106 protein-coding genes and 2 pseudogenes (1 of these 108 only partly in view) are annotated in these 112203 nt (G+C 67.5%); 59 read left to right on the top strand and 49 right to left on the bottom strand.

Features of this window, described 5'->3' with window-relative positions; genetic code table 11:
• Positions 1 to 183: the 5' portion of a protein-disulfide reductase DsbD gene (gene dsbD, locus PT85_RS09800; RefSeq protein WP_039606555.1), read on the bottom strand. The gene continues 1563 nt to the left of window position 1, outside the view; the window shows 183 of its 1746 coding nt (coding positions 1-183); its start codon is at positions 181 to 183; its stop codon lies beyond the left edge, outside the window.
• Between the two features lie 170 nt (positions 184 to 353).
• Between dsbD and PT85_RS09795 the strand changes: the two genes are divergently transcribed.
• The 12 genes from PT85_RS09795 (at position 354) to lipA (ending at position 11416) form a co-directional block, all read left to right on the top strand.
• Positions 354 to 1619, top strand: a complete 1266-nt coding sequence (locus tag PT85_RS09795; RefSeq protein ID WP_039606554.1) for a glutamate-5-semialdehyde dehydrogenase — start codon at positions 354 to 356, stop codon at positions 1617 to 1619.
• Positions 1619 to 2263, top strand: coding sequence for a nicotinate-nucleotide adenylyltransferase (gene nadD, locus PT85_RS09790; protein WP_027591138.1), 645 nt, complete (start codon positions 1619 to 1621; stop codon positions 2261 to 2263). Before PT85_RS09795 ends, nadD begins: the two co-directional genes overlap by 1 nt.
• Positions 2264 to 2287: 24 nt before the next feature.
• Positions 2288 to 2653 (top strand): ribosome silencing factor, encoded by a 366-nt coding sequence (gene rsfS, locus PT85_RS09785; protein ID WP_027591139.1) that lies wholly within the window; start codon positions 2288 to 2290, stop codon positions 2651 to 2653.
• Between the two features lie 3 nt (positions 2654 to 2656).
• Positions 2657 to 3124, top strand: a complete 468-nt coding sequence (gene rlmH / locus PT85_RS09780; protein ID WP_039559429.1) for a 23S rRNA (pseudouridine(1915)-N(3))-methyltransferase RlmH — start codon at positions 2657 to 2659, stop codon at positions 3122 to 3124.
• A 12-nt stretch (positions 3125 to 3136) separates the two neighbouring features.
• Complete coding sequence (mrdA, locus tag PT85_RS09775) at positions 3137 to 5035, top strand: penicillin-binding protein 2 (RefSeq protein ID WP_039606553.1); 1899 nt, start codon at positions 3137 to 3139, stop codon at positions 5033 to 5035.
• 31 nt (positions 5036 to 5066) lie between these two features.
• Positions 5067 to 6164 carry a rod shape-determining protein RodA gene (rodA, locus tag PT85_RS09770; protein ID WP_175444357.1) on the top strand — a complete coding sequence of 366 codons (1098 nt, stop codon included), beginning with the start codon at positions 5067 to 5069 and terminating at the stop codon, positions 6162 to 6164.
• The gene (gene mltB / locus PT85_RS09765) at positions 6164 to 7183 is read left to right on the top strand and encodes a lytic murein transglycosylase B (protein WP_051587482.1); all 1020 of its coding nucleotides are present in this window, start codon (positions 6164 to 6166) and stop codon (positions 7181 to 7183) included. Before rodA ends, mltB begins: the two co-directional genes overlap by 1 nt.
• Entirely contained in the window at positions 7183 to 8142 is a 960-nt protein-coding gene (locus PT85_RS09760) for a septal ring lytic transglycosylase RlpA family protein (protein WP_039606552.1), read from the top strand. The genes mltB and PT85_RS09760 overlap by 1 nt, the downstream gene beginning before the upstream one ends.
• 129 nt (positions 8143 to 8271) lie before the next feature.
• Positions 8272 to 9432, top strand: coding sequence for a D-alanyl-D-alanine carboxypeptidase family protein (locus PT85_RS09755; RefSeq protein WP_027591145.1), 1161 nt, complete (start codon positions 8272 to 8274; stop codon positions 9430 to 9432).
• Between the two features lie 81 nt (positions 9433 to 9513).
• Positions 9514 to 9786: a DUF493 domain-containing protein gene (locus PT85_RS09750; protein WP_037009339.1), complete on the top strand. Its 273-nt coding sequence runs from the start codon at positions 9514 to 9516 to the stop codon at positions 9784 to 9786.
• The gene (gene lipB / locus PT85_RS09745; RefSeq protein WP_039559438.1) at positions 9786 to 10445 is read left to right on the top strand and encodes a lipoyl(octanoyl) transferase LipB; all 660 of its coding nucleotides are present in this window, start codon (positions 9786 to 9788) and stop codon (positions 10443 to 10445) included. Before PT85_RS09750 ends, lipB begins: the two co-directional genes overlap by 1 nt.
• Positions 10442 to 11416 (top strand): lipoyl synthase, encoded by a 975-nt coding sequence (gene lipA, locus PT85_RS09740; protein ID WP_027591148.1) that lies wholly within the window; start codon positions 10442 to 10444, stop codon positions 11414 to 11416. The genes lipB and lipA overlap by 4 nt, the downstream gene beginning before the upstream one ends.
• Positions 11417 to 11557: 141 nt before the next feature.
• Here the strand turns inward: lipA and PT85_RS09735 are convergent, their stop codons facing one another.
• From PT85_RS09735 to leuS, 5 genes are all read right to left on the bottom strand, one after another.
• Entirely contained in the window at positions 11558 to 12823 is a 1266-nt protein-coding gene (locus PT85_RS09735; protein ID WP_039559439.1) for a lytic murein transglycosylase, read from the bottom strand.
• A 56-nt stretch (positions 12824 to 12879) separates the two neighbouring features.
• Positions 12880 to 13035, bottom strand: a complete 156-nt coding sequence (gene arfA, locus PT85_RS09730) for an alternative ribosome rescue factor ArfA (RefSeq protein WP_037009343.1) — start codon at positions 13033 to 13035, stop codon at positions 12880 to 12882.
• A gap of 116 nt (positions 13036 to 13151) precedes the next feature.
• The gene (gene holA / locus PT85_RS09725; protein WP_039606551.1) at positions 13152 to 14189 is read right to left on the bottom strand and encodes a DNA polymerase III subunit delta; all 1038 of its coding nucleotides are present in this window, start codon (positions 14187 to 14189) and stop codon (positions 13152 to 13154) included.
• Positions 14186 to 14746: an LPS-assembly lipoprotein LptE gene (locus tag PT85_RS09720; RefSeq protein WP_052237650.1), complete on the bottom strand. Its 561-nt coding sequence runs from the start codon at positions 14744 to 14746 to the stop codon at positions 14186 to 14188. Before PT85_RS09720 ends, holA begins: the two co-directional genes overlap by 4 nt.
• Positions 14747 to 14797: 51 nt before the next feature.
• Positions 14798 to 17410: a leucine--tRNA ligase gene (leuS, locus tag PT85_RS09715; RefSeq protein ID WP_039606550.1), complete on the bottom strand. Its 2613-nt coding sequence runs from the start codon at positions 17408 to 17410 to the stop codon at positions 14798 to 14800.
• Positions 17411 to 17647: 237 nt separating this feature from the next.
• On the opposite strand from leuS, the gene PT85_RS09710 reads away from it, so the two are divergent.
• Entirely contained in the window at positions 17648 to 18058 is a 411-nt protein-coding gene (locus tag PT85_RS09710; RefSeq protein WP_027591152.1) for a hypothetical protein, read from the top strand.
• On the opposite strand, the gene lnt is transcribed toward PT85_RS09710, so the two are convergent.
• The 5 genes from lnt to miaB form a co-directional block, all read right to left on the bottom strand.
• The gene (gene lnt, locus PT85_RS09705; RefSeq protein ID WP_039559443.1) at positions 18039 to 19574 is read right to left on the bottom strand and encodes an apolipoprotein N-acyltransferase; all 1536 of its coding nucleotides are present in this window, start codon (positions 19572 to 19574) and stop codon (positions 18039 to 18041) included. The two genes, PT85_RS09710 and lnt, sit on opposite strands and share 20 nt — an antisense overlap.
• Positions 19575 to 19707: 133 nt before the next feature.
• Positions 19708 to 20544, bottom strand: coding sequence for an HlyC/CorC family transporter (locus PT85_RS09700; RefSeq protein WP_027591154.1), 837 nt, complete (start codon positions 20542 to 20544; stop codon positions 19708 to 19710).
• An 11-nt stretch (positions 20545 to 20555) separates the two neighbouring features.
• Positions 20556 to 21014 carry an rRNA maturation RNase YbeY gene (gene ybeY / locus PT85_RS09695; protein WP_039606549.1) on the bottom strand — a complete coding sequence of 153 codons (459 nt, stop codon included), beginning with the start codon at positions 21012 to 21014 and terminating at the stop codon, positions 20556 to 20558.
• The gene (locus PT85_RS09690) at positions 21007 to 22041 is read right to left on the bottom strand and encodes a PhoH family protein (RefSeq protein ID WP_027591156.1); all 1035 of its coding nucleotides are present in this window, start codon (positions 22039 to 22041) and stop codon (positions 21007 to 21009) included. The genes ybeY and PT85_RS09690 overlap by 8 nt, the downstream gene beginning before the upstream one ends.
• A 210-nt stretch (positions 22042 to 22251) precedes the next feature.
• A complete protein-coding gene (gene miaB / locus PT85_RS09685; protein ID WP_039606548.1) occupies positions 22252 to 23580 on the bottom strand; it encodes a tRNA (N6-isopentenyl adenosine(37)-C2)-methylthiotransferase MiaB in 1329 nt (442 codons plus the stop codon).
• Positions 23581 to 23717: 137 nt separating this feature from the next.
• Between miaB and PT85_RS09680 the strand changes: the two genes are divergently transcribed.
• Both PT85_RS09680 and galE read left to right on the top strand, forming a co-directional pair.
• Entirely contained in the window at positions 23718 to 24044 is a 327-nt protein-coding gene (locus tag PT85_RS09680) for a DUF1820 family protein (protein WP_027591586.1), read from the top strand.
• A gap of 42 nt (positions 24045 to 24086) precedes the next feature.
• On the top strand, positions 24087 to 25118 hold the full coding sequence (gene galE, locus PT85_RS09675) for a UDP-glucose 4-epimerase GalE (protein WP_027591585.1): 1032 nt from the start codon (positions 24087 to 24089) through the stop codon (positions 25116 to 25118).
• On the opposite strand, the gene PT85_RS09670 is transcribed toward galE, so the two are convergent.
• From PT85_RS09670 to PT85_RS09655, 4 genes are all read right to left on the bottom strand, one after another.
• Positions 25115 to 25657, bottom strand: a complete 543-nt coding sequence (locus tag PT85_RS09670; protein WP_039606547.1) for a tetratricopeptide repeat protein — start codon at positions 25655 to 25657, stop codon at positions 25115 to 25117. The genes galE and PT85_RS09670 overlap by 4 nt on opposite strands.
• Positions 25658 to 25877: 220 nt before the next feature.
• A complete protein-coding gene (gene hemL / locus PT85_RS09665) occupies positions 25878 to 27161 on the bottom strand; it encodes a glutamate-1-semialdehyde 2,1-aminomutase (RefSeq protein WP_039606546.1) in 1284 nt (427 codons plus the stop codon).
• Positions 27162 to 27205: 44 nt separating this feature from the next.
• Positions 27206 to 27835, bottom strand: coding sequence for a thiamine phosphate synthase (gene thiE / locus PT85_RS09660; RefSeq protein WP_039606545.1), 630 nt, complete (start codon positions 27833 to 27835; stop codon positions 27206 to 27208).
• Positions 27835 to 28629: a hydroxymethylpyrimidine/phosphomethylpyrimidine kinase gene (locus PT85_RS09655; protein ID WP_039606544.1), complete on the bottom strand. Its 795-nt coding sequence runs from the start codon at positions 28627 to 28629 to the stop codon at positions 27835 to 27837. The genes thiE and PT85_RS09655 overlap by 1 nt, the downstream gene beginning before the upstream one ends.
• Before the next feature lie 159 nt (positions 28630 to 28788).
• On the opposite strand from PT85_RS09655, the gene PT85_RS09650 reads away from it, so the two are divergent.
• The 8 genes and pseudogenes from PT85_RS09650 (at position 28789) to PT85_RS09620 (ending at position 37572) form a co-directional block, all read left to right on the top strand.
• Positions 28789 to 30438 carry an acyl-CoA dehydrogenase family protein gene (locus PT85_RS09650; protein WP_039606543.1) on the top strand — a complete coding sequence of 550 codons (1650 nt, stop codon included), beginning with the start codon at positions 28789 to 28791 and terminating at the stop codon, positions 30436 to 30438.
• 86 nt (positions 30439 to 30524) lie between these two features.
• A complete protein-coding gene (locus PT85_RS09645) occupies positions 30525 to 31391 on the top strand; it encodes a hypothetical protein (RefSeq protein WP_139182017.1) in 867 nt (288 codons plus the stop codon).
• A gap of 136 nt (positions 31392 to 31527) precedes the next feature.
• On the top strand, positions 31528 to 32574 hold the full coding sequence (locus tag PT85_RS09640; RefSeq protein ID WP_052237649.1) for a YeiH family protein: 1047 nt from the start codon (positions 31528 to 31530) through the stop codon (positions 32572 to 32574).
• A 71-nt stretch (positions 32575 to 32645) separates the two neighbouring features.
• Positions 32646 to 34115, top strand: coding sequence for an AMP nucleosidase (gene amn / locus PT85_RS09635; protein ID WP_407681087.1), 1470 nt, complete (start codon positions 32646 to 32648; stop codon positions 34113 to 34115).
• A 139-nt stretch (positions 34116 to 34254) separates the two neighbouring features.
• Positions 34255 to 35115, top strand: coding sequence for an isocitrate lyase/PEP mutase family protein (locus PT85_RS09630; RefSeq protein WP_027591577.1), 861 nt, complete (start codon positions 34255 to 34257; stop codon positions 35113 to 35115).
• A gap of 99 nt (positions 35116 to 35214) precedes the next feature.
• Positions 35215 to 35568, top strand: a pseudogene (locus PT85_RS18575) (PAS domain-containing protein); the annotation flags it as partial.
• Positions 35569 to 35844: 276 nt separating this feature from the next.
• Positions 35845 to 36798, top strand: coding sequence for a methyl-accepting chemotaxis protein (locus tag PT85_RS18570; RefSeq protein ID WP_407681092.1), 954 nt, complete (start codon positions 35845 to 35847; stop codon positions 36796 to 36798).
• A gap of 204 nt (positions 36799 to 37002) precedes the next feature.
• On the top strand, positions 37003 to 37572 hold the full coding sequence (locus PT85_RS09620; protein ID WP_039606538.1) for a pseudouridine synthase: 570 nt from the start codon (positions 37003 to 37005) through the stop codon (positions 37570 to 37572).
• A gap of 165 nt (positions 37573 to 37737) precedes the next feature.
• Here the strand turns inward: PT85_RS09620 and PT85_RS09615 are convergent, their stop codons facing one another.
• From PT85_RS09615 to PT85_RS09595, 5 genes are all read right to left on the bottom strand, one after another.
• A complete protein-coding gene (locus PT85_RS09615; RefSeq protein ID WP_027591574.1) occupies positions 37738 to 37950 on the bottom strand; it encodes a DUF2788 domain-containing protein in 213 nt (70 codons plus the stop codon).
• Positions 37951 to 38032: 82 nt separating this feature from the next.
• Positions 38033 to 38425 (bottom strand): globin domain-containing protein, encoded by a 393-nt coding sequence (locus PT85_RS09610; protein ID WP_027591573.1) that lies wholly within the window; start codon positions 38423 to 38425, stop codon positions 38033 to 38035.
• Between the two features lie 300 nt (positions 38426 to 38725).
• Positions 38726 to 39205, bottom strand: a complete 480-nt coding sequence (locus PT85_RS09605) for an Lrp/AsnC family transcriptional regulator (protein ID WP_027591572.1) — start codon at positions 39203 to 39205, stop codon at positions 38726 to 38728.
• 340 nt (positions 39206 to 39545) lie between these two features.
• Positions 39546 to 40439, bottom strand: a complete 894-nt coding sequence (locus PT85_RS09600; protein WP_027591571.1) for a cation diffusion facilitator family transporter — start codon at positions 40437 to 40439, stop codon at positions 39546 to 39548.
• Between the two features lie 24 nt (positions 40440 to 40463).
• Positions 40464 to 40883, bottom strand: a complete 420-nt coding sequence (locus tag PT85_RS09595; protein ID WP_039606537.1) for a hypothetical protein — start codon at positions 40881 to 40883, stop codon at positions 40464 to 40466.
• Between the two features lie 249 nt (positions 40884 to 41132).
• Here PT85_RS09595 and hrpB point away from each other — a divergent pair, with 249 nt between their 5' ends.
• The gene (gene hrpB, locus PT85_RS09590) at positions 41133 to 43643 is read left to right on the top strand and encodes an ATP-dependent helicase HrpB (RefSeq protein WP_039606536.1); all 2511 of its coding nucleotides are present in this window, start codon (positions 41133 to 41135) and stop codon (positions 43641 to 43643) included.
• Between the two features lie 304 nt (positions 43644 to 43947).
• Positions 43948 to 44769: an SDR family oxidoreductase gene (locus tag PT85_RS09585; RefSeq protein WP_039606535.1), complete on the top strand. Its 822-nt coding sequence runs from the start codon at positions 43948 to 43950 to the stop codon at positions 44767 to 44769.
• Positions 44770 to 44775: 6 nt separating this feature from the next.
• Here the strand turns inward: PT85_RS09585 and PT85_RS09580 are convergent, their stop codons facing one another.
• On the bottom strand, positions 44776 to 45426 hold the full coding sequence (locus tag PT85_RS09580; protein WP_407681086.1) for a hypothetical protein: 651 nt from the start codon (positions 45424 to 45426) through the stop codon (positions 44776 to 44778).
• 211 nt (positions 45427 to 45637) lie between these two features.
• Here PT85_RS09580 and PT85_RS09575 point away from each other — a divergent pair, with 211 nt between their 5' ends.
• Positions 45638 to 46108, top strand: a complete 471-nt coding sequence (locus PT85_RS09575; RefSeq protein WP_039559472.1) for a LabA-like NYN domain-containing protein — start codon at positions 45638 to 45640, stop codon at positions 46106 to 46108.
• 37 nt (positions 46109 to 46145) lie between these two features.
• A complete protein-coding gene (locus PT85_RS09570) occupies positions 46146 to 47474 on the top strand; it encodes a DEAD/DEAH box helicase (protein WP_039606533.1) in 1329 nt (442 codons plus the stop codon).
• A 97-nt stretch (positions 47475 to 47571) separates the two neighbouring features.
• On the opposite strand, the gene PT85_RS09565 is transcribed toward PT85_RS09570, so the two are convergent.
• The 4 genes and pseudogenes from PT85_RS09565 to PT85_RS09550 form a co-directional block, all read right to left on the bottom strand.
• Complete coding sequence (locus PT85_RS09565) at positions 47572 to 48825, bottom strand: BaiN/RdsA family NAD(P)/FAD-dependent oxidoreductase (protein WP_039606532.1); 1254 nt, start codon at positions 48823 to 48825, stop codon at positions 47572 to 47574.
• Between the two features lie 142 nt (positions 48826 to 48967).
• A pseudogene (locus tag PT85_RS09560) lies at positions 48968 to 49193 on the bottom strand (PA4570 family protein).
• Between the two features lie 295 nt (positions 49194 to 49488).
• A complete protein-coding gene (locus PT85_RS09555) occupies positions 49489 to 49950 on the bottom strand; it encodes a hypothetical protein (protein WP_039606531.1) in 462 nt (153 codons plus the stop codon).
• Between the two features lie 62 nt (positions 49951 to 50012).
• On the bottom strand, positions 50013 to 50807 hold the full coding sequence (locus tag PT85_RS09550) for a transglutaminase family protein (RefSeq protein WP_039606530.1): 795 nt from the start codon (positions 50805 to 50807) through the stop codon (positions 50013 to 50015).
• A 119-nt stretch (positions 50808 to 50926) separates the two neighbouring features.
• On the opposite strand from PT85_RS09550, the gene PT85_RS09545 reads away from it, so the two are divergent.
• The 4 genes from PT85_RS09545 to PT85_RS09530 all read left to right on the top strand — a co-directional run bounded on the left by PT85_RS09545 (position 50927) and on the right by PT85_RS09530 (position 55252).
• A complete protein-coding gene (locus tag PT85_RS09545) occupies positions 50927 to 51946 on the top strand; it encodes a Leu/Phe/Val dehydrogenase (RefSeq protein WP_027591167.1) in 1020 nt (339 codons plus the stop codon).
• Between the two features lie 101 nt (positions 51947 to 52047).
• Positions 52048 to 53136, top strand: a complete 1089-nt coding sequence (pdhA, locus tag PT85_RS09540) for a pyruvate dehydrogenase (acetyl-transferring) E1 component subunit alpha (protein ID WP_039559480.1) — start codon at positions 52048 to 52050, stop codon at positions 53134 to 53136.
• On the top strand, positions 53129 to 54115 hold the full coding sequence (locus PT85_RS09535) for an alpha-ketoacid dehydrogenase subunit beta (RefSeq protein ID WP_039606529.1): 987 nt from the start codon (positions 53129 to 53131) through the stop codon (positions 54113 to 54115). Before pdhA ends, PT85_RS09535 begins: the two co-directional genes overlap by 8 nt.
• A gap of 21 nt (positions 54116 to 54136) precedes the next feature.
• Entirely contained in the window at positions 54137 to 55252 is a 1116-nt protein-coding gene (locus tag PT85_RS09530; RefSeq protein ID WP_027591164.1) for a dihydrolipoamide acetyltransferase family protein, read from the top strand.
• 123 nt (positions 55253 to 55375) lie between these two features.
• Here the strand turns inward: PT85_RS09530 and PT85_RS09525 are convergent, their stop codons facing one another.
• On the bottom strand, positions 55376 to 55630 hold the full coding sequence (locus PT85_RS09525) for a YebG family protein (protein ID WP_027591163.1): 255 nt from the start codon (positions 55628 to 55630) through the stop codon (positions 55376 to 55378).
• Positions 55631 to 55801: 171 nt separating this feature from the next.
• Between PT85_RS09525 and PT85_RS09520 the strand changes: the two genes are divergently transcribed.
• Both PT85_RS09520 and hmpA read left to right on the top strand, forming a co-directional pair.
• The gene (locus tag PT85_RS09520) at positions 55802 to 56296 is read left to right on the top strand and encodes a phosphate-starvation-inducible protein PsiE (protein ID WP_039559485.1); all 495 of its coding nucleotides are present in this window, start codon (positions 55802 to 55804) and stop codon (positions 56294 to 56296) included.
• Between the two features lie 78 nt (positions 56297 to 56374).
• On the top strand, positions 56375 to 57586 hold the full coding sequence (hmpA, locus tag PT85_RS09515; protein ID WP_039606528.1) for an NO-inducible flavohemoprotein: 1212 nt from the start codon (positions 56375 to 56377) through the stop codon (positions 57584 to 57586).
• Positions 57587 to 57682: 96 nt separating this feature from the next.
• On the opposite strand, the gene PT85_RS09510 is transcribed toward hmpA, so the two are convergent.
• Complete coding sequence (locus PT85_RS09510; RefSeq protein ID WP_039559488.1) at positions 57683 to 58027, bottom strand: zinc ribbon domain-containing protein YjdM; 345 nt, start codon at positions 58025 to 58027, stop codon at positions 57683 to 57685.
• Between the two features lie 247 nt (positions 58028 to 58274).
• Here PT85_RS09510 and PT85_RS09505 point away from each other — a divergent pair, with 247 nt between their 5' ends.
• Positions 58275 to 58901, top strand: coding sequence for a c-type cytochrome (locus tag PT85_RS09505; RefSeq protein WP_027591824.1), 627 nt, complete (start codon positions 58275 to 58277; stop codon positions 58899 to 58901).
• A 7-nt stretch (positions 58902 to 58908) separates the two neighbouring features.
• Here PT85_RS09505 and PT85_RS09500 read toward each other — a convergent pair whose 3' ends face one another.
• The 3 genes from PT85_RS09500 to exaC form a co-directional block, all read right to left on the bottom strand.
• Positions 58909 to 59382, bottom strand: a complete 474-nt coding sequence (locus PT85_RS09500) for an LEA type 2 family protein (RefSeq protein ID WP_027591825.1) — start codon at positions 59380 to 59382, stop codon at positions 58909 to 58911.
• Positions 59383 to 59589: 207 nt separating this feature from the next.
• Entirely contained in the window at positions 59590 to 60345 is a 756-nt protein-coding gene (locus tag PT85_RS09495) for a phytanoyl-CoA dioxygenase family protein (protein WP_039606527.1), read from the bottom strand.
• Between the two features lie 157 nt (positions 60346 to 60502).
• On the bottom strand, positions 60503 to 62023 hold the full coding sequence (gene exaC / locus PT85_RS09490; protein ID WP_039606526.1) for an acetaldehyde dehydrogenase ExaC: 1521 nt from the start codon (positions 62021 to 62023) through the stop codon (positions 60503 to 60505).
• 136 nt (positions 62024 to 62159) lie between these two features.
• Between exaC and mpl the strand changes: the two genes are divergently transcribed.
• The 3 genes from mpl to ftsH all read left to right on the top strand — a co-directional run bounded on the left by mpl (position 62160) and on the right by ftsH (position 66158).
• Positions 62160 to 63512, top strand: a complete 1353-nt coding sequence (gene mpl / locus PT85_RS09485) for a UDP-N-acetylmuramate:L-alanyl-gamma-D-glutamyl-meso-diaminopimelate ligase (protein WP_027591828.1) — start codon at positions 62160 to 62162, stop codon at positions 63510 to 63512.
• Positions 63513 to 63657: 145 nt separating this feature from the next.
• Positions 63658 to 64287, top strand: coding sequence for a flavin prenyltransferase UbiX (ubiX, locus tag PT85_RS09480; RefSeq protein WP_027591829.1), 630 nt, complete (start codon positions 63658 to 63660; stop codon positions 64285 to 64287).
• Between the two features lie 68 nt (positions 64288 to 64355).
• The gene (gene ftsH, locus PT85_RS09475; protein ID WP_039606525.1) at positions 64356 to 66158 is read left to right on the top strand and encodes an ATP-dependent zinc metalloprotease FtsH; all 1803 of its coding nucleotides are present in this window, start codon (positions 64356 to 64358) and stop codon (positions 66156 to 66158) included.
• A 172-nt stretch (positions 66159 to 66330) separates the two neighbouring features.
• Here the strand turns inward: ftsH and PT85_RS09470 are convergent, their stop codons facing one another.
• From PT85_RS09470 to PT85_RS09455, 4 genes are all read right to left on the bottom strand, one after another.
• The gene (locus tag PT85_RS09470; protein ID WP_039606524.1) at positions 66331 to 67197 is read right to left on the bottom strand and encodes an MBL fold metallo-hydrolase; all 867 of its coding nucleotides are present in this window, start codon (positions 67195 to 67197) and stop codon (positions 66331 to 66333) included.
• 126 nt (positions 67198 to 67323) lie between these two features.
• A complete protein-coding gene (locus tag PT85_RS09465; RefSeq protein WP_039606523.1) occupies positions 67324 to 69093 on the bottom strand; it encodes an acyl-CoA dehydrogenase C-terminal domain-containing protein in 1770 nt (589 codons plus the stop codon).
• 90 nt (positions 69094 to 69183) lie between these two features.
• Complete coding sequence (locus PT85_RS09460; RefSeq protein WP_027591833.1) at positions 69184 to 70578, bottom strand: solute carrier family 23 protein; 1395 nt, start codon at positions 70576 to 70578, stop codon at positions 69184 to 69186.
• A gap of 99 nt (positions 70579 to 70677) precedes the next feature.
• Entirely contained in the window at positions 70678 to 72297 is a 1620-nt protein-coding gene (locus PT85_RS09455; RefSeq protein WP_039606522.1) for an acyl-CoA synthetase, read from the bottom strand.
• A gap of 182 nt (positions 72298 to 72479) precedes the next feature.
• Between PT85_RS09455 and PT85_RS09450 the strand changes: the two genes are divergently transcribed.
• Entirely contained in the window at positions 72480 to 74744 is a 2265-nt protein-coding gene (locus PT85_RS09450) for a PAS domain-containing sensor histidine kinase (RefSeq protein ID WP_039606521.1), read from the top strand.
• Complete coding sequence (locus PT85_RS09445) at positions 74741 to 75388, top strand: response regulator transcription factor (RefSeq protein ID WP_039606520.1); 648 nt, start codon at positions 74741 to 74743, stop codon at positions 75386 to 75388. The genes PT85_RS09450 and PT85_RS09445 overlap by 4 nt, the downstream gene beginning before the upstream one ends.
• Before the next feature lie 155 nt (positions 75389 to 75543).
• On the opposite strand, the gene PT85_RS09440 is transcribed toward PT85_RS09445, so the two are convergent.
• Entirely contained in the window at positions 75544 to 76161 is a 618-nt protein-coding gene (locus PT85_RS09440) for a class I SAM-dependent methyltransferase (RefSeq protein ID WP_039606519.1), read from the bottom strand.
• Positions 76162 to 76311: 150 nt separating this feature from the next.
• Between PT85_RS09440 and PT85_RS17495 the strand changes: the two genes are divergently transcribed.
• Positions 76312 to 76890 carry an outer membrane beta-barrel protein gene (locus tag PT85_RS17495; RefSeq protein ID WP_052237648.1) on the top strand — a complete coding sequence of 193 codons (579 nt, stop codon included), beginning with the start codon at positions 76312 to 76314 and terminating at the stop codon, positions 76888 to 76890.
• An 80-nt stretch (positions 76891 to 76970) separates the two neighbouring features.
• Here PT85_RS17495 and PT85_RS09430 read toward each other — a convergent pair whose 3' ends face one another.
• Both PT85_RS09430 and PT85_RS09425 read right to left on the bottom strand, forming a co-directional pair.
• Positions 76971 to 77255, bottom strand: a complete 285-nt coding sequence (locus PT85_RS09430; protein ID WP_027590944.1) for a DUF5629 family protein — start codon at positions 77253 to 77255, stop codon at positions 76971 to 76973.
• Between the two features lie 67 nt (positions 77256 to 77322).
• On the bottom strand, positions 77323 to 78963 hold the full coding sequence (locus PT85_RS09425; protein WP_039606518.1) for a C13 family peptidase: 1641 nt from the start codon (positions 78961 to 78963) through the stop codon (positions 77323 to 77325).
• Positions 78964 to 79065: 102 nt separating this feature from the next.
• Between PT85_RS09425 and PT85_RS09420 the strand changes: the two genes are divergently transcribed.
• From PT85_RS09420 to PT85_RS09410, 3 genes are read left to right on the top strand one after another with little or no spacing between them, the layout of a single operon-like run.
• Entirely contained in the window at positions 79066 to 79428 is a 363-nt protein-coding gene (locus tag PT85_RS09420; protein WP_027590946.1) for a CidA/LrgA family protein, read from the top strand.
• Positions 79425 to 80141 (top strand): LrgB family protein, encoded by a 717-nt coding sequence (locus PT85_RS09415; RefSeq protein ID WP_037009179.1) that lies wholly within the window; start codon positions 79425 to 79427, stop codon positions 80139 to 80141. The genes PT85_RS09420 and PT85_RS09415 overlap by 4 nt, the downstream gene beginning before the upstream one ends.
• A 22-nt stretch (positions 80142 to 80163) precedes the next feature.
• Positions 80164 to 80745 (top strand): LON peptidase substrate-binding domain-containing protein, encoded by a 582-nt coding sequence (locus PT85_RS09410; RefSeq protein ID WP_027590948.1) that lies wholly within the window; start codon positions 80164 to 80166, stop codon positions 80743 to 80745.
• A gap of 58 nt (positions 80746 to 80803) precedes the next feature.
• Here the strand turns inward: PT85_RS09410 and PT85_RS09405 are convergent, their stop codons facing one another.
• Both PT85_RS09405 and PT85_RS18565 read right to left on the bottom strand, forming a co-directional pair.
• The gene (locus PT85_RS09405) at positions 80804 to 82132 is read right to left on the bottom strand and encodes a bifunctional DedA family/phosphatase PAP2 family protein (RefSeq protein WP_039606517.1); all 1329 of its coding nucleotides are present in this window, start codon (positions 82130 to 82132) and stop codon (positions 80804 to 80806) included.
• A gap of 42 nt (positions 82133 to 82174) precedes the next feature.
• Complete coding sequence (locus tag PT85_RS18565) at positions 82175 to 83158, bottom strand: methyl-accepting chemotaxis protein (RefSeq protein WP_407681091.1); 984 nt, start codon at positions 83156 to 83158, stop codon at positions 82175 to 82177.
• A gap of 1154 nt (positions 83159 to 84312) precedes the next feature.
• On the opposite strand from PT85_RS18565, the gene PT85_RS09395 reads away from it, so the two are divergent.
• The 4 genes from PT85_RS09395 to speA all read left to right on the top strand — a co-directional run bounded on the left by PT85_RS09395 (position 84313) and on the right by speA (position 88315).
• Positions 84313 to 85350, top strand: coding sequence for a DUF2333 family protein (locus tag PT85_RS09395; RefSeq protein ID WP_039606515.1), 1038 nt, complete (start codon positions 84313 to 84315; stop codon positions 85348 to 85350).
• On the top strand, positions 85350 to 85877 hold the full coding sequence (locus PT85_RS09390) for an NUDIX hydrolase (RefSeq protein ID WP_039606514.1): 528 nt from the start codon (positions 85350 to 85352) through the stop codon (positions 85875 to 85877). The genes PT85_RS09395 and PT85_RS09390 overlap by 1 nt, the downstream gene beginning before the upstream one ends.
• Before the next feature lie 57 nt (positions 85878 to 85934).
• Positions 85935 to 86306 carry a translation initiation factor Sui1 gene (locus PT85_RS09385; RefSeq protein ID WP_039606513.1) on the top strand — a complete coding sequence of 124 codons (372 nt, stop codon included), beginning with the start codon at positions 85935 to 85937 and terminating at the stop codon, positions 86304 to 86306.
• A gap of 95 nt (positions 86307 to 86401) precedes the next feature.
• Positions 86402 to 88315, top strand: a complete 1914-nt coding sequence (speA, locus tag PT85_RS09380; protein ID WP_039606512.1) for an arginine decarboxylase — start codon at positions 86402 to 86404, stop codon at positions 88313 to 88315.
• 110 nt (positions 88316 to 88425) lie between these two features.
• Here speA and PT85_RS09375 read toward each other — a convergent pair whose 3' ends face one another.
• Complete coding sequence (locus PT85_RS09375) at positions 88426 to 89769, bottom strand: MATE family efflux transporter (protein ID WP_027590954.1); 1344 nt, start codon at positions 89767 to 89769, stop codon at positions 88426 to 88428.
• 113 nt (positions 89770 to 89882) lie between these two features.
• On the opposite strand from PT85_RS09375, the gene PT85_RS09370 reads away from it, so the two are divergent.
• Positions 89883 to 90941: a toxin-antitoxin system YwqK family antitoxin gene (locus PT85_RS09370; RefSeq protein ID WP_039606511.1), complete on the top strand. Its 1059-nt coding sequence runs from the start codon at positions 89883 to 89885 to the stop codon at positions 90939 to 90941.
• A gap of 202 nt (positions 90942 to 91143) precedes the next feature.
• Here PT85_RS09370 and ispA read toward each other — a convergent pair whose 3' ends face one another.
• The 8 genes from ispA to PT85_RS09330 all read right to left on the bottom strand — a co-directional run bounded on the left by ispA (position 91144) and on the right by PT85_RS09330 (position 99372).
• On the bottom strand, positions 91144 to 92031 hold the full coding sequence (gene ispA / locus PT85_RS09365) for a (2E,6E)-farnesyl diphosphate synthase (protein WP_039606510.1): 888 nt from the start codon (positions 92029 to 92031) through the stop codon (positions 91144 to 91146).
• The gene (locus PT85_RS09360; protein WP_037009183.1) at positions 92028 to 92273 is read right to left on the bottom strand and encodes an exodeoxyribonuclease VII small subunit; all 246 of its coding nucleotides are present in this window, start codon (positions 92271 to 92273) and stop codon (positions 92028 to 92030) included. Before PT85_RS09360 ends, ispA begins: the two co-directional genes overlap by 4 nt.
• Positions 92274 to 92534: 261 nt before the next feature.
• A complete protein-coding gene (locus tag PT85_RS09355; RefSeq protein ID WP_027590958.1) occupies positions 92535 to 93299 on the bottom strand; it encodes a sulfite exporter TauE/SafE family protein in 765 nt (254 codons plus the stop codon).
• A gap of 66 nt (positions 93300 to 93365) precedes the next feature.
• Complete coding sequence (locus PT85_RS09350; protein WP_027590959.1) at positions 93366 to 95723, bottom strand: EAL domain-containing protein; 2358 nt, start codon at positions 95721 to 95723, stop codon at positions 93366 to 93368.
• The gene (locus PT85_RS09345; RefSeq protein ID WP_027590960.1) at positions 95717 to 96646 is read right to left on the bottom strand and encodes an ABC transporter substrate-binding protein; all 930 of its coding nucleotides are present in this window, start codon (positions 96644 to 96646) and stop codon (positions 95717 to 95719) included. Before PT85_RS09345 ends, PT85_RS09350 begins: the two co-directional genes overlap by 7 nt.
• A gap of 167 nt (positions 96647 to 96813) precedes the next feature.
• Positions 96814 to 97464 (bottom strand): TIGR04211 family SH3 domain-containing protein, encoded by a 651-nt coding sequence (locus PT85_RS09340; protein WP_039606766.1) that lies wholly within the window; start codon positions 97462 to 97464, stop codon positions 96814 to 96816.
• Between the two features lie 483 nt (positions 97465 to 97947).
• Complete coding sequence (gene ppa / locus PT85_RS09335; RefSeq protein WP_027590962.1) at positions 97948 to 98475, bottom strand: inorganic diphosphatase; 528 nt, start codon at positions 98473 to 98475, stop codon at positions 97948 to 97950.
• A 78-nt stretch (positions 98476 to 98553) separates the two neighbouring features.
• On the bottom strand, positions 98554 to 99372 hold the full coding sequence (locus tag PT85_RS09330; protein WP_039606509.1) for a M90 family metallopeptidase: 819 nt from the start codon (positions 99370 to 99372) through the stop codon (positions 98554 to 98556).
• Between the two features lie 464 nt (positions 99373 to 99836).
• On the opposite strand from PT85_RS09330, the gene PT85_RS09325 reads away from it, so the two are divergent.
• The 4 genes from PT85_RS09325 (at position 99837) to PT85_RS18645 (ending at position 105021) form a co-directional block, all read left to right on the top strand.
• Positions 99837 to 101321: an acetyl-CoA hydrolase/transferase family protein gene (locus PT85_RS09325; RefSeq protein WP_039606508.1), complete on the top strand. Its 1485-nt coding sequence runs from the start codon at positions 99837 to 99839 to the stop codon at positions 101319 to 101321.
• Between the two features lie 144 nt (positions 101322 to 101465).
• A complete protein-coding gene (gene ampD, locus PT85_RS09320) occupies positions 101466 to 102029 on the top strand; it encodes a 1,6-anhydro-N-acetylmuramyl-L-alanine amidase AmpD (RefSeq protein ID WP_039606507.1) in 564 nt (187 codons plus the stop codon).
• Positions 102026 to 102862: a regulatory signaling modulator protein AmpE gene (gene ampE / locus PT85_RS09315; RefSeq protein WP_039606506.1), complete on the top strand. Its 837-nt coding sequence runs from the start codon at positions 102026 to 102028 to the stop codon at positions 102860 to 102862. The genes ampD and ampE overlap by 4 nt, the downstream gene beginning before the upstream one ends.
• Before the next feature lie 149 nt (positions 102863 to 103011).
• Positions 103012 to 105021: a methyl-accepting chemotaxis protein gene (locus tag PT85_RS18645; protein WP_039606505.1), complete on the top strand. Its 2010-nt coding sequence runs from the start codon at positions 103012 to 103014 to the stop codon at positions 105019 to 105021.
• Positions 105022 to 105071: 50 nt separating this feature from the next.
• On the opposite strand, the gene PT85_RS09305 is transcribed toward PT85_RS18645, so the two are convergent.
• Entirely contained in the window at positions 105072 to 105854 is a 783-nt protein-coding gene (locus tag PT85_RS09305; RefSeq protein WP_039606504.1) for a TatD family hydrolase, read from the bottom strand.
• Positions 105855 to 105983: 129 nt separating this feature from the next.
• On the opposite strand from PT85_RS09305, the gene PT85_RS09300 reads away from it, so the two are divergent.
• The 7 genes from PT85_RS09300 to PT85_RS09270 all read left to right on the top strand — a co-directional run bounded on the left by PT85_RS09300 (position 105984) and on the right by PT85_RS09270 (position 112022).
• The gene (locus PT85_RS09300) at positions 105984 to 108407 is read left to right on the top strand and encodes a Lon protease family protein (protein WP_039606503.1); all 2424 of its coding nucleotides are present in this window, start codon (positions 105984 to 105986) and stop codon (positions 108405 to 108407) included.
• A gap of 162 nt (positions 108408 to 108569) precedes the next feature.
• Positions 108570 to 108890, top strand: a complete 321-nt coding sequence (locus PT85_RS09295; RefSeq protein ID WP_027591064.1) for a PA4575 family protein — start codon at positions 108570 to 108572, stop codon at positions 108888 to 108890.
• Between the two features lie 193 nt (positions 108891 to 109083).
• Complete coding sequence (locus tag PT85_RS09290) at positions 109084 to 109584, top strand: TIGR00645 family protein (RefSeq protein ID WP_027591063.1); 501 nt, start codon at positions 109084 to 109086, stop codon at positions 109582 to 109584.
• 95 nt (positions 109585 to 109679) lie between these two features.
• A complete protein-coding gene (locus PT85_RS09285) occupies positions 109680 to 109961 on the top strand; it encodes a DUF6482 family protein (protein WP_039606502.1) in 282 nt (93 codons plus the stop codon).
• Positions 109962 to 110066: 105 nt separating this feature from the next.
• Entirely contained in the window at positions 110067 to 110684 is a 618-nt protein-coding gene (locus PT85_RS09280; protein ID WP_039606501.1) for an FKBP-type peptidyl-prolyl cis-trans isomerase, read from the top strand.
• A gap of 220 nt (positions 110685 to 110904) precedes the next feature.
• The gene (locus PT85_RS09275) at positions 110905 to 111342 is read left to right on the top strand and encodes a GNAT family N-acetyltransferase (RefSeq protein WP_027591060.1); all 438 of its coding nucleotides are present in this window, start codon (positions 110905 to 110907) and stop codon (positions 111340 to 111342) included.
• Positions 111339 to 112022 carry an energy-coupling factor ABC transporter permease gene (locus PT85_RS09270; RefSeq protein WP_039606500.1) on the top strand — a complete coding sequence of 228 codons (684 nt, stop codon included), beginning with the start codon at positions 111339 to 111341 and terminating at the stop codon, positions 112020 to 112022. Before PT85_RS09275 ends, PT85_RS09270 begins: the two co-directional genes overlap by 4 nt.
• Positions 112023 to 112203 lie beyond the last annotated feature (181 nt).

Raw genomic sequence — 112203 nt, 5'->3', positions numbered from 1 at the left:
CAGGCGCACCTGCTGCGGGGTGGACTCCAGCAGCTCCAGGCGGAAGGCCTTGTCCACCGGCAGGAAGTCGCTGCTGTTGTTCAGGGCGCCGCCGAGCAGGGGCTGGGCGCGCGGCGCCTCGGGCAGGGCGGCCAGCGAGGGCAGGCTGAACAGCAGGAGAAGGATTAGCAGCAGGCGGCGCATGGGCGTCTCGTCACAACGCAGGGAGCCGGCATGATACCCGACTCGCTCGCGAGGGGGCGCGACGTGGCGTCGCAAGAGATTACCGGACGGCGGCGACCCGCGCCGTGCTGGGCTTTGCCCGGGCGCCCCGGCTATAATCGCGGCCTTTTCCCGACTTGCAGACCCGAATCATGACCGAGTCCGTGCTCGATTACATGAACCGCCTGGGCCGCGCCGCGCGCGAGGCCTCGCGAATCACCGCGCGCGCCACCACCGCGCAGAAGAACAACGCCCTGCTGGCGGCCGCCCGCGCCCTGGACGCGGCGCGCGAGGCGCTGCTGGTCGCCAACGCCAAGGACCTGGCCGCCGGCCGGGAGAACGGCCTGGATGACGCCATGCTCGATCGCCTGGCGCTGACCCCGGCGCGCATCGACGAGATGATCGAAGGTCTGCGCCAGGTGGCGACCCTGCCGGATCCGATCGGCACGATCCGCGACATGCGCTATCTGCCCTCGGGCATCCAGGTCGGCAAGATGCGCGTGCCGCTCGGCGTGATCGGCATCATCTACGAGTCGCGGCCCAACGTGACCATCGACGCCGCGAGCCTGTGCCTCAAGTCCGGCAACGCCACCATCCTGCGCGGCGGTTCGGAAGCCATTCACTCCAACCAGGCGATCGCCGCCTGCATCCAGCAGGGCCTGGCCGAAGCCGGCCTGCCGCCGGCCTGCGTGCAGGTGGTGGAAACCACCGACCGCGCCGCCGTGGGTGCCCTGATTACCATGCCCGAATACGTGGACGTGATCGTCCCGCGCGGCGGCAAGGGGCTGATCGAGCGCATCAGTCGCGACGCCCGGGTGCCGGTGATCAAGCACCTGGACGGCGTCTGCCACGTCTACATCGACGTCGCCGCCGACCTGGACAAGGCCATTCGCGTGGCCGACAACGCCAAGACCCAGCGCTATGCGCCGTGCAACGCCATGGAAACCCTGCTGGTGCATGCTGGCATCGCCGAGCGCGTGCTGCCGCCGCTGGCCGCCATCTACCGCGCCAAGGGCGTGGAGCTGCGCGGCTGTCCGGCGACCCGCGCGCTGCTCGGCGCCGACGTGCGCGAAGCCAGCGAGGACGACTGGTTCGCCGAGTACAACGCGCCGATCCTGGCGATCCGCGTGGTCGATTCGCTGGATACCGCCATCTCGCACATCAACCACTACGGCTCGCACCACACCGACGCGATCATCACCGAGAACTTCAGCGATGCGCGGCGCTTCCTCGCCGAGGTCGACTCCAGCTCGGTGATGGTCAATGCCTCCACGCGCTTCGCCGACGGCTTCGAATACGGGCTGGGTGCCGAGATCGGCATCTCCACCGACAAGCTGCACGCCCGCGGCCCGGTAGGCCTGGAAGGCCTGACCAGCGAGAAGTACGTGGTGTACGGCGACGGGCACGTGCGCGGCTGATGGTACGGCGCGTCGGCATTCTGGGCGGCACCTTCGATCCGGTGCACATCGGCCATCTGCGCGGGGCGCTGGAGGTGGCGGAGCTGTTCGCCCTCGACGAAGTGCGGCTGGTACCCAGCGCTCGGCCGCCGCATCGCGAGCGACCGCAGGTGTCCGCCGATGATCGCCTGGCCATGGTGCGCTGCGCGGTCGAAGGCGTACCGCCGCTGACTGTCGACGACCGCGAGCTGCACCGCGAACGTCCCTCCTATACCATCGACACCCTGGAATCCCTGCGCAGCGAGCTGGCCGCCGATGACCAGCTGTTCCTGGTGCTGGGCTGGGATGCCTTCTGCGGCCTGCCCAGCTGGCACCGCTGGGAAGAACTGCTGCTGCATTGCCACCTGCTGGTGCTGCAGCGACCGGACGCTGACGTGGAGGCGCCGGATGCACTGCGCAACCTGCTGGCCGCGCGCAGTGTGAGCGATCCGCAGGCCTTGTGCGGGCCAGGCGGGCAGATTGCCTTCGTCTGGCAGACGCCGCTGGAAATCTCCGCGACTCAACTGCGCGAACGGCTGGCGCAGGGTCGCTCGATCCGCTTTCTGGTGCCGGACGCGGTGCTGGCCTACATCCAGGCGCACGGGCTGTACCCGGCGTCCCCGTGAACCCCTTTCCATACGAGTATTGATATGCAGAACGAACAACTGGTCCAGGTCGCGGTCGACGCGCTGGAAGACATGAAGGCCCAGAACATCACCGTCATCGATGTGCGCGGCAAGACCAGCGTCACCGATTTCATGGTGATTGCCAGCGGGACCTCCAACCGCCAGGTCAAGTCGATGGCCGACAACGTCATCGAGAAGGTCAAGGAACACGGCAAGCGTCCGCTGGGTTGCGAGGGCATGGAAGGCGGCGAGTGGGTGCTGATCGACCTGGGCGACGTGGTGGTGCACGCCATGCAGACCGCCACCCGCGAGTTCTATGACCTGGAGCGCCTGTGGCGCGGCGCCGAGCAGAGCCGCGCCAGCCACGGTGGCGAGCAGGAACACGAGTAAGCCGTGAAGCTGCGGCTGATTGCCGTCGGCTCGCGCATGCCGCGCTGGGTCGAGGAGGGCTGGCAGGAGTATGTAAAGCGCCTGCCCACCGAGCTGAGCCTGGAGCTGGTGGAGATTCCGCTGCACACACGCGGCAAGAACGCCGACGTGGCGCGGCTGATCCGCCAGGAGGGCGAGGCCATGCTGGCCAAGGTGCAGCCTGGCGAGCGCATCGTCACCCTGGAGGTGCAGGGCAAGGCCTGGAGCACGGAACAGCTGGCCAGTGAACTGGATCGCTGGCGTCTGGATGCGCGGACTGTCAATCTGATGGTCGGCGGTCCGGAGGGGCTGGCGCCCGAGGTCTGCGCGCGCAGCGAGCAGCGCTGGTCGCTGTCGCCGCTGACCCTGCCGCACCCGCTGGTGCGCATCCTGGTCGGCGAACAGATCTACCGTGCCTGGACCCTGCTCAGCGGCCATCCCTATCACAAGTAGCGTGTAGTACCGATGCCGGATTCGCTCTACCTGCAGGATCATCAACGCGACGCGCGCCTCGTGCGTCGGCGCATGCTTGCGGGCGCGGTGGCGATCGGGCTCCTCACGCTGATGCTGATCGGGCGTATGTACTACCTGCAGGTGATCCAGTACGAACACCACTCCACGCTGTCGGAAAGCAACCGGGTCCATGTCCAGCCGATCCCGCCCAACCGCGGGCTGATCTACGACCGCAATGGGGTAATCCTGGCGGAGAACCGCCCGAGCTTCAGCCTGACCGTGACCCGCGAGCGGGCCAAGGACTGGCAGGCGGAGCTGGATCGGGTGGTGGAGATTCTCGGTCTTGGCGAGAGCGAGCGAGCGCTGTTCGAAAAGCGCGTGCGCCAGGGGCGGCGGCCGTTCGAACCGGTGCCCATCATGTTCGAGCTGTCCGAGGAACAGATTGCCCGCATCGCGGTGAACCAGTTCCAGCTGCCGGGTGTGGAAGTGACCGCGCAACTGGTGCGCCACTACCCGCAGCAGGAGCATTTCGCCCATTCGGTGGGCTATGTCGGGCGCATCAACGAGCAGGAGCTCAAGCGCCTCGATCCGATCAACTACAGCGGTACCCACCACGTGGGCAAGACCGGCCTGGAGCGCTTCTACGAGGACGACCTGCACGGCACGGTCGGCTACGAGGAAGTCGAGACCAACGCCCGGGGCCGGGTGTTGCGGGTGCTCAAGCGCACGCCACCGGTGCCTGGCAAAGATCTGGTGCTGACCCTCGACAGCCGTCTGCAGGCCGCCGCCGAGGCCGCCCTCGGCGGTCGGCGCGGTGCGGTGGTGGCCATCGAGCCGACCACCGGCGAGATTCTCGCCGTGGTCAGCCAGCCCAGCTTCGATCCCAACCTGTTCGTCACCGGCATCAGCTTTCGCAAGTACGCCGAGCTCAGCGAGTCCATCGACCGGCCGCTGTACAACCGGGTAATGCGCGGACTGTACCCGCCGGGCTCGACCATCAAGCCGATGGTGGTCGTGGCCGGTCTGGACGCCAAGGCCATCACCCCGCAGACCAAGGTGTTCGACCCCGGCTACTACCAGCTGCCCAATGTGTCGCACAAGTACCGCAACTGGAACCGCTACGGTGACGGCTGGGTGGACCTGGACCTGGCCATTGCCCGCTCCAACGATACCTACTTCTACGATCTGGCCCACAAGCTGGGCATCGACCAGTTGCACGACTACATGACCCGCTTCGGTTTTGGTACCCGGGTCGCACTGGATGTTTTCGAGGAAACCGCCGGCCTGATGCCGTCGCGGGAATGGAAGCAGCGCCGTTACCGACAAGTTTGGTACCCGGGCGAAACGCTCATCCTCGGCATCGGTCAGGGCTACATGCAGGCCACGCCGCTACAGTTGGCCCAGGCCACCGCGCTGATGGCCACGCGCGGCAAGTGGATTCGTCCCCACCTGGCGAAAAGCGTGGGCGGTGTGCCGCCGGTGGACACCAATCCGGTTCCCGACATCGAGCTGCGTGATCCGCGTTTCTGGGATCACGCCCGCGAGGGCATGGAGTCGGTGGTGCATGGTCCGCGCGGCACGGCGCGGCGCATCGGGATGGGTTCTCCGTACCGTATTGCCGGCAAGAGCGGTACCGCCCAGGTGGTGGCCATCAAGCAGGGCGAGAAGTACGACAGCGAGAAGCTGGAGGAACGACATCGCGACCACGCGCTGTTCGTGGCCTACGCGCCGGCGGATGATCCCCGGATCGCCGTGGCGGTGATGGTCGAAAACGGCGAGTCGGGCAGTGGCGTGGCCGGGCCGGTGGCCCGCCAGGTCATGGATGCCTGGCTGCTCGATGAGCAGGGCCAGCTCAAGCCCAAGTTCGCTCCGCCACAAGCCCCGAAGGTGGTGAACAACCGTGGCAACTGAATTCAACCGTTCCCTGTCCGATCATGATCCGCTGAGCCGTCGGGCCAGCCTGCTGCAGCGTCTGCACATCGACGGTGTGCTGTTGCTGTTGCTGCTGACCCTGGCCGCTGCGAGCCTGTTCATCCTGTATTCGGCCAGCGGCAAGAACGTCGAGCTGCTGATCAAGCAGGCCACCTCGTTCGGGATCGGCCTGCTGGCCATGCTGCTGATTGCGCAGCTCGATCCACGCTTCATGGCCCGCTGGATACCCTTCGGCTACGCGTTTGGCCTGGTGCTGTTGGTGTGGGTGGAGCTGTTCGGCTACACCGCGATGGGCGCCACTCGCTGGATCAACATTCCGGGGGTGATCCGTTTCCAGCCGGCCGAGCTGATGAAGATCCTCATGCCGGCAACCATCGCCTGGTACCTGGCTCGCCACAACCTGCCGCCGAATCTGAAACACACCGCCTGGGCACTGGTGCTGATCGGCATGCCGTTCGTGCTGATTCTCAAACAGCCGGACCTGGGCACCTCGCTGCTGATCCTCGCCTCCGGCGCCTTCGTGCTGTTCGTCGCCGGCCTGCGCTGGCGCTGGGTGATCGGCGCCGCCGCCGCCGCGATACCGGTGGCGGTGTTCATGTGGCTGTTCGTGATGCACCAGTATCAGAAGCAGCGGGTGCTGACCTTCCTCGACCCGGAAAGCGATCCGCTGGGAACGGGATGGAACATCATCCAGTCCAAGGCGGCGATCGGTTCGGGGGGGGTGTTTGGCAAGGGCTGGTTGCAGGGGACGCAGTCGCACCTGGATTTTTTGCCGGAAAGCCACACCGACTTTATCATTGCCGTGCTTGGTGAAGAGTTCGGCCTGGTCGGCATCTGCCTGCTCCTGCTGCTCTATTTGTTGCTGCTGGCGCGTGGCATGGTCATCACCGTGCAGGCGCAGAGCCTGTTCGGCAAGTTGTGGGCCGGCGGCCTGACGCTGACCTTCTTCGTCTATGTGTTCGTCAACATCGGCATGGTGAGCGGTCTGCTGCCGGTGGTGGGGGTTCCGCTTCCTTTCATCAGCTACGGCGGTACGTCGCTGGTTACGCTGTTGTCCGGATTCGGCGTTTTGATGGCGATCCACACCCATCGCAAGTGGATCACCTAATGAGGACCGCTATGCGCAAGAGTGCCCAACGACTGATTCATGCCCTGCTGGGCTTGTGCGCAGCGGGCTGCGTGCCCGTCAGCGGCGCGTCCAGCGGTGATTACCAGGGCTCGGCGCAGGTGCGCGAGCTGATCGAGGAAATGACCCTCTCCCATGGCTTCGCCGCCGAGCAGCTCGAAGCGCTGTTTGCCGAGGCGGAGCGCAAGCAGGTCATTCTCGAGGCCATTTCCCGACCCGCCGAGCGGGTCAAGCCGTGGAGCGAGTACCGGCCGATCTTCCTCACCGATGCCCGCATTGCCCGCGGCGTGGATTTCTGGCGCGAGCACGAGGCGGCGCTGAGTCGCGCCGAACGCGAATATGGCGTGCCGGCCGAGGTGATCGTCGCCATCATCGGCGTGGAAACCTTCTACGGGCGCAACACCGGCAGCTACCGTGTGCTGGATGCACTGTCCACGCTGTGCTTCGACTACCCGCCGCGTGCGCCGTTCTTCTGTCAGCAGCTGCGCGAGTTCCTGTTGCTGGCGCGGGAGGAACAGGTCGACCCGCTGCGCCTGAAGGGCTCCTACGCCGGGGCGATGGGCTTGCCGCAGTTCATGCCCGGCAGCTTCCGCGCCTATGCAGTCGACTTCGACGGTGATGGCCGCATCGATATCTGGAACAACCCGGTGGATGCCATCGGCAGTGTGGCCAGCTATTTCAAGCGTCATGGCTGGGTCACCGGTGCCAGCGTGGTCAGCCGGGTGCAGGCCGATGGCGAGCGGGTCGAGGAGGGCATCAGCCCCGGTCTGGAGCCGACCCTGAGCGTGGCAGAGCTGCGCGAGTTGGGCTGGCGTTCGGAGCTGCCGCTCGATGACGGTCTGTCGGTCACGGCCATCCGCTTCGACGGCGAGGCCGGCGAGGAATACTGGCTCGGACTGCCCAATTTCTACGTCATCACCCGCTACAACCGCAGCGCCATGTACGCGATGGCCGTCCATCAGCTGGGCGAGGCGCTGGTACAGGCCAGGGGGAATCGTTGATGCGTGTTCTGCTTCCGACGCTGCTGGCCGCGCTGCTGCTGGCCGGTTGTTCGAGCCCGCCGAGCGGCACCCCGTCCACGTCGTCCGCCGGCACGTCGAGTTATGCGCGACCTCACAAGGACGGCGCGCCCTGGTGGGACGTGGACGTCTCGAAGATTCCGGACTCCGTGCCCATGCCGCATTACGGACGGGTCAAGGCCAACCCCTACACGGTACTGGGCAAGAGCTACTACCCGATCAATGATGCGCGGACCTACCGGGAAACCGGCACCGCGTCCTGGTATGGCACCAAGTTCCACGATCAGCTCACCGCCAATGGCGAGCGCTACGACCTGTACGGGATGACCGCTGCCCACAAGACCCTGCCGCTGCCCAGCTACGTGCGGGTCACCAACCTGGACAACGGACGCAAGGTGGTGCTGCGCGTCAACGACCGTGGCCCCTTCTATTCCGACCGCATCATCGACCTGTCCTTCGCGGCGGCGAAGAAGCTCGGTTTCGCCGAGAGCGGCACGGCGCGGGTGCATGTGGAAGGCATCGACCCCTACCAGTGGTGGGCCGAACGCGGGAAGCCGGTCCCCAGCGTACTGGCGCAGCCGGCGACGGGGTCGTTCGCGTCGAGTGCGCCGGGACAGGTCGAGCAGTACGTTCCGCCGCCTACCCAGCATGCCGCGGCGGTCTTGCCGGTTCAGGTGTCCACCCCCTCGACGGCCATTCCGGACAAGGGCTTCTACCTGCAAGTCGGGGCGTTCGCCAACCCGGATGCCGCCGAACTGCTGCGTGCCCAGCTGAGCGAAACGGTCTCCGTACCGGTGTTCATCAGCTCGGTGGTGCATAATCGCCAGGTGCTGCACCGTGTCCGGCTGGGGCCGATCGGCACTTCCGACGAGGCGCAGCGTCTGCAGCAAAGCGTGCGCCTGGCCAACCTGGGTGCGCCACAATTGGTGCGTCCCGACTGAGCGGGTCGTTGCCGGTTCTGTGACAACGCTCGTGGCTCGTTCCGCGTTGTGAACTAATGTTCTTTTCACTTGTCAGATGGGGCTTTGGCCTCACGGCTTCGTTTTGATTCGATTTTTGTAGGGAGAAGGATGAACATCTTCAGTTTTGCCCCCCGTGTATTGGCGTCCTTCCTGGCGTTTGGCGTTTCGGTGAGCTGGGCCGCCGAGCCGATCATTCCGGCCGCGCCGCAACTGGCGGCCAAGTCCTATGTGCTGATGGACGCCGCCAGCGGCCAGGTACTGGTGGAGCATAACGGCGACGAACGCCTGCCTCCGGCCAGCCTCACCAAGCTGATGACCGCCTACCTGGCCACCCTGGAGATCAACCGCGGGCAGATCCGTGAAGAGGATAAAGTGCATGTCAGTGAAAAGGCCTGGCGCACCGGCGGTTCGCGCATGTTCATCCAGGTTGGCAGCCAGGTCTCGGTAAGCGATCTGCTGCATGGGGTCATCATCCAGTCGGGCAACGACGCCAGTGTGGCGCTGGCCGAGCACATTGCCGGCAGCGAAGACGCCTTCGCCGACCTCATGAACCAGCAGGCCCAGCGCCTGGGGCTGACCAACACCCAATTCCGCAACGCCACCGGTCTGCCGCACCCGGAGCACTATTCCTCGGCGCACGACATGGCCAAGCTGGCGCGCGCGATCATCTACGACGACCCGCAGCACTACGCCATCTACAAGCAGAAGGAATTCTTCTGGAACAACATCCGCCAGCCCAACCGCAACCTTTTGCTGTGGCGTGATCCGACGGTGGACGGACTGAAGACCGGCCACACCGACGAAGCCGGTTATTGCCTGGTGGCCTCCGCCGAACGGGATGGCCAGCGACTGATCACCGCGGTATTCGGCACGAGCGGCGAAGAGGCGCGCTCGGCTGAAACGCAGAAGCTGCTCACCTACGGCTTCCGCTTCTTCGAAACCCGTACCTTCTACGAGAAAGGCCAGGCCCTCACCCGTGCCCGGGTCTGGAAGGGCGCCGAGAACGAGATCGAGGCCGGCCTGCGGGAAAACCTGACACTCACGGTGCCGCGCGGGCGCAGCCAGCAGCTGCAGGCCACACTGCAGCTGGATCGTCAGTTGATGGCGCCGATCGAGCAGGGCGCCGTGATCGGCAAGGTGGAAGTCCGCGACGGCGACAAGGTGATCCACACGGCCGACCTGATCGCCCTGGAAGGGGTGGAGCAGGGTGGCTTTTTTGCCCGTCTCTGGGATAGTATCCGACTGTTTTTCTACGGCTTGTTCAACTGACAGCCCGTGTTGAACGTCAGCCCGCCCACCGGCGGGCTTTCGTGCTTGTGGATCACGAGTCCATCTACAGAAGTTGTGGTTATGAACGACGTACAAGCTCCAAAAATCGAGTTTCCCTGCGAGCGCTACCCCATCAAGGTGATCGGCGACGCCGGCGAAGGCTTCGCCGCGCTGGTCATCGAGATCATGCGCCGGCATGTGGCCGATTTTGACGAAAACACCCTGGTCATGCGGGACAGCAGCAAGGGTCGCTTCATGTCCGTGCAGGTGCTGATCACCGCCTCCGGTCCTGACCAGTTGCAGGCCATCCATATGGATCTTCGCGCCACCGGGCGCGTGCACATGGTGCTCTGATGGCGGCCGGGCTGCTGGGGGTGCGTGAGCTCGGCCTGGTGGAATACCTGCCGACCTGGCAGGCCATGCAGCGCTTCACCCAGGAGCGCGATGAACAGACCGGCGACGAGATCTGGCTTTTGCAGCATCCGCCAGTCTTCACCCAGGGCCAGGCCGGCAAGGCCGAACATGTGCTGTTTCCCGGTGACATCCCCGTGGTGCAGGTGGACCGTGGCGGCCAGGTGACCTACCACGGCCCCGGCCAGCTGGTGGTCTATCTGCTGATCGATGTGCGCCGACACAACCTGGGCGTGCGCGATCTGGTCAGCCGCATCGAGCAGAGTCTGGTGGATCTGCTGGCGGGCTACGGTGTTTCGGCGGCGGCGCGCCCCGATGCCCCGGGCGTCTATGTCGACGGTGCCAAGATAGCCTCGCTGGGCCTGCGCATCCGCCGCGGCTGCTCCTTCCATGGCCTGGCGCTCAATCTGGACATGGACATGCAGCCGTTCCGGCGCATCAATCCCTGTGGCTATGCCGGACTGGCCATGACCCAGCTGCGTGACCTGCTGGGTCGGCCTATCGATTTTTCCGAGGTGAGTGCCCGCTTGCGCGATCAGCTCGTCACACACCTCGACTATGCAGGTTTCAAGGCCCTCGAGGGCGGGATCGAATCGCTATGAGCAGTCAGGAAAACGCCGGCAAGCCGGCCAAGCTGGAAACGGGTACCAAGCTGCGTGGCGCCGAGAAGGTGGCGCGCATTCCGGTCAAGGTCATCCCCACCGAGGAATTGCCCAAGAAGCCGGACTGGATCCGCGTGCGCGTGCCGGTGTCGCCCGAGGTGGACCGCATCAAGCAACTGTTGCGCAAGCACCGCCTGCACAGCGTCTGTGAAGAAGCCTCCTGCCCGAACCTGGGCGAGTGCTTCTCTGGCGGTACCGCCACCTTCATGATCATGGGCGACATCTGCACCCGTCGCTGTCCGTTCTGCGACGTGGGCCACGGCCGACCCAAGCCACTGGATGCCGACGAACCGCTGAACCTGGCCCAGGCGATTGCCGATCTGCGCCTGCGCTATGTGGTGATTACCTCGGTAGACCGCGACGACCTGCGCGACGGCGGAGCCCAGCACTTCGCCGATTGCCTGCGCGAGATCCGCAAGCTGTCGCCGAACGTGCAGCTGGAAACCCTGGTGCCGGACTACCGCGGCCGCATGGACATCGCGCTGGACATCACCGCCACCGAGCCGCCGGATGTGTTCAACCACAACTTGGAAACCGTGCCGCGCCTGTACAAGTCGTCGCGCCCCGGTTCGGATTTCGAGTGGTCGCTGGACCTGCTGGAGAACTTCAAGAAGCGCGTCCCGGGCGTCCCCACCAAGTCCGGCCTGATGCTCGGCCTGGGCGAGACCGATGATGAAGTGATCGAAGTGATGCACCGCCTGCGCGAGCATGACGTCGACATGCTGACCCTGGGCCAGTACCTGCAGCCCTCGCGCAATCACTTGGCCGTCCAGCGCTTCGTGCACCCGGACACCTTCGCCTGGTTCGCCGAGGAAGGCGAGAAGATGGGCTTCAAGAACGTGGCGTCCGGCCCGCTGGTGCGTTCCTCGTACCATGCCGATCAGCAGGCTCACGGCGAGAAGATCAGCTGATCCTGTGCGGAAACGAAAAGGCGATCCTCGGATCGCCTTTTTTCGTTCTGCGGGGCTGTGGGAGCGGACTTGTCCGCGAGCTCTTGGTGTAGGCCGCCCCCCCAAGCTCGCGAATGAATTCGCTCCCACAGTCCTGGCCGGCTATCGCCTGCCGGTCTCCCGACGCAGTCGCTTGAGCAGCGAGGAGCTGGCAAAACCGTCGGCGGCCAGGCCGTGGTCCACCTGGAAGGCGCGGATCGCCTGGCGACTGTTGGCGCCGATGATGCCGTCAGGCTCTCCGAGGTCGTAGCCCAGCCGGTTCAGGCGCTCCTGCAATTCGATGCGCTCGGCCCGCGACAGCGGCCGCTCGTGATAGGGCCAGCGGGCCGAAATCTCGCCATTGCCGCTCAGCCGCTCGGCGAACAGGCCGATCGCCATGCCGTAGGCGCTGGAGTTGTTGTACTTGAGGATGGCGCGGAAGTTCGCCAGGGTCAGGAAGGCGGGTCCCAGATGCCCGGCCGGCAGCAGCAGGCTGGCTTCCTGGTCGCCGTATTGGGGCGGCAGGTTGGGGATGTTGATGCCCAGCTGCTGCCACTCCTGCAGTGTCTTGCGCGCCTGGGGGTCGGCCAGCCGGTAGTCGAAGTCCACCGGCAGCCCGACCTCGAAGCCCCAGGGTTGGCCCAGCCGCCAGCCGGAGCGTTGCAGGTAGTGCGCGGTGGACGCCAGGGCGTCGGCAGTGGAGTTCCAGATATCGCGCCGCCCATCGCCGTCGAAATCGACCGCGTAGCGCTGATAAGTGGTGGGGATGAACTGGGTCTGGCCCATGGCACCGGCCCAGGAGCCCAGCATGCGGCGGGGCGAGATGTCGCCCTGCTGCAGAATCTGCAGAGCGGCGATCAGCTGCTGGTGGGCGAACTCCGGGCGGCGACCCTCATGGGCCAGGGTCGCCAGCGAGCGGATCACCGACTTGCTGCCCTGGGTCTGCCCGAAGTTGCTCTCCAGGCCCCAGATGGCCACCAGCGCCTGGCGGTCCACGCCATAGTGCTGTTCGATGCGGTGTAGCAGGGCGGCATGCTCTTCCAGCAGCTGCTCGGCGCGCGTCAGGCGGCGTAGCGACAAGGCGCCGTCCAGGTATTCCCAGATCGGTCGGGTGAACTCCGGCTGGCTGCGGTCGGCCGCGATCACCTGGGGATCGGGGCGCAGGCCGCGCAGCGCGGCATCGAGGATATCCGGGGCTATGCCTGCACGCAGTGCCTCGCGGCGAAACTCGGTGAGCCAGCTGGCAAAGCTGATCTGTTCCTCGCGCATCTCGGCCGGGCTCTGGCGCACTTCGGCGCTGGAGGGAAGCGGCAGGCTGGCGGCGATGAGCAGGAAAGCGGTGGAAGCGATCAACAGAGGAGGCCGAAGGGCGGCCGGAAAGAACGGCATGCGAAGCGGTCTCGAAATCGACTTACGGTACAAGACCTTATCACGGCTGAAAAAATTCAGGCGGCCAGAACGACGGAAGCCTCCCAGTTGCGCTGGGAGGCTTCGCGGCGGTAGCTGCCCTTGCCCTTCTTGGGCTGTTCCTGGCGGCTGCGGAACAGGGGCTGGGCGATGAGCGATCTGGCCTTGTTCGGCCGCTTGGGTTGTTTGGCCATGCAGGTTCTCCAGACGGTCGGTTGACTGGCGCGCATCATAGGGGTTGTGCAGAAATTGTCCAGCCTGATCTGGCCTTGGTCGTAGGGCGGGTCGGCGCTTTTCCGGCCGCCGCCTGTTACTGGCTCGGCAGCGGCAGACGCAGCCCGGCGATGTGCAGCGTCAGACTGGCAAGACCCGCCCAGGGATCGCCGGCGGCCTGGCCCTTGATCTGTGCATCGATCTGCTGGGCGTCGCGCAGCAACTGGCCCCAGCGACGGGCGCTGTGGCGTTGCAGCGCGCGTGATAGCAGCGGGCGGCGCTTGTCCCATACCGGCGGTTTGCACTGTGCGAAGGCCCGCTCCAGCGGCAGGCCCTGTTCATGCTGGAACGCCAGGTTGGCCAGCTGGCGCACCTCGCGAGCCAACGCCCACAGAATCACCGGCGCTTCCAGGCCTTCACCCCGCAGCCCTTCCAGCATACGCAGCGCGTGCGGCGCCTGTCCGGCCAGGGCGGCGTCGATCAGGCCGAAGACATCGAAGCGGGCGCTGTCGGCCACGGCGGCCTGCACGGTGGCTGCATCGACCTTCTGGCCATCAGCCAGCAGCTTGAGTTTCTCGATCTCCTGCACGGCGGCCAGCAGATTGCCTTCCACCCGGGCGGCGATCAGTTCCACGGCTTCCGGGGTGGCAGCCAGGCCGGCCTGGCCCAGGCGCTGGTTGATCCATTGCGGCAACTGCTGGGCGTCCACCGGCCAGATCTGGATGAACTGGCTGGCCTGGCCCTCGATCAGTGCCTTGGCCCACTTGGTCTTCTGGCCGCTGCCGTCCAGCTTGGGCAGTTGCAGCAGCAACACGGAGCCTTCGGCCGGGCGCGCCAGATAGTCGAGCAGCGCGGCGGCGCCCTTGTCGCCGGGCTTGCCGGACGGCAGGCGCAGTTCAATCAGGCGTTTCTCGGCAAACAGCGACAGGCTGGCGCCCGCCTCGTAGAGCTGGCCCCAGTCGAAGTTGGCTTCCACATGGAACACCTGGCGTTCGCCGAAGCCCTGGCTGCGGGCGGCGGACCGGATGGCGTCGCAGGCTTCCTGGCAGAGCAGCGGCTCATCGCCGCTTACGGCGTACACCGGAGCCAGCGGTCCTTGCAAGTGCTTGCCCAACTGGGCGGGGGACAGCTTCATGGGTTGGCGGATTCGGACGCGGCGCGCTGTTCGGCTTGCGCCTTGGTCGTGGCCTGGGCGTCGAGGCGTTCGAGCTCTGCGGGGGAGAGCACCTGCAGGCGGCGCACCAGTTGCTGCAGCAGATCGCGGCGCATTTCCTCCAGCTGCTGCTGGCGCTCCTGTTCCGAGCCGATCAGGTTGTTCTGGTCGTGGGCCACCACCTTCTGGGTTTCCAGGCGGTTTTCCAGCAGCGAGTGCTGGCGGCTACGAATCTGGTAATCCAGCGCGGCGGTGAGTTCGTATTCGGCGCTGCGGGCCCCGCTGGTGAAGCTGGCGGTGCGCTGGTCGACCCTCTCTTCCAGCAGCACCAGTTGATAGGGTGCTCCGGGATGCACGCGCACGCCACGGTTTTCCAGCAGCGTACGCAGCTGCCGGGAGGCATCGCCGTAGCGGTCTTCGGCGCGCAGGTCCAGCTCGCGCAGGGCGAACGCCTCCCCGTTCCCGGTGCCGCGCAGTTGGAAACCGCAGGCGCCAAGCAGCAGCGCGGTGGCGACAATCAACAGGAAGCGATGCGGCATCGGTGGACCTCCATGGGGCTCGCCCCGGTACTTCCGGGGCGATGGGCACGGTTAGTTGGCGACGATGTTGACCAGCTTGCCGGGAACCACGATCACCTTGCGAATCGTCAGGCCTTCAGTAAAGCGCAGGACGTTCTCGTTGGCGCGGGCGGCGGCTTCGACGTCCTCGCGGCTGGCGCTGGCCGGCACGTCGATCTGGCCGCGCAGCTTGCCGTTCACCTGTACCACCAGGGTCAGAGTGTCCTGCACCAGGGCGCTTTCGTCGACGCTCGGCCAGGCGGCGTCGATGATGTCGCCGCTCTTGCCCAGCTGCTGCCACAGCGTGTGGCAGATGTGCGGGGTGATCGGCGCCAGCAGCAGGGCCACGGTTTCCAGGCCTTCCTGGAGCAGGGCGCGATCCTGTTCGCTGGCGGTCGGGGCCTTCTCCAGCACGTTCATCAGGGTCATCACCTGGGCGATGGCGGTGTTGAACTTGTGGTGTTGGCCGACATCCGTGCTGGCCTGCTTGATGGCCAGGTGGATGGCTCGACGGATGGCCTTCTGCTCGTCGGTCAGGCTGGCGATGTCCAACGCGCCCGGCTGGCCGGCGCTGACGTGGCTGTGGGCCAGGCGCCAGACGCGGCGCAGGAAGCGGTTGGCGCCTTCGATACCGGCATCCGACCATTCGCAACTCATGTCCGGCGGCGAGGCGAACATCATGAACAGGCGGCAGGTGTCGGCGCCGTAGGCTTCGATCATCGCCTGCGGATCCACGCCGTTGTTCTTGGACTTGGACATCTTCTCGGTGCCGCCGATTTCCACCGGCAGGCCGTCGCTCTTCAGCCGGGCGGCGACGATCTTGGCCTTGCTGTCGCGTTCGATCTCCACGTCCGCGGGGTTGAACCAGTCCTTTCCGCCGTTGGGCAGGGTGCGGTAGTAGGTCTCGGCGACCACCATGCCCTGGGTCAGCAGGTTGGTGAACGGCTCGTCGGAGTTCACCAGGCCCTCGTCGCGCATCAGCTTGTGGAAGAAGCGCGCGTACAGCAGGTGCAGGATGGCGTGCTCAATGCCGCCGATGTACTGGTCCACCGGTAGCCAGTGGTTGGCGGCGGCCGGGTCGACCATGCCCTGGTCGTACTGTGGCGAGGCGTAGCGGGCGAAGTACCAGGAGGACTCCACGAAGGTGTCCATGGTGTCGGTTTCGCGCTTGGCGGCGGCGCCGCACTTCGGGCAGGTGCAGGTGTAGAACTCGGGCATCCGGGCCAGCGGCGAGCCGCTACCGTCCGGCACTACGTCTTCGGGCAGCACGACCGGCAGCTGGTCTTCCGGCACCGGCACGTCGCCGCAGCTCGGGCAGTGGATGATCGGGATCGGGCAGCCCCAGTAGCGCTGGCGGCTGATGCCCCAGTCGCGCAGGCGGAACTGGGTCTTGCGCGCGCCATGTTCGGCGGCTTCCAGGTCGGCGACGATGGCGTCGAAGGCACCCTGGAAATCCAGGCCGTCGTACTTGGCGGAATTGACGGTGGTGAGGCCGGCCTTGTCGGCGTACCAGTCCTGCCACTCGCTGGTGCTGAATTCCTTGCCCTCTGCGGCATACACCTGAACGATCGGCAGACGGTACTTGTTGGCGAACTCGAAGTCGCGCTCGTCGTGGGCCGGCACGGCCATCACGGCGCCTTCGCCGTAGCCCCACAGCACGTAGTTGGCCACGAAAACCGGCAGCTTCTGGCCGTTGAGCGGATGGATGACGAACTGCCCGGTGGGCATGCCCTTCTTCTCCATGGTGGCCATGTCGGCCTCGGCCACGGAGCCGGCCTTGCATTCGGTGATGAACGCGGTCAGTGCCGGATTGTTCTCGGCGGCGCGGGTGGCCAGCGGGTGCTCGGCGGCCACGGCCACGTAGGTGGCGCCCATGAGGGTGTCCGGACGGGTCGAATAGACCTTCAGCTGACCGTCGATACCGATGCTGTCGACATCGTAGTCGAAGACGATGTCGGCACCGAAGCTCTTGCCGATCCAGTTGCGCTGCATGGTCTTGACCTGCTCGGGCCAGCCATCGAGCTTGTCCAGGTCGGCGAGCAGCTCTTCCGCGTAGGCCGTGATGCGGAAGTAGTACATGGGGATCTCGCGCTTCTCGACCAGCGCGCCGGAGCGCCAGCCGCGGCCGTCGATCACCTGCTCATTGGCCAGCACGGTCTGGTCCACCGGGTCCCAGTTCACGGTGCCGTTCTTGCGGTAGATCACGCCCTTCTCGAACAGGCGGGTGAACAGCCACTGTTCCCAGCGGTAGTAGTCCGGCTTGCAGGTGGTGACTTCGCGGGACCAGTCGATCGCCAGGCCCAGGCTCTTCAGCTGGGCCTTCATGTAGGCGATGTTCTCGTAGGTCCACTTGGCCGGCGCCACCTGGTTCTTCATGGCGGCGTTCTCGGCCGGCATGCCGAAGGCGTCCCAGCCCATCGGCTGCAGCACGTTCTTGCCCAGCATGCGCTGGTAACGGGCGATCACATCACCGATGGTGTAGTTGCGCACGTGCCCCATGTGTAGCTTGCCGCTCGGGTAGGGGAACATCGACAGGCAGTAGTAGGTGTCCTTGCCGGGCTGTTCGTTGACCTTGAAGGAGTCCTTGGCGTCCCAGTGGGACTGCGCGGCGGGTTCGATTTCGCTGGGCTGATACTGTTCGTGCATGGCTACTGGCGCTGGGGAAAGGGAGGGGAATTCGAAAGCTCGCTAGCATACATGACCCCTGTCCGACTAGGGAAACCCGGTGTACCGGCGGGCGCCGTTGGTCGCGGGGGGATTGTCCGTCAGGGGGCGGCGCTAAGCTTCGACTCAGGAGCTGCAGCCATGTGGGGGACAGGGCGGCGCAGTGGTTTCCACATCGGTGCGACCCTTGCCGGGGACGGAGCTACGGCCATGTCACGAATGATCGAACAGCGCAGCCTGCCGCGTACGGAAGGCCTTTACGGGCGACTGCTCCAGCGCATGGAACTGGCCCTCGACAGGGCCGAGCGCCTGCCGCGCAGACGCCTGTCCGCGGCGGGCGAACTGGAGGTGACGGGGCTCAGTCCCGCCGAGGTCTCCCTGGTGCGCGCCTACCTGAGCCACGACGTGCAATGGCTGCGGGGCTGGCATGCCGCCGCGGAGGAGCTGGAACTGCTTCAGCGTCCTCCACGTGCCGAGGCGCTGGCGGAACGCCAGGGTGAGCGGCCGAGCCGGTCGCGCCTGGGGCGGACATCGCTGCGTTGTGCGCTGTGTGGCGCGCCGCACCCGGGAACAGGGGCGGGGGCCTGCCCGGGTTGCGGTTCGCGGCTGTTCAGGGCCGCGGAGGCGTGAGGCTGGAGCGCAGCCGCTGGCGGCGGTACAGCGCCCAGCCCAGCAGCCCCGTCACCAGCAGTGCCATCGGCCAGCCGCGCCAGCGCAGGTAGGGCGTCAGGCCCTGCATCGGCACCACGTCGCCCTGCAGGGTGGCCTGTTGGAACTGCGGGAGCTGTTTGCTGATGCGGCCGAAGGGGTCGATCAGCGCGGTGACGCCGTTGTTGGTAGCGCGGATCATCCAGCGCCCGGCTTCCAGGGCGCGCATCTGCGCCATCTGCAGGTGCTGCAGCGGGCCGATGGAGGAGCCGAACCAGGTATCGTTGCTGACCGTGAGCAGGATGTCGCTCTGCGCCGCCAGGCCGGCGGCAAACTCCGGGTAAACCACTTCGTAGCAGATGAACGGCGCCAACTGGTAACCGCGCGCCTGCAGCAGCGGTTGGTCGGCGTCGCCGCGGGCGAAGTCGGACATCGGCAGGTCGAAGAACTCGATCAGCCCGCGCAGCACATCCTGCAGCGGTACGTACTCGCCGAACGGCACCAGCTTCTGCTTCAGATACGTGCCGGAACCTTCGCCCAGGCTGGTCAGCCCGTTGTAGTAGCGCAGCTCGCCCTCGGCGTTTGGTTGGCGAACGGGCAGGCCGGTGATCAGCGCGGCGCCGCGCTCGCGGGCATGCGCGCCCATGGCCGCCAGATAAGACTCCACATGATGGCGTAGTACCGGCACTGCGGTTTCCGGCCAGACGATCAAGTCCGCGCGGGGCGCGTTCAGGGTCATGTCCCGGTACAGCGCCAGTTGGGCATTGAGCTGTTGCGGTTCCCACTTGAGCAGCTGCGGCACATTGCCCTGCAGGGCGACGACGCTGAGCGGCTCGCCCTTGGGCGTGGTCCAGCTGTAGCCGCCGAGCAGCAGGCCGACCAGCCAGGGGGTGAACAACAACAGCCGCGCGGTGCCCAGCAGGAGCTTGCTGTCGCGTACGCGCGCCAGCTCGACGATCAGCGTGGCGGACAGCGCCAGCAGGAACGACAGCAGCCACACGCCGCCCAGCGGTGCCAGGCTGCCCAGCGGGCCGTACAGCTGGCTGTAGCCGGCGAACAGCCACGGGAAGCCTGTCAGAAACCAGCCCCGGAAGGCTTCCAGCGCCACCCAGAGCGCGGCGAAAGCCACTGCATCGACCAGCGGCGTGCCGCTGCGCAGCCAGCGCGCCCACAGCCAGGCCAGCAATGCGAACAGCAGGCCAAGGCCGGCCACGAAGGCCACGGTGAGCAGCAACGCCAGCGGCACCGAGGCGGCGCCGTAGTCATGGATGCTGACGTAGACCCAACTGGTGCCCGCCGCAAACACCCCGAAGCCGTAGAACCAGCCGCGCGCCACGGCAGCGCGACCGCTGACGGTGCGCAGGCCCAGGTAGAACAGGGCGATGGACAGCAGCAGCAGGGGCCACAGATCGAAGGGTGAGAAAGCCAGCGGCGTCAGGCCGCCGGCGGCCAGGGCGATGACATGGCCGATCCAGCCGGGCTGGGTGATCCAGCGCATGGGCAATCCTTGTGCGAATACGGAGGAGCCGGGAGGCTAGCGGCAATGCGCCGTGCTCGGCAAGGTGGAAGGTTGTTGCACTTTCTGTGGGAGCGGAGCTCGCGGACAAGTCCGCTCCCACACAGCCGTGCTGCTAAGACTCCATCGGCGTCAGGCGCAGCAGATGGATGTTCTGGCTATCGGCGGTGAGGATGCGGAAGCGGTAGCCGCCGATCTCGGTTACTTCGTTGCGCTTGGGCAGGTGGCCGAAGGCATCGACAACCAGTGCGCCAACGTTATCGAAGGTGTTCTCGGGGAATTCGCTCTCGAAGAACTCGTTGAAGCTGTCCAGCGGGGTCTGCGCCTTGACGATGAAGTCGCCGCTGGGCAGAGGCTTGATGTAGCTGTCTTCCTCGACGTCGTGCTCGTCCTCGATGTCGCCGACGATCTGCTCCAGCACGTCCTCGATGGTGACCAGGCCGGCCACGCCGCCGTATTCGTCGATCACCAGGGCCATGTGATTGCGGGTGCTGCGGAATTCCTTGAGCAGCACGTTGAGGCGCTTGGACTCCGGCACGAAGGTGACCGGGCGCAGGATCGAGCGCAGATCGAACGGCTGGTCGGGATGCTGCAGCATCATCGGCACCAGGTCCTTGGCCAGCAGGATGCCAAGCACGTCGTCGGGGCCCTCGCCGATGACCGGGTACCGGGAGTGCGCGGCCTCGATGATCATCGGCAGGAACTCGCGAGGTGTCTGGTCGGCGCGGATGGTGACCATCTGCGAGCGCGGCACCATGATGTCGCGGGCCTGCAGGTCGGCGACCTGGATGGCGCCCTCGACGATGGACAGGGCCTGCCGGTCGAGCAGGTGGTTCTCGTGGGCATCCTGGAGGACCTCCAGGAGTTCCTCGCGGTTGCGAGGCTCATGGACAAAGGCCTGGGTGATCCGTTCCAGCCAGGACCTGTGTTCACTAGATCGATCTACGCTCATGGTTCCTTTGCTCAGTAGTCATCGCCAGCGTAGGGGTCGGGATACCCCAGTTCGGCCAGCAGATCGCGTTCCAGGCTTTCCATTTCCTCGGCTTCGGCATCGTCGATGTGATCGTAGCCGAGCAGATGGAGGCAGCCATGGATGACCAGGTGGGCCCAGTGGGCCTCCGGGGTCTTGCCCTGTTCCGCCGCTTCGCGCTCGACCACTGGCACACAGATCACCAGGTCGCCGAGCAGCGGGATATCCAGGAATTCGTCGGGTACGTCCGCCGGGAAGGACAGCACGTTGGTGGCGTAGTCCTTGTGCCGCCAGGTGCGGTTCAGCTCGCGGCCCTCGTCTTCATCGACCAGGCGGATGGTCAGCTCCGAATCGCCACTGCGCTGGCGCAGGGCCAGTTCGCACCAGCGACGGAAATCGGCCTCGGCCGGGTGCTGGCCGTTACTGGCCAGCTGCAGATCCAGCTCAAGCATGGTCGTCGGTCCGCGCGCCCGGGTCGTTGTCGGCGGGGACGTGGCGGTTCGAGCGGCTGGTGGCCTGCTCGTCCTCGAAGCGCTCGTAGGCCTCGACGATGCGCTGCACGAGCGGGTGCCGTACCACGTCCTTGGGCTGGAAGTGGGTGAAACTGATCCCCGGCACGTCCTTGAGGACCTTGATCACGTGGGCCAGGCCGCTCTTGGTGCCGCGCGGCAGGTCGACCTGGGTGATGTCGCCGGTGATCACCGCCGTGGAGCCGAAGCCGATGCGGGTCAGGAACATCTTCATCTGTTCCAGCGTGGTGTTCTGGCTCTCGTCGAGGATGATGAAGCTGTTGTTCAGCGTACGGCCGCGCATGTAGGCCAGCGGCGCGATCTCGATTACCTGCTTCTCGATCAGGCGCGCCACGTGCTCGAAGCCGAGCATTTCGTACAGCGCGTCGTAGAGCGGTCGCAGGTAGGGGTCGATCTTCTGGGCCAGGTCGCCAGGCAGGAAGCCGAGCTTCTCGCCGGCTTCCACCGCCGGACGCACCAGCAGGATGCGTCGCACCTGTTCGCGCTCCAGCGCGTCCACGGCAGCCGCAACGGCCAGGTAGGTCTTGCCGGTGCCGGCCGGGCCGATGCCGAAGTTGATATCGTTGTCGAGGATCGCCTTGACGTAGCGCTGCTGGTTGGCGCCGCGCGGGCGGATCATGCCCTTCTTGGTGCGCAGCGCGACCCCGGCGTCGGCCTTGCCGGCTTCCAGCTCGACCATGGCCGACTCCTGCAGGAACAGGTGGACCAGCTCGGGCGAGAGTTCGACGCTCTTGGTTTCGCGGTAGAGGCGGCGCAGGAGGTTCTCGACGTTCTGCGTGTGGCGTTTGTCGCCGACCAGCTCGAACTGGTTGCCCCGGTTGCGGATTTCCACCGCCAGGCGCTGTTCGATCAGGCGCAGGTGTTCGTCGAATTGTCCGCAGAGATTGGCGAAGCGACGGGCTTCGAAGGGTTCGAGGGTGAAATGGTGGTGCTCGGTGGATGTGTTCAAGGGGCTAATAGGTGCCTTGGGCAGATAACGATGGCGGCAAGAATAGCGCCGGGGAGGTCGGGCGGGAAGCTGGGGCGCGTCAGCGGGCGGTTATTCGTCGTGTCGGCGAGCAGCCGGAGCGGCGCCTGTGGGAGCGGACTTGTCCGCGAGCTTCGCGGCTGGGCTGCAAAAAAGCTCGCGAATGAATTCGCTCCCACAGGTTGTCCGAATTCAATCCAGCAGCGTGCCCCGCAGCGAGTGGGGCAGGGCGTCCTCGATGTGCACGGTGGCGAACTGGCCGATCAGCAGCGGGTTGTCGCAGCGGAAGTTGACGATGCGGTTGTTCTCCGTGCGGCCCTGCAGCATGCCCGGGTCCTTCTTGGAGTAGTCGGTCACCAGGATGCGCTGGGTGCTGCCGACCATGCGCCGGCTGATCTCGAAGCCCTGCTGGTTGATGCGCGCCTGGAGGATCTGCAGGCGCTGCTTCTTCAGCTCTTCCGGCGTGTCGTCGGCCAGGTCGGCGGCCGGCGTGCCGGGGCGGGCGCTGTAGACGAAGGAATAGGAGAAGTCGAAACCCACCTCCTCGATCAGCTTCAGGGTCTGCTCGAAATCCTTGTCGGTTTCGCCCGGGAAGCCGACGATGAAGTCCGAGCTGATGCACATCTCCGGTACCGCCGCCCTGAGCTTGCGGATGCGCGACTTGTACTCCAGGGCGGTGTGGTTGCGCTTCATGGCCGCCAGCACGCGGTCGGAGCCGGACTGCACCGGCAGATGCACGAATTTCACCAACTCCGGAATCTCGGCATGGGCCTGGATCAGCGCGTCGGAGAACTCCAGCGGGTGGCTGGTGGTGTAGCGGATGCGCTCGATGCCGTCGATGGCCGCCACCAGATACAGCAGCTCGGCGAAGTCGGTGATGCCGCCGTCGCGGTTCTCGCCCCGGTAGCCGTTGACGTTCTGGCCCAGCAGGGTGACTTCCTTCACGCCGTTCTCGGCCAGGTGAATGATCTCGCCCAGCACGTCGTCCAGAGGACGGCTGACCTCCTCGCCGCGGGTGTAGGGCACCACGCAGAAAGTGCAGTACTTGCTGCAGCCTTCCATGATCGACACGTAGGCGGTCGGACCGTCCACGCGCGGCTCGGGCAGGCGGTCGAACTTCTCGATCTCGGGGAAGGAAATATCGACCTGCGGCGTCTGGGTGGTGCGCGCGGCGTCGATCATCTCCGGCAGGCGATGCAGGGTCTGCGGACCGAACACCACGTCCACATAGGGCGCGCGGTCGCGGATCGCCGCGCCTTCCTGGCTGGCCACGCAGCCGCCGACGCCGATCACCAGTTGCGGATTGTCCTGCTTCAGCTCGCGCCAGCGGCCGAGTTGCGAAAACACCTTTTCCTGGGCCTTCTCGCGGATCGAGCAGGTGTTGAGCAGGATCACGTCGGCCTCTTCGGCCTTGTCGGTGAGTTCCAGGGCCTGGTGTTCGCCCAGCAGGTCGGCCATGCGCGAGCTGTCGTACTCGTTCATCTGGCAGCCGTGGGTTTCGATGTAGAGCTTCTTGGCCATGAGCGTGCGGGGATCGGCAGGAAAGGAAGGGGCGGATTATAGGGGGGTGGGCGGCGAGGGACCATAGGCGCCGGGCGGGCGGAAGCGGTGCTGTGGTATGCTCCGCGCCCCTCGTCGCTGTCCTGACCGTCACCACCATGAGCAAACGCGAAGCCCCCATCTTCAAGGTCATCTTCCTCAACCAGGGCCAGGTGTACGAGATGTACGCCAAGCAGATCTTCCAGAGCGATTTGTGGGGCTTTCTGGAAATCGAGGAATTCGTGTTCGGCGAGCGCACGCAGGTGGTGGTCGACCCCAGTGAGGAGAAGCTCAAGGCCCAGTTCGAGGGCGTCCTGCGCAGCTTTGTGCCGATGCACGCCATCATCCGCATTGATGAGGTCGAGCGCCTGGGGACGCCTAAAATCAGCGAGGCCAAGAGCGGCAGCAACATCATGCCGTTTCCGATGCCAATGCCCGAGAAGTAGGTCGGCATCCCCCAGGACACAGGTTCACTCAGGAGCGACAGTGTGAAATCCACCATCCTCGTTACCGGCGGCGCCGGCTACATCGGCTCCCACGTGGTGCTGGCCCTGCTGGAGGCCGGCCAGGACGTGCTGGTGCTGGACAACCTCAGCAACAGCTCGCTCGAATCCCTGGCGCGCGTCGAACGCCTGTGCGGCCGCGCGCCCCGCTTCGTCGAGGGCGACATCCGCGACCGCGCGCTGCTGGACCGGCTGTTCGCCGAACAGCGCATCGGTGCCGTGATGCACTTCGCCGGTCTCAAGGCGGTCGGCGAGAGCGTGCAGCAGCCGCTGCGCTACTACGAGAACAACGTTGCCGGCAGCGTCACCCTGTGCCAGGCGATGGCCGCCGCCGGGGTGTTCCGGCTGGTGTTCAGCTCGTCGGCCACCGTATACGGCGAACCGCCGCAGATGCCGATCCGCGAGGATTTTCCCACCGGCACACCGACCAACCCCTACGGCCGTTCCAAGTTGATGGTCGAGGAGATCCTGCGCGACCTGTCGCTGTCCGAGCCGCGCTGGAACATTGCCTTGCTGCGCTACTTCAATCCGGTCGGCGCCCATCCCAGCGGGCTGATCGGCGAGGACCCGCAGGGCATACCCAACAACCTGCTGCCCTATATCAGCCAGGTGGCGGTCGGCAAGCTCAAGGAGCTGGCGGTGTTCGGCGACGATTATCCGACCGTCGACGGTACCGGCGTGCGCGACTACATCCACGTCATGGACCTGGCCGACGGCCATCTCAAGGCGCTTGCCGCCCTGGCCGAACGCAACGGGGTGAATGTCTGGAACCTCGGCACCGGCACGGGCTACAGCGTGCTGCAGATGATCCACGCCTTCGAGCAGGCCAGCGGGCGCAGTGTCCCCTACCGCATCGCCCCGCGGCGGGCTGGCGATATCGCCGAATGCTGGGCCGATCCGGCACTTGCCGAGCAGGAGCTGGGCTGGAAGGCCCGTCGGGGACTGGCCGAGATGATGGCGGATACCTGGCGCTGGCAGTCGAACAATCCGGACGGCTATCGCCCCGCGTCCGCTTAAGGAAGCGGCGCCAGCGGCGAGCTGGCGTCGATGGTCCGCAGTTCCTGCAGGTAGCTGCGGAAGATGTGGCCGAGGATCCGGGTGGCGACCGCCAGCTCTTCCTGGGACATCTGCTCGGCGACCAGGTCGGCGGCATCCAGGGCTTCTTCCGAGCCGTTCACGGCGGACATTTTCAGCACGATGAAGGCCTGGATGTTGCTGGCCGGCACGCCTTCGCCCTTGAAGAACATGGTGCCGAGGCGGCGCTGGGCTTCGGCGTGTCCCTGCAGCGACGCCATCTCGTACCAGCGCAACGCCTGTTGCAGATCCTGCTGGGTGTGGCGGCCGGTGTAGAAGAACTCGCCCAGCTCGAATTGCGCCTGGGTGTCGCCTTCCAGGGCGATGGCCTGGCAGCTGTTGAGTGCCTCGCTCAGCAGCTCGGGTGCCAGGTCGAGCGAGCAACGTCCGGTGGCGGGCACCAGCAGGTCGTTGTCACTGGCCAGCGACACGGGAACAAACAGCAGACAGCACAGGCTCAGAATGTGGCTGGTGCGAATCATGGGAATCCAGGGCGCCTATGCAGGCAGGCGGGTTCAGGCGACCGGCACATTATGGGATAACCCGTGCGCGGGTTACAAAGCCTTTCGGCCCGGAGGGGTTTGCCATTCTGCTGCGACGGTGGCGGGGGTGCCGTCTTGGGGGAGCGGACTCGTCCGCGAAGGCTTTGGTGCGGGCACGCCCAAAAGCTCGCGAACAGGTTCGCTCCCACCGTCCGTGGTCTTACTTCAGCTGCGCGAAGGCACGCTCTGCGGCGTCCAGGGTGATCTTCAGCTCGGTCTCGCCATGGGCGATGGAGGTGAAGCCGGCTTCATATGCGCTGGGAGCCAGGTAGACACCGCCGTCCAGCATCAGGTGGAAGAAGCGGTTGAAGCGCTGCGCGTCGCTGGCCATCACGTCGGCGAAGGTCTGGATGCTGTCTGCGCCGCTGAAGTACAGGCCAAACATGGCGCCCACCTGCGTGGTCACGAACGGGATGCCGGCGGCATCGGCGCGGTCCTGCAGGCCCTGCAGCATGCGGCTGGTGTAGTCGGCCAGCTCGGTGTGGAAGCCCGGGCGGCTGATCAGCTTCAGGGTGGTCAGGCCAGCGGCCATGGCCAGCGGGTTGCCGGACAGGGTGCCGGCCTGGTAGACCGGGCCGAGCGGGGAGACGCAGGACATGATCTCGCGCTTGCCACCGAAGGCGCCCACCGGCATGCCGCCGCCAACGATCTTGCCGAAGGTGGACAGGTCCGGCGTCACGCCGAAATGCGCCTGGGCGCCGCCGAGGGCGACGCGGAAGCCGGTCATCACCTCGTCGAAGATCAGCACCACGCCGTGCTCGTCGCACAGCGCGCGCAGGCCCTCCAGGAAGCCCGGCACCGGAGGCACGCAGTTCATGTTGCCGGCCACCGGCTCGACGATGATGCAGGCGATCTCCTGGCCGCGCTGCTTCAGGGTGTCGCGCACGGTGTCCAGGTCGTTGTAGGGCAGGGTCAGGGTGTGCTGGGCGAAGGCCGCCGGCACGCCCGGCGAGCTGGGCACGCCGAAGGTCAGGGCGCCGGAGCCGGCCTTGACCAGCAGGCTGTCGGAGTGACCGTGATAGCAGCCCTCGAACTTGATGATGGTGTCGCGGCCGGTGTAGCCCCGGGCCAGGCGGATGGCGCTCATGGTCGCCTCGGTGCCGGAGCTGACCATGCGCACCATTTCCATCGACGGCACCAGCGAGCAGACCAGTTCGGCCATCTCGGTCTCCAGCGCGGTCGGTGCGCCGTAGGACAGGCCGTGCTCCAGCTGGCGGCGCACGGCGTCGAGCACGTCCGGATGGCCGTGGCCGAGGATCATCGGGCCCCAGGAACCTACGTAGTCCACATAGCGCTTGTCGTCCTCGTCGACGATGTAGGCGCCCGACGCGTGCTTGATGAACAGCGGCGTGCCGCCAACGCCCTTGAAGGCGCGCACCGGCGAGTTCACGCCGCCGGGGATGTGCTGTTGGGCCTGGTTGAAGAGGATTTCGGAACGGGACATGAAGGGCCTCGCGAATCAAAGCGGGCGTCGCCCGCGGTGCGTAGTCAGGAAGAAGGAAACAGCGAAACGAAGGCGCGGGCGCGGCGCTCGACCTCGGCGGCCGAATCCGCAGCAAAAAGGGCATTGATCACGGCCAGCCAGTCGGCGCCGTGCGCCACCAGCGGCCGGGCGTTGTCCAGCGTGATGCCGCCGATCACCACCAGCGGCGCATCGAAGCGCGCACGCGCCTCGCTCAGCAGCGCGGGCGTGGCCTTGGCTTCGCCGGGCTTGGTCAGCGACGGATAGAAACGCCCGAAGGCCGGATGGCTGGCGCCGGCCGCCAGCGCGGCTTCGGCAAACGCCAGGCTGGCATAGCAGCTGGCGCCCAGGTGCACGCCCGCGCCAAGGCGCGCACGGGCCTCGCTCAGCGAGCCGTCCTCCTGGCCCAGGTGCAGGCCGACGCCCAGTTGCACGGCCAGTTCCAGGTCATCGTTGATGATCAGCTCGGCATCGTAGCGCTGGCACAGCTCGCGCAGGGCGCTGGCTTCATCGAAGCGGCGCGCCTGGTCGCGGGATTTCTCGCGGTACTGCAGCAGGCGCGCGCCGCCTTCCAGCGCGGCTTCCACATAGGGCAACAGGCGTCCCTCGGCGAGCAGGGCGCTGTCGGTGATGGCGTACAGGCCGTGACTATTCATCACGAAGCGTCCAGCGGCAGGCGGCGCGGGATGTACTGGCCGTGGCCCGGCGCCTCGGCGTCGCGCAGGCAGCGCCAGGTGTAATCCAGCGCCGACTGCACCGCGCTCGGCAGCGCTTCGCCCAGCGCCAGGCGCCCGGCCAGGGCGCTGGCCAGGGTGCAGCCGGAGCCGTGGTAGCTGCCGGGCAGGCGCTGGCAGCTGGAGGTCCAGGTCTGGCCGTCGCGGCTGTACAGGCGGTTGACCACCTCGACCTCGTCGCCGTGGCCGCCGGTGATCAGCAGATGGCGGATGTATGGCAGCAGCTTTTCCGCGCACTCGTCCGGCGTGCCGTTGGGCAGTTCGGCGAGGATGCGCGCCTCGGGCAGGTTCGGCGTGGCGATGGCGGCCACCGGGAACAACCGTTCGCGGATCGCGTAACCGACATCGTCCGGGCCCAGCGAGCCGCCGCCGCCGGCGCGCAGCACCGGATCGCAGACCAGCGGCACACCGGGCAGCTGCCGCATCAGCTCCAGCACGGTGTCGACCATCTCCACCGAGCCGAGCATGCCGAGCTTGACGGCGGCGATGGGCAGATCGGCGATCACCGCGCGGGCCTGGGCCAGTACCCAGGCGCGGTCGAGCACGCGGAAGTCGGCAACGTCGACGGTATCCTGCACGGTCAGCGCGGTGACGGTCGGTGCAGCGTGGCAACCCTGGGCAAGCAGGGCTTCGATGTCCGCCTGCAGGCCGGCACCACCACTGGGATCGTGGCCGGACAGGCAGAGGACGACGGGACGGGAAGTGTGTCTGTTCATGGCGCGCGAGCTTAGCACTTTCCACCCGCCATTGGCCCGCCCTCGGGTGCGCTCCGGCGGGCCTATCCGTCCTCGCGTTTGTCCGGTTTCCCTCTCCCGGCACGGCGGGCGGCCATGCTTCACTCGGTCGCACCACCGACTGCACACCGGAGCCCCGCGATGAACCTGCATCAGTTCGCCGAAACCCACGAGGTCTTCAACCAGGTGCCGCCGCTGGAGGGCGCCAACCTCTACCGACTCGACCGGCCGCTGCAGGAGTGGCTGCGCCGCTTCCAGGGCGGCTGGGGCGATGCGCGGCTGGACGCCTACGGCGCGCTGGCCGGCGGACCGCTGATGAACGCTGGCTTTCTGGCCAACGAGCACAAGCCGGAGCTGCGCACCCACGACCGCTACGGCCACCGCATCGACCAGGTCGACTTCCATCCCGCCTACCACGAGCTGATGCGCACGGCCATCGAACACGGCCTGCCGTCGCTGCCCTGGGTGAACCCGCAGGCCGGCGCCCACGTGGTGCGCGCCGGCCTCACCTACCTGCACAGCCAGGCCGAGGCCGCCAGCGGCTGCCCGCTGACCATGACCTTCGCCGCCGTGCCGGCGCTCAAGCTGCAGCCGGACATCGCCGACGCCTGGCTGCCGAAGATCCTCGCCACCGAGTACGACCCGCGCAACGTGCCCATGGAACAGAAGGCCGGGGTGACCATCGGCATGGCGATGACCGAGAAGCAGGGCGGCACCGATGTACGCGCCAACACCACCCGCGCCTTCCCGGTCGGCGCCGGCGGTCCCGGCCAGCCTTACGAACTGGTCGGCCACAAGTGGTTCTGCTCGGCGCCCATGTGCGACGCCTTCCTGACCCTGGCGCAGACCGACAAGGGCCTGACCTGCTTCCTGCTGCCGCGCCACCGTCCGGACGGCACGCGCAATCAGTTCTACATCCAGCGCCTGAAGAACAAGCTGGGCAACTGGGCCAACGCCTCCAGCGAGATCGAATACCGCGGCGCGCTGGCCTGGATGATCGGCGAGGAAGGGCGCGGCGTGCCGACCATCATCGAGATGGTCGCCATGACCCGCTTCGACTGCATGGTCGGCTCCAGCGCGCTGATGCGCCAGGCGCTGACCCAGGCGCTGCACCACTGCGCGCATCGCCAGGTGGGCGGCAAGCGGCTGATTGAGCAGCCGCTGATGCAGAACGTGCTGGCCGACCTGGCCCTGGAAAGCGAGGCCGCGCTGGCGCTGACGATGCGCATGGGGCGCGCCCTGGACAATCCGGACGATCCGCAGGAAGCCCGCTTCGCCCGCCTGGTCACCGCCATCGGCAAGTACTGGATCTGCAAGCGCGCCCCGGAAATGATCGCCGAGGCCAGCGAGTGCCTGGGCGGCGCCGGCTACGTCGAGGAAACCATCCTGCCGCGCCTGTACCGCGAGGCGCCGGTCAACTCCATCTGGGAAGGCTCCGGCAACGTGCAGTGCCTGGACGTGCTGCGCGCGCTGTCCAAGGAGCCCGGCGTGCTGGACGCGCTGTTCAGCGAGCTGGGCGACGGCCATGGCGATGGCCGCCTGGCGGCGCATATCCAGCGTCTGAAGGACGCTTTCGCCGACACCAGCGACATCCATTACCGCGCCCGCCAGCTCACCGAGGACGTGGCCGTGGCCCTGCAGGCCAAGCTGCTGCTGGAAGCCGGCAACGCGGCAGTGTCTGACGCCTTCCTCGCCAGCCGTCTGGAAGGGCGTGGGCGCGTGTACGGCACCCTGCCGCGCGGACTGGAGATCGAGGCGCTGCTGGCGCGCAGCGCGCCGCATCTGGCATAGCGCATCGGGCGGGCCAGTCCGGGTCCGTCCGTCAACTTCACCACCGCTCGGCCGATAAACGGTTGGACACCGCAAGGAGTGCAACCATGGCCATCCGTTTCGACTTTCCTTCCTCTGTATCAAAGCTACCCACCGTGCGTCGCAGCGACGAGACCGCTTCGCGGAGTACTCAGCCAGCCGCTGTGGATGCCGACCCGAAAACCGCCGCGCAGCTGACGCTCGGCGCAGCCTTGAAAAGGGCCAGCGAGACGGCCCGCGCCTTCGGTGATTCGCTCACCACGCGCTTCGACGAGGCGCGCAAGAGCAGCGCCCGCGAGCAGGTCGCGCAGATCCGCGAACGCATCCAGATGCTCAAGCGCTTGATCCTGCTGTTCGGCGGCTCCAAGGCGCTGCTGCGCGAGCTCAAGCAACTGGCCGGCGCTCTGGCCTCGGCGAGCGAGGTGCTGAAGGACAGTGGCGGCGGTGGCTCGGCCTCGTCCGGACTGGCGCAGGGCGCGCTCTACACCGAAGCCGGCGTACCCGCTTCGGGTGCGCCGCCTGCCGCTCCGGCCGGCGACCACGCTCAGGCCAGCGAAATGGCCGAGTCGTCGGACGAGCAGCGCGAGGCCGAAGCACAGGTAACCCAGGCCGAACGCGAACTCGCCGCCCTGGACGCCAAGGCCGACCCGCAGGACCCGCCTGCCACCGACGACGCTCCGACCCTGGCTCCCGCCTCGGCCGACAGCCAGCAGGCCCAGCGCCGCGCCGACGCCGACCTGCTGGAAAAGGCCCTGCGCGAACTCAAGGCCTTGCTCGCACTGGCCAAGGCCGCACAACGCAAGGCCGACCGCGACGACCAGAAGCGCATCAAGGACATCGAGGAGCAGCTGGAGCAGGTCGAGCAGGCGGTGGGGGAGCTGAACGCGCCCGCGTCGCTTTCAGCGGGGTTCGCTGGAATTTCCGTACGGGCATGAGGGATGGTTTTTTATCTGCTTTGTATTTTAAATTCACGGTTTTAATCGATTTCGCAGATATGGAATAACGATATAACCCGTTTTTATTAGTCGCTCGAACGCCTTACCGTGCGCTCCGTGTTCTACGGAGGTAACGATGGCTCTCCTTATGTATAAGGCGCGCGGCCTGGCTGGTGCGCTGGGTGTGGTTCCGGGGTTAGCGCTGAGCGGGGCGGTGGCGGCGGTGGCTCTGTGGGCGGCCGAGGGGCCGTTGAAGGGCTGGGGGCTGGGCGCGCTGACCCTGGCGATCCTGCTCGGCATGCTGCTTGGCAACAGCCTGTATCCGGCATTGCGCGGGCTGTGCGATTCGGGGGTGGCGCTGGCCAGGCAGCGGCTGCTGCGGCTCGGCATCGTTCTCTATGGCTTTCGGCTCGGCCTGGAGCAACTGGCCGCGGTGGGCATGGCGGCGGTGCTCATTGATGTGCTGATGCTCACCTCGACCTTCCTGCTCGCCTGCTGGCTGGGTCGCCGGGTGTTCGGGCTGGATCGCCACACCACGGTGCTGATCGGCGCCGGCAGCAGCATCTGCGGTGCCGCCGCGGTGGCCGCCACCGAACCCTTGCTCAGGGCCGAAGCCGGCAAGGTGGCGGTGGCCATTTCCACCGTGGTGCTGTTCGGCACCCTGGGCATGTTCCTTTATCCCTGGCTGTTCCATCTGCTTGCCGACACGCTGCGGCTCGACGCCCATGCCTACGGCATCTACATCGGCTCCACCCTGCACGAGGTGGCCCAGGTGGTCGCCGCGGGCAGTGCGGTGAGTGCCGAGACCGGCGAGGCGGCGGTGATCGCCAAGATGATCCGGGTGATGCTGCTGGCGCCGTTCCTGCTGTTGCTGGCCCAGTATCTGGGACGCCGCGAGGCGCATGACGAGGCGGGCGCGGCGCACCGGCACTTCCCCTGGTTCGCGCTCGGCTTCGTCGCGGTGGTCGGCTTCAATTCGCTGCATCTGTTGCCCGCCGGCCTGGTGCAGGCGCTGGTGCGGCTCGACGACTGGCTGTTGGCCATGGCGATGGCCGCCCTCGGCCTGGGCACGGTGCTGGGCGCCATCCGCCAGGCCGGGCTGCGGCCGATGCTGCTGGCCGGCGGCCTGGCGCTCTGGCTGGTGCTCGGTGGGGCGCTGGTGAACCTGGCGTTCGCGCTTTGAGTGCCGCACTGTCATCGCCTCGACGTAAACTTGCCGCATGATCGTGCCCACCGGTAATCAGGATGCCCGCCGTGACCCTTTCCGACACCTTCACCCTCGTCGCCACCCCCGAACAGGCCGTGGACCGTCTGGCCGAGCTCTACCAGCAGGCCGCCTCGGCGCTCAGCCAGGCGCTCAAGCGCTACCTCAAGGAGCGTGTGGTGCCGGACGAGGCGCAGCGCGCGTTGTTCCGCTACCCCGAGCTGCGCATCACCTACCTGAAGAGCGGCGAGACCTCGTCCAGTACCCGGGCCTACGCCAAGGTGCAGGTGCCGGGGGTGTACAGCGTCACCATCACCCAGCCCCAGGCGTTTCGCGGCTATCTGCTTGACCAGTTGCGGCCGCTGATGAGCGATTTCACCCTGCAGGTGGAAGTGGGGATCAGCGACCGCAGCATTCCCTATCCCTACGTGGTGGCGCAGGGCGACGAGCTGGCCGGCAGCGGGGTGACGGCGGCGGAGCTGGCGCGGGTGTTCCCCAGCACCGACCTGTCGGCGGCCAGCGACGAGGTGGCCGACGGCCTGTATGACTGGCAGCACGCCGAGCAGATGCCGCTGGCGCTGTTCGACGCGGCGCGGGTGGATTTCTCCCTCAAGCGCCTGCAGCACTACACCGGCAGCGGCTGGCAGCATGTGCAGCCGTGGATCCTGCTGACCAACTACCACCGCTACGTGGACCAGTTCATCCGCTACGGCCTCGACCAGCTGCGCGACAACCCGCGCTACGTGCGCATGGTGCTGCCCGGCAACGTGGTGGTCGCCAAGGGCATGGAAGAAGGCGAGATGCAGGCGATGATCGACAGCGTGCTCTGGCACCGCTACCAGATGCCGGCCTACCACCTGGTGGCCGACGACGGCCACGGTGTGACGCTGGTGAACATCGGCGTCGGCCCGTCCAACGCCAAGAACATCACCGACCACCTGGCCGTGCTGCGTCCGCACTGCTGGCTGATGATCGGCCACTGCGGCGGGCTGCGGCAGTCGCAGACCATCGGCGACTACGTGCTGGCCCACGCCTACATGCGCCGCGACGGCATCCTCGACCGCGTGCTGCCGCCGAACATCCCGCTGCCGGCGCTGGCCGAGGTGCAGCAGGCGCTGCAGGAGTCCGCCGCCACCGTCACCGGCGAGCAGGGCGAGGCGCTGAAGAAGCGCCTGCGCACCGGGACCGTGCTGACCTACGACGACCGCAACTGGGAATTGCGCTGGGCCCAGGAGCGCCCGCTGATCAACCTGGCGCGCGCTGTTGCGGTGGACATGGAAAGCGGCACCATCGCCGCCCAGGGTTATCGCTTGCGCGTGCCCTACGGCACGCTGCTGTGCGTCTCCGACAAGCCGCTGCACAGCGAGATCAAGCTGCCCGGTGCCGCCAATGCCTTCTACGAGCGCGCGGTGAACCAGCACCTGCGCATCGGCATTGCCGCGCTGGACTTGCTGCGCGGTCAGCTCGATTCGCTGCATTCGCGCAAGTTGCGCAGTTTCGACGAGCCGCCGTTCCGTTAGTGGTCGCCCTCTGTACAAGGGCGAGCCGAGCGCCCACCATGGCGCTCAAGGAGCTTCAACTCTTTGTTTGCAAAGACTTTCTCAGGGATGAGTCGTGCCACGCGCAGCCGTGCTGCGCCATTGCCTGTGAAGGATGATCATGCAACGCGTTTCTCCCCATAGCCTGCGCGAGGCATTTCGCGCACTCCTGGCCTCCGATGCCTGCTACCACTGCGCCTCGGTGTTCGACCCGATGTCCGCCCGCATGGCCGGCGACCTCGGTTTCGAGGTCGGCATCCTCGGCGGCTCGGTGGCCTCGCTGGAAGTGCTGGCTGCGCCGGACATCGCGCTGATCACCCTCAGCGAGTTCGTCGAGCAGGCGGCGCGCATCGGCCGCGTCGCCACCCTGCCGGTACTGGCCGACGCCGACCACGGCTACGGCAACGCCCTCAACGTGATGCGCACCGTCACCGAGCTGGAACGCAACGGCATCGCCGCGCTGACCATCGAGGACACCGTGCTGCCGGCGCGTTTCGGCGGCAAGGCGGTGGACCTGATCGGCATCGACGAGGCGGTCGGCAAGCTCAAGGCGGCGCTGGAGGCGCGCATCGACCCGGCGCTGAGCATCCTGGCGCGCACCAACGCCGGCAGCGGCCTGGAGGAAACCATCACCCGCGCCCGCGCCTACCAGGCGGCCGGCGTCGACGGCATCTGCCTGGTCGGCATCGAGGATTTCGAGCACCTGGAGCAGATCGTGCCGCACATCGACATCCCCAAGATGCTGATCACCTACGGCAACCCCAAGCTGCGCGACCAGGCCCGCCTGGCCCGCCTCGGCGTGCGCATCGTGGTCAGCGGGCACGCAGCCTACTACGCCGCGCTGAAGGCCACTTACGACTGCCTGCGCGAGCAGCGCCGCATCGACACCGGCGTGCTGGAAACCAAGGAACTGGTCGCACGCTACTCGGAGGCCGAGCAGTATGCGGCCTGGGCCGAGAACTACCTGAAGGTGAGGTCATAGCGTAGGAATGGAGGGAGAAGGGCGCGTATCGCGGCACGATGCGATGTAATTTTATTGGCGTCAAAATTCCCGTTGTCTCTGTGGTGTTATTGGGACATCATGCCGCGTTCAAATGCCCAAATGGAGTTGGCCATGGCGCGCACTGCGCTTACCACGGACCGCGAACGCCTCTTCCCCGCCGAACAGCGCTTGATCTCGGCCACCGATCCCCGTGGCGTCATCACCTACTGCAACGATGAATTTGCGGCTGTCAGTGGCTACTCCCGCGAGGAGCTGCTGGGCAGCCACCACAATCTGGTGCGCCACCCGGACATGCCCAAGGCAGTCTTCGGCCACATGTGGCGGCACCTCAAGGACGGTCGGCCCTGGATGGGCATCGTCAAGAATCGCTGCAAGAACGGCGATTTCTATTGGGTCTGCGCCTATGTGACGCCGATCCACCAGGAGGGTGTGCTGGTCGGCTACGAGTCGGTGCGTATCCGCCCGGAGCCCGATCAGGTGCGCCGCGCCAGTGCCCTGTACGCAGAAGTGACCGAGCAGGGTTTCAAGCGCCGTTCCCAGGGGTTGGCAGCGCAGTGGGCGACGCCGTTCCTGGCCGGCGTGCCCGCGCTGCTGGCGGCGCTCTGGTCGCCGACGTTCGGCCTCGGGGTGGCGCTGGTCACCCTGCCCATTCTGTATTTCGCACAGCATTCCGCGCAGCAACGGCTGCTGGATCGGTTGCAACGCAACATGCAGGGCGCCTTCGACAGCGAGCTGGTGGCGCGCAGCTTCAGTGACCTGCGCGGCCGGCCGGCACGCATGCACATGGCGCTGATCAGCGAGCAGGCGCGCCTGCGCACCTTGCTCAGCCGTCTGGATGACTACGCCGACCAGGCCGCCGCGCTGGCCACACGCAGTGGTCTGCTGACCCGGGATACCGAAGCGTCGCTGCAGGGCCAGCGGCATGAGGCGCACCAGGCGGCGGTCGCCATGCAGCAGATGGCCGCTTCGATCGGCGAGGTGTCGGGCATGGTCCAGCGCTCTGCCGACGAGGCCTGCCGGGTCGACAGTCTGGCCGGGCAGGGTGCCGGCGAGGCGGAGAAGGCACGGGCGCAGATCGATGGACTGGCCCGCCGTGTCGCGGCCATCAGCGACACGGTGGAGGGGCTGGCGCGGGAAACCCGCAGCATCGACCAGGCCGCCGGCATGATCCGGGCGATCTCCGAGCAGACCAACCTGCTGGCGCTCAACGCCGCCATCGAAGCGGCGCGGGCCGGCGAGCAGGGGCGAGGCTTCGCTGTGGTCGCGGGTGAGGTGCGCGAGCTGTCGCAGCGCACCCGTGAGGCGACCGAGGCGATCCAAGCCGTCCTGCAGACGCTGCACGAGGGCAGTGACGGCGCTGTGCGCATTGCCCGCGTTGGCCGCGAGGAGGCCACCGCCGGTCTGGCCCAGGTGATTGCCAGCCAGCAGGCGCTGCTGGGCATCCGTCAGGCCGTGGGCGAGATCCGCGACATGGGGCTGCAGATGGCCGCCGCCACCGAGCAGCAGGCCCAGGTGGCCGACGAGGTGGCCCGGCAGATTACCGCCATCGCCCAGGTCGCCGAGCACAACGCCGGGCTGGCCGAACAATCGGCCGAGGTTGGCCGCGAGCTCAGCGAAACCTCAAGCGCCATGCACGCCCTGGTGGAGCGCTTCCAGCGCTGAGTGGCGCTACCCGAGTTTTCTGTGGGGCGGACTTGTCCGCGAGCTCTTTGGGCGGCCCGGCCAGGTTGCAGGCCGACGCCGGAAGCTCGCGAACACGTTCGCCCTCACAGCCCTGGGTTACACTGCGCGCCCCGTTGTGCTCGCAGGTTTCCCGGCATGTCGCGTCCCCGTCCTCCCGTTTCCCGCCGTCCCACGCCGCGTCGGGTGGCCAAGGCGCCGCCGGCCGAGCCGCGACTGATCCTGCTCAACAAGCCCTTCGACGTGCTCACCCAGTTCAACGACGATCAGGGCCGTGCCACCTTGAAGGACTTCGTGCCGGTGCCGGGCGTCTACCCGGCCGGGCGGCTGGATCGTGACAGCGAGGGACTGCTGCTGCTGACCAACGACGGTCGCCTGCAGGCACGCATCGCCGACCCGAAACATAAGCTGGCCAAGACTTACTGGGTTCAGGTGGAAGGCGAACCGAGCGAGGAGCAGTTGCAGCGGCTGCGCGAAGGCGTGGCGCTGAACGATGGGCCGACCCTGCCGGCCGAGGCGCGCCTGCTCGCTGAGCCAACGCTCTGGGAGCGCCATCCGCCGGTGCGTTTTCGCAAGAGCGTGCCGACCGCCTGGCTGGAGCTGGTGATTCGCGAGGGTCGCAACCGCCAGGTGCGGCGCATGACCGCCGCCGTGGGCCTGCCGACCCTGCGCCTGGTGCGGGTGCGCATCGGCCCCTGGAGCCTGGACGGCCTGCAACCCGGCGAATGGCGCGAACTGCCGGCGCGACTGGATTGAGCGCATCGGCGCTTGCGCTGATCCGCACCGTAGGGTGGGCAACGCACAGCGTTGGCCACCGGACACGGCATCGGCGTGCATCGCGGTGGCGGCCGGAAAAAAAGCCGACCGCCCTACGATGGCGTCAGTTGCGATCGAAACGTGTCTGACAATGGCGCGAGTGCCTCAGGACTCCAGAAACAGCTCCAGCACGTAGGTGATCAGCGGCTTGGCCAGGAAGGCCACCAGGCACAGGCCCAGGCCGAGAAACAGGATGGCGGTGCCCAGGCGGCCGGCCTTCGACTTCTTGGCCAGGTCCCAGATGATGAAGAACATGAACAGGATCAGTCCGCCTACAAGCACATACATCATCAGGGCTTCGAACTGTTCGGTTTCCATGGCGACCTCGTGACGGGGCAAAGCGCGGGAGTATACGCCCGTGCTGCGTGGTGGGCAGCTGCGGTTGCCCCGTCGGTGCCGCTCAGTAGTGCGACTGGATCACCGCGATGCCCTTGCCCAGCGCCTCGCGCCAGGTCTGCAGGGTCTGCGCGGTGCACTCGCGGTCATGCTCGCGGATGGTCTGCAGCAGCGCCGTCAGCCACAGCTCGTAAAGTTCGGGACGGATATCCAGGCCGCTGCGCGCATGCGAGGCGCCGAGGGCGCGCAGCTTGGTATCCGGCAGCCCGCGGCTGTACATCACCAGATTGAGGATGCCCTGGCGCAGCAGCTGCTTCTGGCCAGTCATGTCGGTGTTGACGAACTTGGCGCGCACTTCGGCGGAGCTGGCCAGGAAGCTGCGGTAGAAATCATCGAAAAAGGTGGGGCTGGCACAGCAGCGGCCATAGCTGTGCATCAGGCTGTCGGCGGGACTCATCGATCTGTCCTTGTTCCATGCGGGTAGGAGGCAGCCGCGCCGACGCGCGAACGACGCAGCCTGCCCGCAGCGCGGGGGCATTCATCGGACGCGATCGGAGTCGCAGGCTTCGGTGCCTGAATTCCTGTGGCACACCACGGAAGGATCGATGGGCGTTTGGGGATCCGGTCTGGGCCGGACTTGCCGCGCGCGGCCACGCAAGGCGGATATCAAGCGGGCGAGATTATACGCAGGCGCCCCCTTGGCAGCCTGGCGAGGAGCACGCGGCGGCGTGCGCCGCGTCACGTTTGCCGGTTCGACTCAGCCGCGCAGATGGTTGAGCGGCAGCTCGGTGCTGGCGATCACCTGGTTGAGCACGAAGCTCGAGCGCACGCTGCTGACCCCCTCGATGCGCGTCAGGTTGCCGAGCAGGAAGGCCTGGTAGTGGTCCATGTCCTCGACTACCACCTTGAGCAGGATGTCCGCCTCCATGCCGGTGATCACGCAGCATTCCACCACTTCCGGGTGCTGGCGGATCTTTTCCTGGAAATGCTCGAAGCGCTCCGGGGTGTGGCGGTCCATGCCGATCAGCACGTAGGCGGTCAGCGTCAGGCCGAGCTTCTTGCGATCCAGCAGCGCCACCTGGCGCACGATGTAGCCCTCGTCCTCCAGTTGCTTGACCCGCCGCGAGCAGGGCGAAGGCGACAGGCCGATGCGCTCGGCCAGCTCCTGGTTGGAGATGCGCGCGTTGCGCTGCAGTTCGGCGAGGATGTTCAGGTCGTAACGGTCCAGCGTGCTCATCGCGGCGCTCTCTTTGTGGAAAGATTGCCGAGAATAGTGCTCCTGCGTTCTTTGATTGCGCAAGCGGCGGCTTGTCGCGCAATCTTCGCAATCTCTGATCGCGCCTGCTGGCGTACACTGGCTCCAACTTCGAAGGCCCGGAACCTCCAGCGGTCGCCTCCAACCAGGGGCACCGTCGCCGGCGACTCACCACGTCGCACGGCACCCGGGTCCGCCCGCCCAACCAGGCTGGCGACAGGCAACGGCGATACCCTCGCCGGGAGCGGAGCGATGAAGAATTGACTGGGGAAGCCGACTGGCTTCCCCTTTTTTATGTCCCGAAAAATTGGCGGGGACGCTTCTACAGGGCGATGCCTTCCGGGGTGTGGCACGGATCGGCATGCACCAGCACATCGCTCTGCGGAAACTCGGCGCGAATAGCCGCGCTCACCGCCTCGCAGCGCGCATGGGCCTCTTCCAGCGTCAGCTCGGCGGGCAGCTCCACGTGCATCTGCACGAACCACAGGGTGCCGGAGCGGCGGGTGCGCAGGTCGTGGGCGCCCAGCACATCCGGCACCCCGCAGGCCAGCGCATGCATGCGCTCGGTGTGCTGCGGCGCCAGTTCCTCGTCCATCAGCACAGCGGCGGCCTCGCGCACGATGCCCAGCGCGCTCCACAGGATGATGCCGGCAATGCCGATGCCGAAGGCCGCGTCCAGCCAGAGCAGGCCGGCACCGGCCAGCAACAGCGCGACCAGGATGCTGGCGTTGAGCAGCAGGTCGGAGCGGTAGTGCAGGGAGTCGGCATGGATCGCCGTGGAGCCGGTGGTGCGCACCACATGGCGCTGGAACAGCAGCAGCACGGCGGTGAGCACGATCGACAAGACCATCACCGCGATACCGGCATCGGTGTCGCCCAGCGGTTGCGGGTCGAGCAGGCGTTGCACGCCATGGATCGCCACCAGGACTGCGCTGACGCCGATGAACAGCGCCTGGCCGAGTCCGGCCAGGGCCTCCGCCTTGCCATGGCCGTAGCGGTGGTCGTCGTCGGCCGGGCGCAGCGAGTAATGCACGGCAATCAGGTTGAGCAGCGAGGCGGCGCCGTCCAGCAGGGAATCGGTGAGCCCCGCCAGCAGGCTCACCGAACCGCTCAGCCACCAGGCCACCGCCTTGACCAGGGCCAGGGTGAGGGCCGTGGCCAGTGCGGCGCCGGTGGCCAGGCGCAGCAGACGGGCGTGCTGTTCGGGGACCTTCATATTGCGCGGGGCTCCTTCGGGATGTCAGGCGGACGGCCGCAGGCCGTAGGCGGCCAGCTGCTCCACACTGCCGTGCTGCTCGATCACACCGGGGTGGTCGAGGGGCAGGTCGCGGCCGCTGGCCTCGCGGATGATGGCACGAAGCCGCTGACGGTTCACCTGCCCCTGGTTGTCCACCGCATCGCGCAACGCTTCCGGCGCCACCGAGTACTTCTCGCCGCCGGGCAGGTAGATGGCCCCGGTGGCGAAGTCGATGCCCAGGGCGATCAGTCCGGGAACGATGTACAGCAGCAGGCCGACGGCATCCAGGGCGAACACCACCGGGTCGAGCTTGCCGTCGATCTGGCCGCGCCGTTCCGGGTAGAACAGCGTGCCGCAGGCGGCCAATTGAGTGAGCAGCGCGCCACCGAGGGCGACGCAGAGCAGGCGGGGCGGGGTGCGCATGATGGTTCTCCTTGCGGGTGGGTATGCGGCAGTAGACCGCGAAGACCCGCTTAGGGTTGTGACAGGATGCCGAAGACCGCCGGGGTGCATGGCGGCCTCTCTCATTGTGGGAGCGGACTTGTCCGCGAGCTTTTCGGCGGCCGAAACCAGACGCTCGGGAATGAATTCGCTCCCACAGTCCGGGCGCTGCGCCGTCACCGATAACCCCCCTTATACTGGCGCCCCTTCGCGTTGCCCTGGAAAACACCCATGCAGTCCCTGCCCATCGACGCCGTATTGCCCGCGCTGCGCGCCGCATTGTCCAGCCGCGACGAGGCGGTGCTGGAAGCGCCGCCCGGCGCCGGCAAGACCACCCGCGTGCCGCTGGCGCTGCTCGACGAACCCTGGCTGGCCGGGCAGAGCATCCTCATGCTGGAACCGCGCCGACTGGCCGCGCGCGCCGCCGCCGAGCGGCTGGCCAGCGAGCTCGGCGAGGCGGTCGGCGACACCGTCGGCTACCGCATCCGCCTGGACAGCAAGGTCGGCCCGAACACGCGCATCGAGGTGGTCACCGAGGGCATCCTCACCCGGCGCCTGCAGGCCGACCCGGCGCTGGAGGGCGTCGGCCTGGTGATCTTCGACGAATTCCACGAGCGCAGCCTGGACGCCGACCTGGCCCTGGCGCTGTGCCTGAACGGCCGCGTGCTGCTGCGCGACACGCCGCTCAAGCTGCTGGTGATGTCCGCCACCCTGGAAGGCGCGCGCCTGAGCGCGCTGCTCGACGACGCGCCGGTGGTGCGCAGCGAAGGGCGCATGTTCCCGGTGGACGTGCGCTGGGGCCGGCCGAGCCAGCCCGGCGAGTTCATCGAGCCGCGCGTGGTTAACACGGTCTTGCAGGCCCTCGATGAGGAGCAGGGCAGCCTGCTGGTGTTCCTGCCCGGCCAGGCGGAGATCCGCCGCGTGCACGAGCAGCTGGCCGAACAACTGGGTCGACGCGACGATCTCCTGCTCTGCCCGCTGCACGGCGAGCTGGAGCTGAACGCCCAGCGCGCAGCCATCGAGCCGGCACCGACCGGCACGCGCAAGGTGGTGCTGGCCACCAACATCGCCGAGACCAGCCTGACCATCGACGGCGTGCGCGTGGTGATCGATGCCGGCCTGGCGCGGGTGCCGCGTTTCGACCCCGGCAGCGGCATGACCCGTCTGGCCACCCAGCGCATCTCCCGGGCCAGCGCCACCCAGCGCGCCGGCCGCGCCGGGCGCCTGGAGCCGGGCGTGTGCTACCGGCTGTGGAGCGAGACCCAGCACGACCAGCTCAACGCCTACGACAGCGCGGAGATCGTCCAGGCCGACCTGTCCGGCCTGGCCCTGCAACTGGCCCGTTGGGGCGTGACGCCGGACGAGCTGAGCTGGCTGGATGCGCCGCCGCCCGCCGCCTACGCCCAGGCCGGCGAGCTGCTGCGCCGCCTCGGCGCGCTGGATACGCGCGGTGTGCTGACCGCTCATGGCCAGGCGATGGCCGAATTGCCGGCGCATCCGCGCATCGCCCACCTGCTGCTCAAGGGGCAGGCGCTGGGGCTGACCGCGCTGGCCTGCGAGCTGGCGGCATTGTTGGGTGAGCGCGACATCCTGCGCGGCGCCGGCGCCGACCTGCACAGTCGGCTGGCGCTGCTCTCCGGCGAGGCGCGCGGCGGCGGTCGCGGCGCGCTGCAGCGCATCCGCCAACTGGCGCGGCAGTACCGCCAGCAGCTGCGCGGATCGGCCAGCGCGGCGGTGAGCGATCCCGAACATCCGCGCTGGCTCGGCGCGCTGCTGGCCTTCGCCTACCCGGACCGCGTCGCCCGCCAGCGCCGCGCCGAAGGCGGCGACTACCGGCTGGCCAACGGCCGCGCCGCGCAGTTCGGCGAGCCGGACGCGCTGATGAAGCACGAGTGGCTGGTGATCGCCGACCTGGGCAGTCGCCAGGGACAGCGCGAGGAACGCATCTACCTGGCCGCCGATCTCGATCCGGCGCTGTTCGACTCGGTGCTGGCCGAGCAGGTCAGCGTCCAGGAGGTGCTGGACTGGGACGAGCGCGAAGGCGTGCTGCGCGCCGAACGCCAGCGCCGGGTCGGCGAGCTGGTGCTCAGTCGCGAGCCGCTGGCGGCGCTGGACGAGGCGGCGCGAACCCGCGCGCTGGTCGAGCTGGTACGCCGCAAGGGCCTGGAGCTGCTGCCCTGGACCCCGGAGCTGCGCCAGTGGCAGGCGCGCGTGTTGCTGCTGCGTGGGCTGGACCTGGAACAGGGCAAGGCCGGCGACTGGCCGGACGTATCCGACGCGGCGCTGCTGGCCAGCCTGGAGGCGTGGCTCGGGCCTTACCTGGGCAAGGTCAGCCGCCTCAGTCATTTCGCCAACCTGGACCTGTCGTCGATCCTGCACAACCGGCTGCCCTGGCCGCTGCCGCAGCGCCTCGACGAGCTGGCGCCGAAGAGCCTGACGGTGCCGTCCGGCTCGCAGATCCGCATCGACTACAGCGAGTCGCCACCGGTGCTGGCGGTGCGCCTTCAGGAACTGTTCGGCCTGGCCGCCACGCCGCGTATCGCCGGTGGCCGGCTGGGCCTCAAGCTGCACTTGCTGTCGCCGGCACACCGTCCAGTACAGGTGACCCAGGACCTGGCCAGCTTCTGGGCCAACACCTACGCCGAGGTGAAGAAGGACCTCAAGGGCCGCTATCCCAAGCACTACTGGCCGGACGACCCGCTGGTCGCCGAGCCCACCGCCCGGGCCAAGCCGCGGCGCTAGAACCGACACGGACATCGGGTGGTCCTTGGCCACCACCGCGCGGGACACCGCGCGCCTGCGGCGCGCACGGTGGCTCGGTGAAGCGTGAGCCACCCTACGTTCACGGCACCCCGCGTTGGGGCCGGTCGACGTAGGGTGGTCAACGTTGGTCCTTGGCCACCATCGCGCCGGAACGGCGCGCCTGCGGCGTGCACGAAGCGTGAGCCTGGTTCACGCCAGCAAAACCGTGCGGCGGGCCTGCAGGACCGGCTTGTTGCCTCCCTTGTCTATGCTGCTGGCAAGCCAACAGCAGAGGTGGCGTGCCATGTACCGCAAGGTCTTCGCCAGCAAGGTGTTCGAGCGCAAGGTGGTGCTGGTCACCGGCGGCTGTTCGGGTATCGGCCGCGCGCTGGTGCTGCGTTTTGCCCAGGCCGGGGCGCGGCCGGTGATTCTCGACCTGCACCGCGAGGAGCTGGACAGCCTGGTGCTGCACCTGCGCGAGCACCTGAACAGCGATGCGATGGGGCTGGTCTGCGACGTGTCGGACCCGCAGGCGGTGGAGCGGATCATGACGCTGGTGACCGAGCGCTGTGGCGGCATCGACCTGCTGGTCAACAACGCCGGCATCACCCACCGCAGTCGCTTCGCCGACACGCCGCGCGCGGTGTTCGAGCGCATCATGGCGGTCAATTACTTTGGCGCGCTGTACTGCACCCAGGCGGCGCTGCCCAGCCTGCTGGAGCGCCGGGGACAGATCATCGTGCTCAGCTCGCTGTCCGGCTTCGTGCCGCTGCACCTGCGCTGCGCCTACAACGCCAGCAAGCACGCGCTGCACGGACTGTTCGACACCCTGCGCCAGGAGGTGCGCGAGGCGGGCGTCAACGTGCTGCTGGTGTGTCCGGGGTTCACCGCCACCGACATGCATCGCAACGCCCTGGCCGGTGACGGTTCGGTGAACGCTCCGGCGCCCCTGGCGGTGGGCCGGGTGGCGTCGGCGCAGGACGTGGCCGAGGCGATCTTCCAGGGCGCGTTGCGCCGCCGCACGCAGCTGGTGATCTCCAATGTCGGCTGGCGCGGCCAGCTGCTGTCGCGCTGCTTTCCGCGGCTGTTCCAGCGTCTGGTGCTGTCGCGCACGGCGCGCGGCTGAAACGCTTCAGGGCGTGTCGGTGATCGGCCCGCTGACAGTGAGCATGAAGCAGCGGTAGAGCGCCACGCCAACGAACAACTGGGCGAAACCGATCAGGCTTTCCAGCAGCACGCGCGGCGCCAGGTCTTCGGACAGCAGGCCGGACAGAAAGGCCTCCAGCCCCCACAGCGGCAGCATGACCGCCATCATCACCGTGAAGATGCGCCAGAACTGGCCCCGGGTCAGCGCCATGCTGTCACCGAGGGCCGCCAGCGGAGTGAAGCCCTGCAGCACCACCAGGAAGTCGGCGAAGGCCAGGCGCGCCATCAGCCACAGGCCGGGCAGGATGAACAGCGAGGCGCCCAGCATGATCAGCAGGGTGCTCAGCGCAGTGAGCAGCGCCAGCGAGGGCCACAGGCGCAGCGCCATGGCCAGCAGCGCAGCGCTGCCGGGCCGCAGGCCCCGGGTGCGGGTGTCCAGGTAGAGGATCAGCGCGGCGCCATAGAGGGGGTAGAACAGCAGCCCGGCGAGCAGGTCGGCTGAGCCCTGCCAGTCGCCCAGATACGGCGCCAGCAGGTTGCCGGCCAGGCGTTCCAGCAGGATCAGCGGCAGGCACAGCAGGGCGAGATGCGCGGCATGGCGGTGGAAGAAATACCAGGCGTCGCGCAGAAGGGTCATTGCATTCATCGACGGGAACCCAAACAACGGGGGCGCCACTGTAGCCCAGGCCGGGGCAGGCACAAAGCCTTCGCGGGCGTAGGGCGGACAACGTATTTCTTGTCCGCCAACCCAGGCACCGGCTCGACACCCCGGCGGCGGACAGGTGAAGCGTTGTCCGCCCTACGAAAGGCCCCACGGCGCATAATGGCGCCAGCAACCGGAGAACCCCTTGAAAAGACTTGCCGTATTCGTCGATGTGCAGAACCTGTATTACACCGTGCGCCAGGCCCATGGCCGGCATTTCGACTACGGCGTGTTCCTGCGCCAGCTGCAGGCGCGCGGTGAGGTAACCGAGGCCTACGCCTATGCCATCGACCGTGGCGACGCCAAGCAACAGCAGTTCCAGCAGATCCTGCGCAACCTGGGCTTCACCGTGAAACTCAAGCCGTTCATCCAGCGCAGCGACGGCTCGGCTAAGGGCGACTGGGACGTGGGCATCACCATCGACGTGCTGGACGCCGCCAGCCGTGTCGACGAAGTGGTGCTGGCCTCCGGCGATGGCGATTTCGACCTGCTGCTCGACCGCCTGCGCGCACTCGGCGTGGACAGCTGCGTGTACGGCGTGCCGGCGCTCACCGCGCAGTCGCTGATCCGCGCCGCCGGCCGTTTCGTGCCAGTGGAAGGCGAGCTGTTGCTGTAGAATCCGCGCGCCTTTTCCACCGCGCCGCGAGCCCTTCATGACCTTCGCATCCCTCGGCCTGATCGATCCGCTGCTGCGGACCCTGGACGCCCTTGACTACCGCACGCCGACGCCGGTGCAGAAGGAAGCGATTCCCGCCGTGCTCAAGGGCCGCGACCTGCTCGCCGCCGCGCAGACCGGCACCGGCAAGACCGCCGGTTTTGCCCTGCCGCTGCTGCAGAAGCTGACCCTGCAAGGCCCGAAGGTGGCCAGCAACTCGGTGCGCGCGCTGGTGCTGACGCCGACCCGCGAGCTGGCCGAACAGGTGCAGCAGAGCGTCCAGCGCTACGGCGAGAACCTGCCGCTGCGCAGCTACGCGGTGTACGGCGGGGTGAGCATCAACCCGCAGATGATGGCGCTGCGCAAGGGCATTGACCTGCTGGTCGCCACCCCGGGTCGGCTGCTCGACCTGTACCGGCAGAACGCCGTGCGCTTCGAACAACTACAGGTGCTGGTGCTCGACGAGGCCGACCGCATGCTCGATCTGGGCTTCGCCCGCGAGCTGGACGAACTGTTCGCCGCGCTGCCGAAGAAACGCCAGACCCTGCTGTTCTCCGCGACTTTCTCCGACGCCATTCGCCAGCTGGCCGGCGAGCTGCTGCGCGACCCGCTGAACATCGAGGTGGCGCCGCGCAACACCGCCGCCAAGAGCGTCAAGCAGTGGCTGATCCCGGTGGACAAGAAGCGCAAGAGCGAGCTGTTCCTGCACCTGCTGGCCGAGCAGCGCTGGGGCCAGGTGCTGGTGTTCGCCAAGACCCGCAAGGGCGTCGATCAACTGGTGGAGGAAGTGCAGGCGGCGGGCTTTGCCGCCGACTCGATCCATGGCGACAAGCCGCAGCCGTCGCGCCTGCGCGCCCTGGAGCGCTTCAAGGCCGGCGAGGTACAGATTCTGGTCGCCACCGACGTGGCGGCGCGCGGCCTGGACATCCACGACCTGCCGCAGGTGGTCAATCTGGACCTGCCGATCGTCGCCGAGGATTACGTGCACCGCATCGGCCGCACCGGCCGGGCCGGCGCCACGGGCGAGGCGATCTCGCTGGTGTGCGCCGACGAGGTCGATCAGCTGGCCGCCATCGAGAACCTGATCGGCCAGGTGCTGCCGCGCCGCGACGAGCCGGACTTCATCCCCGACCACCGCGTGCCGCAGACCGCCCTTGGCGGGCTGGTGCTGAAAAAACCCAAGAAGCCCAAGCAACCCAAGGCCGCGCCGGCCGGCAAGGGCAAGATCCACCTGGGCAACTGGTTCGACGCCAGCGAGAAGCCCGACGCCAAGCCGATCCGCAAGGCACCGAGCTTCGGCGGCAAGCCGACGCGCAAGAAGCCCTGAACCAGGCGCGCCGTGCCGGCGCGATGGTGGACAAGGAAAGCGTTGTCCACCTTACGCAGGACCCTGAGCCGTCCGAGGATGTAGGGCGGTCAGCGCCTTATCTGGCCGCCGCCGGGGCGCACTGGCCCAGCCACTCAATCACCCCGCGTGCCGCCGCGCGGCCGGTGGCGAAGCAGGCGGTAAGCAGGTAGCCGCCGGTCGGCGCTTCCCAATCGAGCATCTCCCCGGCGCAGAACACGCCGGGCAGTTTCCTGAACATCAGCCGCTCATCCAGCTCGGCGAACGGCACGCCGCCGGCGCTGCTGATCGCCTCGTCCAGCGGGCGGGTGCGCAGCAGGCGGATCGGCAGGGCCTTGATCGCTTGCGCCAGTTGCTGCGGCGCCTGGAAGGTGGCGGCCTCGGTCAGCTCGCGCAAGAGCGCGGCCTTCACGCCGTCGAGCTTCAACTGGCGATGCAGGTGCTTGGCCATCGACTGCGCGCCGCGCGGCTTGGCCAGCGCGATGGCGATCTGTTCCAGCGTGCGGTCGGGCAGCAGGTCCAGATGGACTGTCGCGGAGCCCTCCCGCTCGATCACGCCGCGAATTTCGGCGGACAGCGCATACACCAGGCTGCCCTCGATGCCGGTGGCGGTGAGGATGAACTCGCCGCGCCGGGCCGGCTGGCCGGGTAGCGCCAGGGTGACGTTCTTCAGCGGCGCGCCGGCATGCTTGTCGCGCAGCAGCGTGCTCCAGCCGTCCACCTCGAAGCCGCAATTGCTGGCGCGCAGCGGCGCGATGGCGACGCCGCGCTGTTGCAGCAGCGGCACCCAGGCGCCGTCCGAGCCCAGCCGCGCCCAGCTGCCACCGCCCAGCGCCAGGATCACCGCCGCGGCGTCGACGGCCTGTTCGCCGTGTTCGCCGTGTTCGCTGGCGATGCGCAATTGACCCGTGTCGTTCCAGCCCAGCCAGCGGCTGCGGGTGTGGATGCGTACTCCACTGTCCTTCAGGCGTTTGAGCCAGGCGCGCAGCAGCGGCGCGGCCTTCATGTCGGTGGGAAACACCCGACCGGAGCTGCCGACGAAGGTATCGATGCCCAGGCCGTGAATCCAGGCGCGCAGCGCCTCGGCGTCGAAGGCTTCGATGTGCGGCTGCAGCGCCGGACGCGCTTCGCGGTAACGCGACAGGAAGGCCTCGCGGGCTTCCGAGTGGGTAATGTTCATACCGCCGACCCCGGCGAGCAGGAACTTGCGGCCCACCGAGGGCATCGCGTCGTACAGATCCACGGACAGCCCGGCCTGGGCCAGGACTTCGGCGGCCATCAGACCGGCGGGGCCGCCGCCAATGACGACGATGGGGGAAGAGGGCTGGGGCATGGAACGGCGACTGGGTTGGGGAAAGGCGGCGATTCTACCGCTGTCGGCGGGTCAGCGCCGCGGTGGCCAACGCGCAGCGTTGACCACCCTACACCCAGGCGGCTGGCACGGCGTGCAGCGCAGGGGCGGCGCGGTGTCTGGTTCAGGCGCGCAGCGCCCTGGCGTAGCTGAACAGAAACAGGGTGCGCACCAGTTCCTTGAGTTCGCCGGGCCGGTCGGTGGTGAGCACGGCGGGGTCCAGTTCGCCCTGTTCGCGCAGTTCCTGCAGCTCTTGCCCTTCGAGGCGCACGCAAACCGAGCCGGTGGCTCGATCCAGCACACGCAGGTAGGGTTGGGTGGTCCAGCCAGGCGTCGATCAGGTAGGTCATGGCTCATCTCTCCTGTGAAAAGGCTAGATGAGAATAATTCGTATTAATAAAAACGCAAGAGGCCTGATCGAACAGGCCGCTTGCGGCTGGTGCTCACTGGCAGGGGTACATCCAGAAATTCGGGTGCTCCTGGCAGGCGTGGCGGCTGTTCTGGTTCGGTTGCGCGGGCGTCAGCAGTCGGGCGATCAGGTGCATACGTTCCTCCTTGAGGGAAGCGGTGTTCGTTGGTGGCTACTGTGCCCGCGCATGAGCTGCGGAGGAACTTGGCAATCTCTATGGCGGCGATTGACGGGCCTCAATCGGCAAAGTGGCCGCGTCGCCGCTCGGCACGAAACACCAGGGATTCGGGCACATAGCCGGGGCGCAGGGCCGGTAGTGGCAGGCAGTCGTGCCACTGCGCGCCGGGGGCCAGCGGCGCGGCACCGTGGTAGCGCGCCACGGTTTCCGAGCGGGCCAGGTTGAGATCGTCTTCGGACGGGTAGGCGGCGATGCGCCAGGTCAGCTCGCGCAGCGGCAGCGTGCTGGTGTTGCGCAGGGAGACGCGCAGCGGGCGATGGGCCGGGCACTGACCGGGTGCGTAGTCGAGGCTCAGTTCCAGACGGGCCAGGCGGTCTTCGTCGCGGGCCTCCTGCCAGAGCACCCAGCTGGCCAGCAGGCCGATGCCGAGCAGCGCGACCAGCGACACCGGCAACGCCTTGTGCGGGTAGCGAATCAGCAGGATCAACCAGGTCATGACCAACAGGACGCCAAACAGCATGGGCACGCTTCCAAGCCAGGGGGAGACCGCCATTCTAGTGGCCTGGGCGGCCACGTCGACTGTCAGTGCACCACGTCGGGCGTGCCCGCTTCGCGCAGGCGCTCGGTCAGGCGCAGGCGCTCGCCGGGGTCCTCGCAGAGCAGCAGGGCGTGCTGCAGGTCGTAGCGCTCGCCGGGCGGGCATTCCAGGCGCTGGTAGAGATCGGCACGGGCCAGGTGGTCGGCCACCGTGGGCACGCCCAGTTGCAGCACCCGGTCGGCATCCTTCAGCGCGGCGAGCAGTTGGCCGGCTTTCTGGTGCTGATGGCGCAGGCTGCGCGAGATGCGTTGCAGCAGCTCGGCGGGCGAGCAGGGCTGCAGATGGCTGGAGTTGAGCTGCAGCTTGCCCTGGTAGCGACGTTCGAGCAGCTCGCGGCAATCGTTCAGGTACAGCCGCCGGCCGCCAGCCGGGTCGAGCAAATGGTCGGCACCCGGCACTCGCAGCAGGAAGCGACCGGGAAAGTTGATGCCGCGCAGCGGAATGTCCAGCCGGCGGGCCAGCTCCAGGGCCAGCAGGCCCAGCATCAATGGCTGGCCCCGCCGGCGCTGCAGCACCCGGTGGGCCAGGACGCTGTCCGGGCCGCTGGTGTCTTCATGGAAGTCCAGCGCGTTCAGCAGGCGTAACAGCGGCTGCGCCTGCTCGCGGGCCGGCAGGGTAGGCAGACTGGTCGACAGGCGATGGCGCAGGCGCTCGACGGTGGCCAGCAGGCTTTCGGGCCGGAAGGTGGGATCGTGCTCGGCAGCGATCCACAGGGCCGCCTCGAACAGGGCATCCGTACCCCGACGCAGACAGGACAGGCAGGCTTCGCGGGCATCCATTCATCGCGCCTCCAAGTGACCCCATTCTTGTAGACGGGCCTTGCCGGCCCGTCCAGTCGACCCGCAGCCGCCACCTATACTGCTTGCACCAGATCACTCAGGCCCGGCGGAGGGATGCCATGTTTGCCCAGATGGAGGCCGTCCGGCTGGAGGCCTTGCACCTTGCGCATGACCCCGCCACCGGCATGCGGGCGGTCATCGCCATCCACAATACCCGGCTGGGGCCGGCGCTCGGCGGCTGCCGCTTCCTTGCCTACGCGGACGAGGAGAGCGCGATCCGCGACGCCATGCGCCTGGCCGAGGGCATGAGCTACAAGGCCGCGCTGGCGGGCCTGGCACAGGGCGGCGGCAAGGCGGTGATCATGCGCCCACCGCACCTGAATGATCGCGCCGCGCTGTTCGAGGCCTTCGGGCGAATGGTGGATTCACTGGGCGGTCGCTACATCACTGCGGTGGACAGCGGCACCTCTGCCGCCGACATGGACTGTGTCGCCCGGCAGACCACCCATGTGACCAGCACCAGCCAGGGCGGCGACCCGTCGGTGCACACCGCCCTCGGTGTGTTTGCCGGCATCCGTGCCACCGCACTGGCACGGCTGGGCAGCGACGATCTGGAAGACCTGCGCATCGCCGTACAGGGGCTCGGCCACGTGGGGTTTGCCCTGGCCGAACAACTCGCCGCGGCCGGCGCCGAATTGCTGGTCAGCGACCACAACCCGGGTCTGGTGCAGTTGGCGGTCGAACAGTTCGGCGCCCATCCGGTACCCAGCGAGGCACTGCTGGCCACACCCTGCGACATCCTCTCGCCCTGCGGGCTGGGCGGCATTTTCAACAGCCTGACGGTGGCCCAGCTGCGCTGCGCGGCGGTGGCGGGCGCGGCCAACAATCAACTGAGCCACCCGGGTATCGCCGATGAACTGGAAGCGCGCGGCATCCTCTACGCGCCGGATTACGTGATCAACTCCGGCGGACTGATCTATGTTTCCCTGCAGCACGAAGGCGCGCCGCCGGAGCGCATCACCGCGCAGATGCAGGAGATTCCCCGGCGTCTCACCGATATCTACGCCCATGCCCAGGCAGAAAAGCGCTCGCCGGCACGGGTAGCCGACCAGCAGGCGGAAAGGCTACTGTTTGGCTGACGGCAGCTGGTAATCGCCAACGCACAGGTTTCGCTCACGGACCCGGGCCACAAGCCCATCGGGTTCGACCACCGCGCCCATAAGGCGCCGAGGAGACTGGCATGCACGACCCTGCAATCCCCTTCACGCGTTTTCTCGACCCCGACGGCCGGCCCTGCGCCGCGCTGCCACCCTGCGCCGACGATGCCGAATTGCTGGAACGCCTGTATCGGCAGATGGTGCTGACTCGCCTGTTCGACCAGAAGGCCGTGGCGCTGCAGCGCACCGGGCGGATCGGCACCTTCGCCCAGGGTCTCGGCCAGGAAGCCATCGGCGTGGCACTGGGCGCCGCGCTGCGCCCGGATGACGTGCTGGTGCCCTATTACCGTGACACCGGGGTGCAGCTGATGCGCGGCGCGCGCATGGAGGAGGTGCTGCTCTACTGGGGTGGCGACGAGCGCGGCAGCGCCTTCGCCGACCCGCTGGCCCGCGAGGATTTCCCCATCTGCGTGCCCATCGCCACCCAGGCGCTGCATGCCTGTGGCGTGGCGGCGGCGATGCGCATCCGCGACCAGCACCGCGCCGTGGCCACCACCTGTGGCGACGGCGCCACCAGCAAGGGCGACTTCCTCGAAGCCCTCAACGTGGCGGGTGCCTGGCAGCTGCCGGTGGTCTTCATCATCAACAACAACCAGTGGGCCATCTCGGTGCCGCGCAGCCTGCAATGCGGCGCACCGACCCTGGCGCAGAAGGCTGTCGGCGCGGGCATCCCCGGCGAGCAAGTGGACGGCAACGACGTGCTGGCGGTCTACACGCGCATCCAGGCGGCATTGGAGCGCGCCCGCCAGGGCAAGGGGCCGACGCTGATCGAATGCCTGAGCTACCGCCTCAGCGACCACACCACCGCCGACGACGCCAGCCGCTACCGGCCGAACGAGGAAGTCTCCGCCGCCTGGGCGCGCGAGCCGATCAAGCGTCTGCAGGCATTCCTGGCCAGCCGCGGCAACTGGAACGAGCAGCGCGAGCAGGACCTGATCGAGCACTGCCAGGCGCAGCTGCAGCTGGCCGTGGAACGCTTCGAGCGCATCGGCGAACCCGACCCGGACCAGGTGTTCGAGCACCTTTACCAGCGCTGGCCGACCCCCCTGGCCGAGCAGCGCGAGCAGATGCGCGAGCGCGTCGCTCGGCGCGGAGGGCAGGCCCATGAGTGACAAGACCTACAGCCTGGTGGAAGCGGTGAACCTGGCGCTGGCCCGCGCCATGGCCGATGACGAGAACGTGGTGGTGCTCGGCGAGGACGTGGGCGTGAACGGCGGCGTGTTCCGCGCCACGTTGGGGCTGCGCGAGCGCTTCGGGCGCAAGCGGGTGATCGATACGCCGCTGGCGGAAACCATGCTCGGCGGGCTGGCCGTCGGCATGGCCGCCCAGGGTCTCAAGCCGGTGGTGGAAATCCAGTTCATGGGCTTCATCTACGCCGCCATGGAGCACCTGGTATCCCATGCCAGCCGCCTGCGCAACCGCACGCGCGGGCGGCTGTCCTGTCCGCTGGTGATGCGCACGCCGATGGGCGCCGGCATCCGCGCGCCGGAACACCACAGCGAAAGCACCGAGGCGCTGTTCGCGCACATCCCCGGCCTGCGCGTGGTGGTGCCTTCCTCGCCGGCGCGCGCCTACGGGCTGCTGCTGGCGGCTATCGACGATCCCGATCCGGTGCTCTTTCTGGAGCCCACCCGCCTGTACCGCATGAACCCGCAGCCGCTGCAGGACGATGGCCAACGCCTGCCGCTGGACAGCTGCTTCACCCTGCGCGAAGGCCAGGACCTGACGCTGGTGAGCTGGGGCGCCAGCGTGCATGAAACCCTGCAGGCGGCGGCACGCCTGGCCGGGCAGGGCGTCGAGGCCGAGGTGATCGACGTCGCCTGCCTCAAGCCGCTGGACCTCGACACCCTGGAAGCCTCGCTGCGCAAGACCGGGCGCTGCGTGATCGTGCACGAGGCGCCAAGGAGCGGCGGGCTGGGCGGGGAAATCGCCGCCAGCCTGTACGAGCGCGCCTGGCTCGACCTGCGCGCACCCATCCAGCGGGTCACCGCGCCGGACATCCCGCCACCGCTGTACCGGCTGGAACAGCTCTACCTGCCGGGCGTCGAGGACATCCTCGCCGCCTGCGAGACGGTACTGGACTACGCCTGACGGACATCTGGGAGAACAACGATGAAGCACTTCAAGTTGCCCGACCTGGGCGAGGGGTTGCAGGAGGCGGAGATCGTCGAATGGCACGTGCAGGCCGGCGAGACCGTGAAGGCCGACCAGTTGCTGGTCTCGGTGGAAACCGCCAAGGCCATCGTCGACATTCCCGCGCCCTACGATGGCGTGGTGGTCAAGACCTTCGGCGCGCCGGGAGACATCCTGCATGTCGGTGAACCGCTGCTGGCCTACGAAGGCGAGGACGACAGCGGCACGGTGGTTGGCCGCCTGGAAGGCGGCACGGCGGACGCGCAGGAGGATCGCTTTTTCATCGGTGCCGCTCCGTCCACCCGTGAGCACCTGGCGCCACGGGCGACGCCGGCGGTGCGCCAACTGGCCAACCGCCTGAAGGTGCGCCTGGAGGATCTCCAGGGCAGCGGCCCTGACGGGTTGATCACTCGAGCCGACGTGGAAACGGCGGCCCAGGGCTCTGCTGGCGCCTTCGAAGGCGAGAAGCTGCGCGGCGTGCGGCGCAGCATGGCGCTGAACATGGCTCGCGCGCACGCCGAGGTGGTGCCGGTGACGATTTTCGGCGACGCCGACCTGCAACGCTGGGCCGAACCACGCGACCCGCTGGTGCGCCTGGCCCTGGCCATCGCCGAGGCGGCGCGCGTCGAACCGGGGCTGAACAGCTGGTTCGACGGGCACCGAATGCTGCTCAAGCAGCATGAAACCCTCGACCTGGGCATCGCCGTGGACACGCCGGACGGGTTGTTCGTGCCGGTGCTGCGCGATGTCGGCAATCGCTCGGCGGAAGACCTCAGGGCCGGCATGGCGCGGCTGCGCGCCGACGTGCAGGCACGTTCGATTCCGCCGCAGGAGATGATGGGCGCGACCTTCACGCTGTCCAACTACGGCACGCTGTTCGGGCGCTACGCCAGTCCGGTGGTGGTGCCACCGCAGGTGGCGATCCTCGGTGCGGGTGGCATTCGCCGCGAACCGGTGGCCGGCGGCAACGAAGTGGAGGTGCACCCGATCCTGCCGCTGTCGCTGACCTTCGACCACCGGGTGATCACCGGCGGCGAGGCGGCGCGCTTTCTCAAGGCGCTGGTGGAGGCGCTGGAGAAGCCGGGCGCGCCGTAGGGTGGAACGCGCAGCGTTGGCCACCGCCGGGTGGGTGGCTCCAATAAAAGTGCAGAAGGAAAACATGGCCGCGACAGAGAGGGGGTGTCGCGGGGCGGTGCCATGGCCCTTCTGCAAAACCGTTCAGAGCTTCTCGTAGTTCAGCTCGGAGAGATCGACCGGGCCCTTGAAGGCCTTGGCGAACACCTCGCGGTTGCGGGCCATGAAGATGCCCACTTCCTCGCGCTGCTCCTCGCCGAGCGAGGGCACGGCCTTCTCCAGCGCCGCGGCCAGCGCCTCGGCCAGCTCGAGCATCTTGTCGTAACGATCGGCTTCGGCCTTATCCATGAACAGACGCTCCGGATCGCGCGAGCTGCGGTACACCACTTCGACGGCCATTCATCACTCCTGCCTTCTTCCAAGGGTTGGTTGGATACTGTTTGTTTATCCAGTATAGGGATTTGCCATCACGCTGCAAACCCCCAGGACGCTGGTTGCTGCGCATAAAGACATGGCATGCTGCCTGCATTCGACTTTCGTCTAGCCGCCCTGCCATCAAGGAGCCACGCCGTGAAACAGAACTGGGCCGATACCCTGCGCAACAACCTGCATGAACTGGCCGAGTCGCTCGGCAACCTGCTGGCCGAGGCCTTCCATTACCTGGCGCTGTTCGCCATCGGTGCGATCACCGCCTGGGCGGCGGTGGTGGCCTTCCTCGACATGGTGGCCAAGGGCTCGGCGAGCATCGACGACATCCTGCTGCTGTTCATCTACCTGGAGCTGGGTGCCATGGTTGGCATCTACTTCAAGACCAACCACATGCCGGTGCGCTTTCTGATCTATGTGGCGATCACCGCGCTGACCCGCCTGATGATTTCCGACATTTCCCACCACCACCGGCCGGACCTCGGCGTGATCTACGTATCCGGCGCCATCCTGCTGCTGGCCGTGGCGATCCTGGTGGTGCGCTATGCCTCGGCGCGCTTCCCGTCGGTGCCGTCCTACCCGCCGCGGCGCACCCTGCGCCAGCCGCCGCAGGCGCGCGACGGCCTCGGCGAGGAATAGCGGGTCCCTCGGTCGGATCGGGCTGACAACCGCGCCATGCCGCACTTTGCTTAAGGCAAACGCCTACAGGAGTGCGACATGCTCAGCCAGGACACCAAGGACCTCATCAAGGCCACCGCGCCGGTGCTGGCCGAGCAGGGCTCGACCATCATCCGGCGCTTCTACCAGCGCCTGTTCGAGGCGCATCCCGACCTGCGCAACCTGTTCAACATGACCCACCAGCAGCGCGGCCAGCAGCAGGAAGCCCTGGCGCGCGCGGTGTACGCCTACGCGGCGAACATCGAGCAGCCGGAAACCCTTGCCGCGGTGCTGGAGAACATCGCCCACAAGCACGCCAGCCTCGGCGTGCGGCCCGACCAGTACCCCATCGTCGGCGAGCACCTGCTAGGCGCCATCAAGGACGTGCTGCAGGAGGCCGCCAGCCAGGACATCCTCGATGCCTGGGCGCAGGCCTATGGCCAGTTGGCCGATCTGCTGACCGGCATGGAGCGTCGCCTGCGCGAGGAAAGCGCCAACCACACCGGCGGCTGGAACGACTGGCGCACCTTCGTGGTGCAGGAGAAGAACCCGGAGAGCGAGGTGATCACCTCGTTCGTGCTGGCGCCGGCCGACGGCGGGCCGCTGGCGAACTTCCAGCCCGGCCAGTACATCAGCCTGGCCGTGCAGGTGCCGACGCTGGGCTTGCAGCAGATTCGCCAGTACAGCCTGTCGGACATGCCCAACGGCCGCACCTACCGCGTCTCGGTGAAGCGCGAAGCCGAACCCGGCCAGCCGCCGGGACAGGTGTCCTGCCTGCTGCACGATCATGTGCAGGTGGGTGACGAGCTGAAGGTGTCACCGCCCTACGGCAACTTCCACATCGATGTCGAGGCGCACACGCCCATCGTGCTGATCAGCGGCGGGGTGGGGCTGACGCCGATGGTCAGCATGCTCAAGACCGCGCTGCAGAAGCCGGCGCGCCAGGTCGTGTTCGTGCACGGCGCGCGCAACAGCCGGGTGCATGCCATGCGCGACCGGTTGCGCCAGGCGGAGCGCGAGCACGCGAATTTCAAGGTGCTTGTCTTTTACAACGAGCCGCTGGCCGAGGACGTGGAGGGGAGGGACTACGACCACCCGGGCCTGGTGGACGTGAAAGCGATCCGCGACGAGATTCTGCTGCCGGATGCCGACTACTACATCTGCGGGCCGATCCCCTTCATGCGCCTGCAGCACGACGCGCTGGAGAACCTCGGCATTCCCGAGGGGCGCATCCATTACGAGGTGTTCGGGCCGGATCTGTTTGCGGAGTAGGGCGGTTTCGGCCGCCAACCGTGGGAGCGGACTTGTCCGCGATGCTTTTGGCATAAAAGCTCGCGAATAAATTCGCTCCCACAGGTTCAGGCGTGCTTACACCTTCTTCACGAACTCCGACTTCAGCTTCATGGCGCCGATGCCGTCGATCTTGCAGTCGATGTCGTGGTCGCCGTCGCACAGGCGGATGTTCTTCACCTTGGTGCCGACCTTGACCACCGAGGACGAGCCCTTGACCTTCAGGTCCTTGATGACGGTGACGGTGTCGCCGTCCTGCAGGACGTTGCCCACCGAATCCTTGATGACGCGCTCGCCGTCGCCGCCTGGGGCAGCGTCGGCGCTGGCGCTCCACTCATGGGCGCACTCGGGGCAGACCAGCTGCGCGCCGTCTTCGTAGGTGTATTCGGAACCGCATTGCGGGCAGGGGGGCAGGCCGCTCATGGGCGTCTCCTCGGGGTCGGGTCGTGATAAAGCCGCGGATTGTATAGGGTTTCTCCCCGCCGTGCGGCAAGCGGTCCCGCGGTGATGCCAATCCAATGGCACTGACAATGTGATACACAGCGCGCTGACTGATCGGCCTGTCCGTCTCCCGAGGCGTTTCATTGATTTGTGTCGGGTCGTCGGTCGGGTTTGTTCCTATAGTCTCGCCGCCGTCAGGTTGCCATTCACCAGCCGAGGTCCTGCCCTCATGCGATCACCCTTGCTTGCCCTGCTTCTCTGCGTCGCTCCGCTCGTATCCGCCAACGAGGCGGCCCTGGCCCGCTTCCAGCAACTGATGAACGATCCGATCCTGCGCCAGCAGGCCTACGACTCGGGGTTCGAGCGGGTGCGGTTCTGTGGCTACTGCCACGGCGAGGACGGCAACAGCAAGCGTGACTACATTCCCAACCTGGCCGGCCAGAACCCCATCTACCTGTTCAAGGCGTTCGACACCTTCGCCAACGGCCAGCGCAACGATTTCGTGATGAGCAAGCTGGCCAAGCAGCTGACGGTCGACGAGCAGGTGGACATCGCCGTGTACTTCAGCCAGCAGCAGGTCAAGCCCTCGGCCAGCAGCGTGGATGCCCAGTTGCGCATGCAGGGCGAGCGCGTGTTCCAGGGCACCTGCATCGCCTGCCACGGCATGCGGGCCGAGGGCAAGGAAGACGCCCCGCGGCTGGCCGGCCAACCTGGTGAGTACGTGCGCCGCGCGCTGACCAGCTTCCACGACGGCGACCCGCGGCGCGCCAGCTCGGTGATGATGCCGATCGCCAAGCAGCTGACCCCGGCGGATATCGAGGCCCTGGCCGCCTATCTGGAAAAGCTGGTGCTGTAACCCCCGGTCAGCGCACCCCTGCCGGCTCCGGCCAGCGCAATTGCCCCTGCGTAGTGAATCGCGTGGTGCCCACCAGCCCGCTGGCCAGCTTGCCGCGAATCACATAGGGCAATCCCTGTCCCGGCTGGTAGCCCGCCAGGCCCCAGGTCTGGCGCAGGGCCGAGAAGGCCGAGATGGTTACCGGCACCTCGATGATCGCTTCGCCGAAGCGCGGCACCTGGCCGCGCTGGGCGCTCACCCCGCTGGCCAGCGGCTGGCCATTGACCTCCAGTTCCAGCGCCACGCCCTGGTAATCCACCGCCCGCTCGTTGGGGTTCTGCACCCGCAGTTTCAGGTTGAAGCGTGCCTCCAGGCCCTGGCTGGGCAACGGCTCCAGGCCGGCCAGGTCAATGTGCAGGGGATCGCGCGGCGCCAGCGAGGCACAGGCGGTGAGCAGGCCCAGCAGCGCAAGGCTGGCGAGCAGTCGGGTGACAACGGCCATGGAACGGCTCCGCTTGAAGGAAAGTGCCGATTGGACCATGGGCGCGGGCGGAAGTCTCCCGCCGGCATCCACTTCGTTCGCCAGCCCTGTGCGGCCCCAGCGGCGGCCAGGAAAACGCTGACCGCCCTACGGTCGCAACGGAGATAACGCGGCGCTGGGCATAACCGGGGTGGTCAACGCATCGCGTTGGCCACCGAGGTGTACGCCCTAGTCATACTCCGCCGGGGCATGCTCGCCCAGCAGCCGGCGCTGGCGCGGTGTGGCGGCGGCCAGCACCTGCGGGTTGAAACGGAACTGCAGGTACGGCGAGAACTTCTGCGCCACCATGCGCCGGCCGTAATGCACCTGCAGCAGGTAGCGACTGCGATCCGCCGTGCGGTTGCGGCTGCCGGAGTGCCACAGCTCGCTGCGCAGCATCAGCACATCGCCGGCCTGGCACAGCACGGGCTCGGCGGTGCGGCCATGCCAGCTTTCTTCACCGGGATGCGGCTTGCGTCCGGCCTTGTGGCTGCCGGGAATCACCAGGGTCGGGCACAGGTCGCGGTCGATGTCGTCCAGGTAGATCATCGCCGTGCAGATCTGCATCGGCAGCGTGAAGGCCGGGTCGGCCAGCAGCGCTTCCGGCAGTTCCATGACCAGATGATCCACATGCAGCTCGGCGCCGACGAAGCCTGGATGGCTGCGCCAGGCGGTCTGCCCGATGATGTGGCAGTCCTCGCCCAGCGCCGCCTCGGCCAGCTCGATGACGCCGGGCAGGTCCAGGTACGCCAGCCAGAAGGGGGCGCGGTTGAACACGCACTTGTAGTGGTCGTCGACCAGGCCCTGGTAGTCCCAGTGGATGGGTTGCAGGCCGTCGATGGCGGCGCGCGCGGCGGCGACCTGCCCGGCATCCAGCACGCCGGGCAGCAGGGCGAAGCCCTGGTGGTGCAGGGCGTTCAGTTGGTGGGTGATGTCCCTGTTCATAGGCAACGGTTCACCGGAACCCTGAGGGAGATTCTATGTTGCCCTGCAAGCCGAACCCAGAAGCTCGCGGCTTCAGCCGCCATGGCCGCGAGCATCGCGGCCTGCCTGGCAACCGCAAGATGGCGGCCGGCAAAGCGCCGGCCGCCCCGAATCCGCCCTAGAAGAACCCCAGCGGATTGATGTCGTAGCTCACCAGCAGGTTCTTGGTCTGCTGGTAGTGGTCGAGGATCATCTTGTGGGTCTCGCGGCCGACGCCGGATTTCTTGTAGCCGCCGAACGCCGCGTGCGCCGGGTAGAGGTGGTAGCAGTTGGTCCACACCCGGCCGGCCTTGATGCCGCGCCCCATACGCCAGGCGCGGTTGATGTCGCGGGTCCACACCCCGGCGCCGAGGCCGTACTCGGTGTCGTTGGCAATCGCCAGCGCCTCCGCCTCGTCCTTGAAGGTGGTCACGCCGATCACCGGGCCGAAGATCTCCTCCTGGAACACCCGCATGCGGTTGTCGCCCTTGAGCAGCGTCGGCTGGATGTAATAGCCGCCGGCCAGGTCGCCCTGCAGCCGTTCGGCGTCGCCACCGGTGAGCACCTGGGCGCCTTCCTCGCGGGCGATCTGCAGGTACGACATGATCTTGTCGTACTGCTGCTGGCTGGCCTGCGCGCCGACCATGGTCTCGGTGTCCAGCGGGTCGCCGCGCTTGATCTGCGCGACCTTCTTCATCACCGCCTCCATGAATGGCGCGTAGATGGATTCCTGCACCAGCGCCCGCGACGGACAGGTGCACACCTCGCCCTGGTTGAAGAAGCCCAGCACCAGGCCTTCGGCGGCCTTCTCGATGAAGGCCGGTTCGGCCTGCATGATGTCTTCGAAGTAGATGTTCGGGCTCTTGCCGCCCAGCTCCACGGTGCTCGGAATGATGTTCTCGGCGGCGCGCTTCATGATGTGCGATCCCACCGGCGTGGAGCCGGTGAAGGCGATCTTGGCGATGCGCTTGCTACTCGCCAGCGCCTCGCCGGCCTCGCGCCCGAAGCCCTGCACCACGTTGAGCACGCCGGGCGGCAGCAGGTCGCCGATCAGCTCCATCAGCACGGTGATGCCCAACGGCGTCTGCTCGGCCGGCTTGAGCACCACGCAGTTGCCGGCGGCCAGCGCCGGGGCGAGCTTCCAGGCGGCCATCAGGATCGGGAAGTTCCACGGGATGATCTGTCCGACCACGCCCAGCGGTTCGCGGATGTGGTAGGCCACGGTGCTGGCGTCGATTTCCGCCGCGGTGCCTTCCTGGGCGCGGATGCAGCCGGCGAAGTAGCGGAAGTGGTCGGCGGCCAGCGGAATGTCGGCGTTGAGGGTCTCGCGCATCGCCTTGCCGTTGTCCCAGGTTTCGGTGACGGCCAGCACCTCGAGGTTCTGCTCGATGCGGTCGGCGATCTTCAGCAGCACCCGCGCGCGCTCCTGGGGACTGGTGCGGCCCCAGGCGTCGGCGGCGGCATGGGCGGCGTCCAGCGCCTTGTCGATGTCGGCGGCGTCGGAGCGGGGAAATTCGGCGATCGGCCCGCCGGTGACCGGCGAGGTGTTGGTGAAGTAGTTGCCGTTCACCGGGGGCACGAACTCGCCGCCGATGTAGTTGCCGTAACGGGACTTGAAGGTGACGATGGCGCCTTCGCTGCCGGGGTGTGCGTAACGCATGGCGGGCCTCCTGGCTCGTTGCTGTGAGCGATCCAGCAAGCCTAGTCCAGCGCCCTGGCGGTGCCCTGAGACCTTGGTCGGGGCGGCGTGCTACCCTCGCCGGCATTTCTTCGCGCCTGCTTCGTTGAGGACTTCCATGCACATCCACATTCTCGGCATCTGCGGTACCTTCATGGGTTCGCTGGCGGTGCTGGCTAAGGAACTCGGCCACCATGTCACCGGCTCGGACGCCAACGTCTACCCGCCGATGAGCACCCAACTCGAAGCCCAGGGCATCCAGCTGATGCAGGGGTACCTGCCCGAGCATCTGCAGCCGGCGCCGGATCTGGTGGTGATCGGCAACGCGCTGTCGCGCGGCAACCCGGCGGTGGAGTACGTGCTGAACCAGGGCCTGCCCTACACCAGCGGCCCGCAGTGGCTGGCCGACCACGTGCTGCAGGGTCGCTGGGTGATGGCGGTGGCCGGCACCCATGGCAAGACCACCACCAGCAGCATGCTGGCCTGGATCCTCGAACACGCCGGCATGGCGCCGGGCTTTTTGATCGGCGGCGTGCCGCAGAACTTCGCCGTGTCGGCGCGCCTGGGCGGCACGCCGTTCTTCGTGGTCGAGGCCGACGAATACGACAGCGCCTTCTTCGACAAGCGCTCCAAGTTCGTCCACTACCGGCCGCGCACGGCGATCCTCAACAATCTGGAATTCGACCACGCGGACATCTTCCCGGACCTGGCGGCCATCGAGCGACAGTTCCACCATCTGGTGCGCACCATTCCCGGCGAGGGACTGATCATCCATCCCACCACCGAGCAGGCCATCGAGCGCGTGCTGGGCATGGGCTGCTGGACCCCGGTGCAGACCACCGGCGCGGGCGGCGACTGGCGGGCGCGCCTGCTGGCCGAGGACGGCTCGCACTTCGAGGTGCTGTTCCAGGGCGAGTCGCAGGGCGAGGTGAACTGGACGCTGACCGGTCGCCACAACGTCGACAACGCCCTGGCCGCCCTGGCGGCGGCGCGGCATGTGGGCGTGGTGGGTGCAGTGGGCACCGAGGCGCTGAGCCGGTTCCAGAGCGTCAAGCGGCGCATGGAGAAGATCGCCGAGGTAAACGGCGTAACGATCTACGACGACTTTGCCCACCACCCGACCGCCATCGCCACCACCCTCGACGGCCTGCGCAAGCAGGTCGGCGACGCGCCGATCGTGGCGGTGATCGAACCGCGCTCCAATTCCATGAAGCTGGGCGCGCACCGCGACGGCCTGCCGGAGTCCGTGGCCCAGGCCGACCAGGTGATCTGGTACGCGCCGCCCAATCTCGGCTGGGATCTGGGCGCCACGGCGACCGCCTGCCCGGTGCCGGCGGTGGTCTGCGATTCGCTGGAGGCGATCATCGCCCGGGTCAAATCACAGGTGGCGCCTGGCACCCAGGTGGTGATCATGAGCAACGGCGGCTTCGGCGGCCTGCACGGCAAACTGGCCAAGGCGCTGGCGGAGTGAAGCGGCGCACGGACGTTCCCTCTCCCCTCGCGGGAGAGGGTTAGGGAGAGGGGGCGATGCACCGAGAATCCACCCTCTCCCCCGGCCCCTCTCCCGTCAAGGGAGAGGGGAGAAGCCGCCGTAACCAACCCACGAGGAAGGCAACATGACCGGCCCCCAACGCATCACCCTGGCGATGACCGGCGCTTCCGGCGCCCAGTACGGCCTGCGCCTGCTCGACTGCCTGGTGCAGGAAGAGCGCGAGGTGCATTTCCTGATCTCCAAGGCCGCGCAACTGGTGCTGGCCACCGAGACCGACGTGGTGCTGCCGGCCAAGCCGCAGGCCATGCAGGCGTTTCTCACCGAATACACCGGCGCCGCGCCGGGGCAGATCCGCGTGTACGGCAAGGAAGACTGGATGGCCCCGGTGGCCTCCGGCTCCGGCGCGCCGGCGGCCATGGTGGTGGTGCCGTGCAGCACCGGCACCCTGTCGGCGATCGCCACGGGCGCGTGCAACAACCTTATCGAGCGCGCCGCCGACGTGGCCCTCAAGGAACGCCGCCAGCTGATCCTGGTACCGCGCGAGGCGCCGTACTCCAGCATCCACCTGGAGAACATGCTCAAGCTGTCGAACATGGGCGTGACCATCCTGCCGGCCTCGCCGGGCTTCTATAACCAGCCGCAGACCGTCGAGGACCTGGTGGACTTCGTGGTGGCGCGCATCCTCAACTGCCTGGGCGTGCCCCAGGACCTGCTGCCGCGCTGGGGCGAGCACCATCTGGTCAGCGAGGATTGACCTGAGTCGGCACCGCCCGCCGAGGCAGCGCCGATAATCCGGGCACGAGTCATACAGGGAGTCGAGCGGTGAAAGAGCAAGCGCAGTTCCACATGGGCTACTGGCTGCTGGCCATTTTGGCCTTCATGGGCATCCAGTACCTGCTGGCGATGCAGCAGCAGGTGGCGACCATTCCCTACAGCGAGTTCGAAGAACACCTGAAGGCCGGGCGCATCGAAGCCATCGCCGTCACCGACAGCCGCATCGAGGGCACCCTCAAATCGCCGCTGGCCGGCGGCCAGCGCCAGTTCGTCACCAATCGCGTCGAGCCGCAATTGGCCGAGCACCTGGCGCAGTACCCGGTGCGCTTCGCCGGCAAGGTGGAAAGCACTTTCCTGCGCGACCTGGCCGGCTGGGTGATTCCGGCCGTGCTGTTCTTCGGCATCTGGCTGTTTCTGCTCAGGCGCATCGGCAGCGGCATGGGCGGCGGCATGATGCAGATCGGCAAGAGCAAGGCCAAGGTCTACGTGGAGACCGACATCAAGGTCAGCTTCGCCGACGTCGCCGGGGTGGACGAGGCCAAGGACGAGCTGCAGGAAATCATCGACTTCCTGCGCGATCCCGAGACCTATGGCCGGCTCGGCGGCCGGCTGCCCAAGGGCGTGCTGCTGGTCGGCCCGCCCGGCACCGGCAAGACCCTGCTGGCCCGCGCGGTGGCCGGCGAGGCCGGGGTGCCGTTCTTCTCCATTTCCGGCTCGGAGTTCGTCGAGCTGTTCGTCGGCGTCGGCGCCGCACGGGTCCGCGACCTGTTCGAGCAGGCGCGCGCCAAGGCGCCGGCGATCATCTTCATCGACGAGCTGGACGCCCTCGGCCGCGCGCGTGGCGCCGGACCGCTGGGCGGCGGTCACGACGAGAAGGAGCAGACCCTCAACCAGCTGCTGGTCGAGCTGGACGGCTTCGACACCTCCAGCGGCCTGGTGCTGCTGGCCGCCACCAACCGCCCGGAAATCCTCGACCCGGCGCTGTTGCGCGCCGGGCGTTTCGACCGCCAGGTGCTGGTCGACCGCCCCGACAAGGTCGGCCGCGTGCAGATCCTCGGCGTGCACCTGAAGAAGTCGCGACTGGCGCCGGACGTCGATCCGCAGGTGATTGCCGAACTGACCCCCGGCTTCACCGGTGCCGACTTGGCCAACCTGGTCAACGAGGCCACCCTGCTGGCTACCCGGCGCAAGGCCGCCGCGGTGGAAATGCAGGACTTCAACGCGGCCATCGAACGCATCGTCGCGGGGCTGGAAAAGCGCAACCGCCTGCTCAACCCGAAAGAACGCGAGGTGGTGGCCTTCCACGAGATGGGCCACGCGCTGGTGGCCATGGCGCTGCCGGGCATGGACCCGGTGCACAAGGTATCGATCATCCCGCGCGGCATGGGCGCGCTGGGCTACACCATCCAGCGGCCCATCGAGGACCGCTTCCTGATGACCCGCGAGGAGCTGGAGCACAAGATGTCCGTGCTGCTCGGCGGGCGCGCCGCCGAATGGCTGGTGTTCGCGCAGCTGTCCACCGGCGCGGCGGACGACCTGGTCAAGGCCACCGACATCGCCCGCGCCATGGTCACCCGCTACGGCATGTCCGAACGCCTCGGCCACCTGGCGCTGGAAAGCGAGCCGAACCCCTATCTCGGCAACGAGCTGTACGGCCTGCGCCCGCGCCGCGAGTACGCGGAAAGCACCGCCACGGCCATCGACGAGGAAGTGCAGGCGCTGGTGCAGGCGGCCTTCGAGCGCAGCGTCGAGCTGCTCAAGGCGCGCCGCGAACAGCTGGAACGCAGCGCGCGGCGCCTGCTGGAGCAGGAAACCCTGAGCGGCGAGGAGCTGCAGGCGTTGGTGGGGTAGGGCGCCGGCGTTGCCGCCCTGCAGGGACTCGTAGGGCGGACAACGTCGTTCTTGTCCGCCGGGCGCGGCTGCGGTCGGGCACCTGTCGGCGGACAGGAAAGCGCTGTCCGCCCTACGGGCCTGGAGAACGCCGTTCTTGCCCGCCGGACGCGGCTTCGGCCGCGCCAGGAAATCAGGCGCTCACGCCCACCACTTCCCCCGTGGCGTCGGCCAGGCCGTACTTGCCCTTGCCGTCGCGCACCACGCGGCCGATGGCAATCTTGGGGTCGTGGGTGAACACCAGGCGGCCGTTGTTGAGCAGCATGCGCTCAAGGAGCATTTCCTTCTCCTCGATCAGGCCTTCCGGGAAGCGGTCGTAGCCCATGGTGATCGGCAGGTGCACCCAGGGCGCGCCGGGGATCAGGTCGCCGGGGTAGAGCACCGGGCCGTTGGGCATGGCGATCTCCGGCAGCATCTGCCCGGGGGTGTGGCCATCGCTCCAGTGCAGGCGCCAGCCTTCACCGAGCTGCGCGCAGTCGGGGGCTTCGTCGATCAGTTCCAGACGACCGCTGTCTTCCAGCAGCGTCAGCAGGGAGGGGATATACGAGGCGCGGTCGCGCGAGTGCGGGTGCTGGGCGCGCTTCCACTGGCGCTTGCCGACCAGGAAGCGCGCGTTGGGGAATAGCAGGCGCGGCGGCTGGCCCTCTTCCCAGGCGGCGAGCAGGCCGCCGGCGTGGTCGAAGTGCAGGTGGGTGAGCACCACCAGGTCGATGTCCTCATGGCTGAGGCCGACCGCCGCCAGGTTGTCGAGCAGTACGTGACGGTCTTCCTGCACGCCGAAGCGCTGCTTGAGCTCCGGGGCGAAGAAGGCGCCGATGCCGGACTCGACCAGAATGTTGCGTCCGGGCTCCTGCACCAGCAGCGCGCGGCAGCCCAGGTCGATGCGGTTCTGCTCGTCGGGTTGCATCCAGCGCTCCCAGAGCGCCTTGGGGGCGTTGCCGAACATGGCGCCGCCATCGAGTTTCTGACTGTTGCCCAGCAGAGTGGTCAGGGTTCGCATGTTGTTATTCTCCTGGCCTGCTGCCGCCCGCACGCGGGGCAGCGGAATAAAAAAGCGCGACACCGAAAGCGAGGGGATGCGTCGCGCAAGTGACTGAATGGTGGTGGTTTCTCGCCGATCCAACCATCAGCCTTTGGTCGCGAAGCCCTCCCCGAACAGCGCGGCGCTGCCGGCGCGGATGCTCGCTTCCAGGCCGAGGGTGCGCGGCAGCAGGTGGCGGAAGAAGAACGCGGCGGTGGCCAGCTTCCCGCTGTAGAAGGCCTCGTCGCTGGCGCGGCGCTCGGCGGCCAGCTGCGCCATGCGCGCCCACAACCAGGCGTAGGCGGTGTAGCCGAGCAGGTGCAGGTATTCCACGGCGGCGGCGCCGACCGCGTGCGGGTCCTGCCCGGCCTGTGCCAGCAGCCAGTCGCTGACTGCTTCCAGGCGCTGCACGGCGTCGCGCAGCTCGGCGGCGTAGGGCGCCCCGGGCTGCTCGGCGAAGGCGCGGATCTGCGCGGTGAACTGGCGCAGCGCGGCGCCGCCATCGGCCACCACCTTACGGCCCAGCAGGTCCAGCGCCTGGATGCCGTTGGTGCCCTCGTAGATCTGCGCGATACGCACGTCGCGCACCAGTTGCTCCTGGCCCCATTCGCGGATGTAGCCGTGGCCGCCGAACACCTGCTGGCCGTGGACGCAGCTGTCCAGCCCGCTGTCGGTGAAGAACGCCTTGGCCACCGGGGTGAGCAGCGCCACCTGGGCGGCGGCGCGCGCGCGTTCCTCGGCGTCGTCGCTGAACTTGCTGAGGTCGAGTTGCTCGCCGACATGGCCGGCAAAGGCGCGGCCGCCCTCGGTCATCGCCTTCATGCTCAGCAGCATGCGGCGCACGTCCGGGTGGACGATGATCGGATCGGCCACGGCGCCGCTCGCCTGGGCGGCATCGCGACCCTGCAGGCGTTCGAGGGCGTAGCGCGCGGCGTTCTGGTAGGAGGCCTCGGCGCAGCCGATGCCCTGGATGCCGATGGACAGGCGCTCGTAATTCATCATGGTGAACATCGCCGCCAGGCCCTTGTGGGGCTCGCCGACCAGCCAGCCGGTGGCGCCGTCGAAGTTCATCACGCAGGTGGCCGAGGCCTTGATGCCCATCTTGTGTTCGATGGAACCGCAGTGCACCGGGTTGCGCGCGCCCAGCGAACCGTCGTCGTTGACCAGCACCTTGGGCACCAGGAACAGCGAGATGCCCTTCGGGCCGGCCGGGGCGTCCGGCAGGCGCGCCAGCACCAGGTGGATGATGTTCTCGGTGAGGTCCTGTTCGCCGCCGGTGATGAAGATCTTGCTGCCGCTGACCGCGTAGCTGCCATCGGCCTGCGGTTCGGCGCGGGTGCGGATCAGCCCCAGGTCGCTGCCGGCGTGGGCTTCGGTCAGGCACATGGAGCCGGCCCAGCGGCCCTCGTAGAGCGGCGGCAGGTAGCGGGCTTTCAGTGCTTCGCTGGCGTGGGCGTCGATGGCCAGGCAGGCGCCGGAGGTCAGCGTGGAATACAGCGCGAAGCTGGAGTTGGCGCCGTAGAGCATTTCCTCCACCTGCACGGCGAGGCTCTTGGGCATGCCCATGCCGCCCCAGGCGGGGTTGCCACCCAGGCCGACCCAGCCGCCTTCGATGTAGGTGGCGTAGGCCTCGCGGAAGCCGCCCGGCGTGGACACCTGGCCGTCGCGCCACTGCGCGCCTTCCTCGTCGCCGCTGCGGTTGAGCGGCGCGATCAGTTGGCCGCAGACCTTGGCAGCCTCCTCGAGAATGGCGTCGGCGGTGTCCGGATCCACGGTTTCCGCCAGGGCGGGCAGACGCGCCCACAGGGCGGGCGCCTCCAGCAGTTCGTGCAGGACAAAGCGCATGTCGCGCAGCGGGGCGGTGTAGTCGGTCATCACGGGATCCTCGATGGCGCGCCGCAGGCACGGAGCCTGCGGCGTCAGGGGATAAAACGGGGCCGGCGCGCTGAGGCGCCGGCCCAAGGGTCAGTCGGCCTTGGGGGCGGGGGCGCCCTGATCAGGGGAGCCGCTGACAGAATCCTTGCTGCTTGCGAACTTCAGCAGGTGGGTGCGCTCCACCAGGATGTACAGCACCGCGCCGGCGGCCAGGCCCCAGCCCGCGCCGTAGACGGCGAGTACCACGCCCATGGTGCCGGCGATGCCGCGCTCGGTGTTGTTGTTGAGCTGCTCGAAGCCGACCATCAGGCAGATGTAGCCGGTGAGGATCAGCGTCAGCGACAGGGCGATCGGCAGCACCGGCTGGAAGAAGCTCACCAGCGGCAGGATGAACAGCGCGATGAAACCGGTGATCCAGAAGGTGCCGGCGCCGCTGTAGATGGAATCCATCGCCTTGCGGCCGTACTTGTAGCGCTCGGCCATGGTTGCGGCCACCGCGGTCCACAGCGGGCCGGCCAGGCCCGGGTAGGGCGCGAAGAAGGCGTGCAGGGCGTTGCGGATGGCGGTCACCAGGTGGATGCGGTCGACGTTGTTGTCGATCTTCTCGTCGGTGCGCAGCTCATCGGCGCGCTGCATCAGCGACTGGCCGACGATGATGTCGCCGAAGGCGATCACGTAGGCGATGATCGCGGTCGGCACGGCCAGCAGGAACACCTGGGCGTCCGGGAAGCCGACGCTGAACGGCAGGTAATTCCACATTTCGCCGAAGGCCGGCGCGGTGATGCCCCACTTCACGTCCGGCATGTTGTATTCGCCGACGGCGATGCCGATGAAGATGGCCACCAGCATGCCCGGCACCATGCCGTAGTTGACGATCTTGCGGGCGAACGGCACGCGCTCGGTGAGGCCCTTGAAGGACACCGAGAACATCAGGTACAGGCAGATCAGGCTGCCCAGCACCAGCGAGATCGGCGTGTTGGCCAGGCGGCCGCCGGCGTCGATCTCGCCGATCAGCGCGGCGATGCCGGCGCCGATGATGATGCCGCCCTTCATGGAGTTGGGGATCAGCCGCACCAGCACACTGCCCAGCCGGGTGATGCCGAGGAACAGGAAGATCACGAACACCAGGAACTGCAGGGCGAACAGCGCCTGGATGGCCTGTGGGCCCGGCTCGAAGTTGCCGAGGAACAGCAGCACCACCGGAATGCCGGGGGTGATCCAGCCCGGCACCAGCGGCACGCCGAGCAGCGCCGGCAGCATGAAGCCGATGCCGCACACCACCACGTAGGCCAGCGCCACGTCGTAGGGCAGGCCGAGGAATTTCTGCAGCAGCGGAATCATGCCCAGGCTGACCACGAACATGATCAGCGCCTGGAGCATCTCCGCGGTTTCCCAGCGGTAGTGAACGAACGGCAGGCGGATTTTGAACGGGCCGAAGGCCCAGAACGGCTGCTCGGCGCCGTCCTTGCGATGAATCAGTTGCATGCGAAGTCTCCGTCGGCCAGGCGCGAGGCGCGGCCGTCTTGTTGTTGTTGTGAAACGGGCTGAAACGGGGCGACCGGCGCGGCCGCCCGGAGTGACGCGTTACAGGGCCTTGGCCATGTCACGCAGCACGTATTTCTGAATCTTCCCGGTGCTGGTCTTGGGCAACGCGGTGAAGACCACGGTCTTCGGCACCTTGAAGGCCGCCAGGTGTTCGCGGCAGAACTGGACGATGTCCTGTTGGCTGGCCGCGTGGCCGGCCTTGAGGGTGATGAAGGCGCAGGGCGTCTCGCCCCACTTCTCGTCGGGACGGGCTACCACGGCGGCTTCCAGCACGTCCGGGTGGCGGTACAGCACGCCCTCGACCTCGATGGTGGAGATGTTCTCGCCGCCGGAAATGATGATGTCCTTCAGGCGGTCCTTGATCTCCACATAGCCGTCCGGGTGGCACACGGCCAGGTCGCCGGTGTGGAACCAGCCGCCGTGGAAGGCTTCCTTCGTGGCGGTGGGGTTCTTCAGGTAGCCCTTCATCACCGTGTTGCCGCGCATGAAGATCTCGCCGATGGTCTCGCCGTCGCGCGGCACCGGTTCGAGGGTCTTCGGGTCGCCGACCATCACGCCTTCCAGGGTCGGGTAACGCACGCCCTGGCGGGCCTTGATGCGCGCGCGCTCGTCCAGGCTCAGCTCGTCCCACTCGCCATGCCAGGCGCACACGGTGACCGGGCCGTACACCTCGGTGAGGCCATACACGTGGGTGACCTTGATGCCCATTTCCTCCACGGCGCCGATCACCTTGGCCGGCGGCGCAGCGCCGGCGACCATGGCGTGCACCGGGTGGTCGATGGCCGCCTTGGCCTCCTGCGGCATGTTGACCAGCGCGTTGAGCACGATGGGCGCGCCGCACAGGTGGGTGACCTGCTCGTCGCGGATCAGGTTGAGGATCTTCTGCGGGTCGACCCGGCGCAGGAACACATGCACGCCGGCCAGCGCGGTGACGGTCCAGGGGTAGCACCAGCCGTTGCAGTGGAACATCGGCAGAGTCCACAGGTAGACCGGCTGCATGCCCATCGACCAGGTCATCTGGTTGCCCAGCGCGTTCAGGTAGGCGCCGCGATGGTGGTAGACCACGCCCTTGGGGTTGCCGGTGGTGCCGGAGGTGTAGTTGAGGCTGATCGCCTGCCACTCGTCGTCCGGCCACTGCCAGGCAAACTCCGGATCGCCCTCGGTGAGGAAGGCCTCGTAGTCCAGCTCGCTGACTGCCTCGCCCTCGCCGTATTCGGGGTCGTCCACGTCGATCACCAGGATCGGCCGGCCGAGCATGCCCACGGCGGCGCGGATCACCTCATGGAACTCGCGGTCGGTGATCAGCGCCTTGGCCTCGCCGTGCTGCAGCATGAAGGCGATGGCTTCGGCGTCCAGGCGCACGTTCAGGGTGTTGAGCACCGCGCCGATCATCGGCACGCCGAAATGCGCTTCGAGCATGGCCGGGATGTTCGGCAGCATCGCCGCCACCGTGTCGCCCTTCTTGATGCCGCGACCGGCCAGCGCCGAGGCCAGGCGGCGGCAGCGCGCATAGGTCTCGGCCCAGTTGCGCCGAATGGAGCCGTGGACAACCGCCGGGTAATGCGGATAGATGGCGGCCGTGCGCTCGATGAAGCTCAGCGGCGACAGGGCGATGTGGTTGACGGGGGAGCGGGCCAGGCCCTGTTCGAAGATGGACATGCACGTTACCTGCGGCTGATTGTTGGCTCTGGTTATGAGTTGCCGGGTCGGGGCCTCTGCTGTGTGTGACAGCGCGGGCCCGTACCTTTCTGCAAGCTGGCTTTACTTATAGAGAGCGCGTAGGTGGATTGGTATATAAACCAAGGTTTTATAGTGGTTCTACTAGATCGGATCTCGAATAGATGAAGGCGCTCGAATTGCAGTCACAGTTGCTGCTGCGCCGGGTGGGCGAACAGCGCCCGCTGGCCGAATGCGCGGCGGCGCTGTGCGAGCTGCTGCGCGGCTGCCCGCCGGTGCGGGCGGCCTGGTACCTGGCCTGGCAGCCGGCCAGTGGCAGCTATATCCCGGTCTGCGGCGGGCGCCTGCCACCGGCGGCGGACGATCCGCTGACCCTCAGCGATCAGCCGCTGCACACCCTCCTGCAGCGGCAGACGCGGCTGTCGCTGGCCGAGCTGCGCCAGGTGCCCTGCTGGCTGGCCGGCCGCCTGCGCCGCGCCGGCGTCGAGCAGGGCCTGGCGGTGTCCCTGAGCCTGCTGCCGGGGCAGCCCGGCCTGCTGTTGCTGCACGTGGGGGAGGGCAGTGATCCGGCGCTGGAGCTGGCGCTGGCCCTGCTGCGCAGCCTGCTGGCCAACGCCGTCGGTCAGCCATCGAGCCCCCCCTGGCTGGACGCCGACCCGCAGCCGGCGCTGCTGCTGGACGGCGCCGCCGAGCCGCTGGGCCATAACAGCGCCTGGCAGTGGCTGCTCGGCGGCCAGCCCGCCGAGCGCGTGCTGCCGGTCAACCATGTGCAGCTGGTGCGCGCCTGCCTGGCCCAGCGCCGGGCCATCGAGGGCGTCGAGGCGAGCGCCGGCGAGCGCATCCTGCTGTGGAGCTATGTGCCCGAGCCTGCGGCCGGCCGTGTGCTGGCGCGCTGTCGCGACGCCAGCGCCGAGGTGCGCGCCGGCCGCGAGGCGGCGCGGGCGCGGCGCCTGTACCGGCTGATCACCGAGAACACCACCGACCTGATCTCCCGCCACACCCTGGACGGCCGCTTCCTCGATGCCTCGCCGGCCAGCTGGACGCTGCTCGGCTACTGGCCGGAGCAACTGCGCGGCACGCCGGCGCGCGCGCTGTTCCACCCCCAGGACCTGAGCCAGCTGGTGGAACGCGCACGCAGCGCCCTGGAGCAGGACGGCTACCACACCATGACCTACCGCGTGCGCCATCGCGATGGTCATTTCCTGTGGTTCGAGACCGCCTGCCGGGCGATCCGCGAAACCTACACCGGCCAGGTGGTCGAGGTGGTCGCCGTGTCCCGCGACATCACCGCCCGGGTGCAGGCCGAGGAAAACCGTCGACGGCTGGCCGAGGTGGTGGAGGTGAACACCGACCTGGTGATGTTCGTCGACGCCGAGGGGCGGCTGACCTACCTCAATCCGGCGGCGCGCCGCGCCTTGGGCGTGGTGGGCGAGCAGCTGCCCGCGCTGGAGGCGCTGCTCGGCGCCGAGGACTTGCGGCGCCTGCGCGGCGAAGGTCGCGAAGGTGCCGAACAGCGCGGCGTGTGGAGTGGCGAGGCGCGCCTGCAGCCGCAGGGCGACGGCCCCTCGCTGCCGGTATCGCTGGTGCTGCTGGCGCACCGACCGACCAGCGGCGAGCGCTACTACTCGCTGGTGGCCCGCGACATGACCGAGCGCGAACTGCGCGAGGCCCAGCAGCGTCGCCACCAGGACGAGCTGGCGCACACCGCGCGGCTGGTCACCCTGGGCGAGCTGGCCTCGGGCATCGCCCACGAGATCAACCAGCCGCTGGCGGCAGTGGTCAACTACGCGGGCGCCAGCCAGCGCTACCTGCAGTCGCTGGACAGCAACCCGCAGGCCGCCGAGCGCATCGCCCAGGGGCTGGCGCGCATCACCGAACAGGCCAACCACGCGTCCGAAGTCATCCGCCGCCTGCGCGCGTTCCTGCGCAAGGGCCAGCGGCGCATGCAGGCGCTCGACGTGGCGCAGGTGGCGCGCGAGGCCGTGCGCCTGTGCGCCTGGGAGGCGGCGCAGGCGCAGGTGACGGTGGACGAGCGAATGGATGACAATCTGCCGCCGGCCTATGCCGATCCGGTGCTGCTCGAACAGGTGCTGCTCAATCTGCTGCGCAACGCCATCGACGCCAACCGCGAGCGACATGCCGGGGCCGCCTCGCACATCGTGCTGAGCACCGCCCTGCAGCCCGGCGAGCTGTGCGTGCGGGTCGAGGACCAGGGCCCCGGCGCGGACGCCGAGCGGCTGGCGCAGATGTTCACGCCGTTCTTCACCAGCAAGCCGGACGGCCTCGGGCTGGGCCTGTCGATGAGCCGCAGCATCGTCGAAGGCTTCGGCGGCGCGCTGGAGGCACGGCCCGGCGCGCAGGGCGGCCTGTGTCTGGAATGCCGCCTGCCGCTGCGCGATAACCACAACGAGACAGGGAACAGGCCATGAAGCCACAGGAACAACGGGTGTATGTGGTGGACGATGACCCGGGGATGCTGGATTCCACCGTCTGGCTGCTGGAATCGGTGGGCATCCAGGCGCTGCCGTTCACCAGCGGCCAGGCCTTCCTCGATGCCTGCGCGCCGTCGCCCCACGCCTGCGTGCTGCTCGACGTGCGCATGCCGGGCATGGGCGGGCTGCATGTGCAGGAGGCCATGCGCCAGCGCGGCCTGGACCTGCCGGTGATCTTCGTCAGCGGCCACGCCGACGTGCCCATCGTGGTGCGCGCCTTTCGCGCCGGCGCAGTGGATTTCATCGAGAAGCCCTACAACGAGCAGCTGCTGCTCGACAGCGTGCAGCAGGCCCTCAGCCGCGCCACGCCAGGCAACGGGCTCGACGCGGTGCGCGAGCGCCTGGCCAGCCTGACGCCGCGTGAGCGCGACGTGCTGCTGCCGCTGGTGCAGGGCTACACCAACCGCGAGATCGCCGAGCAGCTGGGGGTCAGCATCAAGACCGTCGACCTGTACCGCTCGCGGGTGATGAAGCGCATGCAGGCCGAGCATTTACCGGCGCTGGTCGGCATGGCCATCGCCGCCGGGCTGGTGGATGCGCTGGATGTGCGGGGGAATGGGAATGGGAACGGGCGCGGCTGAAGCCCTATCGTAGGGTGGACAACGCCTTCCTTGTCCACCGTCGCGCCGGCGAGGCGCGCCTGCGGCACGCGTGGTGGCTCGATGCAGTGCGAACCACCCTACGTTCACGACACCTGTAGGGTGGACAACGTCTTTCTTGTCCACCATCGCAGCCGCTAACCGGCCTCGGCCCAGCCCCGATACACATAGGTCATCGGCCTCGGGCCCTTCAGGTAGCCGCTGTCCAGCTCGCGGATGGCGAAGCCGGCGCGCTTGAGCAGGCGCGGAATATCCCGGTCCAGATGACAACCGCCGGCCAGCGGCTTCCAGCACGGCGTCAAGCGCCCCTGCCAGCGCGCCACCCGGGCATCCGGCGCCAGGCCGTGTTCGGCGAACAGCAGCCGCCCGCCGGGCTTGAGCACCCGGCGCATCTCCTCCAGCGCCGCCGCCACATCGGGGATGCTGCACAGCGTGAAAGTGCAGACGATGCTGTCGAAGCGATCGTCCTGCGCCTGGATCTGCCCCAGCTCCAGGGCCAGCATTTCCACCGGAATGCCGATCCCCGCCGCCCGCCGCTGCGCCATCGCCTGCATCTGCGCCGCCGGATCGACGCCGACGATGCGGTTGACCCGCGCCGGATCGTAAAAGCCCAGGTTCAGCCCGGTGCCGATGCCGATCTCCAGCACCTCGCCCTGCGCCTGCGGCACCAGCTGGCTGCGCAGTTTCATCACCTCGCTCATGCCGCAGGCGTAATCGATCAGGTGCGGCAGCAGGTAGCGTTCGTAGAGGTTCATGGCAATCCCCAGGGGCGGGTTGGAGGTGGCCTGAGCATGGACCGGCCGCCGGGTGTGTCACAAGTCCTGTGCGCGCGGTTGCCATCATGGCATTTGGCCGGTAAAAAGCCGGCAGCGGCATCCAACCACAGGGATCATCAGGGAGTAGTCATGGGCAGGCAGGTAGCGGTTCTGGGTCTGGCGGGCGTTATCGCCCTGTGCAGCGGCGTGGCGCAGGCCGCCGCAGGCGACAAGATGTTCTCCATCGGCGGCTCGCTGTACTGGATCGATGTGGATGCCACCCACGTCACCACCATGGATTTCACGGGTGGCTCCATCGTCGGCACCGCCGCCTTCAGCGACAACGTGGCGGTGCGCGGCAGCATCTACGGCGCAGCCTGGGATGTGGATGACGAGCTGGAAGTGACCGGCTACGACACCCAGCTGTTGATCGGCGCCAACCTGAAGGGCGAGGGCTTCAAGTACTACGTGGCGCTGGGGGTGTTCGACGAGCGCATCGGCCTGGCGGGCGATGATGTCGATGACAAGGAGCGCTTCCGCGGCGCGCAGCTGGGGGTGGGCTTCGGCTACAACTGGCCGCAGGTGGCGCTCGACTACACCCTCAACGTCCGCTCGGCCGATGACTATGCGGACTTCGTCGAGGAGAGCGGCATGATGCAAATGGCTGGCGCGCGGCGCTCCGAGGTGACGGCCACCGCGACCTCGCTGGCACTGTCGCTGCGCTTCTGAGACCGGGCTATCTGGGCCACCCGCACGACGGTGGCCGGGAAAACGCCGGCCGCTCTACCTTGGTCGCTGACGCCTGCGGATCAGGCGTCGTCGCCTTCCGCGCCGTAGGCGTCGTAGCAGCGCACCCAGTACTCCTTGCCGTCCTGGGTCACCACCCACAGGTCTTGCTCTTCGTCGTAGCGCGCGGCCAGCAGTTCGGCGTGGTTGAAGGCCCAGCACAGTTGCTGCTTGCCTTCCAGGGCGCGGACTTCCAGTTCGATATCATCGTCGGCCTCGACTTCGTACAGGTCGAACTCGAAGGCGTGCAGGCCCTCGACTTCCAGCATGTCGGCCTGTTCCAGGGCGTCGATCAGGGTGCGGCTCATGGGTGCTCTCGTGGCGGTGTTAGAAGGCCGCCATGATGCGCCCGGCGCTGCGGCCGGGCAAATGGTGCTACAGGGTGTCCACTTCCAGCGCCTCTTCTTCCGGCTCGCCGCGCAATTGGCGCACGTAGGCCCGCCAGTGATCCAGCACGGCCGAGGCCGGGCCGAGCTGCGGCTCGGACGGCTCGTGACCTTCCGCCTGCTCGCGGGCCGACACCGCTTCGTAGGCCAGGGTGAAGGCCGCCTCCAGGTCATCGGTCTCCTGCAGGGCCTCGGCATACAGGGCCTGGCCGAAGTAGGTGTATTCGTTTTCCTCGGTGCAGCCGAACGAGGCACGGTCGGCGCGGGCGGCGGTCATCAGCAGGGTGCGCTCGTCGAGCAGCGGTTCGATGAAACCGCCGGCGTAGCAGGCGGAGATCACCAATACCTTGTAGCGGTCGGCCAGCGGTAGCAGCAGCTCGTTGAGCTCGCCGGCGGTCAGATCGAACAGCTCCAGGCGCGGCAGCTCCAGCTGCAGGGCATGCTCCGGCGAGCCGTGGCTGGTCAGGTGGATGAACACCAGGTCCTCGGGACCGCTGCGCTCGGCCAGCCGCTGCAGGGCGCGACGCAGGTTCTCGCGGGTGGCCAGCACGCGATCGGTCAGGTGGTCGCGGTGATTGACCAGGACCAGTTGGCCATGCGCGCCGAAGCGTTCGCGCAGCAGCTGCGAAACGCTTTCGGCTTCACGCAGGAATACGCTCTGCTGGCCATCGCCAGCCAGGGTCAGGCTGTACAGTTCCATCGCTGGGGTGGAGCCGGGCAGCGCGTCGAGGGCCTCTTGCAGCAGGCGGCCCTGTTCCAGCAACGCGCGCTCCAGCGGGTCCGGCAGCGGCTGACCGTCTTCCTCGAACAGGCGCTGGCCACGTGCCCAGGTGCCGCTCAGCCGCTGGCCGCCGGCGAGGGTGAGTACGCCCTGGCCGTCGAAGCGGCCGTCCACCACGTCGCCTTGGTACTGGTTGCCCTCGGGGCTCTTGTATTCGGTGCGGCCATGGGGCTGGCCGTCGCGGAACTGGCCGTTCCAGCGCTCGCCGGAGGCCAGGGTCAGCATGCCTGCGCCGTGGAAGCGGTCGTCGCGGAACTCACCGATGTACAGGGTGCCGTCGGCGCCCTGGTACTGGCCTTTGCCCTGCAGCAGGCCATGCTCGAACTGGCCGCTGTAGCGGCCGCCATCGGCGTCGTGACGCACGCCCTGGCCGTGGATCTCGCCGTCCTTGAACAGACCCTGGTAGCGGCTGCCGTCGCTCCATTCCAGCTGGCCCAGGCCGTGGTAGTGGTCGTCGCGAAACTCGCCACGATACTGCCCTTCTGGGGTTTCCAGCTGGCCCTGGCCGTGCAGGCGTCCGGCCACGAACTCGCCGTGGTAGCGACTGCCATCTGCGTAGGTGAACACGCCCACGCCATGGAACAGGCCGTTGACGAAGCTGCCACTGTACGTGTCGCCGGAGGCGCCCTGCCAGGTGCCCTGGCCGTGGTACAGGCCCTCGCGGAACTCGCCTTCGTAGAAGGCACCATTGGCGTATTCGAGGCGTCCCTCGCCGTGCAGGCGGCCATCCAGCAGCTCGCCGTGGTAGCGGCCGCCATCGGGCAGCAGGGCATCGGCGGCCGGCGTCGGGGTGCGGGCGTCACAGGCAGTCAACAGCAGGACAAACAGCAAGGGCAGGGACAGGCGCATGTCGATTCCACTTTGCCATCATTCATGGGGAAGCGGGGAGTATGCCGTATACGGGGTGGCCACGCCTATAATGCGCGGTCCAGATAATGAGGTGGCTCAATGTTGGTATTGCGCGGACTGACCTGGCTGATCCTGTTCCAGCTGCTGGGTACGGTATTGAATGTGTTGCTGTTGCCAATCCTGCCCGGGCCGATCATCGGCCTCCTGCTGCTGCTGGGCTTTCTGGTCATGCGCGGCGAGGTGAGCGAATCGCTCAACCAGGGTTCCTCCCAGTTGCTGCGTTTCCTGCCGCTTTTCCTGATTCCGCCGGCAGTGGGCGTGATCGTCTATGCCGAGGCGCTGGCCGCGGACTTCTGGGCCATCGCCGTGACCCTGGTGGTATCGCTCGCCGTGTCCATGGCCTTCGCCGGCTGGTTGATGCAGAAACTCATCGACCGCCAGCGGCGCAGGGAGGGTGACGCATGAACCTGGACTTCTCCGCCGCCTGGCAGGCGCTGATCCACCATCCGCTGTTCGGCCTGGGCATCACTTTGGCGGTCTACCAGCTGGCGGTGATTGCCTACGAGCGCACCCGCTGGATCTTTCTGCAGCCGGTGCTGTTTTCGATGGTCGTGCTGGTCGCGCTGCTGCTGCTCAGCGGTCTCGACTACGGCGAGTACAGTGCCAGCGTGTCGCCGCTGATCCTGCTGCTCGGCCCGTCCACCGTGGCGCTGGCGGTGCCGCTGTACCTCAACCTGCGGCGCATCCGCCAACTGCTGGTGCCGATCCTGGTGACCCTGCTGGTCGCCGGGGTGTTCGCCACCGTCTCCGGCGTGCTGCTGGCCTGGCTGCTGGGTGCCGAGCGGCTGGTGCTGATGACGCTGGCGCCCAAGTCGGTGACCTCGCCGATCGCCATGCTGGTGGCCGACGAGATCGGTGGCGTGGCGGCGCTGGCGGCGGTGTTCGTAATGATCACCGGCGTGCTCGGCGCGATGTTCGGCCCGGCGCTGCTCGACCTGTGCCGGGTGAGCCATCCGGCGGCGCGCGGCATGGCCATGGGCATGACCGCGCATGCCGTGGGCACCTCGCGGGCCCTGCAGGAAAGCGAGGAGTGCGGCGCCTTCTCGGCCCTGGCCATGAGTCTGATGGGCGTGGCCACCGCCGTGCTGCTGCCACTCCTGGTGGCATTGATTGTCTGAGGCGAGACAGGAGGGTGCGCCGATGACTCTGCCGCTGTTTCCGCTGGATACCGTGCTGTTCCCCGGCTGCAACCTGGATTTGCAGCTGTTCGAGCCGCGCTACCTGGACATGCTCAGTGCCTGCCTGAAGCGCGGCGAGGGGTTCGGCGTGGTGACGCTGCTCGAGGGGGCGGAGGTCGGGCCGGCGCCGCGTGCCTATTCCGAAATCGGCTGCGAGGCGCTGATCCGCGATTGGCGGCAGCAGAGCAACGGCCTGCTGGGCATCCGCGTGGAAGGCGGGCGGCGTCTGCGGGTGGACAGCGCCCGTGTGCAGGCCGACCAACTGACCCTCGGCGAGGTTTGCTGGCTGGCGGAGGGCGCCGATGCGCCGCTGGGCGAGGAGCACGCAGATTTGCGGCAGCTGCTGCAGGTGCTGGTGGAGCATCCGCTGGTGGCCGCGCTGGACATGACGGCGGCGGTGCACAGCTACGGGGCACTGGCCGACCGGTTGGCCTACCTGCTGCCGTTCGACAACGCCCGCAAGCTGCGCCTGCTCGAATGCCTGGACCCTCGGCAACGCCTCGAGTTGCTGGACGCCTGGCTGGAGGCGCTGCAGGAGGGGTAGGGTGGACAACGTCTTCCTTGTCCACCATTGGCCTCAGCGCCGAACCTGATGGCGTGCCTTACGGGGCGGGCTGGTATCGATACAGATCGAACGCCGCCGGCAGCTCCCAGGTGGCGATGCCGCCGAGCAGCGCCAGGCAGGCCGGCAGGATCAGCCACCAGGCGCGTGCCGGCAGCGCGGGCATCGGCGCGCGCCACTGCAGCGCGGCCAGGCTGGCGCCGCACAGGGTGGCCGCCAGCAGTGCGCCGGCGATGACGTCGCTTGGCCAGTGCACCCCAAGATAGACCCGCGACAGGGCAATCAACGTGGCCGGGATGCAGGCCAGCAGCAGCCAGGTCAGGCGCAGGCGGGGCGGCTGGCCGCGGCCGGCCAGCACGCCCAGGCAAAGGAAAAAGGCAAAGGCCGCCGAACTGTGGCCACTGGGGAAGCTGTAGCTGCTCAGCGGTTCGAGCAGCACATCCGGCCGTACGCGGGCAAACAGCGCCTTGAGCAGGCCGTTACCCAACGCAGTACCCAGCAGGGTGCCGATGGCCAGGGCCAGCGCCCGCCACAGGCGCAGCAGCGCCAGCAGCACACACAGCAGCACGCCGCAGTACAGCTGGGTGCTGAAGTCGCCGAGCCGGGTGACGAGCACCATGGCGTGGTCCAGCCCGACACTGCGCACGCTCTGCACCAGCGCCAGCAGCCCCTGGTCGAAGGCCGCCAGCCAGGGCCAGCCGACCAGCAGCGCCGTTAGGCACAGCGCGCAGGCCCAGGCGGTCAGCGGCGTGGCCAGGCGCTGGCGGCGCAGGCTGAGCTGCACGGCCAGGGCCAGCAGCAGGCCCAGGGCGGCGGCGATTACCCCGCCGGACAGCCAGAAGCCCTCCGGCAGCCGCAGGCGCAGGGCCGCGCCGGTCGCCCAGCCGGGCAGCAGGTACGCCACCGCCCAGCCGGCGGCAGCCAGCATGCTGATCAGCCAGAAACGCAGGAACGGCATGTCCAGCATGCCGGCGATCATCGGCAGCATGGGTCGCAACGGGCCGATGTAGCGCCCGAGCAGCAGGCTGGTGGCGCCGTAGCGCTGGAAATACAGTTCGGCGGTCACCAGCCATTCGGGGTGCTGGCGCAGTCCGGGCAGACGCCGGATGTTCTGGTGGAAGCGCCGGCCCAGGGCGTAGGACAGCAGGTCGCCGAGCAGCCCGCCGGCGTAGCCGAGCAGCAGCACCTGCCACAGTTCCAGGGCGCCGCCGCCGGCCAGCACGGCGACGGCGAACAACAGCACCGTGCCGGGAATCAGCAGGCCGACCACCGCCAGGCATTCCAGGCAGGCCGCCAGGAAAATCGCCGCCCCCAGCCAGTGCGGGTTCAGGCTGAGCCAGAGGTTGAGGCTGTCGATCCAGGCGTCCATCGCGGGCCCTTCGGGTTTGCAGGGCGCGAATGATAGCAGCCGTCAGTCCACCCGGAATGCCTGGGCGGCGCCCTGCAGCTGCTGCGAAAGCGCCAGCAGCGCCTCGCTCTGTGCATGGGCGCTGGCGATGCGTTCCAGGTTGGCATGACCGAGCCGGTGCAGCTCGGCGCTGTGGCGGTGGATGCGGCCGATCCCGGCCGACTGCTCGGCGGTGGCCGCCGCGATGCGCTGGGCCATCTGCACGCTGGCGCGGATGCCGTCGACCACCGTCTGCAGGGCGCCGTCGGCGCTTTCCGCCTGGGCCGCGCTGTGCTCGGCCTGTGCCACCTGGCTGTGCATGGCCTGGCGCGCCTGTTCGGCGGCCTGCTGCAGCTGGCCGATGCGTCCGCGAATCTGCTCGGTGGCCTCGGCGCTGCGCCGCGCGAGAGCGCGCACCTCATCGGCGACCACGGCGAAGCCGCGGCCGCTGTCGCCGGCGCGGGCTGCCTCGATGGCGGCGTTCAGCGCCAGCAGGTTGGTCTGCTCGGCGAGAGCGCCGATCACGTCCAGCACCTGTTCGATCGCCGCGCTCTCCTCGGCCAGACGGGCGATGCCCTCGGCATTGCCGCGCACCGCCTGTACCAAGCTGTGCAGCTCCTGCAGGCTGCGGTCGATCACTCGCTGGCTTTGCTGGGTGGCCTCACCGGCCTGGCGGCTGGCCTCGGCGGCCTGGTCGGCGTCGCCAGCCACCTGCTGGATGCTCTGTTCCAGGCTGCCCAGGGCTTCGTGCACCTGGCTGTCACCTTCGGCCTGGCGTTCGGCGCTGCCGTGCAGCGCCTGGCTGAGTTCGGCCAGACTGCGACTGCTGGCGTCCACCTGGGCGGCGTGCTGGCGCAGTGTGCCGACCAGCCCGGCCAGGTAGTCGCGCAGGCGATTCAGCGAGCGGCCGATGCGTTGCACTTCGCCCAGCCAGGAGCGCAGGCTGACCGGACGGGTGAAGTCGCCCTGCGCCCAGTGCTCCAGGGCGTGCTCCAGGGCGGCCAGCATCCGCGTGAGGTGGCGTTGCAGGGCGTAGGTGAGCAGCGCGGCGAACAGAATCAGGGCAATGGCGATCACCTGCAGCGTGCCCACCTCGGTCTGGATGCGCCGCTGTTCGCCCCGCACCAGCGGCTCCAGTTCGGCGAGGGCGGTGCGCAGCGCGGCGATGCGCGCCTCGCTGGTGTCGCGCAGTTGCTGGCGTTGCAGGATCAGCCCGCGGGTGCGCTCGAGCTCGGCCGGGTAGCGCTGCACCAGGCTGGCCAGCTCGCGCTTGAGGGCGATGCCGCGGTCTTGGCGAGCCGCGCTGTCCGTGCCGCCCTCCAGGCCGAGCAGAGCGGCGAAGGCGTCGTTGGCGGACGCGCTGTCATCGCTCACCCCCAGCAGGGGCAGCGTCTGCACGGCGTCGATCGCCCGTTGCAGGTCGGTGAGCGCTGGCGGCACCTCGTTCAGCAGGCCTTCCCGCCCGCTGGCCAGTAACTGAGTGCGGGTCAGGCCCAGGCGCTGCAGGTGCAGCGCCGCCTCCAGCAGGCGCGGCGGGTAACCGCGGGCCAGACGCTCGTCGCCCTGTTCGGCGTACTGCGCCAGCTGTTGCAGCGCAGCGCTCATCTCGCGCTCGGCCTGGCTGAGCAGGCCCTGCGGATCGCCAGCCAGCTTGCCGGCCGCCAGCAGGTCGCCATCGGCGAAACGCCGCAGGGCCTGCAGGCTGGGGCGCAGGTCGTTGCCCAGGGCGGTGGGCAGGCCTTCCAGCTGGCGGTCGAAATGCGCCAGGGCGTCCTGTACCGCACGATGGCGCAGCGCGTCGCCGCCATCCAGGTAACCGCCGATCTCGCCGGTCAGTTGCTGCAGGTGCTGGGACAGCGCCAGGTACTGGCCCATCAGCTGCTGCGGGCGCTCCAGGGCGCGCTGCGACCACCAGAGGGTGGCGCCGAGCACCAGGCAGACGGCCAGCATCAGCAGGGTGATGGACGGGGTGAGCAGCTTCAGACGCATCGGAGCCTCGCGCGCAGAGGGGCGGAACTGGCGGCAACGTATGGCATTTTGATGACAAACGTGTGAACGGCGCCGAAGGGCGACGCAGCTCGCAAAAAGTTCGGCCGGCAGGGCGGGGCGGTTCCCGATATAGTGGTTCGCAACCGTGCCTCGAACAGCAGAAGGACATCGCCATGCTGGACTGGAAAAACCGCAACAGCGGTTCAACTTCCCCGCAAACGCCGCCCCGTGCCCGTCGCAGCCTGCCCGGTGGCTGGCTGGGGCGCAGCCTGGCCATCCTGCTGGGCGTGCTTTTGCTGATCAGTTGGGTGGTCGGCTGGTACTGGAGCCGTGAGCCTGCGCCCTTCCCGGTGCAGCAGCATGCCCAGGCGTCCGCCGAGGGCGCGCAGCGCCAGCTGGTGCTTGGCTACACCACGGTGGAAACCCTGCGCCGTGTGGCCGGTACCCTGCTCGACAAGCCCGGCGGCTACCTGAGCAACGACATCGCCCCGCCCGGCCTGTGGCTGGACAACATGCCCAGCTGGGAATACGGCGTGCTGGTGCAGGTACGCGACCTGTCCCGCGCGCTGCGCAAGGACTTCGCCCGCTCGCAGTCGCAGTCCACCGAGGACCCGGACCTGTCCAAGGCCGAGCCGCTGTTCCACTTCGACAACAAGAGCTGGGCGCTGCCGGCCACCGAGAACGAATACCGCCAGGCGATCCGCCACCTGGACAGCTACCTGGCCCGGCTGTCCGATCCCAACCAGCAGAACGCGCGCTTCTTCACCCGCGCCGACAACCTCAACACCTGGCTGGGTGATGTGGCCACCCGCCTGGGTTCGCTGTCCCAGCGCCTGTCGGCGAGCATCGGCCGGGTACGCCTGAACCCCGAGGAAGGTGCCCAGCAGGTCCGTGAGGAGCGTGTGGAGACGCCCTGGCTGCAGATCGACAACGTGTTCTACGAGGCGCGTGGCCAGGCCTGGGCGTTGTCGCACATGCTGCGCGCCATCGAGGTGGACTTCGCTGACGTGCTGGCCAAGAAGAACGCGCTGGTCAGCGTGCGGCAGATCATCCGCGAGCTGGAGGCCGCCCAGGAACCGCTGTGGAGCCCCATGGTCCTCAACGGCAGCGGTTATGGCGTGCTGGCCAACCACTCCCTGGTGATCGCCAACTACATCTCGCGCGCCAACGCGGCGATCATCGACCTGCGCAACCTGCTGAGCCAGGGCTGATGAGCATCACACCCGAGGAGCATGCCCACCGCCAGACGTCCGATCTGGAACTGGTGGCCTGGGTGGACGAGGAGGACCGCCTCCTGGGTTCGCTACCGCGCGCCGAACTGCGCGCGCGCGGTTGCATCGGTCGCTGTACCTACATCCTGCTGTTCAACAGCGCCGGCGAGCTGTGCGTGCACCGGCGCACCCTGAGCAAGGCGCTGTACCCCGGCTTCTGGGACGTGGCCGCCGGCGGCATGGTTGGCCCCGTCGAGGGCTATGCCGAGGCGGCCGCACGGGAGTTGCACGAGGAACTGGGGATCATCGGCGTGCCGCTGCGCGAGCACGGGCGCTTCTTCTTCGACGAACCGGGCAACCGTCTGTGGGGGGCGGTGTTCTCGGCGATCTCCGACGAGCCGCTGCTGCTGCAGCCGGAGGAGGTGCAGGAAGCGTGCTTCATGCCGGTGTCCGCGGTGCTGGCGCACAGTCAGCACGAGGCCTATTGTCCGGATTCGCTGGAAGCGCTGCGGCTGTTCCTGCGCTAGGTCGGGCCGGGGCTTTCTCGCTAAACTGCGCGCCCCGCGCTCTACCGAGGAATCGTCGTGGCCAAGAAACTCACTTCGCTGTCCGCCCTGGGCGGGCTGGTCTATTCCACCGATGGCGGTCGTCACTGCCCGGACTGCAACCAGCCGCTGGATGCCTGCGTCTGCAAACAGGCGGTGGTGCCCGAGGGCGACGGCGTCGCCCGCGTGCGCCGGGAAACCAAGGGACGCGGCGGCAAGACCGTGACCACCGTCAGCGGCGTGCCGCTGGCCGGTGACGAGCTCAAGGACCTGGCCAGCGCACTGAAGAAGCGCTGCGGCTGCGGCGGCGCGCTGAAGGACGGGGTGATCGAGATCCAGGGCGACCATGTGGAGCTGCTGCTGGGCGAATTGCTCAAGCGCGGCTTCAAGGCCAAGAAGTCCGGCGGGTAGCCGAAACGCGGTGGAGCCGGCGCCGTTCGCAACCTTCCCAACCCGCCGCCAAACTGGCAGGCTCGGGTCGAATTCAATACATCGAGAGGCAGCCCATGGCACGACGTACACGCAAGGACGACGGCAGTCACTGGACCGCGGCCGACAGCCGGAGTGTCTACGGCATCCGCCACTGGGGCGCCGGCTACTTCGCCCTGAATGACGCCGGCCGCGTCGAGGTCCGGCCCAGGCGCCTGGAGGCGCACGGCATCGATCTCTACGAGCAGGTGCAGCAACTGCGCGAGGGCGGTCTGCAGCTGCCGCTGCTGCTGCGCTTCCCCGACATCCTGCAGGACCGCGTGCGCCAGCTCACCGGCGCGTTCGATGCCAGCATCGCCCGGCTCGACTACCAGAACCGCTACACCGCCCTGTACCCGATCAAGGTCAACCAGCAGGAAGCGGTAGTGGAGAGCATCATCGCCACCGACCACGTCGCCATCGGCCTGGAGGCCGGCTCCAAGCCCGAGTTGCTGGCAGTGCTGGCGCTGGCGCCGAAGGGCGGCACCATCGTCTGCAACGGCTACAAGGACCGCGAGTTCATTCGCCTGGCGCTGATCGGCCAGAAGCTCGGCCACAACGTGTTCATCGTCGTCGAAAAGGAGTCCGAGGTGACGCTGCTCATCGAGGAGGCCGCCGAGCTCAAGGTGCAACCGCAGATCGGTCTGCGCGTGCGGCTGTCCTCGCTGGCCTCCTCGAAGTGGGCGGACACCGGTGGCGAGAAGTCCAAGTTCGGCCTGTCCGCCGCGCAACTGCTGTCGGTGATCGAGCGCTTCCGCGCCGCCGGTCTCGAGCAGGGCGTGCGCCTGCTGCACTTCCACATGGGCTCGCAGATTTCCAACATCGCCGACTACCGACGGGGCTTTCGCGAGGCTATCCGCTACTACGGCGAACTGCGCCAGCTGGGCCTGCCGGTGGACCATGTGGACGTCGGCGGCGGCCTGGGGGTCGACTACGACGGCACCCATTCGCGCAACGCCAGCTCGATCAACTACGACATCGAGGACTACGCCGGCGCGGTGGTCGGCATGCTCCGGGAGTTCTGCGATGAACAGGGTCTGCCGCACCCGCACATCTTCTCGGAAAGCGGCCGCGCGCTGACCGCGCACCACGCGGTGCTGGTGGTGCAGGTGACCGACGTGGAACGCCACAACGACAGCGAGCCGGAGATCGACCCGCAGGCGGACTATCCGGAGTCGCTGCGCGAGCTGATCGACCTGCTCGGGCCGGGTGACCCGGAGACTGTCGCGGAAACCTACTGGCGGGCCACCCACTTCATCAGCGAGGTCGCCGCCCAGTATTCGGCGGGCAAGCTCAACCTGCAGCAGAAGGCGCTGGCCGAGCAGTGCTACTACGCCATCTGCCGGCGCCTGCACGAGCAGCTCAAGGTTCGCCAGCGATCCCACCGGGCGGTGCTCGACGAGCTCAACGACAAGCTGGCGGACAAGTACATCTGCAACTTCTCGGTGTTCCAGAGCCTGCCGGACACCTGGGCCATCGACCAGATCCTGCCGATCATGCCGCTGCACCGCAACGACGAGGAACCGCTGCGTCGCGCCGTGCTGCAGGACCTGACCTGCGACTCGGACGGCAAGATCCGCCACTACGTCGACGAGCAGAGCATCGAGACCAGCCTGCCGGTGCACGAGATGCGGCCGGGCGAGGAGTACCTGCTGGGCATCTTCCTGGTTGGCGCCTACCAGGAAATCCTCGGCGACATGCACAACCTGTTCGGCGATACCGACTCGGTGAATGTCTACCAGCGCGCCGACGGCAGCGTCTATCACGCCGGCATCGAGACTCACGACACCATCGAGGACCTGCTGCGCTACGTGCACCTGTCGGCGGACGAGCTGATGAGCTTCTACCGCGACAAGGTCTCCGGCTCCGGCCTCGGTGCCGCCGAACGCAACCGCTACCTGGACGCCTTGCGCCTGGGCCTGACGCGCTCGTCGTACCTGACCACGCCGTAGCGGCGCAAACGGGTCGGCGCAGATGGAGTCGCCCCCGTCGGTCGGCGCTGTTCCGGCCGCCGGCGGGCCCCGGCACCGTGGCGACGGCGGACAAGGAAGGCGTTGTCCCCCTACGAATCCGCTTGTCCCAGTCGCGGCCATAGCCGCCGGGCCAGCACCGCCATGCCCAGGCTGCGCAGCAGCATGAACAGGCAGAAGGCCAGCCACAGACCATGGTTACCCAAACCCTGCAGTAGCCAGCCGGCGGGTACGGCCAGCACGGCGGCGAGCAGCATGGCGTCGCGCATTTCCCGCGCCCGGGTGGCGCCGATCAGCAGGCCGTCCAGCAGGTAGCTCCACACCGTGATCAGCGGCAGCAGCGCCAGCCACGGCAGGTACTCACGAGCGGTGGCGAGCACCTCCGGCATGTCGCTCTGCAGGCGCAGGAAATGCTCGCCGGCCAGCAGGAATAGGAGGGCGAACGCCAGGCTGCCCAGTAGCGACCAGCCGCCGGCGATCACCAGGCTGCGGCGCAGGGCGACGCGATCCCGGGCGCCGATGGCGTGGCCGCACAGCGCCTCCAGCGCATGGGCCAGTCCGTCCAGCGCGTGGGCAGTGAGCAGCAGGCCATTGAGCAGCAAGGCATTGGCGGCCACCGTGGCATCGCCCAGCCGCGCGCCCTGCACGGTGACCAGGAAAAACACCCCCTGTAGCAGCAGCGAGCGGATCAGGATGTCGCGGTTCACCGCGAGCAGTGGCCGCCATTGAGACCATTGGCGCAATGGCGCCAGGCAAAACGCGCCGGTATGCCGGGCCAGCTCGCCGCGGCACAGCAACAGGCCGAGCAGCGCACCGCTCCACTCAGCAACCACCGAAGCGCGCGCGGCGCCGGCCACACCCCAGTCCAGGCCGAGCACGAACCACAAGTCGAGCAGCAGATTGAGCAGGTTGATGCCCAGCAGGATTGCCAGCGCCGCGCGGGCGTTCTGCGCGCCGAGAAACCAGCCGATCAGCGCCTGGCTGGCCAGCATCGCCGGCAGGCCGAGTAGACGGATGTGCAGGTACTCGCGGGCCAGGTCGTCGAGCGCCGTCGAGGGCGCCATCACTGCCAGGGCGGCGTCGCTCAGCGGCAGTGCCGCCAGGCCGAGCAGCACGGCCAGCGCCACGCTGAGCAGCCCGACCTGCACCAGCAACTGGCGCAGCGCCGCGCCATCGCCCCGCCCGCTGGCCTGGGCGGCAAAGCCGGTAGTGCCCATGCGCAGGAAGCCGCAACACCAGATCAGCAGGGTGTAGAGGCTGGCGCCCACCGCCACCGCGCCCAACTGATGGGTGTGGCTGAGGTGGCCGATCACGGCAGTATCCACCAGCGCCACCAGTGGCACGCTGAGGTTGGAGAGCAGCAGGGGAGCCGTCAGTGCCCAGACGCGGCGCTGGGTCGGCGCATGGCGCCAGTCATCAAGAAGGAGTCGAAACATGTCGGCCATCATACCCGCAGAGCCCACGGCAGGCGCGATGGCCCGCTGCTAGTCTGTGTAGCGTCGCAGGGTGTGGCGCGCGGTCGCGCACCCCGGAATAAGGAGAAGGGTGAGTGAATAAACGCCCGCACTGGCTACGGTTTGGAGCATCGCTGGCGCTGCTGGTCATTCTCGATGGCTTCCTGGCGGCGCGCGCGCTCACTGCCGAGCCGGTGGCCTCCGTGCAACGCCAGTTCGATGCCGCCGGCCGGGTGCTGCGCGACCAACAGGTCGATGCGCAGGGCCGTCCGCACGGCCTGTTGCGCGAGTTCTATGCCAATGGTGTGGTGCGTTATCAGGCCCAGTTCGTCGAGGGTCGCCGCGAAGGCCTGGAGAAGTACTTCCGCGAAGACGCCAGCCTCAGCCGGCTGGCCTATGTGGACGGACAGGGGCGTGAGCTGGCCAGCGTGGCGCTGCTGGCCGACGGCCGCCTGAGCAGTCTGCGCTGCGCGGACCGACCCTTGCTGGAAGGGCGTGACCGGGCCTGGTGCGGCTTCTCCGGCGAACCTAGCGAGCTGCCTCTGCACGACGAAAGCGGGCGGGTCACCGCGCGGGAGATCTGGCTGCATGGCGAGCTGCTGCGCCGCGAGGAGTACGATCGAAACGGTCGCCTGGCCAGCCTCCAACGGCGCAATGGCGATCATGACGTGCGGGTGCGCTACTTCAGCAACGGCCAGGCGCGCAGCGAGTCGTCGTTCCGGGTCGGCCAGCCGGAGGACCGGCGCGAGGGCTTCGAGCGCGAGTGGGCGCAGACCGGCCAGCTGCTGCGCGAGAGCTACTGGCAGGACGGCCAACTGCTCAGCGACAGCCAGTGGTACCTGAACGGTCGTCTGAAGGAGCGCCGCATCCTGCAGGAAGAGGAAAACGGTCCGGCGCTGATGAGGATCGAGCAGTACTGGAACAGCGGCCGGTTGCGCTACCGGGGGTCGCAGGTCGGCGGGATCAGCGTGGGCAGCCACGAGCGCTTCGACGAGGAAGGCCGGCTGCTGCAGGAGGTGCGGGTGGACGGCAACGGCATGCCGGTGCTGCGCCTGGAATACGACCCGCAGACCGGCGAGGTGCGCAAGGCCGAGCGCATCGGCCCCAACGGCCTGACGCCGCTGCCCCTGCGCCAGGAGCGCGAGGTGTTCTAGCCATTCAGTCGCGTGCGGTGCCTTCCGGCGGCCGTATCCCCGGCGGCCGGAAAGACGCCGATCGCCCTGCGCCGTGACGTGCGCAAAACGTAGGGTGATCAACGCAATGCGTTGGCCACCGTCAGGCGCCACGAACGTTCGGCGAGAAGTCGGTAGGGTGGGTAACTCGCGCAGCGATTACCCACCGAGGCGGAGGGCGCCGTTACGAGCGCCGTTCGACGATGAAATTGGCCAGCTGACGCAACGGTTCGGCCGCCTCGCCAAATCCGGCCAGCGCGGCATGGGCCTGGTCGCGTAGCTCGAGCGCGTAGGCTTTGGCCGCGGGCAGGCCGAGCAGGGCGGGGTAAGTCGGCTTGTCGTGGGCCTGATCCTTGCCCTGGGTCTTGCCCAGCGTGGTGGTGTCGCTTTCCACGTCGAGAATGTCGTCCTGCACCTGGAAGGCCAGGCCGATGGCGCGGGCGTAGGTCTGCAGTGCCTCCAGTCGCAGGGCGTCGGCCTTGCCGCTGGCCAGGGCGCCCAGGCGCACGCTGGCTTCGATCAGCGCGCCGGTCTTGTGCCGGTGCATGGTCTCCAGGGCCTGCTGGTCCAGACGGCGCCCCACGGATTCCAGATCAATGGCCTGGCCGCCGACCATGCCGGCCGCGCCCGCCGCGCGGGCCAGCTGGGCGAACATTTCCAGGCGCAAGGTCGGATCGGCAGGGTTGCCAGACGGCTGGCTCAGCGCTTCGAAGGCCAGCGCCTGCAGGGCATCGCCGGCGAGGATCGCGCAGGCCTCGTCGAAGGCCTTGTGGGTGGTGGGCTGGCCGCGGCGCAGGTCGTCGTCGTCCATCGCCGGCAGGTCGTCATGCACCAGCGAATAGGCGTGGATCAGCTCCACGGCGCAGGCGGCGCCATCGGCCTGCCCGAGATCGCCCTGCAGCGCCTGGCAGCCGGCATAGACCAGCAACGGACGCACACGCTTTCCGCCGTTCATCACGCTGTAGCGCATGGCGCGGAACAGGCGTTCCAGCTCCGCACGCGGCGGCATGAACAGGGTTTCCAGCGCGCTATCGACCCGGCGCTGGCAGTCTTTCTGGTAACTCTCGATCATGCCTGGTCATCCGCCTCGAACGGCTCGGTGCGGGTTTCGCCGTCGCGCTCGAGCAGCATCTGTACCTTCTGCTCGGCCTGGCCCAGCGCGCCCTGGCAGTCGCGGGTCAGGCGAATGCCCTGCTCGAAGGCGCTCAGCGACTCCTCCAGCGACAGCTCGCCGCCTTCCAGCCGCTCGACCAGCTGCTGCAACTCGGCGAGGGATTGTTCGAAATCCAGGGGGGCTTTCTTGCGGGTGGCCATGACGCAGGTCTCGGAACGATAAAACGGGCGCGACACTAGCAGAGCCGGGGCCTAGCGGCAAATGGGCGCCACGCCGCTCGGGTGGGTCTAGCCCATCGGCGGCCAAGCAAGGCGTTGTCCACCTGCGGTTAGCCTGGTCGTAGGTCGGTCAGCGTTGTTCTGGCCGCCGTCAGGTTTAGCGCGGGGCAATGGTGGACAAGGAAAACGTTGTCCACCCTACGGACGCCTCGCCGTTGGGGTGAGCGCGGATCCACGGATCGATCAGGCGTAGACCTTCCAGAAGTAGTAGAGGGTCATGCCGCCGCCGACCACCAGCACCAGGGCGCGCAGGAACTTCGGTGGCAGGCGTTCGCCCAGTGCGCCGCCGGCGTAGCCGCCAAGGGTGGCGCCGGCCAGCAGGATCACCAGTTCGCTCCAGCTCACCCGGCCGGCGATGATGAAGGTCAGGCTGGCGACGGTGTAGATCATCGCCGAGAACAGGTTCTTCAGCGCATTGGCGCGGTTGAGCGCGTGACCCTCGATGGAGAACGCCGCCAGCTGCAGGATGCCCATGCCGGCGCCGAAGTAGCCGCCGTAGATCGAGACCAGGCCGTGGCCCAGCAGCGCCGGTGCGCTGTGGCGCACCTGGTCGGCTTCGCGGCGGCGCTTGGCCAGCCAGCGGCTCAGCCAGGGGCTGGCGGCGAACAGCAGGGTGGCGACCAGCAGGAGCCAGGGAATCAGATCGCTGAACAGATCATCGCCGCTGAGCAGCAGCAGGATGCCGCCGGCCGCGCCGCCGAGCAGGCCGACCAGCAGCAGCGGCAGCAGGTAGCTGCCGAGTCCGCGCAGGGACGGGCGTGCCGCCCAGGCCCCGGCCAGGCTGGCGGGCCACAGGGCCACGGCATTGGTGGCGTTGGCGGTGACCGGCGGCAGGCCGACGGCCAGCAGGGCGGGGAAGGAGAAGAAGGTGCCGCCCCCGGCGAGGGCGTTCATGCCGCCGGCGGCGAAACCGGCGACGAGGATCAGCAGGGCATCCAGAAGACTCATGGCGGGCTCATCTTGTTTTTATGGCAATGGGGCTTAAGAAGCGTGCACCGTTATGGAGCGCAGCTATTAAGCCCGTTGTGCCTGCCATGCGCAATCGGCAGCCGGCCGCGGCCGGGCGAACAGGAAACCCTGCAGACGATGGCAGCCATTGAGGCGCAGGAAGGCCGCCTGCCGTTCGTTTTCCACGCCTTCGGCGACTACTTCCAGACCCAGTTGCGCGGCCATGGTCAGGATGCCGCGCACCAGCGCCACAGAGCGCGGGTTTTCGGGGAGTTCGGCGACGAACTGGCGGTCGATCTTCAGGCCGTCGAAGCGGAACTTCTGCAGGTAGGTGAGCGAGGAATAACCCGTGCCGAAGTCGTCGAGGTACAGCGGCAGCCCGATCTCCTTCAGGCGGCGCAAGGTTTCCTGCACGCTGCCGTCGGACTCCAGCAGCGCGCTTTCGGTCAGTTCCAGCTCGATCAGTTCGGCCGGCGCGCCTTCCTCGGCAAGGATGCCGGTGAGGATTTCCGCCAGGTTCGGCTGACGGAAGTCCAGCGGCGAGAGGTTGACCGCCACGCGCAGCTTCAGGCCCTGGGCGGACCACTGTACGGCCTGCCGGCAGGCCTGGCGGAACACCCAGCGCGACACGTCGCGGATCATGCCGGTGTCTTCGAGTACCGGGATGAACTGCAGCGGCGACACCAGGCCGCGACTCGGCGAGCGCCAGCGCAGCAGCGCCTCCACCGAGCGGGGGCGGTTGTCGTTGTCCACTTGGGGCTGGTAGTGCAGCTCGAACTCCTCGCGGGCGATGGCCAGGCGCAGTTCGTCTTCCATGCGCTGGCGCTCCTCCGCCTCGGCCGCCAGTTGGCTGTCGAAACAGGCCAGCCGGTTGCGGCCCTCGGTCTTGGCGCGTAGCAGCGCCAGGTCGGCCTGCTTGAGCAGTTCGCTGCCTGTACCGCCGCGCCCGGTGTGCTGGGTGATGCCGAGGCTGGCGGTGATGTACAGCGAGTACTGACGGGCCTGGAACGGCTGGCGTAGGGCCTCCAGCAGGCGCTCGCCCAGCCCTACGGCGGCGGCGCTGTCGCGGCCGTCGAGCAGGAACAGGAACTCGTCGCCGCCCAGGCGCGCCAGCAGGTCGCGGGGGCTGGCGTACAGTCGCAGGCGGTCCGCCACCGCGCGCAGCAGCTGGTCGCCGATGTCGTGGCCGAGGCTGTCGTTGATGCGTTTGAAGTGGTCGATATTGAGGAACAGCAGGCTGAGCGGGCCGCCCCGGGCGAGCAGCTCGTCGAGACGGATGAGCAGGTGATTGCGGTTGGCCACTTCGGTCAGCTGGTCGAAGTTGGCCAGATGGCGCAGGCGCTGCTCGGCGCGCTTGCGATCACCGATATCGTGCAGCAGCAACAGGTGGAACGCCTGGCCGTTGCGCTCGAAAGGCGTGCAGGAGCCTTCCAGCGATAACGGCCGGTCGCCGCAGCGGACGGTGATCTCCTGCTGCTGGCGGGGCCGCTCCTGCAGCTGGCGCCAGTTCGGCTCGCCCAGCAACGCCTGGCTGGGCAGCTCGGCCAGGCTACGCAGCGAGCGGCCGAACAGGCGGCCTGCGGCCGGGTTGGCCTCTTCCACACGCCCGTCGGCATCGATGATCAGCATGGCAATCGGCGCCGCGCTGACCAGATTGCGCAGCAGTTGCTCACTGTCGCGCAAGGCAGTCTGGTTTTCGCCGAGCTGCTGGATCATCTGATTGAAGTTCTCGGCCAGGCGGCTGATCTCGTCGCGCCCGCCAACGCTGGCCTGGGCGTTGCTGTCGCCACTGGCGTAGCGCTGCACGGCCGTGCTGATGACGCCCAGCCGGCGGGTCACCAGGCGGCCGTATAAAAGGTTGAGCAGCAGGCCGAGTAGCAGCAACAGACCTAGGGTCTGGGTCAGGGACATCCAGGCGTTGGAGCGGCGCTGGTCGAGATGCTGTTCGTAGTCGAGGCTGACCAGCAGGTTGTTGCGCAGCAACTGCCCCTGCGCATAGGTGTGAACCAGTGGATAGCTGGCCAGATAACGACGCTCCTGCAGCGGCTGCCATCGCGAGCGGTCGCCGCCGAGCAGGGTCTGCAGCGTGCCTGCATCGCCCAGCTGTTCGCCGGGATCCAGGCCCAGGCGACTGGCGGCGATCACCCGTTGGCGGTCGTCGATGACCATGGCCCAGCGCACCCCGGGCAGGCTGCCGAGGTCCGCCAGCACGCTCTGCAACTCGTCGGTGCGGCGTTGGCGCAGGTGATCGCTGGCGCTGCTCTGCACCAGGATGAGGATCTGCTCGGTGTAGCGCTTGAGGTCTTCCTCGGCCAGGCGCGCGGTACGCGGCAGGTGCAGGCCGATCATCAGCAGGATGTAGAGACCGGCGAACAGCCCCAGCAACAGGGGCAGGGATTTGCGCAGCGACAAGCGGGTCAGCATGCGGACACCCCGCAGTCGAGCAGGCGTTGGTAGTCCAGTGGGCCGGCCAAGAGGGCGCGTTCCAGTTGGTAGTCGTGGGTCCAGTGCAGACTCTTGAGCAGCTGGCCGCTTTCGTAGAACTGCCGGTTAAGGGCCAGATCGCCCATCAGCAGGCCCTCGCGGGTCAGGCGCAGGGCTTCTTCGTCCAGGCCCAGGCGGCGCATCAGTACACCATCAATGTAATCGGGGGATTGGCGCCAGCGCGCCAGGCTTTCGTGCCAGAGGGCCTGCAGACGGCGACGCGCTTGCGGGCTGACGCGCGTGCGGTCGACCACCAGCACGTCGATGATCTCGTTGGGTAGGTCACGGCTGTCCATCAGGCGTCGGGCGCCGAGCGCCTGCAAGGCGGGCCCTTCCGAGGCAAAGGTGATGACCGCGTCGAGCGTCCCTTCCTGCATCGCGCTGCGATGTTCCTGCACGGGCAGGCTGACCACGTGCAACTGATCGTGACGCAGCCCGGCGCGGTCGAGCATCCGGGCCAGGAAGAAGGCGCCCAGGGCCGAGTCCTCCACGCCGACGCGCTTGTCGCGCAGGTCGGCCGGTTCGCGCAGCGGCGGCATGCCGTAGAGCACATCGGCGCCCGCGGAAATATCCGTGATCAGCAGGATTTCCAGGTCGTGGCCGTTGGCCATTAAGCGCAGGGTTTCGTCCACGGTGAGCATGGCCGCGTCGAGCAGGCCGTTGCGAAAGGCGCGCAGCACCCCGCTGGAGCTCGGATATTCCAGCAGCCGGAAACCCGAGGGTTCCAGCCAGCGCAGGTCGTCGGCGACGTACAGGGGGCCGTAACCCAGCCAGCGATTACTGCCGATGCGCAGGTCATCGGTGTTGTCGCTGCACCCGAACAGAGCGCTGCAGAGGAGGACGAGGAGACAGAGGCGACGCATAGCGAAATTCCGTTCCGCTGACTTCAGGTCATAGCCTATAGCCAAGTGCCATCATGGCGAAAGCGTTTCCCACCTCAACGACCTGCTGGCGAAGTGGCAGAACCCATTCTAACGGGCGCCACTTCGCAGGTGAGCCCTGCCAGGCTGCGGCGTTGCGCCGCAAGCTTTCAGAACCAGCGATCGTTGCGTTTACGGCCGCGGGTCAGGGCCGGTAGCACCAGGCCGAGCAGCAGACCGGCACCGGCGATACCGCCGCCGTACACCATGTAGTCCATCAGCAGCTGGTTCTTTTCATCGCCCAGGCGCTCACGGGCGGTGCGCAGGTCCGCCTGGGCCTGGGCCAGCTCCGCGCTGAGTGCCTTGCGCTGCGCTTCCAGCTCGTCGATCAATGCCTTGCGGGAGTCCAGGGTTTCCTGCATGCCCTGCACGCGGGTCTTCCAGGTGTTCTCGATGCCGCCCAGGCGCTCGCGCAGGTCGGTCACTTCCTGCTCCAGCGCAGGCAGGCGCTCGAATTGGCTGGGGCTGTCCTGCAGGTCGCGGCTGGGAATCCACACGGTCTCGCCGGAATCGGTACGAATCTGGCTGTAGGTGCCCTGCGTGGTGAGCAAGGTGACCTTCTGGCCGGACTTCAGGGCGCCAACAATGCGATAGCCATCGGTGGGACCGCTGCGCACGAAGGTATTCAGGCTGTCGTTGACCCAGCGGTCGGCCGGAGCGGCCTGCACCTGGGACACGACGCCCAGCGCCAGCAGGCCGAACACGCCACCCAGGGCGCGGCGCGAAAAGGAGAGGGAGCGGGCGGAAGGATGACGGGACATGTACATACGAACTTCACATGTTGAGGAAACGGAAAGCCCGACGAACGGACCGACGAAAAGGGCGGTTAGTCTACCCGGCTTCAATGGCGCTGCGAGTAGACCATGGTGTCCCGGGAGCGACGAGTGGCTGGGAACGCAGGAAACCGGAAAAGTTCCCGAGCAGGGATTGGGCTTTGGTCGAGCATGGTGCGCACGGCATCACCTTTTTCCGGCTCGCTATGGCAAAAGGCTTACAAGCGCGCGCTGCGTATCACTCTATGGGGCTGCCGCCCTGTCGCGCAGAATAGACCTCGCTGCAGCACAGGATGTGCTCGGATCAAGGAAGATGGCCAGGACAGGACGTCACCCGACAGGATGTCGGATGGCCAATAAAAGAACCCGCTTCGGCGGGTTTTTTATTGGCAAAGAAATGCCGACTGTATTTCGATTTCACAGGCATAAAAAAGCCGGCCTCGTGGGCCGGCTTTCCGTTGGTGCTCCGACTTACTTCTGGTAAGCCTCGGCAGCCTTGATGATGGCGGCGCGGGCGGCATCGGCGCCTTCCCAGCCTTCAACCTTGACCCACTTGCCCTTCTCCAGATCCTTGTAGTTCTCGAAGAAGTGCTTGATCTGCTCGATCAGCAGCGGGGGCAGGTCGGTGTATTCCTTCACGTCCTTGTACAGCTGGGTCAGCTTGTCGTGCGGGACGGCGATCAGCTTGGCGTCACCGCCCGCTTCGTCGGTCATGTTCAGCACGCCGACCGGACGGCAGCGGATGACGGATCCCGGAGCGACCGGATACGGCGTCACCACCAGCACGTCCAGGGGATCGCCGTCGTCGGCCAGGGTGTGCGGGATGAAACCGTAGTTGGCCGGGTAGAACATCGGGGTGGCCATGAAACGGTCGACGAACAGGCAGTCGGTGTCGTGATCGATTTCGTACTTGATCGGCGCGTGGTTGGCCGGAATCTCGATGGCGACATAGATGTCGTTCGGCAGGTCTTTGCCGGCGGGCAGGTTGCTGTAGCTCATGAAGGCGGCTCCGTGTTCGGCCGAGGTGGCCGGGGGCGAAAAAAGTGGCGGGATTATAGGGGCAATCACCGACGCGCGCTATCGAGAGGCGGGTTCCTGATAGTCGGGATGTCGTCTCTGCAGCGTACGCAGCCGGGTCAGCGGGTCCTGGCGGTAGAACAGACTCAGTTGCCGGTAGACCTCCGGGAAGGCCTCGTGCAGGAGGTCCGGCGCGGTAAAGAAGTATTCGCTGGTGACGGCGAAGAACTCGGCCGGGTTTTCCGCCGCGTAGGGATCGATCGGGGTGTGCGCGTGCGGATTGGCATCCAGGGTGGCGTTCATGGCGTCATAGGCGGACTGCAGGGCGCTGGCCCAGTCGGCCAGGCGCATGTCGCCGTGCAGGGGTGGCATGCCGTTGGCGTCGCCGTTGAGCATGTCCAGCTTGTGGGCCAGCTCGTGGATGACCAGGTTGTAGGCGTCCCAGCCGCCGCTTTCCTGCACGCCGGGCCAGGCGAGGATCACCGGGCCGCGGTGCCAGGCTTCGCCACTGCGCGCCTCTTCATATATATGTTCGACGCCGCTGGCGTCCCGGTACTTCTGCGGGCTGACAAAGTCGTCCGGGTACAGCACCAGCTCATGGAAGCCCTGGTACCAGTCCAGGTCGGGGAGGTTCAGCAGCGGCAGTTGCGCCTGTGCGGCCAGGCGCAGGCGCGCGAAGGCGTCCATCTGCACGCCCGGCAGGGCGGTCAGGTGCTTGGCGTGCAGGAAGAGGATGCAGCGTTCGCCAAGCAACCGGCGCTCGGCATCGTTCAGGCCGTCGAGGATCGGCAGGCTGTCGAGCACCTGTTGCCACAGTTGGTGATCGAGAGGGTGGCGGGCTAGCAGGCGGCGACGGCGCCAGGCGCGAAATGACCACATGGGAGCGGAGGGCGGCGTAATGGGAGGGCCACCTTAAGCAAGCGGCGCGGTGACGGCAAGGGGAGCCCGGCTCTGCCGGCCGATAGCCGTTGCAGAGCCTGCTCGGGAGTCCGGTATAGGCACCGGCGGATCGGGGACGCGCGCAGCCTCGTGAGCCTTGGCGTACTCCCCCGGACGGGTACCTGACCGAACCTGCCGGCGAGAGCGGCGCAAGGGTAACAGCTGTGACCGGCGGGTCAATCGATACCTTCGAACAGCTGTTTGAAAGAATCCGCCGAACGGTCATGCCGCCCCTCGTCGGCATCCGAATCGCTCTGGAACGCGCGTTCTACGCGGTCGCTCGGCGACTGACGAGGGATAGCAAAGCCGCTGCGCCTTGTATTCGACTTACGTCGTAGGTGCATTTTTTGCTCAGTCGTTAGAATGCCGCCTCAATTCCACCCCGGTAGCCAGAGAGTCCGCACATGCATACCGATCGCATCCGCCTGTCTTCTCTTCACAGCAAAGTCATGAGCGCCGAGCAGGCTGCTGCCTTGATTCAGGACGGCATGACAGTCGGTATGAGCGGATTCACCCGTGCCGGCGAAGCCAAGGCGGTGCCCATGGCGCTGGCCGAGCGCGCCAAGAAGACCCCGATGAAGATCAACCTCTTCACCGGCGCCAGCCTGGGTAACGATCTGGACAAGATCATGACCGAAGCCGGCCTGCTGGCCCGTCGCTCGCCGTTCCAGGCCGATGCCACCCTGCGCAAGGCGATCAACGCCGGCGAGGTGATGTTCTTCGACCAGCACCTGTCCCACACCGTGGAGATGATGCGCAACAAGCAGCTGAAGAAGCCGGAAGTCGCCATCATCGAAGCCGTTGCCATCACCGAGCAGGGGCACATCGTGCCGACCACCTCGCTGGGCAACTCCGCCAGCTTCGCGCTGTTCGCCGACAAGGTCATCGTCGAGCTGAACCTGGCACACAACCCGAACCTGGAAGGCCTGCACGACGTCTACATCCCGACCTATCGCCCGAACCGTCAGCCGATTCCGCTGCTGAAGGTCGACGACCGCATCGGCACCACCGCCATCCCGGTCGACCCAGCGAAGATCGCCGCCATCGTGGTCACCAACCAGCCGGACTCCTACTCGACCGTCACCCCGCCGGACGAAGAAACCGCCGCTATTGCCAGCCACCTGATCAAGTTCCTCGAGAACGAAGTCGAAGCCGGCAACCTGCCGCGCAACCTCGGTCCGCTGCAGGCCGGTATCGGCAACATTGCCAACGCCGTGCTGACCGGCCTGAAGGACTCCCCCTTCGAGGACCTGGTGATGTACTCCGAAGTGCTGCAGGACTGCACCATCGAGCTGATCGATGCCGGCAAGATGAAGTTCGCCTCGGGCTGCTCCATCACCCTGTCCGAGCGCTGCAACGACCGCGTGTTCGGCAACATGGAGAAGTACAAGGACAAGCTGGTGCTGCGTCCGCAGGAAATCTCCAACCATCCGGAAATCGTCCGTCGCATCGGCATCATCGGCATCAACACCCCGCTGGAGTTCGACATCTACGGCAACGTCAACTCCACCCATGTGGGCGGCACCAAGATGATGAACGGCATCGGCGGTTCGGGCGACTTCGCCCGCCACGCACTGGCCATCTTCGTCACCAAGTCCACCGCGAAGGACGGCAAGATCTCCTCCGTGGTACCGATGGTTTCCCACGTCGACCACACCGAACATGACGTGGACATCGTGGTGACCGAACAGGGCCTGGCTGACCTGCGTGGCCTGGCGCCGCGCGAGCGCGCCCGCGTGATCATCGACAACTGCGTGCACCCCAGCTACCGCGACAAGCTGAACAACTACTTCGAGCGCGCCTGCGCCAAGGGCGGTCAGACCCCGCACATCCTGCGCGAAGCGCTGGAGTGGCACATCCAGCTGGAAGAAACCGGCTCGATGCTGTAAGCGCGCACCGCACGGCGAAGGCCCCGATGAGTGATCATCGGGGCCTTTTTCGTTAGGGTGACTGGCGAACCGGCACCCGCCGGCCGCCGGGCTTGGCCTGAGCGAGCCGAGCGCCTACAGTGGGGCGCTGCAGCAGGAGTCGTTATGCGCGTGGATACGTCTACCGGATGGGTCAGCGGGATTCGCCACTGCCCCTCGCCCAACTACAACCAGCGTCCGCACGGGGAAGTTTCCCTGTTGGTGATCCATAACATCAGCCTGCCGCCCGGGCAGTTCGGCACCGGCAAGGTGCAGGCGTTCTTCGGCAATCAGCTGGTGGTCGATGAACATCCCTACTTCGCGGAGATCTGCCACTTGCAGGTCTCCGCGCATTTCCTGATCGAGCGCGATGGCGCAGTCACCCAGTTCGTGTCCTGCCTGGACCGTGCCTGGCACGCCGGTGTGTCGCAGTTCCAGGGGCGCGACAACTGCAACGATTTCTCCCTGGGCATCGAGCTGGAAGGTACCGATGAACAGCCGTACACGGATCACCAGTACCAGGCGCTCATCGAGCTGACCGAGCGCTTGCGACAGGCCTGGCCGGCCATTACCGTCGAGCGCATCTGCGGGCACTGCGACATCGCGCCGGGACGCAAGACCGATCCCGGCCCCGCCTTCGACTGGGCGCGCCTGCGCGCCGCCCTGGAAGTACGAGGAACCTGGGTATGAATTTCATCGTTCTGTTGCTGGTGCTCTGGATCGAAAAATTTTCTGGCTGGCGCCGTCGCGTGCAGCAGGACGGACCCTGGCTGCGCCTGTTGAGTCGGGTGGAACGCCGGCCGGGTCTGGCGCAGCACCCCTGGCTGCTGTTGCTGGCACTGCTGCTGCCGCCGCTGCTGGTGCTGGCCGTGTTGCTCTGGCTGCTGCAGCCGGTTGTCTACGGCTGGCTGGCCTTGCCGGTCCACCTGCTGGTGCTGCTGTACAGCCTGGGCCGCAGCGATGTGCAGGCCGCGCTGGGCGCGTTCCGGGATGCCTGGCGGCGCGAGGAGCTGGAAACCGCCTCGCTGGCTGCCGAGCGCGACCTGCAGGTGCGTGCCGAGGGCCCCGACGAACTGCTGCCGGCGGTACAGGAACGGCTGGGCTGGCAGGCCCACGAGACCTTCTTCGCCGTCATCTTTTGGTACGCGCTGCTCGGCCCGCTGGCCGCGCTGGCGTATCGGCTGCTGGCCCTGATCGAGGCGCAGGCCTCGGCACAGGTCCTGCGCGAGCTGGCCGGCCAGCTTCGTCATGCGCTGGACTGGCTGCCGGCTCGCGCCCTGGCGGCCAGCATGGGGCTGGTGGGCAACTTCGTGGCGGTCAACCGGGTGCTGCTGCCGGAGTTGCTGAACTGGCATCTGCCCGCCGAGCGGCTGGTGGGCGCGGCGCTGCGTGCCGCCGGCGAATGCCAGGGCGCCCCGCGGGGCGAGGCCGGCGCAGAAAGCCTGGATGCGCTCTGGCAGCTGCTGGTGCGCACCGCGGTGCTCTGGTACGCGGTATTTGCCCTGTGGATCCTGCTGGTCTGAGTTCTGCGACGGGCTCGCCGCCGTTTACCTTTAGTTACCCACCCTGGAGTCGATATCGTTTATAGATGAGGCAGTTTGCCATCGCGACGACGGGTCGCGTGCAAGGTCTGCGTGGCAAGCCCTGCTAATAAGAATAAGAGGGATCTCTCATGAAGGCGCTGCTGTATCCAGCCATGCGGCTGATGGACCGGCTTGGCTTCGGCATGAAGTTCGGGCTGATCAGTGTCGTGTTCTTCCTGCCTATTCTCGTCACCAGTTTCTACCTGCTGCGCGATGCCTACGTGCAGTACGGGCAGACCGAGCTGGCCCGCAACAGCCTGGTGCTGCTGGATGCCGCGCTCGAAGCCCGCCGCGGCCTCGAGGATTTCAAGGGCCTCCTGGCGATCCGCGCCACCGAGCCGCAGCATGACAAGGCGCTGCTCGACAGCCGCATCAGCGAGCTGCAGCAGCGGCTGCGCCAACAGCTGCAGGCGCTACCCTCCAACATGTTCCCGCCCGCGGTGCGGGCAGTGCTGGACCAGGAACGCAGCGCCCTGGCGAGCCAGTTGCAAGCCGTGGCGGACGAGCCGTCCCAGCACAACAAGGCGGAAAACGCCGAGCGCCTGTACACGGCCGCCCAGGTGTTCATCAACCGAATCGTCAACGACAGCGGTCTGGGGCAGGACGCCGAGACGGATGTGCGCCAGCGCATCGAGCTGCTCAGTCGCGACACCGCTGAAGTCACCGGGCTGCTGGGGCAGTTGCGCGCCATTGGCGCGGCGGCGCTGGGTCAAGGCGTACTGCATTCCAATGACAGCATGCGCCTGGACGAATTGCTGGTCGCCCTGGAAAAGCTCCAGGGTGCCTACGCCCTGCAGCTGGAGCCCGTGCGTCAAGGCGTGCTGGCGTCCCACGCGGACGCCAGCCTGAAAAGCCTCGGGGAGCTGGCCGTCCGGCTGGAGGATGAGGTGGTGATGTCCGACAGCCTCAGCACACCCTGGCCCGAGTTCTTCGACGGGATGGGCCGCCTGTTGGCGCATACCCACGCGCTGGAGGACGCCAGCCTGCAGCGGCTGGACCAGCGCCTGGCCGAGCGCCTGGATGCGCAGCGCATTCGCATGTTCGGCCTGCTGGCCGCCATGCTCGGCGCCCTGCTGTTGATCGCCTACCTGTACGGTGCTTTCTATCTGTCGATCCGCCAGACCCTGCAGGCCCTGCGCGGGGTCATGCAGCAGGTGGCGGCCGGCGACATGACCGTCGCCTTCCAGGCCGCCAGCCGCGACGAGCTGGCTGAGCTGGGTCAGGACTTCAGCACCAGCGTGGCCCAGGTGCGTTCGCTGATCGAGCGCGTCGCGCAGACCGCCGCCGAGGTGGAGGGACAGGCGCAGCGCGTCGAGCAGATCTCCAGCCAGAGCAGCCAGGCGGTGCGCGAGCAGCGCGAGCGTATCGACCAGGTCGCCACGGCGATGAACGAAATGTCCGCCACCGCCCAGGAGGTGGCGCGCAGCGCCGCCACGGCGGTGAGCAACGCCCAGGGCGTCAACCGGGAGAGTCATGCCGGGCGCGAACTGGTGGGCAAGCAGGTGCAGGAGATTCAGCAGCTGGCTGCAGGCCTCGATCGTGCGGTGGCGAGCATCAACCGGCTGGCCGCCGACAGCCAGGCCATCGGTCAGGTGCTGGACGTGATCAAGGGTGTGGCCGAACAGACCAACCTGCTGGCGCTTAACGCCGCCATCGAGGCGGCCCGCGCCGGTGAGCAGGGGCGTGGCTTCGCGGTGGTCGCCGACGAGGTGCGCAGCCTGGCGCAACGCACCCAGCAGTCCACGGCGGAAATCGAACAGATGATCGTCCGCCTGCGCGAAGGCGTGAACGCGGCCGTCGACGGCATGCACGCCAGCCATAGTCAGGCGGATGCCACCGCAGGACACTCCGATGCAGTGCAGCAGGCCCTGGAGAACATCCTTGCCGCGGTCAGCGCCATCGTCGACCAGAACCAGCAGATTGCCGCCGCCGTCGAGCAACAGACTGCCGTGGCGCATGACATCGACCAGAACATCGTGCAGATCAGCCAGGCCGGCGAGCGTACCTCCGAAGGCGCATCGCAGGCCGAACAGGCCAGCCGCGAACTGTCGGGTTCGGTGGCCCGGCTGCGGCAGCTGATCGGTACGTTCAAGGTGTGAACGGGCGAACCGTATGCGCGGGGTCGCCGCGTAGGGTGGGCAACGCCGCCCTACGCGGACCAGCCAAACAGCCGGCAGCTGTTGCGATAGCCGGCCTCGGCCAGTGCCTCGGGCTCTACGCCCATGAGCTTCGCCAGCTCCGTGCAGAGGGCCGGCAGGAATTCCGGGCTGTTGCGCTGGCCCGGATGACTGGCCGGGGCCATGTCCGGGGCATCAGTTTCCAGCACTGTATCCTCCAGCGAAAGTTGCGCCAGCATTCGGTGCATACGCTTGGCCTGCGGCCAGGTGCCGGCGCCGCCCAGCCCCAGGAAGAAGCCCAGGCGGCGGTATTCCCGTGCTTCCTCGTAACTGCCACTGAAGGCATGCACGATGCCGCCGCGCGGCACCCGCAGGCGCTTGAGCATGGCGATCACGTCGGCGTGGGCGCGGCGCACATGCAGCAAAGCCGGCAGCTCGAATTCGCGTGCCAGTTGCAGCTGGGCTTCGAACAGTGCCTGCTGGGCCGGCTTGTCCGGCTGTTCAAGGTAGTAGTCCAGGCCGATCTCGCCCACCGCGCAGAGTTTCTCGTGGCCGGCATGCCGCGCCAGGCGCTCGCGCAGTTGCGTCAGATGCTCGGGGCGATGCCGGTCGAGGAAGCAGGGGTGCAGGCCTAAGCTGGCGTGCAGTCCGTCCTCGGCGCAGGCCAGCGACCACAACCTGTCCCAGTGATCCTCGCTGACGCCGATCAGCACCTGGCGCTGGACGCCCAGTGCCCGGCTGCGCGCCAGTACGGCGGCGCGGTCGGCGTCGAACTCGGGAAAATCCAGGTGGTTGTGGGTGTCGATATAGCGCATGGCGCACAGGATAGCGCGCACGGGCGCGCGCCGGGAGGCAGCGCTCCGCGTCGCGCCTTGCCGTGACTCGGGCAGGGCGCCAGAATGCCGCAACCGTCGCGGCCGCTGCCGCTCCTGCAAGGATTCCCGATGTCTGATTTCGCCGCCCTGCTGCGCCTGTCCCCCGAAGCCCTGACCCGACCCTGTGATCCCAAGCAATTCCGCTTCGCCAGTACCGATGAACTGGAGCCGTTTCGCGGCGTGCTGGGGCAGGAGCGGGCGGTGGAGGCGCTGCAGTTCGGCGTGGCCATGCCGCGGCCGGGCTACAACCTGTTCGTCATGGGGGAGCCGGGCACCGGGCGTTTCTCCTTCGTGCAGCGCTATCTGAAGGCCGAGGCCAAACGCCTGCAGGCGCCGGCGGACTGGGTCTATGTGAACAATTTCGATGAGCCGCGCGAGCCGCGCGTGCTCGAGCTGCCCGCTGGCACGGCGGCGGCGTTCATCGCCGACCTGGAAGCGCTGATCGACAACCTGCTGGCCACTTTCCCGGCGGTGTTCGAACAGCCCAGCTATCAGCAGAAGAAGAGCGCCATCGACCGCGCCTTCAACCAGCGCTATGACCAGGCCCTGGACATCATCGAGAAGCTGGCGCTGGAGCGGGGCATCGCTCTGTACCGGGATAGCGCCAACGTCGCCTTCACGCCGATGAAGGATGGCAAGGCGCTGGACGAGGCAGAGTTCGCCCAACTGCCGGAGGCCGAGCGTGAGCGCTTCCACAGCGACATCAGTCACCTGGAAGAGCGGCTCAACGAGGAGCTTTCCAGCCTGCCGCAATGGAAGCGTGAAAGCAGCAACCGCCTGCGCCAGCTCAACGAGGAAACCATCACCCTGGCCTTGCAGCCGCTGCTGGCGCCGCTGTCGGAGAAGTACGCGGAAAACGCCGGGGTCGGCGCCTACCTGCAGGCCATGCAGGTCAACCTGCTGCGCACCGTGCTGGAAACCCTGGTGGACGAGAGCCGCACCGATGTGCAGAAGCGCAACGACTTGCAGGAGCTGTATGCCCCCGGGCTGGTGGTCGCCCAGCCGCTGGACGGTGGCGCGCCGGTGGTGTTCGAGCCGCACCCGACCTACGACAACCTGTTCGGGCGTATCGAGTACAGCACGGACCAGGGTGCCCTCTATACCAGCTACCGGCAGTTGCGCCCCGGCGCGCTGCATCGGGCCAACGGCGGCTACCTGATCGTCGAGGCCGAGAAGCTGCTCGGCGAGCCCTTCGTCTGGGACGGCCTCAAGCGCGCCCTGCAGTCGCGCAAGCTGAAGATGGAGTCGCCCCTGGCAGAGCTGGGCCGGCTGGCCACCGTGACCCTGACCCCGGAGGTGATCCCGCTGCAGGTCAAAGTGGTGATCATCGGTTCGCGCCAGGTGTATTACGCACTGCAGGACCTGGACCCGGACTTCCAGGAGCTGTTCCGCGTGCTGGTGGACTTCGACGAAGAAATCCCGCTGGCCGAGGACAGCCTCGAACAGTTCGCCCAGTTGATCAAGACGCGCACCTCGGAAGAAGGCCTGGCGCCGCTCACCGCCGCCGCCGTGGCCCGCCTGGCCACCTACAGCGCGCGCCTGGCGGAGCACCAGGGCCGCCTGAGCGCCCGTATCGGCGACCTGTTCCAACTGCTCAGCGAGGCCGATTTCCTGCGCCAGCTGGCCGGCGATGCGCTGACTGATGCGGCGCACCTGGAGCGCGCGCTGCAGGCCAAGGAGCGCCGCACCGGGCGTGTGTCGGCGCGCCTGCTGGACGACATGCTGGCCGGCATCATCCTGATCGATACCGAGGGCGCGGCCATCGGCCGCTGCAACGGTCTGACCGTGCTGGAGGTCGGCGATTCGGCGTTCGGCCTGCCGGCGCGTATTTCCGCCACCGTCTATCCGGGCGGCTCGGGCATCGTCGACATCGAGCGTGAAGTCAACCTTGGCCAGCCTATCCACTCTAAGGGGGTGATGATCCTCACCGGCTACCTCGGCAGCCGCTACGCCCAGGAATTCCCGCTGGAGATCTCCGCCAGCATCGCCCTGGAGCAGAGCTATGGCTACGTGGACGGCGACAGTGCCTCGCTGGGCGAGGTCTGCGCACTGATCTCCGCGCTGTCGCGCACGCCGCTCAAGCAGGGCTTCGCCATCACCGGTTCGATCAACCAGTTTGGCGAGGTGCAGGCGGTGGGCGGCGTCAACGAGAAGATCGAAGGCTTCTTCCGCCTCTGCGAAGCGCGCGGGCTGAGCGGCGAACAGGGAGCTATCATTCCCTATGCCAACATCAGCAACCTGATGCTGGATGAGCGAGTGCTGCAGGCGGTGCGCGAAGGCCGCTTCAACGTCTATGCGGTGCGCCATGTGGACGAGGCGCTGAGCCTGCTGGTCGGCGAGCCGGCCGGCGCGCCCGATGCGCAGGGCGAGTTTCCCGCTGGCAGCGTAAACGCCCGTGTGGTGGAACGGCTGCGCGAGATCGCCGAAGTGGAGCTGGACGAAGAGGAACGCAAGGCGGTCCATGAGGCCGCCAAGGTGCCGGCCTCCAGCTGAAACTGGTCAGTCGCTGAGCGATGTGTGTGCCAGTCAGGCGTGACGGCGGCTGACAGAGGGTTTTCAGCGCTCGCCCACAGACTTATCCACATATTTTGAGGATAACTCCCAGCTGTGCCCGGACTGCTCCGGGCTGGGAACAGCCCCCCTGGGAGAAGAGTCATGTCGCATCACATCTGCCTGGTCCGGGAATACCTGGGCATGAGCATGCGCATCGAGGCCCGCATCCATGCGCTGGCCGGTGGCAACGGACGCTGGACGCTGTTGTGCGCGGCCGGACTGAGCGGGGCGCAGCCCACGGAGATCAAGGTGCAGGGTCCGTTCCTGGGCGCCGGCGAGGCCGCCCGGGTGCTGGCGGCAATCGTCGACAACCTGCGCGAGCAGGGTTATCGGGAAGTGGCCGACCAACCCATTTGGCGGCTGCACATGCAGGCTCGCCTGCGTCAGCTGAACGGCCAGCCGCAACGCCGTGCCTGGCCCTGACCCTGCATTGGAGCTTTTCTGCGCAATCTGTTCGCAGATGCCGCGCAGCGGGTCCCGGCGGGTCCTGTGAACAGGTCTTTCCACCGACTTATCAACAGCTTGCGTGGATAACCCGCGCATTTTCCGCGTTCCAGCTGACCGGTATACTGCGCGCCCTCCTGGTTGCGTATGCGAGATCCCCATCGTGAAATCCCTGGAATCCTTTCTGGAAAATCTCCTGTATGCCTCGCGCTGGCTGCTGGCGCCCATCTACCTGGGCCTGTCCCTGGCACTGCTGGCGCTGTCGCTGAAATTCTTCCAGGAGCTGTACCACCTGCTGCCCCATGTGTTCGAGCGCACCGAGGCCGACCTGATCCTGGTGCTGCTGTCGCTGATCGATATGGCACTGGTCGGTGGTCTGCTGGTGATGGTGATGATCTCCGGCTTCGAGAATTTCGTTTCCCAGCTGAACATCAAGGCCGGCACCGAGAAACTGGACTGGCTGGGCAAGATGGATTCCGGCTCCCTGAAGATGAAGGTGGCCGCCAGCATCGTGGCGATTTCCTCGATCCATCTGCTGCGCATGTTCATGAACGCGCAGCAGATCGAGAACGACAAGCTCATGTGGTACGTGATCATGCACATGACGTTCGTGGTCTCTGCCTTCGCCATGGGCATGATGGAGAAAGGCAAGGGCGGCGCGCAGGAGCTGTGAGCGCGGAGGGCATCCGTCCGAAAGCGCGCGGAACGCCTTGCCGGCAGGGGAGGCTGGGCAAGACTGAGGGTTGACCCCGCTGCGAGGTATGCCCGATGAACCTACATGAACTGACTGCCCGCGCCCGTGCCGGACAGATCGAAGGCGCCAACCTGGTCTGTCTCGAAGGCGGTGCCTACCTGATCGAGGCGCGGGTCGGTTCCCGTCTGCTGCCCTTGCTGGACGCGGAAGGGCAACTGCTCAAGGTGCTGTCCCTTGAGCAGGCCCGCGACCTGCTCAAGGGCGTGCCCATGACGCTGGAGCTCGAGCAGGCCGATGCCAGCGAGGAAATGTGCGGTCTGCGCGAAACGCCGCTGCGCAGCCACCCGGCCGGTTGAGGCACGCATCCTGTAGGAGGCACTTCAGCGGTGACCGGCTGTCCGTCACTCGCTTCCTGCTGTGGTAGTCTGGCCGCCCTTTTTTTGCCTGGCGGGAGCCCGACCATGTCCCAACTCGACCTTTCCACCGACGAAGCCCGTGTCAGCTACGGCATCGGCCGCCAGATCGGTGAACAACTGCACGACAACCCGCCCCCCGGCGCTAGCCTGGACGCCATCGTCGCGGGCCTGCGCGATGCCTTTACCGGCAACGCCAGCCAGGTCAGCCCAGAGGAGCTGAACGCCAGCTTCCAGGTGATCCGCGAGCGCATGCAGGTCGCCGCCGATGCCAAGGCCGCCGCCGCCGCCGAAGCCGGCAAGGCCTACCTGGCCGAGAATGCCAAGCGTGAAGGCGTGACCGTGCTGGAATCCGGCCTGCAATATGAAGTGCTGATTGCCGGCGAAGGCGCCAAGCCCTCCCGCAACGACCAGGTGCGTACCCACTACCACGGCACCCTGATTGACGGCACCGTGTTCGACAGCTCCTACGAGCGTGGCCAGCCGGCCGAATTCCCGGTCGGCGGCGTGATTGCCGGCTGGATCGAAGCCCTGCAACTGATGAACACCGGCAGCAAGTGGCGCCTGCACGTGCCCAGCGAACTGGCCTACGGCGGCCAGGCCGTCGGCAGCATCCCGCCGCACAGCGTGCTGGTGTTCGACGTCGAGCTGCTGGACATCCTGTAAGCCAAAACGATCTCGGTGGGGCTGGCCCCACCGTTTCGTAGGGTGGTCAACGCTTGCGTTGGCCGCCGCAGCTTCCCCGCGGTGGCCTACGGTGCCCGGTAAGGCGCCGACCGCCCTGCGCTGCTGTCAGCGGAGTCGAGTTCAGCGCCTCGCCACCGCCGGCAAATCCCCGATGGCCTGATAAACTCCGCTTCCCAATCGACATTCAGGGGGCGTGGCCATGCCGACCTTCGGCCACATGCGCGAAATCGTTACCACGGACCATGCCGCGCTGCTGGCGCTCTGGCTGCGCACACCCGGCATTCAGGTGCGCGACGAGGATGCCTACGCGCCGTTCTGCGCCTACCTGGCGCGCAATCCCGGGTTGAGTCTGCTGATCGAGGCCGATGGCCAGCCGATCGCCTGCCTGATGGCCGGGCACGACGGCCGGCGCGGCTACCTTCAGCACCTGCTGGTCGACGAAGCCTGGCGCGGGCGCGGCCTGGCCACCCGGCTGCTGGACGAGGCGCTGCGCCGCCTGGCCGTGCTCGGCATCCACAAGTCCCATGTCTTCGTGCTGCGCGACGCGCCCGACGCGCTGGCCTTCTGGCGCGGGCGTGGCGGTTGGGGCGAGCGGCAGGACATCGAAGTGTTTTCCACGCGGGCGGTCGGCGCATGATCGCCGCCGAGCTGCTGGCCTCGGGCACTCTGCTGCTGGGCTGGGCGCTCTACCTGCCCGTGTTGCTCTGGGCCGCCGCTCGCGCGCCCTGGATCGAACTGTTCAGCGACCTGCGCCGCCAGCACTTGCTGTTTGGCACGGTGGTGGTGCTGTTCCTGCTCTGGCTGGTGCGCCGCGATTTCGCCTCCGGGCTGTCGATGCACTTCATCGGCATGACCGCCGTCACCCTGCTGCTGGACTGGCCGCTGGCGATCCTCGCCGGGCTTCTGGCGCAGCTGGGGCTGATCGCGGTGGGCCGACCGGATTTGGCCTCGCTGGGCATCAACGGCATCCTGCTGGTGCTCATCCCCGTCGCCATCACCGAGGCCTGCGCCAACCTGGTGGAGCGCTTTCAGCCGAACAACCTGTTCGTCTACATCTTCTGCTCGGGCTTTTTTCCGGCGGCGCTCACGGCGATTGCCTGCGTATTCGCCAGCCTGGGGCTGCTGCTGCTCGACGGTCGCTACGAGATGCCGCCCTGGCTGGAGGATTTCGCCGGCTACCTGTGGCTGCTGGCGTTTCCCGAGGCCTTCATCAACGGCATGGTAATCGCCGGGCTGGTGGTGTTCTGCCCGGACTGGCTGGAAACCTTCAACCGCAGCCGCTATTTGTCGGCGCCATGGAAGGACGAGGACAGGTAGCAGCCCCTACAGGTTCATGGCACAGCAGCGTAGATACCGTCTTGCTCCCTACCGCGCAAGCGCCAGTTTGGGGTCGAAGGGCTGGCCGGATTTGAGCACCCCATAGGCGATGTGCCGCAGCTTGCGCATCGCCGCGCAGACGGAACCATGGTTGCCGCTTCTCCAGTTCATCATCGATATG

This window comes from Pseudomonas flexibilis (assembly GCF_000806415.1).
Classification (GTDB): Bacteria; Pseudomonadota; Gammaproteobacteria; order Pseudomonadales; family Pseudomonadaceae; genus Serpens; species Serpens flexibilis.
The sequence above is the reverse complement of the archived record's forward strand: the minus strand, read 5'-3'. Positions and strand labels throughout refer to the sequence as shown.

Coding starts and splice junctions, on each gene's coding strand:
- PT85_RS09795 (WP_039606554.1), top strand. CDS start 354: ATGACCGAGTCCGTGCTCGATTACATGAACCGCCTGGGCCGCGCCGCG.
- nadD (WP_027591138.1), top strand. CDS start 1,619: ATGGTACGGCGCGTCGGCATTCTGGGCGGCACCTTCGATCCGGTGCAC.
- rsfS (WP_027591139.1), top strand. CDS start 2,288: ATGCAGAACGAACAACTGGTCCAGGTCGCGGTCGACGCGCTGGAAGAC.
- mrdA (WP_039606553.1), top strand. CDS start 3,137: ATGCCGGATTCGCTCTACCTGCAGGATCATCAACGCGACGCGCGCCTC.
- mltB (WP_051587482.1), top strand. CDS start 6,164: ATGAGGACCGCTATGCGCAAGAGTGCCCAACGACTGATTCATGCCCTG.
- PT85_RS09760 (WP_039606552.1), top strand. CDS start 7,183: ATGCGTGTTCTGCTTCCGACGCTGCTGGCCGCGCTGCTGCTGGCCGGT.
- PT85_RS09755 (WP_027591145.1), top strand. CDS start 8,272: ATGAACATCTTCAGTTTTGCCCCCCGTGTATTGGCGTCCTTCCTGGCG.
- PT85_RS09750 (WP_037009339.1), top strand. CDS start 9,514: ATGAACGACGTACAAGCTCCAAAAATCGAGTTTCCCTGCGAGCGCTAC.
- lipB (WP_039559438.1), top strand. CDS start 9,786: ATGGCGGCCGGGCTGCTGGGGGTGCGTGAGCTCGGCCTGGTGGAATAC.
- lipA (WP_027591148.1), top strand. CDS start 10,442: ATGAGCAGTCAGGAAAACGCCGGCAAGCCGGCCAAGCTGGAAACGGGT.
- PT85_RS09735 (WP_039559439.1), bottom strand. CDS start 12,823: ATGCCGTTCTTTCCGGCCGCCCTTCGGCCTCCTCTGTTGATCGCTTCC.
- arfA (WP_037009343.1), bottom strand. CDS start 13,035: ATGGCCAAACAACCCAAGCGGCCGAACAAGGCCAGATCGCTCATCGCC.
- holA (WP_039606551.1), bottom strand. CDS start 14,189: ATGAAGCTGTCCCCCGCCCAGTTGGGCAAGCACTTGCAAGGACCGCTG.
- PT85_RS09720 (WP_052237650.1), bottom strand. CDS start 14,746: ATGCCGCATCGCTTCCTGTTGATTGTCGCCACCGCGCTGCTGCTTGGC.
- leuS (WP_039606550.1), bottom strand. CDS start 17,410: ATGCACGAACAGTATCAGCCCAGCGAAATCGAACCCGCCGCGCAGTCC.
- PT85_RS09710 (WP_027591152.1), top strand. CDS start 17,648: ATGATCGAACAGCGCAGCCTGCCGCGTACGGAAGGCCTTTACGGGCGA.
- lnt (WP_039559443.1), bottom strand. CDS start 19,574: ATGCGCTGGATCACCCAGCCCGGCTGGATCGGCCATGTCATCGCCCTG.
- PT85_RS09700 (WP_027591154.1), bottom strand. CDS start 20,544: ATGAGCGTAGATCGATCTAGTGAACACAGGTCCTGGCTGGAACGGATC.
- ybeY (WP_039606549.1), bottom strand. CDS start 21,014: ATGCTTGAGCTGGATCTGCAGCTGGCCAGTAACGGCCAGCACCCGGCC.
- miaB (WP_039606548.1), bottom strand. CDS start 23,580: ATGGCCAAGAAGCTCTACATCGAAACCCACGGCTGCCAGATGAACGAG.
- PT85_RS09680 (WP_027591586.1), top strand. CDS start 23,718: ATGAGCAAACGCGAAGCCCCCATCTTCAAGGTCATCTTCCTCAACCAG.
- PT85_RS09670 (WP_039606547.1), bottom strand. CDS start 25,657: ATGATTCGCACCAGCCACATTCTGAGCCTGTGCTGTCTGCTGTTTGTT.
- hemL (WP_039606546.1), bottom strand. CDS start 27,161: ATGTCCCGTTCCGAAATCCTCTTCAACCAGGCCCAACAGCACATCCCC.
- thiE (WP_039606545.1), bottom strand. CDS start 27,835: ATGAATAGTCACGGCCTGTACGCCATCACCGACAGCGCCCTGCTCGCC.
- PT85_RS09655 (WP_039606544.1), bottom strand. CDS start 28,629: ATGAACAGACACACTTCCCGTCCCGTCGTCCTCTGCCTGTCCGGCCAC.
- PT85_RS09650 (WP_039606543.1), top strand. CDS start 28,789: ATGAACCTGCATCAGTTCGCCGAAACCCACGAGGTCTTCAACCAGGTG.
- PT85_RS09645 (WP_139182017.1), top strand. CDS start 30,525: ATGGCCATCCGTTTCGACTTTCCTTCCTCTGTATCAAAGCTACCCACC.
- PT85_RS09640 (WP_052237649.1), top strand. CDS start 31,528: ATGGCTCTCCTTATGTATAAGGCGCGCGGCCTGGCTGGTGCGCTGGGT.
- PT85_RS09630 (WP_027591577.1), top strand. CDS start 34,255: ATGCAACGCGTTTCTCCCCATAGCCTGCGCGAGGCATTTCGCGCACTC.
- PT85_RS18570 (WP_407681092.1), top strand. CDS start 35,845: ATGCAGGGCGCCTTCGACAGCGAGCTGGTGGCGCGCAGCTTCAGTGAC.
- PT85_RS09615 (WP_027591574.1), bottom strand. CDS start 37,950: ATGGAAACCGAACAGTTCGAAGCCCTGATGATGTATGTGCTTGTAGGC.
- PT85_RS09610 (WP_027591573.1), bottom strand. CDS start 38,425: ATGAGTCCCGCCGACAGCCTGATGCACAGCTATGGCCGCTGCTGTGCC.
- PT85_RS09605 (WP_027591572.1), bottom strand. CDS start 39,205: ATGAGCACGCTGGACCGTTACGACCTGAACATCCTCGCCGAACTGCAG.
- PT85_RS09600 (WP_027591571.1), bottom strand. CDS start 40,439: ATGAAGGTCCCCGAACAGCACGCCCGTCTGCTGCGCCTGGCCACCGGC.
- PT85_RS09595 (WP_039606537.1), bottom strand. CDS start 40,883: ATGCGCACCCCGCCCCGCCTGCTCTGCGTCGCCCTCGGTGGCGCGCTG.
- hrpB (WP_039606536.1), top strand. CDS start 41,133: ATGCAGTCCCTGCCCATCGACGCCGTATTGCCCGCGCTGCGCGCCGCA.
- PT85_RS09585 (WP_039606535.1), top strand. CDS start 43,948: ATGTACCGCAAGGTCTTCGCCAGCAAGGTGTTCGAGCGCAAGGTGGTG.
- PT85_RS09580 (WP_407681086.1), bottom strand. CDS start 45,426: ATGACCCTTCTGCGCGACGCCTGGTATTTCTTCCACCGCCATGCCGCG.
- PT85_RS09570 (WP_039606533.1), top strand. CDS start 46,146: ATGACCTTCGCATCCCTCGGCCTGATCGATCCGCTGCTGCGGACCCTG.
- PT85_RS09565 (WP_039606532.1), bottom strand. CDS start 48,825: ATGCCCCAGCCCTCTTCCCCCATCGTCGTCATTGGCGGCGGCCCCGCC.
- PT85_RS09555 (WP_039606531.1), bottom strand. CDS start 49,950: ATGCTGTTTGGCGTCCTGTTGGTCATGACCTGGTTGATCCTGCTGATT.
- PT85_RS09550 (WP_039606530.1), bottom strand. CDS start 50,807: ATGGATGCCCGCGAAGCCTGCCTGTCCTGTCTGCGTCGGGGTACGGAT.
- PT85_RS09545 (WP_027591167.1), top strand. CDS start 50,927: ATGTTTGCCCAGATGGAGGCCGTCCGGCTGGAGGCCTTGCACCTTGCG.
- pdhA (WP_039559480.1), top strand. CDS start 52,048: ATGCACGACCCTGCAATCCCCTTCACGCGTTTTCTCGACCCCGACGGC.
- PT85_RS09535 (WP_039606529.1), top strand. CDS start 53,129: ATGAGTGACAAGACCTACAGCCTGGTGGAAGCGGTGAACCTGGCGCTG.
- PT85_RS09530 (WP_027591164.1), top strand. CDS start 54,137: ATGAAGCACTTCAAGTTGCCCGACCTGGGCGAGGGGTTGCAGGAGGCG.
- PT85_RS09525 (WP_027591163.1), bottom strand. CDS start 55,630: ATGGCCGTCGAAGTGGTGTACCGCAGCTCGCGCGATCCGGAGCGTCTG.
- hmpA (WP_039606528.1), top strand. CDS start 56,375: ATGCTCAGCCAGGACACCAAGGACCTCATCAAGGCCACCGCGCCGGTG.
- PT85_RS09510 (WP_039559488.1), bottom strand. CDS start 58,027: ATGAGCGGCCTGCCCCCCTGCCCGCAATGCGGTTCCGAATACACCTAC.
- PT85_RS09505 (WP_027591824.1), top strand. CDS start 58,275: ATGCGATCACCCTTGCTTGCCCTGCTTCTCTGCGTCGCTCCGCTCGTA.
- PT85_RS09500 (WP_027591825.1), bottom strand. CDS start 59,382: ATGGCCGTTGTCACCCGACTGCTCGCCAGCCTTGCGCTGCTGGGCCTG.
- PT85_RS09495 (WP_039606527.1), bottom strand. CDS start 60,345: ATGAACAGGGACATCACCCACCAACTGAACGCCCTGCACCACCAGGGC.
- exaC (WP_039606526.1), bottom strand. CDS start 62,023: ATGCGTTACGCACACCCCGGCAGCGAAGGCGCCATCGTCACCTTCAAG.
- mpl (WP_027591828.1), top strand. CDS start 62,160: ATGCACATCCACATTCTCGGCATCTGCGGTACCTTCATGGGTTCGCTG.
- ubiX (WP_027591829.1), top strand. CDS start 63,658: ATGACCGGCCCCCAACGCATCACCCTGGCGATGACCGGCGCTTCCGGC.
- PT85_RS09470 (WP_039606524.1), bottom strand. CDS start 67,197: ATGCGAACCCTGACCACTCTGCTGGGCAACAGTCAGAAACTCGATGGC.
- PT85_RS09465 (WP_039606523.1), bottom strand. CDS start 69,093: ATGACCGACTACACCGCCCCGCTGCGCGACATGCGCTTTGTCCTGCAC.
- PT85_RS09460 (WP_027591833.1), bottom strand. CDS start 70,578: ATGCAACTGATTCATCGCAAGGACGGCGCCGAGCAGCCGTTCTGGGCC.
- PT85_RS09455 (WP_039606522.1), bottom strand. CDS start 72,297: ATGTCCATCTTCGAACAGGGCCTGGCCCGCTCCCCCGTCAACCACATC.
- PT85_RS09450 (WP_039606521.1), top strand. CDS start 72,480: ATGAAGGCGCTCGAATTGCAGTCACAGTTGCTGCTGCGCCGGGTGGGC.
- PT85_RS09445 (WP_039606520.1), top strand. CDS start 74,741: ATGAAGCCACAGGAACAACGGGTGTATGTGGTGGACGATGACCCGGGG.
- PT85_RS09440 (WP_039606519.1), bottom strand. CDS start 76,161: ATGAACCTCTACGAACGCTACCTGCTGCCGCACCTGATCGATTACGCC.
- PT85_RS17495 (WP_052237648.1), top strand. CDS start 76,312: ATGGGCAGGCAGGTAGCGGTTCTGGGTCTGGCGGGCGTTATCGCCCTG.
- PT85_RS09430 (WP_027590944.1), bottom strand. CDS start 77,255: ATGAGCCGCACCCTGATCGACGCCCTGGAACAGGCCGACATGCTGGAA.
- PT85_RS09425 (WP_039606518.1), bottom strand. CDS start 78,963: ATGCGCCTGTCCCTGCCCTTGCTGTTTGTCCTGCTGTTGACTGCCTGT.
- PT85_RS09415 (WP_037009179.1), top strand. CDS start 79,425: ATGAACCTGGACTTCTCCGCCGCCTGGCAGGCGCTGATCCACCATCCG.
- PT85_RS09410 (WP_027590948.1), top strand. CDS start 80,164: ATGACTCTGCCGCTGTTTCCGCTGGATACCGTGCTGTTCCCCGGCTGC.
- PT85_RS09405 (WP_039606517.1), bottom strand. CDS start 82,132: ATGGACGCCTGGATCGACAGCCTCAACCTCTGGCTCAGCCTGAACCCG.
- PT85_RS18565 (WP_407681091.1), bottom strand. CDS start 83,158: ATGCTGGCCGCCCTGGAGCACGCCCTGGAGCACTGGGCGCAGGGCGAC.
- PT85_RS09395 (WP_039606515.1), top strand. CDS start 84,313: ATGCTGGACTGGAAAAACCGCAACAGCGGTTCAACTTCCCCGCAAACG.
- PT85_RS09390 (WP_039606514.1), top strand. CDS start 85,350: ATGAGCATCACACCCGAGGAGCATGCCCACCGCCAGACGTCCGATCTG.
- speA (WP_039606512.1), top strand. CDS start 86,402: ATGGCACGACGTACACGCAAGGACGACGGCAGTCACTGGACCGCGGCC.
- PT85_RS09375 (WP_027590954.1), bottom strand. CDS start 89,769: ATGTTTCGACTCCTTCTTGATGACTGGCGCCATGCGCCGACCCAGCGC.
- ispA (WP_039606510.1), bottom strand. CDS start 92,031: ATGATCGAGAGTTACCAGAAAGACTGCCAGCGCCGGGTCGATAGCGCG.
- PT85_RS09360 (WP_037009183.1), bottom strand. CDS start 92,273: ATGGCCACCCGCAAGAAAGCCCCCCTGGATTTCGAACAATCCCTCGCC.
- PT85_RS09355 (WP_027590958.1), bottom strand. CDS start 93,299: ATGAGTCTTCTGGATGCCCTGCTGATCCTCGTCGCCGGTTTCGCCGCC.
- PT85_RS09350 (WP_027590959.1), bottom strand. CDS start 95,723: ATGCTGACCCGCTTGTCGCTGCGCAAATCCCTGCCCCTGTTGCTGGGG.
- PT85_RS09345 (WP_027590960.1), bottom strand. CDS start 96,646: ATGCGTCGCCTCTGTCTCCTCGTCCTCCTCTGCAGCGCTCTGTTCGGG.
- PT85_RS09340 (WP_039606766.1), bottom strand. CDS start 97,464: ATGTCCCGTCATCCTTCCGCCCGCTCCCTCTCCTTTTCGCGCCGCGCC.
- ppa (WP_027590962.1), bottom strand. CDS start 98,475: ATGAGCTACAGCAACCTGCCCGCCGGCAAAGACCTGCCGAACGACATC.
- PT85_RS09330 (WP_039606509.1), bottom strand. CDS start 99,372: ATGTGGTCATTTCGCGCCTGGCGCCGTCGCCGCCTGCTAGCCCGCCAC.
- PT85_RS09325 (WP_039606508.1), top strand. CDS start 99,837: ATGCATACCGATCGCATCCGCCTGTCTTCTCTTCACAGCAAAGTCATG.
- ampD (WP_039606507.1), top strand. CDS start 101,466: ATGCGCGTGGATACGTCTACCGGATGGGTCAGCGGGATTCGCCACTGC.
- ampE (WP_039606506.1), top strand. CDS start 102,026: ATGAATTTCATCGTTCTGTTGCTGGTGCTCTGGATCGAAAAATTTTCT.
- PT85_RS18645 (WP_039606505.1), top strand. CDS start 103,012: ATGAAGGCGCTGCTGTATCCAGCCATGCGGCTGATGGACCGGCTTGGC.
- PT85_RS09305 (WP_039606504.1), bottom strand. CDS start 105,854: ATGCGCTATATCGACACCCACAACCACCTGGATTTTCCCGAGTTCGAC.
- PT85_RS09300 (WP_039606503.1), top strand. CDS start 105,984: ATGTCTGATTTCGCCGCCCTGCTGCGCCTGTCCCCCGAAGCCCTGACC.
- PT85_RS09295 (WP_027591064.1), top strand. CDS start 108,570: ATGTCGCATCACATCTGCCTGGTCCGGGAATACCTGGGCATGAGCATG.
- PT85_RS09285 (WP_039606502.1), top strand. CDS start 109,680: ATGAACCTACATGAACTGACTGCCCGCGCCCGTGCCGGACAGATCGAA.
- PT85_RS09280 (WP_039606501.1), top strand. CDS start 110,067: ATGTCCCAACTCGACCTTTCCACCGACGAAGCCCGTGTCAGCTACGGC.
- PT85_RS09275 (WP_027591060.1), top strand. CDS start 110,905: ATGCCGACCTTCGGCCACATGCGCGAAATCGTTACCACGGACCATGCC.
- PT85_RS09270 (WP_039606500.1), top strand. CDS start 111,339: ATGATCGCCGCCGAGCTGCTGGCCTCGGGCACTCTGCTGCTGGGCTGG.